The organism is Acinetobacter sp. ANC_7504 (genome assembly GCF_056779995.1).
Genome location: NZ_JBWYIZ010000001.1, coordinates 1 through 115,343, shown reverse-complemented (window position 1 = coordinate 115,343; position 115,343 = coordinate 1). Strand labels below are relative to the sequence as shown.

The 115,343-nt window shown below is 37.3% G+C and carries 102 protein-coding genes, 7 tRNA genes and 4 pseudogenes (1 of these 113 running past the window's edge); 50 read left to right on the top strand and 63 right to left on the bottom strand.

The annotated features are described in order from the left end of the window. The 6 genes from argG to AC1M9F_RS00540 all read left to right on the top strand — a co-directional run. Nucleotides 1–16, top strand: the final stretch of a protein-coding gene (gene argG / locus AC1M9F_RS00565) for an argininosuccinate synthase (RefSeq protein ID WP_481596779.1). Its footprint begins 1,325 nt before the window's first position; only the last 16 of its 1,341 coding nucleotides appear in the window; the start codon falls outside the window, past its left edge; it ends in the stop codon at nucleotides 14–16. Nucleotides 17–242: 226 nt separating this feature from the next. Next, nucleotides 243–1,277: a dihydroorotase gene (gene pyrC, locus AC1M9F_RS00560; RefSeq protein WP_035266516.1), complete on the top strand. Its 1,035-nt coding sequence runs from the start codon at nucleotides 243–245 to the stop codon at nucleotides 1,275–1,277. Further along, nucleotides 1,262–1,918, top strand: coding sequence for a ribonuclease T (rnt, locus tag AC1M9F_RS00555; protein ID WP_035266446.1), 657 nt, complete (start codon nucleotides 1,262–1,264; stop codon nucleotides 1,916–1,918). The genes pyrC and rnt overlap by 16 nt, the downstream gene beginning before the upstream one ends. Nucleotides 1,919–2,133: 215 nt before the next feature. Then, nucleotides 2,134–4,641, top strand: a complete 2,508-nt coding sequence (locus AC1M9F_RS00550) for a TonB-dependent receptor plug domain-containing protein (RefSeq protein WP_481596778.1) — start codon at nucleotides 2,134–2,136, stop codon at nucleotides 4,639–4,641. A gap of 152 nt (nucleotides 4,642–4,793) precedes the next feature. Then, nucleotides 4,794–5,726: a hypothetical protein gene (locus AC1M9F_RS00545; RefSeq protein ID WP_481596777.1), complete on the top strand. Its 933-nt coding sequence runs from the start codon at nucleotides 4,794–4,796 to the stop codon at nucleotides 5,724–5,726. Between the two features lie 42 nt (nucleotides 5,727–5,768). After that, nucleotides 5,769–5,918, top strand: a complete 150-nt coding sequence (locus AC1M9F_RS00540; protein ID WP_171076764.1) for a hypothetical protein — start codon at nucleotides 5,769–5,771, stop codon at nucleotides 5,916–5,918. Nucleotides 5,919–6,001: 83 nt separating this feature from the next. Here AC1M9F_RS00540 and serC read toward each other — a convergent pair whose 3' ends face one another. The 6 genes from serC to AC1M9F_RS00510 form a co-directional block, all read right to left on the bottom strand. Beyond that, nucleotides 6,002–7,084 (bottom strand): 3-phosphoserine/phosphohydroxythreonine transaminase, encoded by a 1,083-nt coding sequence (serC, locus tag AC1M9F_RS00535; RefSeq protein ID WP_035266433.1) that lies wholly within the window; start codon nucleotides 7,082–7,084, stop codon nucleotides 6,002–6,004. Nucleotides 7,085–7,717: 633 nt separating this feature from the next. Beyond that, nucleotides 7,718–10,693 carry a DNA gyrase subunit A gene (gyrA, locus tag AC1M9F_RS00530; RefSeq protein WP_092765977.1) on the bottom strand — a complete coding sequence of 992 codons (2,976 nt, stop codon included), beginning with the start codon at nucleotides 10,691–10,693 and terminating at the stop codon, nucleotides 7,718–7,720. 306 nt (nucleotides 10,694–10,999) lie between these two features. Then, complete coding sequence (locus AC1M9F_RS00525; protein ID WP_481591283.1) at nucleotides 11,000–11,608, bottom strand: hypothetical protein; 609 nt, start codon at nucleotides 11,606–11,608, stop codon at nucleotides 11,000–11,002. Between the two features lie 232 nt (nucleotides 11,609–11,840). Then, entirely contained in the window at nucleotides 11,841–12,773 is a 933-nt protein-coding gene (locus AC1M9F_RS00520) for an FAD-binding protein (RefSeq protein ID WP_092765976.1), read from the bottom strand. Between the two features lie 18 nt (nucleotides 12,774–12,791). Then, nucleotides 12,792–13,544, bottom strand: a complete 753-nt coding sequence (locus AC1M9F_RS00515; RefSeq protein ID WP_035266425.1) for an electron transfer flavoprotein subunit beta/FixA family protein — start codon at nucleotides 13,542–13,544, stop codon at nucleotides 12,792–12,794. 452 nt (nucleotides 13,545–13,996) lie between these two features. Further along, nucleotides 13,997–14,605: a LysE family translocator gene (locus AC1M9F_RS00510; protein ID WP_481596776.1), complete on the bottom strand. Its 609-nt coding sequence runs from the start codon at nucleotides 14,603–14,605 to the stop codon at nucleotides 13,997–13,999. Between the two features lie 112 nt (nucleotides 14,606–14,717). Here AC1M9F_RS00510 and AC1M9F_RS00505 point away from each other — a divergent pair, with 112 nt between their 5' ends. Continuing rightward, nucleotides 14,718–15,212 (top strand): Lrp/AsnC family transcriptional regulator, encoded by a 495-nt coding sequence (locus AC1M9F_RS00505; protein WP_092765973.1) that lies wholly within the window; start codon nucleotides 14,718–14,720, stop codon nucleotides 15,210–15,212. Between the two features lie 86 nt (nucleotides 15,213–15,298). Here the strand turns inward: AC1M9F_RS00505 and mtlD are convergent, their stop codons facing one another. Together mtlD and AC1M9F_RS00495 are read right to left on the bottom strand one after the other, a co-directional pair. Next, the gene (mtlD, locus tag AC1M9F_RS00500) at nucleotides 15,299–17,446 is read right to left on the bottom strand and encodes a bifunctional mannitol-1-phosphate dehydrogenase/phosphatase (protein WP_481596775.1); all 2,148 of its coding nucleotides are present in this window, start codon (nucleotides 17,444–17,446) and stop codon (nucleotides 15,299–15,301) included. A 209-nt stretch (nucleotides 17,447–17,655) separates the two neighbouring features. Beyond that, the gene (locus tag AC1M9F_RS00495) at nucleotides 17,656–18,030 is read right to left on the bottom strand and encodes a hypothetical protein (RefSeq protein WP_481596774.1); all 375 of its coding nucleotides are present in this window, start codon (nucleotides 18,028–18,030) and stop codon (nucleotides 17,656–17,658) included. Between the two features lie 336 nt (nucleotides 18,031–18,366). Between AC1M9F_RS00495 and AC1M9F_RS00490 the strand changes: the two genes are divergently transcribed. Then, nucleotides 18,367–20,037 (top strand): amidase, encoded by a 1,671-nt coding sequence (locus AC1M9F_RS00490; RefSeq protein WP_481596773.1) that lies wholly within the window; start codon nucleotides 18,367–18,369, stop codon nucleotides 20,035–20,037. A 60-nt stretch (nucleotides 20,038–20,097) separates the two neighbouring features. Here the strand turns inward: AC1M9F_RS00490 and AC1M9F_RS00485 are convergent, their stop codons facing one another. The 5 genes from AC1M9F_RS00485 to AC1M9F_RS00465 form a co-directional block, all read right to left on the bottom strand. After that, a complete protein-coding gene (locus AC1M9F_RS00485) occupies nucleotides 20,098–21,015 on the bottom strand; it encodes a tyrosine recombinase XerC (RefSeq protein ID WP_481596772.1) in 918 nt (305 codons plus the stop codon). A 112-nt stretch (nucleotides 21,016–21,127) separates the two neighbouring features. Continuing rightward, nucleotides 21,128–21,970 carry a diaminopimelate epimerase gene (gene dapF / locus AC1M9F_RS00480; protein ID WP_481591279.1) on the bottom strand — a complete coding sequence of 281 codons (843 nt, stop codon included), beginning with the start codon at nucleotides 21,968–21,970 and terminating at the stop codon, nucleotides 21,128–21,130. Between the two features lie 11 nt (nucleotides 21,971–21,981). Then, nucleotides 21,982–23,226, bottom strand: coding sequence for a diaminopimelate decarboxylase (lysA, locus tag AC1M9F_RS00475; RefSeq protein WP_481596771.1), 1,245 nt, complete (start codon nucleotides 23,224–23,226; stop codon nucleotides 21,982–21,984). Between the two features lie 47 nt (nucleotides 23,227–23,273). Further along, nucleotides 23,274–23,468 (bottom strand): LPS translocon maturation chaperone LptM, encoded by a 195-nt coding sequence (gene lptM / locus AC1M9F_RS00470; RefSeq protein ID WP_035267033.1) that lies wholly within the window; start codon nucleotides 23,466–23,468, stop codon nucleotides 23,274–23,276. Between the two features lie 139 nt (nucleotides 23,469–23,607). Then, on the bottom strand, nucleotides 23,608–25,005 hold the full coding sequence (locus tag AC1M9F_RS00465; protein WP_481596770.1) for an amino acid permease: 1,398 nt from the start codon (nucleotides 25,003–25,005) through the stop codon (nucleotides 23,608–23,610). A 322-nt stretch (nucleotides 25,006–25,327) separates the two neighbouring features. Between AC1M9F_RS00465 and AC1M9F_RS00460 the strand changes: the two genes are divergently transcribed. Then, nucleotides 25,328–26,686, top strand: coding sequence for an alanine/glycine:cation symporter family protein (locus tag AC1M9F_RS00460; protein ID WP_481591277.1), 1,359 nt, complete (start codon nucleotides 25,328–25,330; stop codon nucleotides 26,684–26,686). A 58-nt stretch (nucleotides 26,687–26,744) separates the two neighbouring features. Here AC1M9F_RS00460 and AC1M9F_RS00455 read toward each other — a convergent pair whose 3' ends face one another. Continuing rightward, the gene (locus tag AC1M9F_RS00455) at nucleotides 26,745–27,143 is read right to left on the bottom strand and encodes a hypothetical protein (protein ID WP_481596769.1); all 399 of its coding nucleotides are present in this window, start codon (nucleotides 27,141–27,143) and stop codon (nucleotides 26,745–26,747) included. A 187-nt stretch (nucleotides 27,144–27,330) separates the two neighbouring features. On the opposite strand from AC1M9F_RS00455, the gene radA reads away from it, so the two are divergent. Together radA and AC1M9F_RS00445 are read left to right on the top strand one after the other, a co-directional pair. After that, on the top strand, nucleotides 27,331–28,719 hold the full coding sequence (gene radA, locus AC1M9F_RS00450; RefSeq protein WP_035267023.1) for a DNA repair protein RadA: 1,389 nt from the start codon (nucleotides 27,331–27,333) through the stop codon (nucleotides 28,717–28,719). 131 nt (nucleotides 28,720–28,850) lie between these two features. Beyond that, the gene (locus AC1M9F_RS00445) at nucleotides 28,851–29,855 is read left to right on the top strand and encodes a Tim44 domain-containing protein (protein WP_481596768.1); all 1,005 of its coding nucleotides are present in this window, start codon (nucleotides 28,851–28,853) and stop codon (nucleotides 29,853–29,855) included. Nucleotides 29,856–30,090: 235 nt separating this feature from the next. Here AC1M9F_RS00445 and AC1M9F_RS00440 read toward each other — a convergent pair whose 3' ends face one another. Beyond that, nucleotides 30,091–31,278 (bottom strand): trypsin-like peptidase domain-containing protein, encoded by a 1,188-nt coding sequence (locus tag AC1M9F_RS00440; RefSeq protein ID WP_180028696.1) that lies wholly within the window; start codon nucleotides 31,276–31,278, stop codon nucleotides 30,091–30,093. Nucleotides 31,279–31,448: 170 nt separating this feature from the next. On the opposite strand from AC1M9F_RS00440, the gene AC1M9F_RS00435 reads away from it, so the two are divergent. The 7 genes from AC1M9F_RS00435 (at nucleotide 31,449) to AC1M9F_RS00405 (ending at nucleotide 34,294) form a co-directional block, all read left to right on the top strand. Beyond that, nucleotides 31,449–32,207 (top strand): Nif3-like dinuclear metal center hexameric protein, encoded by a 759-nt coding sequence (locus AC1M9F_RS00435; RefSeq protein WP_481596767.1) that lies wholly within the window; start codon nucleotides 31,449–31,451, stop codon nucleotides 32,205–32,207. Nucleotides 32,208–32,368: 161 nt separating this feature from the next. Continuing rightward, nucleotides 32,369–32,995: a superoxide dismutase gene (locus AC1M9F_RS00430; protein ID WP_092765960.1), complete on the top strand. Its 627-nt coding sequence runs from the start codon at nucleotides 32,369–32,371 to the stop codon at nucleotides 32,993–32,995. Between the two features lie 153 nt (nucleotides 32,996–33,148). Beyond that, nucleotides 33,149–33,224: transfer RNA gene (locus tag AC1M9F_RS00425), tRNA-Asn, on the top strand. A gap of 6 nt (nucleotides 33,225–33,230) precedes the next feature. Beyond that, nucleotides 33,231–33,306: transfer RNA gene (locus tag AC1M9F_RS00420), tRNA-Asn, on the top strand. A gap of 96 nt (nucleotides 33,307–33,402) precedes the next feature. Then, nucleotides 33,403–33,705 (top strand): hypothetical protein, encoded by a 303-nt coding sequence (locus AC1M9F_RS00415; RefSeq protein WP_481596766.1) that lies wholly within the window; start codon nucleotides 33,403–33,405, stop codon nucleotides 33,703–33,705. Between the two features lie 106 nt (nucleotides 33,706–33,811). After that, nucleotides 33,812–33,887: transfer RNA gene (locus tag AC1M9F_RS00410), tRNA-Asn, on the top strand. Nucleotides 33,888–33,952: 65 nt separating this feature from the next. Beyond that, nucleotides 33,953–34,294: a DUF2726 domain-containing protein gene (locus AC1M9F_RS00405; protein WP_481596765.1), complete on the top strand. Its 342-nt coding sequence runs from the start codon at nucleotides 33,953–33,955 to the stop codon at nucleotides 34,292–34,294. A gap of 502 nt (nucleotides 34,295–34,796) precedes the next feature. Here AC1M9F_RS00405 and AC1M9F_RS00400 read toward each other — a convergent pair. From AC1M9F_RS00400 to AC1M9F_RS00335, 14 genes are all read right to left on the bottom strand, one after another. Continuing rightward, nucleotides 34,797–35,330, bottom strand: coding sequence for an NAD(P)H-dependent oxidoreductase (locus AC1M9F_RS00400; RefSeq protein WP_481596764.1), 534 nt, complete (start codon nucleotides 35,328–35,330; stop codon nucleotides 34,797–34,799). A gap of 20 nt (nucleotides 35,331–35,350) precedes the next feature. Next, nucleotides 35,351–35,944 carry a LysE family translocator gene (locus tag AC1M9F_RS00395; protein ID WP_481596763.1) on the bottom strand — a complete coding sequence of 198 codons (594 nt, stop codon included), beginning with the start codon at nucleotides 35,942–35,944 and terminating at the stop codon, nucleotides 35,351–35,353. A 12-nt stretch (nucleotides 35,945–35,956) separates the two neighbouring features. Continuing rightward, entirely contained in the window at nucleotides 35,957–36,514 is a 558-nt protein-coding gene (locus AC1M9F_RS00390) for a nitroreductase family protein (RefSeq protein WP_481596762.1), read from the bottom strand. Continuing rightward, on the bottom strand, nucleotides 36,511–36,756 hold the full coding sequence (locus tag AC1M9F_RS00385) for a 2Fe-2S iron-sulfur cluster-binding protein (protein WP_481596761.1): 246 nt from the start codon (nucleotides 36,754–36,756) through the stop codon (nucleotides 36,511–36,513). The genes AC1M9F_RS00390 and AC1M9F_RS00385 overlap by 4 nt, the downstream gene beginning before the upstream one ends. Nucleotides 36,757–36,766: 10 nt before the next feature. After that, nucleotides 36,767–37,516: an ABC transporter ATP-binding protein gene (locus AC1M9F_RS00380; RefSeq protein WP_481596760.1), complete on the bottom strand. Its 750-nt coding sequence runs from the start codon at nucleotides 37,514–37,516 to the stop codon at nucleotides 36,767–36,769. Between the two features lie 7 nt (nucleotides 37,517–37,523). Next, on the bottom strand, nucleotides 37,524–38,438 hold the full coding sequence (locus AC1M9F_RS00375; RefSeq protein ID WP_481596759.1) for an ABC transporter ATP-binding protein: 915 nt from the start codon (nucleotides 38,436–38,438) through the stop codon (nucleotides 37,524–37,526). Next, nucleotides 38,422–39,225: an ABC transporter permease gene (locus AC1M9F_RS00370; RefSeq protein WP_481596758.1), complete on the bottom strand. Its 804-nt coding sequence runs from the start codon at nucleotides 39,223–39,225 to the stop codon at nucleotides 38,422–38,424. Before AC1M9F_RS00370 ends, AC1M9F_RS00375 begins: the two co-directional genes overlap by 17 nt. Next, a complete protein-coding gene (locus AC1M9F_RS00365) occupies nucleotides 39,222–40,235 on the bottom strand; it encodes an ABC transporter permease (RefSeq protein WP_481596757.1) in 1,014 nt (337 codons plus the stop codon). Before AC1M9F_RS00365 ends, AC1M9F_RS00370 begins: the two co-directional genes overlap by 4 nt. Beyond that, on the bottom strand, nucleotides 40,228–41,850 hold the full coding sequence (locus tag AC1M9F_RS00360; protein WP_481596756.1) for an ABC transporter substrate-binding protein: 1,623 nt from the start codon (nucleotides 41,848–41,850) through the stop codon (nucleotides 40,228–40,230). Before AC1M9F_RS00360 ends, AC1M9F_RS00365 begins: the two co-directional genes overlap by 8 nt. A gap of 19 nt (nucleotides 41,851–41,869) precedes the next feature. Beyond that, complete coding sequence (locus AC1M9F_RS00355; protein ID WP_481596755.1) at nucleotides 41,870–42,652, bottom strand: 2OG-Fe(II)-dependent halogenase WelO5 family protein; 783 nt, start codon at nucleotides 42,650–42,652, stop codon at nucleotides 41,870–41,872. Continuing rightward, nucleotides 42,636–43,883, bottom strand: coding sequence for an MFS transporter (locus AC1M9F_RS00350; RefSeq protein WP_481596754.1), 1,248 nt, complete (start codon nucleotides 43,881–43,883; stop codon nucleotides 42,636–42,638). Before AC1M9F_RS00350 ends, AC1M9F_RS00355 begins: the two co-directional genes overlap by 17 nt. Further along, nucleotides 43,884–45,122 (bottom strand): ATP-grasp domain-containing protein, encoded by a 1,239-nt coding sequence (locus AC1M9F_RS00345; RefSeq protein ID WP_481596753.1) that lies wholly within the window; start codon nucleotides 45,120–45,122, stop codon nucleotides 43,884–43,886. A gap of 25 nt (nucleotides 45,123–45,147) precedes the next feature. Beyond that, on the bottom strand, nucleotides 45,148–45,915 hold the full coding sequence (locus AC1M9F_RS00340; RefSeq protein ID WP_481596752.1) for an iron-containing redox enzyme family protein: 768 nt from the start codon (nucleotides 45,913–45,915) through the stop codon (nucleotides 45,148–45,150). A 100-nt stretch (nucleotides 45,916–46,015) separates the two neighbouring features. Next, nucleotides 46,016–46,435, bottom strand: a complete 420-nt coding sequence (locus AC1M9F_RS00335) for a DUF2000 domain-containing protein (protein WP_481596751.1) — start codon at nucleotides 46,433–46,435, stop codon at nucleotides 46,016–46,018. A 241-nt stretch (nucleotides 46,436–46,676) separates the two neighbouring features. Here AC1M9F_RS00335 and AC1M9F_RS00330 point away from each other — a divergent pair. From AC1M9F_RS00330 to AC1M9F_RS00310, 5 genes and pseudogenes are all read left to right on the top strand, one after another. Further along, nucleotides 46,677–47,845: pseudogene (locus tag AC1M9F_RS00330) on the top strand (IS3 family transposase). A gap of 223 nt (nucleotides 47,846–48,068) precedes the next feature. Beyond that, nucleotides 48,069–49,006 (top strand): annotated as a pseudogene (locus AC1M9F_RS00325) (IS5 family transposase). Nucleotides 49,007–49,207: 201 nt separating this feature from the next. Further along, nucleotides 49,208–50,034, top strand: a pseudogene (locus tag AC1M9F_RS00320) (IS5 family transposase). Nucleotides 50,035–50,213: 179 nt separating this feature from the next. After that, nucleotides 50,214–50,321: pseudogene (locus tag AC1M9F_RS00315) on the top strand (ATP-binding protein); the annotation flags it as partial. 664 nt (nucleotides 50,322–50,985) lie between these two features. Next, nucleotides 50,986–51,219 (top strand): helix-turn-helix domain-containing protein, encoded by a 234-nt coding sequence (locus AC1M9F_RS00310; RefSeq protein ID WP_481596750.1) that lies wholly within the window; start codon nucleotides 50,986–50,988, stop codon nucleotides 51,217–51,219. Between the two features lie 399 nt (nucleotides 51,220–51,618). Here AC1M9F_RS00310 and AC1M9F_RS00305 read toward each other — a convergent pair whose 3' ends face one another. The 5 genes from AC1M9F_RS00305 to AC1M9F_RS00285 form a co-directional block, all read right to left on the bottom strand. Continuing rightward, nucleotides 51,619–51,849 (bottom strand): hypothetical protein, encoded by a 231-nt coding sequence (locus tag AC1M9F_RS00305; RefSeq protein WP_051586562.1) that lies wholly within the window; start codon nucleotides 51,847–51,849, stop codon nucleotides 51,619–51,621. 112 nt (nucleotides 51,850–51,961) lie between these two features. Beyond that, nucleotides 51,962–53,005, bottom strand: a complete 1,044-nt coding sequence (locus AC1M9F_RS00300; RefSeq protein WP_481596749.1) for an alpha/beta hydrolase family protein — start codon at nucleotides 53,003–53,005, stop codon at nucleotides 51,962–51,964. Beyond that, a complete protein-coding gene (locus AC1M9F_RS00295) occupies nucleotides 53,006–53,164 on the bottom strand; it encodes a hypothetical protein (protein WP_481596748.1) in 159 nt (52 codons plus the stop codon). It abuts the gene before it with no gap. A 129-nt stretch (nucleotides 53,165–53,293) separates the two neighbouring features. Then, a complete protein-coding gene (ubiA, locus tag AC1M9F_RS00290) occupies nucleotides 53,294–54,172 on the bottom strand; it encodes a 4-hydroxybenzoate octaprenyltransferase (protein WP_481596747.1) in 879 nt (292 codons plus the stop codon). A 10-nt stretch (nucleotides 54,173–54,182) separates the two neighbouring features. Further along, the gene (locus AC1M9F_RS00285) at nucleotides 54,183–54,674 is read right to left on the bottom strand and encodes a chorismate--pyruvate lyase family protein (RefSeq protein WP_481596746.1); all 492 of its coding nucleotides are present in this window, start codon (nucleotides 54,672–54,674) and stop codon (nucleotides 54,183–54,185) included. 160 nt (nucleotides 54,675–54,834) lie between these two features. Between AC1M9F_RS00285 and AC1M9F_RS00280 the strand changes: the two genes are divergently transcribed. After that, the gene (locus tag AC1M9F_RS00280) at nucleotides 54,835–55,749 is read left to right on the top strand and encodes a polysaccharide deacetylase family protein (RefSeq protein ID WP_481596745.1); all 915 of its coding nucleotides are present in this window, start codon (nucleotides 54,835–54,837) and stop codon (nucleotides 55,747–55,749) included. A gap of 29 nt (nucleotides 55,750–55,778) precedes the next feature. On the opposite strand, the gene AC1M9F_RS00275 is transcribed toward AC1M9F_RS00280, so the two are convergent. Together AC1M9F_RS00275 and glnA are read right to left on the bottom strand one after the other, a co-directional pair. Beyond that, nucleotides 55,779–56,057, bottom strand: coding sequence for a hypothetical protein (locus AC1M9F_RS00275; RefSeq protein WP_481596744.1), 279 nt, complete (start codon nucleotides 56,055–56,057; stop codon nucleotides 55,779–55,781). 96 nt (nucleotides 56,058–56,153) lie between these two features. Then, a complete protein-coding gene (glnA, locus tag AC1M9F_RS00270; protein ID WP_171076768.1) occupies nucleotides 56,154–57,569 on the bottom strand; it encodes a type I glutamate--ammonia ligase in 1,416 nt (471 codons plus the stop codon). Between the two features lie 952 nt (nucleotides 57,570–58,521). Between glnA and AC1M9F_RS00265 the strand changes: the two genes are divergently transcribed. From AC1M9F_RS00265 to AC1M9F_RS00240, 6 genes are all read left to right on the top strand, one after another. Further along, the gene (locus tag AC1M9F_RS00265) at nucleotides 58,522–59,106 is read left to right on the top strand and encodes an anthranilate synthase component II (protein WP_092765952.1); all 585 of its coding nucleotides are present in this window, start codon (nucleotides 58,522–58,524) and stop codon (nucleotides 59,104–59,106) included. Between the two features lie 9 nt (nucleotides 59,107–59,115). Then, nucleotides 59,116–60,162 carry an anthranilate phosphoribosyltransferase gene (gene trpD / locus AC1M9F_RS00260; protein WP_035266991.1) on the top strand — a complete coding sequence of 349 codons (1,047 nt, stop codon included), beginning with the start codon at nucleotides 59,116–59,118 and terminating at the stop codon, nucleotides 60,160–60,162. An 18-nt stretch (nucleotides 60,163–60,180) separates the two neighbouring features. Then, nucleotides 60,181–60,987, top strand: a complete 807-nt coding sequence (gene trpC, locus AC1M9F_RS00255) for an indole-3-glycerol phosphate synthase TrpC (protein ID WP_481586573.1) — start codon at nucleotides 60,181–60,183, stop codon at nucleotides 60,985–60,987. A gap of 284 nt (nucleotides 60,988–61,271) precedes the next feature. After that, nucleotides 61,272–61,955 (top strand): Smr/MutS family protein, encoded by a 684-nt coding sequence (locus AC1M9F_RS00250; RefSeq protein ID WP_481596743.1) that lies wholly within the window; start codon nucleotides 61,272–61,274, stop codon nucleotides 61,953–61,955. Between the two features lie 94 nt (nucleotides 61,956–62,049). Continuing rightward, nucleotides 62,050–62,598, top strand: coding sequence for a GTP cyclohydrolase I FolE (gene folE, locus AC1M9F_RS00245; protein ID WP_171076769.1), 549 nt, complete (start codon nucleotides 62,050–62,052; stop codon nucleotides 62,596–62,598). Nucleotides 62,599–62,670: 72 nt separating this feature from the next. Then, the gene (locus AC1M9F_RS00240) at nucleotides 62,671–63,030 is read left to right on the top strand and encodes a cupin domain-containing protein (RefSeq protein WP_481596742.1); all 360 of its coding nucleotides are present in this window, start codon (nucleotides 62,671–62,673) and stop codon (nucleotides 63,028–63,030) included. Between the two features lie 45 nt (nucleotides 63,031–63,075). Here the strand turns inward: AC1M9F_RS00240 and AC1M9F_RS00235 are convergent, their stop codons facing one another. The 4 genes from AC1M9F_RS00235 to hemE form a co-directional block, all read right to left on the bottom strand. Then, entirely contained in the window at nucleotides 63,076–64,953 is a 1,878-nt protein-coding gene (locus AC1M9F_RS00235) for an Lnb N-terminal periplasmic domain-containing protein (RefSeq protein ID WP_481596741.1), read from the bottom strand. A 59-nt stretch (nucleotides 64,954–65,012) separates the two neighbouring features. Beyond that, nucleotides 65,013–65,483, bottom strand: a complete 471-nt coding sequence (locus tag AC1M9F_RS00230; RefSeq protein ID WP_035266978.1) for a DUF3015 family protein — start codon at nucleotides 65,481–65,483, stop codon at nucleotides 65,013–65,015. A gap of 150 nt (nucleotides 65,484–65,633) precedes the next feature. Further along, entirely contained in the window at nucleotides 65,634–66,434 is an 801-nt protein-coding gene (locus AC1M9F_RS00225) for a DUF817 family protein (RefSeq protein ID WP_481596740.1), read from the bottom strand. A gap of 17 nt (nucleotides 66,435–66,451) precedes the next feature. Then, nucleotides 66,452–67,525, bottom strand: coding sequence for a uroporphyrinogen decarboxylase (hemE, locus tag AC1M9F_RS00220; protein WP_481593182.1), 1,074 nt, complete (start codon nucleotides 67,523–67,525; stop codon nucleotides 66,452–66,454). Nucleotides 67,526–67,730: 205 nt separating this feature from the next. On the opposite strand from hemE, the gene AC1M9F_RS00215 reads away from it, so the two are divergent. Next, nucleotides 67,731–68,960: a L,D-transpeptidase family protein gene (locus tag AC1M9F_RS00215; protein ID WP_481596739.1), complete on the top strand. Its 1,230-nt coding sequence runs from the start codon at nucleotides 67,731–67,733 to the stop codon at nucleotides 68,958–68,960. Nucleotides 68,961–69,108: 148 nt separating this feature from the next. After that, on the top strand, nucleotides 69,109–69,807 hold the full coding sequence (locus AC1M9F_RS00210) for a pirin family protein (RefSeq protein ID WP_481596738.1): 699 nt from the start codon (nucleotides 69,109–69,111) through the stop codon (nucleotides 69,805–69,807). A 141-nt stretch (nucleotides 69,808–69,948) separates the two neighbouring features. Here AC1M9F_RS00210 and AC1M9F_RS00205 read toward each other — a convergent pair. Continuing rightward, nucleotides 69,949–70,038 (bottom strand) — tRNA-Ser (locus AC1M9F_RS00205). Between the two features lie 90 nt (nucleotides 70,039–70,128). Next, nucleotides 70,129–70,623, bottom strand: a complete 495-nt coding sequence (gene greB / locus AC1M9F_RS00200) for a transcription elongation factor GreB (RefSeq protein ID WP_092765943.1) — start codon at nucleotides 70,621–70,623, stop codon at nucleotides 70,129–70,131. A 366-nt stretch (nucleotides 70,624–70,989) separates the two neighbouring features. Here greB and AC1M9F_RS00195 point away from each other — a divergent pair, with 366 nt between their 5' ends. Next, the gene (locus AC1M9F_RS00195; protein ID WP_035266964.1) at nucleotides 70,990–72,105 is read left to right on the top strand and encodes a transglycosylase SLT domain-containing protein; all 1,116 of its coding nucleotides are present in this window, start codon (nucleotides 70,990–70,992) and stop codon (nucleotides 72,103–72,105) included. Nucleotides 72,106–72,153: 48 nt separating this feature from the next. Here the strand turns inward: AC1M9F_RS00195 and AC1M9F_RS00190 are convergent, their stop codons facing one another. Continuing rightward, the gene (locus AC1M9F_RS00190; RefSeq protein ID WP_092765941.1) at nucleotides 72,154–72,537 is read right to left on the bottom strand and encodes an SCP2 sterol-binding domain-containing protein; all 384 of its coding nucleotides are present in this window, start codon (nucleotides 72,535–72,537) and stop codon (nucleotides 72,154–72,156) included. 339 nt (nucleotides 72,538–72,876) lie between these two features. Further along, on the bottom strand, nucleotides 72,877–73,800 hold the full coding sequence (gene ttcA, locus AC1M9F_RS00185) for a tRNA 2-thiocytidine(32) synthetase TtcA (RefSeq protein WP_035266955.1): 924 nt from the start codon (nucleotides 73,798–73,800) through the stop codon (nucleotides 72,877–72,879). 514 nt (nucleotides 73,801–74,314) lie between these two features. Between ttcA and AC1M9F_RS00180 the strand changes: the two genes are divergently transcribed. Further along, on the top strand, nucleotides 74,315–75,172 hold the full coding sequence (locus AC1M9F_RS00180) for a lytic transglycosylase domain-containing protein (protein ID WP_481595671.1): 858 nt from the start codon (nucleotides 74,315–74,317) through the stop codon (nucleotides 75,170–75,172). 124 nt (nucleotides 75,173–75,296) lie between these two features. Further along, nucleotides 75,297–76,202, top strand: coding sequence for a protease HtpX (gene htpX / locus AC1M9F_RS00175; protein ID WP_035266954.1), 906 nt, complete (start codon nucleotides 75,297–75,299; stop codon nucleotides 76,200–76,202). A 60-nt stretch (nucleotides 76,203–76,262) separates the two neighbouring features. Here the strand turns inward: htpX and AC1M9F_RS00170 are convergent, their stop codons facing one another. The 3 genes from AC1M9F_RS00170 to AC1M9F_RS00160 form a co-directional block, all read right to left on the bottom strand. After that, entirely contained in the window at nucleotides 76,263–76,838 is a 576-nt protein-coding gene (locus tag AC1M9F_RS00170) for a DUF4112 domain-containing protein (protein ID WP_035266953.1), read from the bottom strand. A 40-nt stretch (nucleotides 76,839–76,878) separates the two neighbouring features. Continuing rightward, on the bottom strand, nucleotides 76,879–78,216 hold the full coding sequence (gene mgtE, locus AC1M9F_RS00165) for a magnesium transporter (RefSeq protein ID WP_481597112.1): 1,338 nt from the start codon (nucleotides 78,214–78,216) through the stop codon (nucleotides 76,879–76,881). 158 nt (nucleotides 78,217–78,374) lie between these two features. Next, complete coding sequence (locus AC1M9F_RS00160; protein WP_481596737.1) at nucleotides 78,375–81,482, bottom strand: multidrug efflux RND transporter permease subunit; 3,108 nt, start codon at nucleotides 81,480–81,482, stop codon at nucleotides 78,375–78,377. A gap of 328 nt (nucleotides 81,483–81,810) precedes the next feature. Here AC1M9F_RS00160 and AC1M9F_RS00155 point away from each other — a divergent pair, with 328 nt between their 5' ends. Next, nucleotides 81,811–83,040, top strand: coding sequence for a hypothetical protein (locus AC1M9F_RS00155; RefSeq protein ID WP_481596736.1), 1,230 nt, complete (start codon nucleotides 81,811–81,813; stop codon nucleotides 83,038–83,040). Between the two features lie 35 nt (nucleotides 83,041–83,075). Here AC1M9F_RS00155 and AC1M9F_RS00150 read toward each other — a convergent pair whose 3' ends face one another. The 5 genes from AC1M9F_RS00150 to AC1M9F_RS00130 all read right to left on the bottom strand — a co-directional run bounded on the left by AC1M9F_RS00150 (nucleotide 83,076) and on the right by AC1M9F_RS00130 (nucleotide 88,255). Continuing rightward, a complete protein-coding gene (locus AC1M9F_RS00150; protein WP_481596735.1) occupies nucleotides 83,076–84,245 on the bottom strand; it encodes a LuxR C-terminal-related transcriptional regulator in 1,170 nt (389 codons plus the stop codon). Between the two features lie 149 nt (nucleotides 84,246–84,394). Further along, nucleotides 84,395–86,029 (bottom strand): chaperonin GroEL, encoded by a 1,635-nt coding sequence (gene groL, locus AC1M9F_RS00145; protein ID WP_035266940.1) that lies wholly within the window; start codon nucleotides 86,027–86,029, stop codon nucleotides 84,395–84,397. A 69-nt stretch (nucleotides 86,030–86,098) separates the two neighbouring features. Then, a complete protein-coding gene (locus AC1M9F_RS00140) occupies nucleotides 86,099–86,389 on the bottom strand; it encodes a co-chaperone GroES (RefSeq protein ID WP_004810787.1) in 291 nt (96 codons plus the stop codon). A gap of 169 nt (nucleotides 86,390–86,558) precedes the next feature. Beyond that, nucleotides 86,559–87,335, bottom strand: a complete 777-nt coding sequence (locus tag AC1M9F_RS00135; protein ID WP_481589683.1) for a metallophosphoesterase family protein — start codon at nucleotides 87,333–87,335, stop codon at nucleotides 86,559–86,561. Beyond that, the gene (locus AC1M9F_RS00130; RefSeq protein ID WP_481589682.1) at nucleotides 87,332–88,255 is read right to left on the bottom strand and encodes a diacylglycerol/lipid kinase family protein; all 924 of its coding nucleotides are present in this window, start codon (nucleotides 88,253–88,255) and stop codon (nucleotides 87,332–87,334) included. The genes AC1M9F_RS00135 and AC1M9F_RS00130 overlap by 4 nt, the downstream gene beginning before the upstream one ends. Before the next feature lie 406 nt (nucleotides 88,256–88,661). Between AC1M9F_RS00130 and AC1M9F_RS00125 the strand changes: the two genes are divergently transcribed. Together AC1M9F_RS00125 and AC1M9F_RS00120 are read left to right on the top strand one after the other, a co-directional pair. Then, the gene (locus tag AC1M9F_RS00125; protein ID WP_481588545.1) at nucleotides 88,662–90,491 is read left to right on the top strand and encodes a phosphoenolpyruvate carboxykinase (GTP); all 1,830 of its coding nucleotides are present in this window, start codon (nucleotides 88,662–88,664) and stop codon (nucleotides 90,489–90,491) included. Between the two features lie 143 nt (nucleotides 90,492–90,634). Beyond that, complete coding sequence (locus AC1M9F_RS00120; RefSeq protein WP_481596734.1) at nucleotides 90,635–91,066, top strand: hypothetical protein; 432 nt, start codon at nucleotides 90,635–90,637, stop codon at nucleotides 91,064–91,066. 11 nt (nucleotides 91,067–91,077) lie between these two features. On the opposite strand, the gene AC1M9F_RS00115 is transcribed toward AC1M9F_RS00120, so the two are convergent. Next, a complete protein-coding gene (locus AC1M9F_RS00115) occupies nucleotides 91,078–91,758 on the bottom strand; it encodes a class I SAM-dependent methyltransferase (protein ID WP_481596733.1) in 681 nt (226 codons plus the stop codon). Between the two features lie 176 nt (nucleotides 91,759–91,934). Continuing rightward, nucleotides 91,935–92,783, bottom strand: coding sequence for a bifunctional methylenetetrahydrofolate dehydrogenase/methenyltetrahydrofolate cyclohydrolase FolD (folD, locus tag AC1M9F_RS00110; protein ID WP_481596732.1), 849 nt, complete (start codon nucleotides 92,781–92,783; stop codon nucleotides 91,935–91,937). A gap of 153 nt (nucleotides 92,784–92,936) precedes the next feature. On the opposite strand from folD, the gene AC1M9F_RS00105 reads away from it, so the two are divergent. From AC1M9F_RS00105 to AC1M9F_RS00095, 3 genes are all read left to right on the top strand, one after another. Then, nucleotides 92,937–93,010: transfer RNA gene (locus AC1M9F_RS00105), tRNA-Cys, on the top strand. A 9-nt stretch (nucleotides 93,011–93,019) separates the two neighbouring features. After that, nucleotides 93,020–93,105, top strand: a tRNA-Leu gene (locus AC1M9F_RS00100). A 119-nt stretch (nucleotides 93,106–93,224) separates the two neighbouring features. Continuing rightward, entirely contained in the window at nucleotides 93,225–93,956 is a 732-nt protein-coding gene (locus AC1M9F_RS00095) for a hypothetical protein (RefSeq protein ID WP_180028125.1), read from the top strand. A gap of 8 nt (nucleotides 93,957–93,964) precedes the next feature. On the opposite strand, the gene AC1M9F_RS00090 is transcribed toward AC1M9F_RS00095, so the two are convergent. After that, nucleotides 93,965–95,728, bottom strand: coding sequence for an alkaline phosphatase D family protein (locus AC1M9F_RS00090; protein ID WP_481596731.1), 1,764 nt, complete (start codon nucleotides 95,726–95,728; stop codon nucleotides 93,965–93,967). A gap of 217 nt (nucleotides 95,729–95,945) precedes the next feature. Between AC1M9F_RS00090 and AC1M9F_RS00085 the strand changes: the two genes are divergently transcribed. Beyond that, nucleotides 95,946–96,031, top strand: a tRNA-Leu gene (locus AC1M9F_RS00085). A 108-nt stretch (nucleotides 96,032–96,139) separates the two neighbouring features. On the opposite strand, the gene AC1M9F_RS00080 is transcribed toward AC1M9F_RS00085, so the two are convergent. From AC1M9F_RS00080 to rlmE, 4 genes are all read right to left on the bottom strand, one after another. After that, nucleotides 96,140–96,451 carry a DUF5713 family protein gene (locus AC1M9F_RS00080; protein WP_035266912.1) on the bottom strand — a complete coding sequence of 104 codons (312 nt, stop codon included), beginning with the start codon at nucleotides 96,449–96,451 and terminating at the stop codon, nucleotides 96,140–96,142. Between the two features lie 162 nt (nucleotides 96,452–96,613). Beyond that, on the bottom strand, nucleotides 96,614–97,468 hold the full coding sequence (gene folP, locus AC1M9F_RS00075) for a dihydropteroate synthase (RefSeq protein WP_481586561.1): 855 nt from the start codon (nucleotides 97,466–97,468) through the stop codon (nucleotides 96,614–96,616). Nucleotides 97,469–97,571: 103 nt separating this feature from the next. Then, nucleotides 97,572–99,461: an ATP-dependent zinc metalloprotease FtsH gene (ftsH, locus tag AC1M9F_RS00070; protein ID WP_035266907.1), complete on the bottom strand. Its 1,890-nt coding sequence runs from the start codon at nucleotides 99,459–99,461 to the stop codon at nucleotides 97,572–97,574. Between the two features lie 137 nt (nucleotides 99,462–99,598). Then, a complete protein-coding gene (rlmE, locus tag AC1M9F_RS00065; protein WP_035266905.1) occupies nucleotides 99,599–100,249 on the bottom strand; it encodes a 23S rRNA (uridine(2552)-2'-O)-methyltransferase RlmE in 651 nt (216 codons plus the stop codon). Nucleotides 100,250–100,445: 196 nt separating this feature from the next. Between rlmE and yhbY the strand changes: the two genes are divergently transcribed. From yhbY to greA, 5 genes are all read left to right on the top strand, one after another. Next, nucleotides 100,446–100,769 carry a ribosome assembly RNA-binding protein YhbY gene (gene yhbY, locus AC1M9F_RS00060; protein WP_035266903.1) on the top strand — a complete coding sequence of 108 codons (324 nt, stop codon included), beginning with the start codon at nucleotides 100,446–100,448 and terminating at the stop codon, nucleotides 100,767–100,769. Between the two features lie 15 nt (nucleotides 100,770–100,784). Next, nucleotides 100,785–101,321 carry a DOMON-like domain-containing protein gene (locus AC1M9F_RS00055; protein ID WP_180028122.1) on the top strand — a complete coding sequence of 179 codons (537 nt, stop codon included), beginning with the start codon at nucleotides 100,785–100,787 and terminating at the stop codon, nucleotides 101,319–101,321. A gap of 806 nt (nucleotides 101,322–102,127) precedes the next feature. Next, nucleotides 102,128–103,270: a glutamine-hydrolyzing carbamoyl-phosphate synthase small subunit gene (gene carA / locus AC1M9F_RS00050; RefSeq protein ID WP_035266900.1), complete on the top strand. Its 1,143-nt coding sequence runs from the start codon at nucleotides 102,128–102,130 to the stop codon at nucleotides 103,268–103,270. A gap of 14 nt (nucleotides 103,271–103,284) precedes the next feature. Beyond that, nucleotides 103,285–106,518 carry a carbamoyl-phosphate synthase large subunit gene (gene carB / locus AC1M9F_RS00045; RefSeq protein WP_092765926.1) on the top strand — a complete coding sequence of 1,078 codons (3,234 nt, stop codon included), beginning with the start codon at nucleotides 103,285–103,287 and terminating at the stop codon, nucleotides 106,516–106,518. Nucleotides 106,519–106,613: 95 nt separating this feature from the next. Then, nucleotides 106,614–107,090 (top strand): transcription elongation factor GreA, encoded by a 477-nt coding sequence (gene greA / locus AC1M9F_RS00040; protein WP_035266896.1) that lies wholly within the window; start codon nucleotides 106,614–106,616, stop codon nucleotides 107,088–107,090. 49 nt (nucleotides 107,091–107,139) lie between these two features. On the opposite strand, the gene AC1M9F_RS00035 is transcribed toward greA, so the two are convergent. Then, nucleotides 107,140–107,757 (bottom strand): FMN-binding negative transcriptional regulator, encoded by a 618-nt coding sequence (locus AC1M9F_RS00035; protein ID WP_481596730.1) that lies wholly within the window; start codon nucleotides 107,755–107,757, stop codon nucleotides 107,140–107,142. 104 nt (nucleotides 107,758–107,861) lie between these two features. On the opposite strand from AC1M9F_RS00035, the gene AC1M9F_RS00030 reads away from it, so the two are divergent. After that, nucleotides 107,862–108,479 (top strand): CatB-related O-acetyltransferase, encoded by a 618-nt coding sequence (locus tag AC1M9F_RS00030; protein WP_481596729.1) that lies wholly within the window; start codon nucleotides 107,862–107,864, stop codon nucleotides 108,477–108,479. Here the strand turns inward: AC1M9F_RS00030 and AC1M9F_RS00025 are convergent. Beyond that, complete coding sequence (locus AC1M9F_RS00025; protein ID WP_481596728.1) at nucleotides 108,462–109,868, bottom strand: KAP family P-loop NTPase fold protein; 1,407 nt, start codon at nucleotides 109,866–109,868, stop codon at nucleotides 108,462–108,464. The two genes, AC1M9F_RS00030 and AC1M9F_RS00025, sit on opposite strands and share 18 nt — an antisense overlap. Before the next feature lie 411 nt (nucleotides 109,869–110,279). Here AC1M9F_RS00025 and AC1M9F_RS00020 point away from each other — a divergent pair, with 411 nt between their 5' ends. Continuing rightward, nucleotides 110,280–110,720, top strand: a complete 441-nt coding sequence (locus AC1M9F_RS00020) for a universal stress protein (protein ID WP_481596727.1) — start codon at nucleotides 110,280–110,282, stop codon at nucleotides 110,718–110,720. A 32-nt stretch (nucleotides 110,721–110,752) separates the two neighbouring features. Here AC1M9F_RS00020 and AC1M9F_RS00015 read toward each other — a convergent pair whose 3' ends face one another. Continuing rightward, a complete protein-coding gene (locus AC1M9F_RS00015) occupies nucleotides 110,753–111,076 on the bottom strand; it encodes an MGMT family protein (protein ID WP_481596726.1) in 324 nt (107 codons plus the stop codon). Nucleotides 111,077–111,181: 105 nt separating this feature from the next. Between AC1M9F_RS00015 and AC1M9F_RS00010 the strand changes: the two genes are divergently transcribed. Beyond that, on the top strand, nucleotides 111,182–112,144 hold the full coding sequence (locus AC1M9F_RS00010) for an alpha/beta fold hydrolase (RefSeq protein WP_481596725.1): 963 nt from the start codon (nucleotides 111,182–111,184) through the stop codon (nucleotides 112,142–112,144). Between the two features lie 92 nt (nucleotides 112,145–112,236). Here AC1M9F_RS00010 and AC1M9F_RS00005 read toward each other — a convergent pair. After that, nucleotides 112,237–115,343, bottom strand: a 3,107-nt coding sequence (locus tag AC1M9F_RS00005) for a BapA/Bap/LapF family large adhesin (protein WP_481596724.1), incomplete at its 5' end; no start/stop codon positions are given.

The window sequence follows — 115,343 nt, the reverse complement described above, 5'->3', positions numbered from 1 at the left end:
TAAAGACAAAAACTAAGATTTAGTTTAGTCCCAAAAAACCGCGCTTTGAGCGCGGTTTTTTATTTGGACGTGAAAATCTATTATTGTTCCCTAGATGGATAATGACTCATTCATCTAACGTATGCTTCATTTTTATATTAATCAGCACAAATAGATGTAAAACCCCTTTTATCGGCTTTTGTCGTTATCAATTTCAAGCAATATCGATTATCATCTATGTTATTTTTTCAGTAAGACTTGCCTTGAATACGATCACTTTAATCCAGCCAGATGATTGGCACGCTCATTTAAGAGATGGTTTAGCACTTCAACGTACTGTTCCTGATTTGGCGAAGCAATTTCATCGCGCAATCTGTATGCCGAATACAGTTCCACCTGTAAAAACTGTGGAAGAAGCACATGCTTATCGTGAAAGAATCATGGCGCATGTTCCTGAAAATGTAAAATTCGATCCTCGTATGGTGCTCTACTTTACGGATCATACTTCTCCTGAAGAAGTACAAAAAATTAAAAACTCTCCATATGTAAATGCAATTAAGCTTTACCCTGCTGGAGCAACCACAAATTCTGATAATGGCGTTAGTGATATACGTAAAGTGTATAGCGTCATTGAACAACTTGAAGAACATCAGGTTCCTCTCTTACTCCACGGCGAAGTAACACATCATCATGTTGATATTTTCGATCGTGAAAAACGTTTCTTAGATGAAGTTTTAGCACCGCTGCTTAAACAATTTCCAAAATTGAAATTAGTTTTAGAACATATCACCACAAGCGAAGCTGCACATTTTGTACTTGAGCAAGATCGCAACGTGGCAGCGACGATTACACCACAACATTTGTTATTCAATCGCAATGACATGTTGGTTGGTGGTGTTAAACCGCATTTCTATTGTTTGCCAATTTTAAAACGCCAGACACATCAGCAAACTTTGTTAGAAGTCGCAACAAGTGGCAACCCTAAATTTTTCTTAGGTACTGACAGCGCTCCGCATTCTAAAAATGCGAAAGAAAATGCATGTGGCTGCGCTGGGTGTTATAGCGCTCCAACTGCAATTGAATTGTATGCTCAAGCATTCGATCAAGTCGGTAAAATTGAACGTCTTGAAGGTTTCGCTTCATTCTTTGGTGCGGATTTCTATGGTTTACCTCGTAATACTGAAACCATTACATTGATCAAAGAAGATCAAGTGATTCCTGAAAGCCTTGAATATTTAGATGGCGAACAGATCATTCCTCTTTATGCAGGTAAAACAATTCAATGGAGAAAAGTGTGACCACTGAAACATTACCTGTCATCGGTCAACGCTTCCGCGGGTTCCTACCCGTGGTTGTTGACGTGGAAACAGCTGGTTTTAATGCAGATACTGATGCATTGCTCGAAATAGCATGTATTCCAATCATTTACGACGAGTCTGGAAAGTTTGTACCTGGTCAAGCGCATCATGCACACATCAATCCATTTGAAGGTGCAAATTTAGATCGTCGCTCACTCGACTTCATTGGCATTGATCCTTTTAATCCAATGCGTGTAGCGATGGCAGAAGATGAAAAGTCTGCACTGAAACGTATGTTTAAAGCAATTAATGAGGTACGCAAACAACAACAATGCACACATGCTGTGCTAGTTGGACACAATGCTCATTTTGATCTTGGTTTTTTAAAAGCGGCAATTGCACGTACTGGAACTAAGAATCAAAATCCATTTCATAGTTTCTCGGTTTTTGATACGGTGACTTTGAGTGCTGTGATGTTCGGACAAACTGTTTTGGCTAAATCATGTATTCAAGCTGGCATCGAGTTTGATGGTAAAGAAGCCCACTCTGCTTTGTATGACACACAGAAAACAGCTGAATTATTCTGCTATATTTTAAATAAATTAGCGCCCCATTTACTTGAAACACTCGTTTCAGAGTAAAAATCTTTAAATACCCCAATATTTTAGAAATCTTGATCATCCTGTGGATTGATCTTAATTGAAAAGTATTGGGGCTTTTTGTTCCAATTTTCAACTATCGCTTTTTTATATTATGTTAATCGGAATATAGTATTGATAATTATTCTCATTAATATTGTGAAATAAGTATTATTAAATGATAATCGCTATCGTTTTTATTCTCTCAATGTTAAATCATGTCATTTGTACGATCAAAATTAAATTTAGCCATTCTTACGATTCTATCAACTACAGTTTGTGCAAATGACACAGAAATAAATTCAACAGCTAATGATGATTCAATCAAACTCAATACAATTGTAACGAATGCAACTGAGCAACAAGAAGTTGGAAAAACCCTTTATACGAAGGATGACATAGACAAGACACCCAATAGTTCTAAGAACATTACTGATTTTTTAAAAGTAAATCCTAATGTGCAATTTGGTAATAATTTTAAAAGTGGCTTACAACAAGGTGAACTTAGCCCAGCCGAAATTAGCATCAATGGCGGTTTACCCTATGAAAATAAATTTCTAATAAATGGGATGAGCATCAACAATAATATTAACCCTGTTGGTGCAACAACATCGAACTCAAATAATGAACTACTCGGCTCTAGTCAAGCTGTTGCAGTCAATGCAGACCTGATTTGTAATATTAAACTGCTTGATAGCAATGTGAGCGCTGAATATGGTGAATTTACTGGCGGTGTAGTGAGTGCAGAAACCTGCGCACCAAAAACTGAGGTAGGCAAAATTCACGGTAATATTATCTATGATTATACATCTGATTCTTGGTCTAAAATCAACTTTCCTGATCCAGAAAGCCAACAGGAATTTGAAACCTCCAACAGTGAAAAAAATCAACCTTTCTTTACTAAACAAGGAGTCAGTGCAACACTGTATGGTAATCTCACAGACCAATTAGGTTTCAATGCTTTTGGCTCTTTTCGACATTCCTTAATTCCATTAAAAACGAATTTTATTGAGCCAGCAGAATTAGACCAAACACGTGCTGCGAGCAATTATGGTGTCGAACTCTTCTATACACCTTCAGATAAAACCTCATTAAAAATAGGAACTCAGCTATTTGAAAATAAAGGTGAGTACTTCAATGCTACATTTTTAAACTCAGAAAACACGCAAATATCTGATAGTCAAAGTATTTATATCAATTTAAAAAATAAATTAAATGCTGTTCGGTTAGAACAACAACTTAATTATCAAACACAAAAAAACTCGCGAAAGGCAGAGCAGGATGCGTATGTGTGGGATCGATCTTCAACAAAGAATTGGAATCCTAATTTAAGTACGCAATCTTATGGAAACTATGGTTCATTATCACAAGAAGAAAAAAAACTCGAATACTCAATCAAAGCCCTATTTGAACCAATAAACTTTGCGAACTCATCACACCAATTCAAAATGGGTGCAGGTTATGGTCATTATGAAGCGTATTGGGAAAGACCTGAAGTTTCTAATAATTATTACACAACTACTATCGCTTCCAAAAATATTGAAAACTTAAACTGTTACGCTTCTGATGGTCATCGTTATGATGCTTGTGACGAAGGCAATTCAATTGACGGGCAATATTTAACGCAACGATTTAAATATGATGCAGGACAAATCAATGTACGCCAAGATCGTTGGCATGCATATCTCGAAGATTCAATTTATGTTAATCCATTTATTCAATCTAGTTTAGGCTTACGAGCTGATTATGATTCAATGACTCAAAATACAAATATTGCACCTCGTAGTTCATTTGTTTTGAAGCCATTTGGCAATGATCAATTATTTATCACGGCTGGTTGGAATCGCTATTATGGTTTAAACGCATTCGCCAACGAATTACAAGATCAGCGAGGTCGATTACAGACAAAATTTAAGAGAAATAGTCTTTCTGAAGGTTGGGAACTCGACCCGACGTTTATGCCATCCTTCAAATCAAGGTCAGAGCTGGATACGCCGTTTTCAGATGAATCTGTATTTGCTTTTAACACCAATATTTGGAACATCAATACTGGTTTAAAATATGTTCAGCGAGAGAACAAAGACCAATTACGCCAGCAGCAAGGTAATAAGTCTTATAACAACTCAGGAAAATCTGAAGCTGAAATATTAACTTTCTCTTTAAAAAATATTAAACCACTTGTATTTAAAAATTCTGTGCATTATTTAAGCCTAAATGCCGATATGACAGATACAAATCGTAATTTTGATAGCTATGAAAGCAACTACTACACAGGTACATCACAAATTTATTATGATGGCAAACTGATTAATGCTGAAAATAAACCCACTGATAATTTCAATACACCATGGACAGTTAGACTAGATTGGAATATTGGTTTTAATAGTATTCCTTTAAATATTAATCATTATCTTAGCTATCGTGCAGGGACACCAGGTATGAAAAAAACCCTGAGTACCAGTAAAACTGAATTTGTCTATGAACTCGATGGTATGAAATATGACACTTACACTGCATATAAAACGAAAAATGCTTTGAATTGGGATATGCGTACTACCTACACAATACCGAGTTCAAAGAATACGCAAACTATTTTTGGTTTAACCATTAATAATGTACTTAACCGTAAAAATGAGTATTTTTCTTCCAATATATCCTCAGTGACACCAACACCAAGTCCTGAAATCGGTCGTCAATTCATTGCAGATGTTACATTTAAGTTCTAACTCATGATTCCCATAGAGCACTTAGGTGCTCTTTTTCATTTATGCCACGTTAAACTTTTGGATTGCATAAAGAAAAAACAATTCAAGACTTGAAAAATATCAATTATCCTCGATATTACATAAAGTAATTCACTCAATCTTAGAATGAGCATATGAACAATCAAAACAAACCTGAAATTATTACGATAGAAGATCAAAGCTTTGGTAGCCATGTAGAACATTGGGCGCTGTTAACTGATGATCCGACTGTTCAGGTTCCAAAGTGGTTGAGTGAAGCACTAAATGCACCTGTCATGCCGATGGGGATTTGTGCTGAAGAACAAGATATGGATCCGAATGTTTGGCTAATTCAAGGACCTAAACAACAACCTATCCAATTGGTTCAAGTTATTGCTGTAGAAGACAATAAACCTAAAGCAGTCAAAACAGCCTTCCCTACTTTTGATAGTCCTTATACGTTGAACGCGACGATTGAACGCATCATTACATGTAAGTCCAACACGCAAGCAGTGTTACAATTAAAAGTTAGTGATAATAGTGTGGTTTATGCTTTTGATAGCTTATACAGTGTTAACCAAATTCAATACCAAAAAAATCAATCTTATAAAGTCCAATTAAATGCGTGGGCTTATGAGCTAGAAAAAGTTGCTGATCAAGAACAAATTGTTGTGGATGATCCAGCTTCAATTAAACACCATCGTGCTTTAAATGAAATTTTGAGTGAACACAATGGTGTAGCGCCAGATAATTTACAGCAGCTGATCGATGCTTGGGAACCTAAATCAGATGCCGATAAAGAACCTGTAACGGTCGATTTTTCGAAAATGGTGGCTTACTTGTACGGTGAAACCATGGGTCAGGAAGATGAGGCCTGGTTCCAAGGAAAAGTGGTTGGCAAGACCCAAATGCAGTTCAACGATCAATTTTATCAACTTTATGATGTAACACTTATTTTGGAAGATAACCAACCTGCTACACTTATTCGTATCGCGACTAAGGATGAGAATTATAAAAATTTCGAAATTGGTCAATATATTCGTGGAAATATATGGATTCAGGCGAATATTTATGCTAAAAATAAATAAAATAAATAGGATTTAACTATAAAGTAATATTTAGGCTCCTAGATGAAAATTATACCGGAACAATCAACAGGCTTAATGGAACAAGCACGCCCTCGTATTCGTGTAGACAAGGGTGCTTACTGTTTCTTTTTCTTAGGTGTTTTCCTCGCTGCTTTTATTTTCCACTTTACCAATCTTATTCCAGCATTTTAATAAAGTAGCATTGATTACTTTCATCTGCGTTTTAGTGCATAAAAAAAGCCTGTCATATGACAGGCTTTTTTTACAGACTGATTTTAAGCGTTACGCTTCGCAAAATCATCCATAAATTTCACAAGAGCTTGTACACCCTCAAGTGGCACTGCATTGTAAATACTCGCACGCATACCACCTACTGAACGATGTCCTGCAAGATTTAATAAATTATTTTCCTCTGCTTCTTTCAGGAATTGCTTTTCAAGTTCAGGCTTCGCCAATGTGAATGGTACATTCATAATTGAACGATATTCTTTCGCAATTGGATTTGCATAGAAGTCACTTGAATCAATATAACCATACAACAATTCAGCTTTTTGCTGGTTCACTTGATGAATTGCCTCTACACCACCCTGTTCAAGCAACCATTCAAATACTAAGCCTGATAAATACCAAGCATAAGTAGACGGTGTATTCACCATAGAATCATTCTTCGCTTGCGCTGAATACTTCAAAATGCTCGGAATTTCTTCTTTTGCTTGGTCTAATAAATCATCACGAATGATTACCAAAGTTAAACCAGCAGGACCGATATTTTTTTGCGCACCCGCGTAAATAAGACCGAATTTTGAAACATCAATTGGTGCCGACAAAATACTAGAAGATAAATCTGCAACCAGTGGTTTATCCGTAGTTGGGATATTTTTAAATTGAATACCACCAATCGTTTCGTTATCGGCATAATGAACATAGGCAGCATCAGCAGATAAATTCCATGTACTTTCATCAGAAATTGCAAGATTACCATCTGCATCTTTAATACCAGCTTCGATCACGTTAATTTCGCCATAACGTTTTGCTTCTTTTAAAGCTTTTTCAGACCAAATGCCAGTATGGATATAATCTGCTTTGTTATTTTTCCCTAATAGATTCAATGGAATCGCAGAGAATTGTAGAGAAGCACCACCCTGTAAGAAAAGCACTTTGTAGTTCTCAGGAATATTCATCAACTTGCGTAAGTCTGCTTCTGCTTTTTCAGCAACAGCGACGTAGTCTGCACTACGATGACTCATTTCCATGATTGATAGGCCCTTACCCTGCCAATCAAGCATCTCAGCTTGAGCTTTTTCTAATACAGCAGTAGGTAATGCAGCAGGACCAGCACAGAAGTTGTACGCGCGCATGATTTTTCCTTTCAGAGTGAAACACAATAAAATGATGGCATTTAACCACAGATAACCATAGCTTGCAGTATATTCAACTTAAATAATTTCAATCTTGTTTTCACACTAAAGCTATTTTTTCAATAAGCTCTACATTTATCAGAGATTTATGTTTACTATATTTTGAGAGACACCGTAGTTAGTAAGTTTAAATCGCTCACTACAACAGCTCTCAATCTGACAAAATTTATTATGACTATTTCGTTGTATTGTCTTTCATTTCAAGCGAACAATTAAAACATCTCACCATACCATTCATAGCTGACTCTTTTAAAATGACTGTGTAATAAAAATCCATCTTTTATATCTTGATCTAAAATTTCAACAACCATTTCATTATTTTTATCTCGAACTGCATCATAAAGCGCATCAGTATTTACAGCTGAATGTTTTGTTTATGAACAATATTCCTCAGATTCCCCTCTCTCCTTCATTCAGCTGAAATGAAAGGGTTCACTACATGCTGTTATAAACAGTGCTATTACAATCAGCAAGCTATAATTAAATTTGAGTTTCATTTTTAATTAAAATTCTTTTTTAGACTATTGTTAATTAAAAAAGGACGCTTCAGCGTCCTTTTTTAATTCCTACAAATTATTCATCTGTAGATTTTTCATCGCTATCAGTCGTATCAATTTCTTGAGTATCTACTGATTCATTAGATTCAATTGAAGCCTCTTCACCTTCAACTGATTCTATAAAATCATCTTCCTCAACAGCTTCAATCGCTTCAACACCAACCAATGTCTCGTTTTCACCTAAGCGGATTAAACGTACACCTTGTGCATTACGACCCGTCTGAGCAATTTCAGATGCACGAGTACGTACTAGCGTACCACCATCAGAAATCAGCATGACTTCTTTACTGACATCGATCGCTACGGCACCAACCAGCTCACCATTACGATCAGATGTCTTGATCGCAATGACGCCTTTACCACCACGTTTCTTGGTCGGGAAGTCATCCACTGGCGTACGCTTACCGTAACCATTAGCTGAAGCACATAGCACTTCACCTGTTGCCGGGACAACAACTAATGAAACAATACGGCTTAAGAAATTAGAATCCGTATCTTCATCTTCTGAATCTACATCATTGTCTTCAATTTCTTCCGCTTGAGCCAATCCAATGGTGACACGCATACCACGTACACCTTTCGCAGAACGACCCATTGCACGTACATCAGTTTCTGCAAATCGAATCGCTTTACCTTCATTCGAGAACAACATAATTTGTTGTTCACCGTCAGTAATCGCAACACCAATTAAACGGTCATCTCCAGCTAACTCGATTGCACGTAAACCATTTGAACGTACATTAGAGAACTGCTCAAGTTCAACTCGCTTGATCGTACCGTATTCAGTTGCCATAAAGACATAGAAGTTTTTACGTAAGTTTTCTGCAAGCTCAGCAAATTCAACTACTACTTCATCATCAAGATCTGTAGTTGATAATTCAACTCCTAACTCTTTCAGATGTGTACGCAATTCGTCCGATAGATCGTCACCATCTGCTAGATCAGCAAATGATTTTTCTAATGCATCATAGTGTGCAGCAATGATTTCGTTTTGCTGTAATTGAGCTTGATGAGATTTAACAAACTGACGGAAATCGGCTAGACGTTCTTTAAATTTCTTCGGTGCATCAATCACTGGCAGAATAGCAGTAATTGTCTCATTTTCATCTAATGGCAATAAGTTCACCATAGGGCGACCTTTTGCACCACGAGAAGCTTGAGGCACTTCAAAAACTTTTAAGCGATAGACTTTGCCGACATTGGTAAAGCATAAAACTGTTGCATGGTTAGATGTCACAATCAAATGTTGAATGTAATCATCTTCTTTCATAGACGTTGCTGATTTACCACGCCCACCACGACGTTGCGCAGCATAATCAGAAAGTGGCTGTGTTTTCGCATAGCCTGATTGAGAAACGGTTAAAACAACTTGTTCTTCTGGAATTAAATCCTCACGAGAGAAATCTACACGAGATTCTACAATCGCAGTACGACGCTCATCACCGTATTGCTGAAGAATAAGTGCAAGTTCTTCACGAATCACATTCATCAACAATTCAAAATCATTAAGAATTGCTGTCAACTCTGCAATTTGTGCCAAAATTTCAGAATATTCTGCATGCAGCTTATCTTGTTCTAAACCAGTTAAACGATGCAAACGTAATTCTAAAATTGCACCCACTTGAGTTGGTGAGAGACGATAAATATTGCCAGATAATCCAAACGGTTTATTAGGATCTTCGCCTTCAATTTCATCTGGGCGAACAGAAACTGAACCTGCTTTTTCTAATAAAGCAACTACACCACCTGCAGACCATTCTCCTGCTTGCAAACGTTCACGTGCTTCTTGCGGATTCGCAGAGGTTTTAATGGTTTCGATGATGGCATCAATATTTGCTAAAGCAACCGTTAAACCTTCCAAGATATGACCACGTTCACGCGCTTTACGTAATTCGAACATCGTACGACGTGTTACAACCTCTTGACGATGGCGAATGAAAGCAGCAATGATGTCTTTTAAATTCATCAGCTTTGGCTGGCCATTATCCAAGCAAACCATATTAATACTGAATGAATTTTGAAGCTGAGTATTTTGGAATAAATTATTAACAATTACTTCAGCGTTTTCGCCACGCTTTAAGTCAATTGCAATACGCATCCCTTCTTTATCAGATTCGTCGCGTAACTCTGAAATACCTTCGAGCTTCTTCTCTTTCACAAGTTCAGCAATACGTTCAATCGTTTTTGCTTTGTTCACTTGATATGGAATTTCAGTGAATACAATCGTCGTACGACCTGTTTTTTGGTCTTCTTCTAAATGATACTTACCACGAATAAATAAACGACCTTTACCAGTACGGTAAGCATCAACAATACCCGATTTACCGTAAATGATACCGCCTGTAGGAAAGTCTGGACCCGAAATATGTTCCATCAATCCTTCAATACTGATATTCGGATTATTGGCATAGGCTAAGCACGCATTGACCACTTCAGTCATATTATGCGGCGCCATATTGGTTGCCATACCTACAGCAATACCCGTGACACCATTAATGAGTAAATTTGGCACACGAGTTGGCATAACTTGTGGGATACGCTCTGAACCGTCGTAGTTATCTTCCCACTCTACTGTATCTTTTTCTAAATCAGCTAACAGTTCATGTGTTAATTTACGCATACGCACTTCGGTATAACGCATCGCTGCTGCACTGTCACCATCAACAGAGCCGAAGTTACCCTGACCATCAACCAACTGATAACGTAAACTGAAATCTTGTGCCATACGAACGATTGTTTCGTATACAGCAGAGTCACCATGAGGGTGGTATTTACCGATTACATCACCAACGACACGCGCTGATTTTTTGTAAGCTTTGTTATAATCATTTCCAAGCTCATGCATCGCATAAAGAACACGGCGATGGACTGGCTTTAAACCATCTCTAACGTCTGGTAGTGCACGAGAGACAATGACACTCATAGCATAGTCGAGATATGAGCTCTTCAGTTCATCCTCAATGGCAATCGGTCGAATTTCCGATACGCTCATGCATACTCCTTATTACAAACAGCTTGAAGAAACTGCTCGATTTATATAATCAATCTTGCAAAAAATTAGCCCAAAATCTATGGAGCTAAATTCTAAAACTCAGCCGAAAATTATAGCACAAATCCGTATTTTTGTCCCTAAATTTTATGGATGATCTGTTTAATTTTATTCATAAAAATGACTAAATTTTCAACACAAAATTCTTAAACATTATTTCTCTAAAGTGAATGATTAAAATCACTTTTTTTGCTACTTATACGCAAAAAAAGATCCTCGTAAGGATCTTTATAAATACATGAATATTATTCAATGACGAAGTTCAAGCTTGTCCGTTTTCATTAAACTAAAAGAAATCGCAAATAAGCTTAAAATCAACGGAAACTCATACAGCTCTTCAAGTAAGCTTTCATTACTATTTTCTGTGAGCAGGAGCATCCCTATAAAGCGATGATGCTCAATCGCATCAGAAACAACGAGCCCAGTTACAGCCAAAACCAAGGCCCAAACTGGGATAATAGCAGTCTTAAACTTGTTCACAATCTCTGTGCGTAATTTTTGGTTCAATAGCGGAAAAACCACAGACCCAATCAATACAATTGAGATACCTCGAAAATAGATTTTTGGGACATCAGGGAAATAATCTCGCCCCCAACTGGTACTACGACCAAACAATAAAACCCACCAGCAAACAGCCCAAAGCCAAAACTCTTTCTTACCTTCTCTAAGCTGCAAAGGCTTTATGTAAAAATAGCTAATAACTGCAAAGGACAACAATAAAAGAGCCTGTAAATTTTCAATCAGACGCACGTCTTCCATACCAAACACATTGAAATGGACTTGATTAAATAATGGAAAAATTAAACATGAGACCGCGATTAGAACAAGCGGTAATGTTATTCGGGTGTCGACCAGCAAAACACAGACTCCCTCATCAATACATTGAAAGTATGAATGAGCTTAAAAAATGATGGCGAATCATATCACAATTACAAAAAACATATAAAACGGTAAATTCTGATCCCTTGATGAGAATAATCTATAATTTTGTTTTATGAGATTTTTTTGATAATCAAATATAAAAATGCCCTGACCAAGTAAAATGAAATGAAACATTACTCGATCAGAGCATTCGTACAGCAATGCTGAATTAGATTTTAGAAACTAATTCTGGAACCACTGTATTTAAGTCACCTACTAACCAGTAGTCAGCTACTGCATTAATTGGAGCTTCTTCATCTTTGTTGATCGCAACGATCACCTTAGAATCTTTCATACCTGCCAAGTGCTGAATCGCACCAGAGATACCTACAGCAATATAAAGGTCTGGCGCAACGATTTTACCCGTTTGACCAACTTGCATATCGTTTGGAACGAAACCAGCATCTACTGCTGCACGAGATGCACCTTGAGCTGCACCAAGCTTATCAGCTAATGGATCAAGTACTTTATGGTAGTTCTCACCAGAACCTACACCACGTCCACCAGATACAACAATGCGAGCTGCTGTTAATTCTGGACGTTCTGATTTTACGATTTCTTCAGATACGAACTTAGAAATACCCGCATCACCAGTAGAAGTTGCAGCTTCAACCGCAGCAGATCCACCTTCAGCAGCAACTGCATCAAACGCTGTACCACGAACTGTACCAACAACAACTGATTCACCAGACTCTACAGTTGCAATCGCGTTACCAGCATAGATTGGACGCTTGAAAGTTTTAGGACCATCAACTGCAATAATGTCAGTAATCATACTTACATCAAGAAGTGCTGCAGCACGTGGAAGTACGTTTTTGCCCGTCGTTGTAGACGCCGCAAGAATGTGTGAATAACCTGTACCAATTGAAGCAACAAGCTTCGCTACATTTTCAGCCAATTGGTTTGCATATGCAGCATCGTCAGCTAAAAGAACTTTGCTTACACCAGCAACTTTAGCAGCTTCATCAGCAACTGCTTGAGCGCCTGAACCAGCAACTAATACAGTGATATCACCACCGATTTTTTGAGCCGCAGCTACAACGTTTAAAGTTGCACCGTTAAGTGCTTTGTTGTCGTGCTCAGCGATTACTAAAATACTCATGATTTTTATCCTTCTGTATTAGATCACTTTCGCTTCATTTTTTAGTTTTTCAACAAGCTCATCAACTGACTTCACTTGAACACCAGCTTTACGTTCAGCAGGCGCTTCAACTTTAACAGTCTTAAGCTTAGTTGCAGGATTAACACCAAAATCTGCAGGAGATTTAGTATCAAGCGGTTTCTTACGTGCTTTCATGATGTTTGGTAGAGCAGCATAACGTGGCTCATTCAAACGTAAGTCAGTCGTAATGATCGCTGGAAGTGCTAGTTCAACAGTTTGTAAACCACCGTCGATTTCACGAGTCACTTGTACTTTATCGCCTTCAACTTTAACTTCTGAAGCAAATGTACCTTGACCAGCACCAAGTAATGCACCAAGCATCTGACCAACTTGGTTAGAGTCGTCATCAATTGCTTGTTTACCAAGAAGGATAAGTTGTGGCTGTTCAGCGTCTACAACGCCTTTAAGAATCTTCGCAACTTCTAAAGCACCAAGTTGGCTGTCATCAGCTTCAACTAGGATACCGCGGTCTGCACCAAGCGCCATTGCAGAACGGATTTGTTCTTGCGCTTCTTTAGGACCAATAGAAACAACAACGATTTCTGAAACAGTTCCTTTTTCTTTTAAGCGAACCGCTTCTTCCACTGCGATTTCACAGAATGGGTTAATTGACATTTTAACGTTAGTAAGGTCAACCCCACTATTGTCCGGCTTTACGCGAACTTTAACGTTGGCATCAACCACACGTTTTACAGCAACAAGAGCCTTCATGTAATCCTCGGCTGTTTTAACAGAAGTAAATATTCAGAAAAGTTATAATAACTCTTCATTTAAAATTTTTAGGTGTCCTATCTTGCAATGTGTTTGGCATTTCGGTCAAGTCACAATTCACAAAACTGCTGTAAAAAAGCGTAATTTTCGTTGAACGGAGCGTTCACAAAATTATTTTGTTAATAAATTTGTCAGCTTTTCAATATTTTTTGTAAAAAATTAAACTTTGATTTTTAATATTTTTTTAATTTATTAACTACATCAGTTGAATTGATGCAGTAGACTCTTATTTTACGTTGAAATGCGTTGGCGTGAGTCACCAAATTTGAGGTAAAAAATGTCATAACAGACAGCAAAAATTACAATAACAGCTATTCTTTTTGAGTATAATTTAACCAAAATTAATTCTATTTGAATAGAAAGCGCAGACATTGGTTTGCGCTTTTTTAATCTTAATTCACAATGAGCCATGTTGCTGCCAATGAAAGCATCACTCCCGAACCACCATCAATCCATTTTTGACGTTTTTCATTTATCCCTGTTTTCTGTGTCAAAAATGCAAATACAAAACTCAATGATGAATAAATAATTAAGCATAATCCAATGAAGATTAGGGATAAGACAATCCCCTGTCCCATAATCGAAGAGGTATGCTGGTTAATAAATTGAGGCAAAATCGCAAAATAAATGAGCATACCTTTAGGATTAAGTAAGGATGTTATAAAACCGCGTCTAATCGGACTATTGACCTGACTTTGTTTAATTTCAATATTTTTGTGATTAAGCGCAGATCGAATCAAATTAAAAGCCAAATAAAGCAAATAACAGATTCCTAACCATTTGATCGTTTCAAAAATAATAGGGAAAGAAATAATGATAGCCGCAATACCCACAACGACAAAAAAAGAATGGACGAAATAACCCAAACACACCCCTAAAGTCGCCATAACGCCTGCTTTCGCATTTTTATCCATTACCTGTGACAGAATAAATAACATATCCGGACCAGGCGTAAAAATAAGAGGGATAACTGTCAAAGCAAATAACCAATAGGTAGACATTTTCTTTCTTCCATCATTAATGAAAATGAAAAAAAAGTATCTTCGAATTTACATAAAATAGGATTTCAAATATTCTATTTATTCTTTAATTTTTAGAATTTAATTCTAACATATGAAAATAATATCTAAATCAATTTCAGTTAAATTAGATCGTATCGATAAAAGTATCATTCATGAACTTCAAACCAACGGTCGAATTCAAAATAATGATTTAGCCAAAGAGATTGGCTTATCACCATCCTCTTGTTTAAGACGCGTAAAAATTCTCGAAGATGCTGGAGTCATCCAGCAATACACAACCATTGTGGATCCTCAAAAAATCGGATTACAACTTATTCTATTTTCGCGTATTTGGTTGGTGGGACAAGACGCTGAAACCATCGATACTTTTATTGAAGCGATGAAAGAACTCCCTCAAGTCATGGAATGCTATATTATTTTGGGCGAATGTGATGCGATGTTAAAAGTTGTCGTACCTGATTTGGAGAACTATCGTAAATTTCAGTCAGAACACTTAACCAAAAAAAATGGGATTACCAGTGTGAAAACGGATTTACCCAGTCAAATCATTAAACAAAGCTATCAACTGCCCCTGCAATCAATTTAATACCATTAAGCAATCGATCCGACTGACTTTTCAGATCGGACCGATTATCCATTTTGATCAAGTTAAAAAGTTAAATGTTCAATGCTTTAAGTTTTTTCAACCTCGATTTTTTCATTCAAAATTTTTTCTAAAAGTACATGCTGATCCACTGATTCACTTAATTTAGGATCACAAATTTTGAGTCTTCGTTTCAGCTCTTCCTGCAAATACAATTGATCCTCAAGCTCCAATTCAGTTTGACTAAGTTGCTGCGCAAAATACCGAATCACACCTTCAAGTCGTTGATTTTGCTTCAATATAACGTATGCATAACCCAATACAAGCCCTTTGAAAATTTCCTGATAAGGCTTACCACGTTGAAAATTGTATGCCAATGAAGATAGTACCCGCTCACCAAAACCTAACTTACGATATGGGTCTCGCGCCACTCGATCACATGGGTCTTTATAAGCCGTCTCACAAGAGTCGATAAAACTCTTTGCCAATAGTTCTAAATTTTCTTTTCGATGTGGTAGTAGATCCTTTAATCCAACTTTAACCTCATGGAGTACTGCCAACATAAATTTAGAAATTTGCTCATCAGACAGTGCAATCCCGATCGTTTCATATTGTCGAAAACTTGCAGCCCATGCTGTCATTGCATGTACACCATTCCACATGCGATTTTTGATTAACTGTATCTCTTCAATCTCTTCAACCAGAATCATTTGGCGCATTTTTGCCAATAAAGGACTATTATTTTCCACATAAAGTGGCATATCTGTTTCGGCATGAAATAAGATTAATTCTAGATTCTGTAGAATATGCGCCGATTTGAATTTTTCGTATAGATCGTCAATATACTGAGTAGCCAATTGTTCTTGTTCAGCATTTAAACGCGTCCCTTCATCCACATCCGTCACGTCTAAATCATGCTCATCCTGCACATGTCTAAAAATGTTGTATTTGATTTTTAACTGTCTAAATAATTTTTGATCTGTAATTTTCGCTACCATTCGATTGACTACTGTATCGCAAAAATAGTGCTGCGACATGATGATATTGACCGTCTTCGCATCCGTAATTTCATGCAAAGCACTACAAATCTGTTGTTCAATTAATGATTTTGCGCCTACTTTGTTCAAAACAATTAAAACTGTTAGAGGATTCAACTGTTCTTCAAAATGGATATAACGTGCATACAACCCTTGAGCAATGGTTTTAGCCTCTTGCTCGATTGCCTTTTCAGGTAAACACAGTGCAATTAAACTTGATTCAATATACATGTGCTGCATCATTTCAATATTTGATGCATCTATGACAGTTATATTGTCTATTCGCTCGTCATGAGAGTGTTGCCCATAACGGATACTGTAACCACCAAATGTATTTACACTATTTCTATAGAGCGAATTCCGCGTTGAAGCATAGATTTGTTTTGGTCGAGTATATCCATCCCAATGAGACAATACTTGGGCAATATAGCCACCACCTATTGCCCCAAAACCATGTATCCCCACGACATGCTGATTTAAAGTCTGAGGAAAAGAGTCAAACAGAGCAGGCATTTTTAATTTTGGTGTAAATTGATTCAAATCTTCCAGAAAATCATGCATGCTTTCGTAAAAGAAATTCGCTTTTTCGAGCATGGTTGAATTAGGTTCTTTGATATCTTGAAGTAATACCGTTAATCCACCCGCTTCAAACGCCGACATCACTCCATTTTCTGAGTCTTCAAACATTAAACATAAAGTTGGATCAATGTTCAGTTGCTCAGCAGCTTTTAAGAAAATTTCTGGGTGTGGTTTTCCATTAGCAACCTCATCGCCGCATACGATAATGTCGAAAAACTTATATACATTGGCATTGATTAAATACTCTTCAGCTATTTCACGTCGACTCGAAGTTGCTACTGCCATTTTCAGATTGGACTTTCTTAAACGTTCAAGAACTTGCATGAGTCCAAATTTAATCGGCACTCCGTATTTTCTTACATGCTCAAGTTCTAGCTGATCTGCTCGCTTTCTAATTTCCGCATACGGTACTTCTTGACCATATTGCTGATTTGCCAGTTTTTCGGCACTACGAGCACTTAAACCCAAACAAGATAATAAATAGGCGTCTGTAAATTCGACACCAATGAGTTCTAATGATGCTTGCTTCAACGTTTGAAAACGAAGTCGCTCCGTATCAAACATTGTGCCATCCATATCAAAAATGGCGGCATGGATATTATTTTCATGAAATTTAATCATTTACCCCTCTCCAAAAAATTCAAAATTACTAGACAAGTGTAAAGAATTTGACTGAATCGAATGAGCAGAATAAATATATGAAACAAAATTGAACGTTATTTAATCAATAATTTTATCTTTATGTATTGAGTTGTTGGTAACGGGTAAATTTAATTTTCTATAAAGTAACAGAGCTAAAATTATTAGCCCTGTTTTTTAAATGATTTTTTTCAAACTTGATTGAGCGCCGCCAAGTAATCACGATGGACGTGACTCAATTCAATAATAGGATATTGTTCTAGTTCAAAAGTTTTCCAAACTTCAATAAAGTCTTCTTTCAAATCAACTCCTTGATCTGCAATAGGTCTTTCTTGCCATTGCTGATCAGAAATCCACAAATAAGTCTTAGATGCTATTGGATCAATCGCTTGGATTTTTCCTTCAGTATTAATACCCTGCACATAGGCATTGTTAGGTAGAGCGGCCTCAATCATCGGTAAATTGATTTCCACAAAATGTTTCACCTGACGTAAACCATAACCTGCAAAAATGTCTTTTTGTGCTGAAGAGAGTTGCTGATACTTTTGATCAATATTGTCAATCATGGCTTGACCTAATCATTCCTGCAAAATATTTTTTAATTTGTATACAACTTAAATCCATCTATTAAAGTTATACCTTAAAAATCGTATTAAAAAAAATCAATTCGAAAAATTTAAGCTCAAGTTTAAGGGAAAATTATTTTTAAACGCGCAGCTTTCAAAAGCTCAATCCCAACAATACATTATTTTTCAAATAATTTTATTCGCATTAAATTAACGCATTTTATTTATATCAATGGTTATTAGCTATTTTCTGGAGCATAAAACTGTAAATTTCATTCATTTTTAGAGTGGCACATTCATTGCTTAACCAGTTTGAACTTAATCTGGGGAATGCACATGATCACATTTAAAAAAACTTTGCTTGTTGTCACGATAGCAACTTTCTTAACAGCCTGTGGTGACAATGAAAGTAGCACAAATAATTCTAACACGCCGCCTCCTGTCCCGTTTAATCCTGTAGAAGCAACCATTAGTGATTTGCATAACTCGATTTTAAGCAAAGGTTCATCTTGTGTTGATGTTGTGCAAGGATATTTAAATCGTATATCAGCTTACGATCGACAAGGTCCAGAGCTCAATAGCATTATTTCTTTAAACCCAAATGCACTTAAAGAAGCAGAAGTGCTCGACCAACAATTTGCAAAAAATTCGAAACTTTCAGGACCTCTTCACTGTGTCACTGTACTCGCTAAAGACAATATTGATGCTGTAGATATGGCGAACACAGCAGGTTCTGTAGCATTAAAAGATAATTTTCCACATGATGATGCCTATATCATAAAAAATATCAAAGAAAATGGCGGAATCATTTTAGGAAAAGCCAATCTTGATGAGTTCGCTTTCGGCTTTGGTGGAAAATCAACTCTAGGTGATCAAACTAAAAATGTGTATGACTTAAGTAAAGGCCCAGGTGGTTCATCATCAGGAACTGGCGCTGCCATATCTGCAAGTTTTGCAATGGTGGGAATAGGAACTGATACGGGAGGGTCAATTCGTGTGCCTTCATCAGTACAGGGTCTTGTCGGTTTACGACCATCTTTACGTCTTTTGAGCCAAGATGGAATTATTCCACTGGCACCAACTCAAGATACTGCTGGACCAATGTGTAGACAAGCTATTGACTGTGCAAAATTAATGGATGCAATGATCGGATTTGATAGCTCATTAAGTTCAAATCAACGTAGTGAATTTGCACGTACTTCTCCTCTTCTAAAATCAGAGTCTGCTTACCGCGAATTGATTAATCAACCGAATAGCTACGTTCCTCATGACACTGTAAGTCTTGTAGGAAAGCGTATTGGTATAGTACAAGCACTTTACCCTTCCGAAGGTTCAACCACTCAACAGAAAGAAGACTACAATCTCGTTAAAGAAGCAATGGATAACGCAATTACTAAACTTGAAGAGGCAGGAGCGACTGTAGAAATAGTTACAATAAGCGATCTAAATACAATTTTGACACGTTATTCGAGTCTTTCAAGTGCTGAATTTAAAATATCACTTACAGAATATCTAAAGACCACAAGAAGTATTTACCAATCGTATGAAGATTTACTCGCTAGTGAACTAATGATCCGTAACTTCAGCGGCTATAATTCTGATCCAACAAGTGCATCATATATTGAGAATTATGAGCGCAACACCACTGAAAGAAGTCCTTTCGTGCGCTTACGCATGAATAGCGCTTTAAATAATGTTGAACTAGATGGTACTCGTAAAGGCTTACAATACGACGCTTTAGCCTACCCTTCTATTACTGGGTTTGCTGGCAATTTAGGAAGTAGCCCGACCACAGGTACAAATAATCGCCTAAGTCCGTTTAGTGGTTTTCCTGCATTATCTATGCCTGCTAAATCAGTGAACTCAAGTCGCAGTAGTTATCCTATGAATGTTAACATCGAGTTTATTGCTCGTGAATTTGATGAGCCGACTTTATTTGAAATCGCAGTCGCATTCCAAAAAGTGAATCCCGCACGTATGATACCTATACACACACCAGCACTTTAAACAGATAACTTTATCATTCAGTACAGTATTAAGTATATTCAATATACTTAATACTGAGGATTAAGATTTTTGGGCTCTAGGATGAGCTTTATCATAGACTTGAGTCAAACGATCAAAATCTAACTGAGTATAAATTTGTGTCGTAGATAGATTACTATGACCTAGCATTTCTTGAACTGCTCGTAAATCACCACTGTTTGAAAGCAGATGACTAGCAAAACAGTGTCGCAATAAGTGAGGATGTAAATCAACATTTACGCCCGCTCTCTGTGCTTGCAATTTGACTCGATTTTCAATCTGTCGATTCGTCAATCGATCCCCTTTTTTAGTAATAAAAACTGGGGAATCTAACTCAATTTCCCCACACCAGATACGATGGACTTTAAGCCATTCGATTAAACTCGTTTTCGCTTTCAAACCAAAAGGAACAACCCGAGTTTTATTTCCCTTACCCGTAATTCGAAGTAATTGTCGTGTAAAATCGATATCTCGAATATTCAATCCTTGTACTTCAGCTAATCGTAAACCACTTGAATAAAGCAACTCCAAAATAGCTTTATCTCTTAACCACAAGAGATGATCTTGAGAGGATTCAGGTGCCGGTTGATCCAAGATTTGCTGAATCGTTTCGACATCAACCATACCCGGCAAAGGCCTTGGCTGTCTTTTTAACTTAAAATCATGAATGGGATTATTCGATAGATATTTCCCTTCCACAGCCCATTTCATGAATTGACGAATGGCTGTTAAATGACGTTGTAAACTTGCACTGTTGAGTTGATGTTGTTCAACCTTATAAGCCATATATTCTCGTAAATCAGATGCTTCAACTTGATTTAATTCAATTTTCTTTTCATAACAAAAGTCAATAAAACCAGACACATCACGGAAATACGCCTCAAGCGTATGCTCAGATTGATTTTGAATCTTTCTCTCTTTCAACCACATTGACAGCAATTGCATTGCGCCATATTGCATTTGGTTTTCTCTCTATTGAATCGATGTCTAATCATCAATACTCGTGGGCATTCCAACAAATCATAAAGTAAAAAGCCCTGAATTTCAGGGCTTTTTAGTTAGGAAATAAGTTTTATTGAAAATAACGTAGATCCAAACGACCTTCATAAACCGTTGCAGTTGGACCAGTCATCCAAACCACATCTCCCTCTTTCCATTCAATCAGCAATTTACCGCCGGCAAGTTCGATTTCCACATTGCTAGACAATAAACCACGGCGCATACCTGAGACAGCAGCAGCACATGCACCTGTACCACAAGCCAATGTTTCTCCCACACCACGTTCAAAAACTCGTAATCGAGCATATTTTTCATCAACGATCTGCATAAATCCAGCATTTACACGCTCAGGAAAACGTTCGTGAGATTCCACTTGAGGGCCTATTTTAGCAACATCAGCAGTTAACACATCTGGAACAATGGTCACTGCATGCGGATTTCCCATATTGACAACATCGATGCTGATCGTCTCATTATCCGCTAAAGCTAAATCATATAAAGCAGCAGGCGCTTCTGCTAGAAATGGGATTTGGTTCGGTAAGAACTTCGGATACCCCATGTTCACACGCACCCATCCATTCGCACCCAACTCAGGCTCGACGATCCCCGCCTTTGTTTGCACTTTGAATTTAGTTTTATTGGTTAAATGACGATCATGAACAAATTTGGCAAAACAACGAACCCCATTGCCACATTGCTCAACTTCAGAACCATCCGCATTAAAAATGCGATATTTGAAATCAACGTTCGGATGGTCTGGTGTTTCAACAATTAATAACTGATCAAAACCGATGCCAAAATTACGGTCAGCCAACCGGCGAATCATGACAGGATCTAGATAAGCACGTTGGCTGATTAAATCAACCACCATGAAGTCATTACCTAGACCATGCATTTTAGTAAATTCTAGCAACATCTATTGTCTCCTTAAGGCAATAAGGACTCACGTTCCCACAGAGACTCAATCGTTTCACGTTGACGAATTAAGTGTGCTTGATCACCGTCAACCATCACCTCTGCTGCACGACCTCGGCTGTTGTAATTTGAACTCATCACAAAACCATAAGCACCTGCACCCAAAACAGCTAAATGATCGTTCGCTTGAATCGCAAGTTCACGCTCTTTACCGAGGAAGTCACCTGTTTCACAGATCGCACCAACCACATCCCAAACTTTTTTCTCAGTTTTCGAATTTTGATTAACCTCTTGGATATCCATCCAAGCTTCGTACAAAGAAGGACGAATCAAGTCATTCATTGCTGCATCAACAATTGCAAAATTGCGATGATTGGTTGGTTTTAAAAGATCAACTTTCGTCACCAATACGCCAGCATTCGCCGAAATACTACGCCCTGGCTCCATATACACTTTAAGACCAAGTTTTTCTAATGCAGGACGTAAAGCATTTGCATATTCTTCAACTGTCGGTGGAACTTCATCTTTATAAGTCACACCAAGACCACCACCAATATCAATATGTTTGAGGTTGATCCCTAATTTTTTCAATGCTTCAATCATGTTCATGACACGATCAAGTGCATCAACAAAAGGTTGAGTTTCAGTCAATTGTGAACCAATATGACAATCAATTCCTACGATATCTAAGTGACTTAAACTTGCTGCATACTGATAAGTTTCATATACCGAATCAGAAGGAATACCAAATTTATTTTCTTTAAGACCAGTCGAGATATATGGATGTGTTTTGGCATCAACATCTGGATTTACCCGAAGTGAAATTGGAGCTTTCACATTAAGTTCTGCTGCAACTTTTTGAATACGGTCAAGCTCTGCATATGATTCCACATTAAAACAAGCAATACCCACTTCTAATGCTTGACGAATGTCAGCTTCAGACTTGCCCAAACCAGAGAAGACTATTTTAGAAGCGTCACCACCTGCGCGTAAAACACGTGCTAATTCACCACCAGTCACGATATCAAACCCACAACCAAGTTTCGCCAACACATTTAGAACAGCGATATTTGAGTTTGACTTCACTGCAAAACAAATTTGGTGATCGATAAAATTAAAAGCATGATCCATATCCAAATAATGTTTTTCAAAAGTTGCTTTTGAATAAACATAAAGTGGTGTACCAAATTGCTGAGCAAGTTGATCCAATGAACATTGTTCTGCGTGCAAAACCCCTTGAATGCGAGGGAAACTCATGGATGTATCCTTTCTAAATTGCGCTGGAGAAAAAAAATAAATGAATATTAATCTTGAGTAGGTACAGCATCTGCTTTAGGTTCAGCTTGATCCTGACTTGGGCGATCACTGTTTTTATAAATTAAATATTGTGCTCGCTTGTCATAGTTTGGATCACTGGGTAGTTGTAATGCACCAGTCTGACCACATCCAGCCAAAATTGAAACAACGGCTGCACTGATAACTCCGATCAAAATACGCATACCTACACCTATCAGTAAAATTTATAGAAGTATACCTTGATCATCTAATTCACCAAAGTATTTAACGCAACAGAAATAAAAAAACGCCAGTTTTTACTGACGTTTCTTTTGACTTAAATTGCAAATCATTTATAAGTTTTTATTTGTTCTTATAAAAACCAAAATAACCAATGATCAGAATAACAAACCAAATCGGGCTCACCATCAATGCACGGCGAGTATCATCTTCTAAAGCCAATACTCCAATCATACCAATAAAGAATATAGCAACAATCGCACATGTCACCAATCCACCTGGTAGTTTAAATTTCGATTTGGCATGAAGTTCTGGGCGTGTTTTGTAATAGACCACATAACTCCAAATGATCATCAACCATACACAAATAAATAAAATGGTGGAAAGTGTTGTCGCTAAAGTAAATGCTTCCACCGTATTCGGTACGAAGTATTGCAGTGCTGCCCCTAGTAACAAACATACTGCTGAGAAATACAAGGCATTCGCTGGCACAGCTCGCTTATTCAGTCTTCCAAACGCTTCAGGTGCTTGAGTTTCGCGCGATAAGCCAAATAGCATGCGGCTGGTTGAGAATACGCCACTATTCATCGATGACATCACTGAAGACAATACAACCAAATTCATAATAATAGCAGCGGCTGCAATACCTGCTTGACTAAACAAGTTTACAAATGGGGAAATATTCGGATCAATCGTATTCCATGGTGTAACCGACATCACCACCAGCAACGATAAAACATAGAAAATAATGATTCGAATAGGAATCGAATTGACAGCTTTCGGCAAATTCGTTTCAGGATCTTTAGTTTCAGCTGCGGTTGTACCCACCAGTTCTACACCCACAAAAGCAAAAATTGCGATTTGGAAGCCTGCCAAGAAACCGATTGCACCTGTTGGGAAGATCCCGCCGTGTGACCAAATATTACTGAATGCTGCGATTTCACCTGATGTAGAAGTGAAACCTGTAAATATCATCCAAAAGCCAACGCCAATTAAAACCACAATTGCGATAATCTTGATTAAAGCAAACCAGAATTCTAATTCACCAAACAGTTTCACCGTAACAAGATTCAATCCCATGATAAATACGATTGCAGCGATGCTAATCATTACCCCTTCTTCAGGGCTAAAAGGCATCCCATTATTGAAGAACTGAAGGTAATAAATGATCGCCGATAAATCTGCAATACCAATGGTGATCCAACACAGCCAGTAGGTCCAGCCCACAAAGTAACCTGCCCATGGTCCAATTAAATCCGTGGCGAAATCAATAAAAGACTTATATTGCAAATTTGAAAGCAACAATTCGCCTAGTGCTCGCATCACTAAAAAAACCATGAAACCGATGATCATGTAAATTACAAGAATTGAAGGACCAGCTAGGCTAATTGTTTTCCCAGAGCCCATGAACAAACCTGTTCCAATTGCGCCTCCAATTGCAATTAACTGCAAATGTCGATTGGATAGACTTCGTTGTAATTCACCATTTTGCTGAGGCGAATTTATATTTTGATCTGACATTTTCAAATTCACCAAATATATTAATCGGCACAACTTAACTGAAAAAAATCAGATTTCAAAAAGAAAATTAGCACGATCAATATTTTCTAATTAGTTTAAAGTATTAATTCATTTTTCTTATATATCGCCAAAATGATCATTTATTCATCATATTTATTTATCTTATTTTGAGTAAAATATTGAAAAACTTGTTGTTATATGTAAAAAATATAAGTGCAAAAAATAATCAAAAGGAATGATGTGTTTGATCGCACAAAAGTATGGCATATCCCTTGCTTGATCATGCATGTAAAAAACAATCAGGAAAATAAGAAGGTAATTTATGCAAGAAATACAATCAATCATGGAAACACTCAGCGGCTTAGTCTGGGGACCTTATATGCTGGTGCTGATTGTTGGGACAGGTGTTTTCTTAACATTCCGTCTACTTTTTTGGCAATTCAGGATGCTTCCATTAGCATTCAAACAAGTGTTTGGGAAACACCCCGATAAAAAAGACTCGGGAGATATCTCACAGTTTGCCTCACTCATGACTGCACTTTCAGCCACGATTGGTACAGGTAACATCGCAGGGGTAGCGACAGCTTGTGTGCTGGGTGGTCCAGGTGCTGTATTCTGGATGTGGATGACTGCTTTTTTCGGTATGGCAACCAAATACGGTGAAGGTGTTTTGGCGGTCAAATACCGTATAAAAAATGAAAAAGGAGAAATGTCTGGTGGTCCAATGTACTACATTGAACGAGGACTTGGCGCGAAATGGAAGTGGCTCGCAGTCCTCTTCGCATTATTTGGTACATTAGCATCCTTTGGTATTGGTAGCTCAGTTCAATCAAACACAGTGGCACTAGCAGTAGAAAATAGTTTGGGTATAAGCACGCTCACCACTGCCATCATTATTACAATTTTCTCTGCATTGGTGATTTTAGGCGGTATTAAGTCTATTTCCAAAGCATCCTCAGTTATTGTTCCAGTCATGGCTCTAGGCTATGTCATTGGCGGGCTAATTATTATTTTCAATAACCTTGAATTAGTTGTTCCTGCTTTAAAAATGATCTTTACCTATGCATTCACAGGTGAAGCAGCAGCAGGTGGAGCCATCGGTGCAGCGATTCGTTACGGTGTTGCCCGTGGTGTATTTTCAAACGAAGCTGGTATGGGCTCTGCTCCAATTGCAGCGGCAGCAGCTAAAACTGATCACCCTGCCCGTCAAGGCCTAGTTTCAATGACAGGTACATTCATTGATACGATTATTGTGTGCTCAATTACGGGTATTGTTCTTGTTATGGGTTTCATCATGGCAGGACAAACATTTGGTGATCAAACTGGGGCTGTTTTGACCATTAGTGTTTTTGACAAATTACTACCAGGGTTTGGGGGCTGGGTTGTTACGTTCGGAATCATCTTTTTTGCTTATTCAACTATTTTAGGTTGGAGTTATTACGGTGAAAAATGTTGCACCTATTTACTGGGTGAAAAGTCAGTATTTATCTATCGTCTCATTTATATTGCTTCGGTATTTGTAGGCTGTGTCGTCACACTTGATTTAGTTTGGCTTTTCGCAGACACCTTCAATGGGTTAATGGCAGCACCAAACTTAATTGCCTTATTATTACTTTCTGGAGTCATTGCAAAAGAATCTAAAGACTTTATTGAACGTCGAAAATCTGGTGAGCTTTATTAAACAAATTAATAGAATTAAACCAATAAAAAAGCCTCATTGATGAGGCTTTTTTATCTTTTCACGAAAATTTCTGCTCATTCAAATTTTGTTTTTCCTCTTGATCCTTTGCAATTTCTTCCGCAACCTCTAAGCTCAATACAAAAAATAGAACATGTTCAATTTTCATATTGCCTTGTTCATCTTCAAGATAATTTTTAACCAGCTGATACTGCTTATTTTGCTCATCAAAAGGAATATCTAGATATAGGTCACCCAGATAGCTATCAATTTCATCCTCACCTGACAAACCTAGACATGGCTCAAATTCAATTTCATGTTGTTCAAGCCATGTAATCACAAGATCTCGAATATTTTCTTCCTCATTCTGATCATCCGTGTAATTCTCAAAATGAATAAACAGCACATCACGCTGTATTTCACGTGCGATGGCATCAATATGTTGGGCGTACAAGCGCATATCAAATAACTCAGTCGATTCTTGATATGAGTATAAATTAATTCATGATCGCTTTAATTCAATATCTCGTTAAAGCACACGTCATGACTTGTCTTATTGTTTTTAAATTTGATCAATATTTTTTTGTTTTCGCGATCTTTACTCAGTATGCTCAGCATATAGAAAATCACAAAACCTATATCAAGTTATGGCTAAAGCAAAAAGTGTATATCGCTGTGAACAATGTGGCGCAGATCATCCTAAATGGGCAGGTCAATGCTCAGAATGCGGAGAATGGAACAGTTTAGTTGAAGTCACCATTGCCCCAGCGATTACGCATCGCGCAAATCCAAAAATTGCAGGCGGTTATGCTGGTCAAGCAGCATCAATCACTACATTGAATCAAGTTTCAGTTTCTCACGAAACACGTTTAGCAACAGGGATTGGAGAATTTGATCGCGTTTTAGGCGGAGGGCTTGTTACTGGTTCAGTTGTACTGATCGGTGGTGACCCTGGTATTGGTAAATCAACAATTCTTTTGCAGACGGCAACCCATATGGCTGCCGCGAAAAGTTCCGCCCTATATGTCACTGGTGAGGAATCTTTATCTCAAGTTGCATTACGTGCCAATCGTTTGGATCTTCCAACTGATCAATTAAAAGTGATGGCTGAGACGTGCGTAGAGCGTATTTGCGAAGTATTAGCGCATGAACGACCTGCTGTCGCGATCTTAGACTCGATTCAAACTTTATACACTGAAACTTTACAGTCTGCGCCAGGCGGCGTTTCTCAAATTCGAGAATCTGCAGCCCTTCTGACACGTTTTGCGAAGAACAGCGGAACAGCTTTATTTATTGTGGGTCATGTGACCAAAGAAGGTGCTTTAGCTGGCCCTCGTGTTTTAGAACACATGGTCGATTGCGTACTTTATTTTGAAGGTCAATCTGATTCACGTTATCGAATGATTCGAGCTGTTAAAAATCGTTTTGGTGCAGTCAATGAACTCGGTGTTTTTGGGATGACTGATAAAGGGCTTAGAGAGGTTGCCAATCCCTCAGCCATCTTTCTTAGCCGATATGATGAAGCGATTCCTGGTTCTATCGTCATGATTAGTCGAGAAGGCACACGTCCACTCTTAGTTGAAGTGCAAGCCCTAGTAGATGACGCGCATGGTCAACCTCGCCGTGTTGCATTGGGTCTTGAGCAAAACCGTTTGAATATGCTACTCGCCGTCATGCACCGTCATGGTGGTGTTCAAACTTCTGGTCAAGACGTATATGTGAATGTTGTTGGTGGCTTAAAAATTACTGAAACGGGTTCAGATCTCGCCGTCTTATTGGCCTGTGCTTCAAGTTTGAGAGCAAAAGCACTCCCTCAGCAATTGGCTGTATTTGGCGAAGTGGGATTATCGGGAGAGATTCGTCCCGTACCTAACGGGCAGGAACGGTTGAAGGAAGCAATTAAGCACGGGTTTAAATATATTATAGTCCCTAGAGCGAATGCACCACAAAAGGATATTCCTGGTGTTCGCATTATCGCCGTTGCCCGTCTACATGAAGCTTTAACTGAAGCGATGAGCTTAGCGGATGAACATTAATTCAGCTGATCAATTTATTTAACTATACACTGTGTATGAATACTGAAAAAAATTGAGGTTTAAGTTGAAATTTAAGCCAAAAGACTGCATAAATACAGTGTGAAATTAACTTTTTAAAATAGGAATTTTAGATGGAAGTTCGACAGCGTAGTTTAGTTGCGGGTATTTTAATGGCGACACTCATGGTAGCGCCTTTTGCAGAAGCAAAACGTGCTGGTGGTGGTAAAAGCCATGGTATGAGCCGTTCTGCTGCTCCAACCCAATCATATCAGCAACCACGTCAAGCTACTCCTGCCCAACAACCTGCTGCTCCAGCGACTGCGCCTCAAAAGTCTGGTCCTGGTGTGGGTGGTATGGTCGCTGCTGGTGTTGCTGGTGCTGCAATTGGTGCAGTCGCAGCAAATGCTTTAGCAGATGATGATACTGTTCCAGCAAGTCAAGCAGAAGTTGCTGCACAACCTGAGGAAGATGGTGGTATCCCAAGTTGGGTATGGTTGTTGATTATTGCTGCTGCTGCGTTCTTCATCTTCCGTAAATTCGGAGCAAAAAAAAAATTAGCGGCTAACAACCCTTATGCACCAAACAGTTCAGGTCCACAATCTGCACCGTTTGGTCAAACTGCTGCACCTCGCCCTTCAGTGTCTAATGACAATACCAATATTTTTGGTCAATCTGTGGGCGGTGGCACAGCTGCATCTCAAGCGCCATTTGGTCAAGCACCACAAGCTCCTTTTGGTGCAGCAACAATGTCTAGTGGAAGTCAGCTACCTGACGGAACTGAACCAGCTGCTTTCTTACGCATTGCACGCCAACGCTTCAACCATATTCAATCAATGAATACGGCAAGTAATATTGCTGAGATTCAACGTTATTTGACGCCTGATCTTTATCAATCGATGTATAACGATATTATGGGTAACCAAGATCAAGACGTAGCTGAGTTTTCAAATCTGAATGCTATGGTTGTTGATTCTGCGACTGAAAATGGTCAATACGTTGTCAGCGTTCGTTTCACGGGTACGGTAAGTGAAGACTTAAATAGCCTTCCACAACCGTTTGCTGAAGTTTGGCATTTCGTTAAACCAGCAGGTTCTAGTCAAGATTGGTTGGTTGCGGGTATTCAACAGGAAAGCTAATTTTATTCTCAAAAAAAGCCAGTGAACCACTGGCTTTTTTTGTTTCGTACACTGTTTAATCATTGTTGAGTGAATTCAATTTTGCATGTGTTAAAACTCTATCTCACCGTCACTTAGGAATGCATGACCGTATTTAATTATTAAATAGCAGATTTATTCAGATTCATTCAAAGGTATGAAACAATATAGAATCTAAGAATTATAAAAAAGCCCCATATTACTGGGGCTTGTTAATTTAACGACGAGGTAATGGAATATACTGGCTATTACGATCGCTGGTTTCAGCTGGTCGTTCACCAATAACCACTTCAGTATTGATGCTCTTACCTTCACGTAAAATCTCAATTTTTGCAGAGGTATTCGGTGATTGCATTGCAACATAATTAATCAATTGTGATGGATTGTTGATCTCCTGATCATTTACTTTCATGATCCGATCACCGACTTTAATCTTAGCTTTATCTGCAGGACCAGACTCATAGACGCTGCTCACAATTACACCCTTCTCACGAGGTTGTAATACATCGGGTTGCGTCGGATTCGCCAAACCAATACCTAGCCACCCTCGAATTACTCTGCCTTCTTTTAATATTGAATTCAGAACTTGCTGGCAGACTTTAGCAGGAATAGCAAAACCAATTCCTAAAGAACCACCCGATTGCGAGAAAATTGCAGTATTAATCCCAATCAAATTACCTGCAACATCAATGAGTGCTCCCCCAGAATTACCTGGATTAATAGCAGCATCGGTTTGAATAAAATCTTCATAGAAATTTATACCCAATCCCGAACGTTCTGTCGCAGATATGATCCCTTGCGTAACTGTTTGTCCCACGCCAAATGGATTACCAATTGCGAGTACAACATCTCCAACTTCATTTCCACTCAGTTTGAAAGGAAGCACTGGCAGTTTGTCCATTTCGATTTTAATGACTGCTAAATCCGTATCAGGATCTGTTCCAATTACTTTGGCTTCTGCTCGACGACCATCATACAAAGCCACAACAATCTGGTCAGCCTGTGCAATCACATGATTATTAGTCAGAATATAACCATCAGGTCGAACAATCACCCCCGAACCCAAACTATTTTCATTTGGTTCTTGTCCAAAACGTTCAGGTAATTGACCACCAAAAAATTCTCTAAAAACAGGATCATTTAAAATCGGATGATCCACTTTTTTTACAGTTTGTGTTGTAAAAATATTAACGACTGCAGGTGCTGCAACCTTTACCGCAGCATTGTATGACACTACTCCCCCAGAACGTGTCGTATCCACCAAAGGTTCTACTTTTTCAGCTGGCATTTTATATCCATCAGCTGCTATTTGAGGCTTTGGTTGATTTAGTTTTTGCCATGTGACAAAACTAATAATGACAATAATGAGTAACACCCATGGTAACCATGTAAAGGACCGGCGCACTTTAATATCCTCTGAGAATTTTAATTTATTGATGACAAAAGTATTTTATGACTGCATATTGTAATCAAAAAAAATTTATATACCTAAAATTGTGAAAATAGTTTTGTTCGGCTTTAGTTAAGATTAAAAATATGCTTTGATCTTTATATTTTCACAGACTTAAGAACATTATGGCAAAGCTAAACGACATTATCCAATGGTGTGATCAGACCCTAAAGGCCAATGAATTTAAAGATTACGCTCCCAATGGTCTGCAAATCGAAGGTAAAACAGAAGTAAAGCGAATTGTTTGTGCTGTATCGGCTTCTCAATCAGCCATTGATGCTGCAATCGAGCTGCAAGCTGATGTTTTATTGGTTCACCATGGCTATTTTTGGAAAGGTGAGCCATCTCCGATTACAGGAATGCGTGGCAAGCGAATTAAATCACTCATTCAACATGATATTTCACTATTAGCTTATCATTTACCTCTAGATAGCCACCCAACCTTGGGAAATAATGCTGCGATAGTAGATTTACTTCATCTTGATCAAATTGAAGCACTTGATCCGAGTGAACGTCATCCCATTGGAAATATCGGCTATTTAAAAAATGCAATGACACCAGATGAGTTCAAAGCTTTTGTGTCACAACAACTTAATTATGATGCGATACATTTGATGGCTGATAAACCAAGTATTCAAAAAGTTGGATTTTGTACTGGCGGTGCTCAAGACTTTATCACTAAAGCTGCCGAACAAAATTGCGATGCTTATATTTCAGGTGAAGTTAGTGAGCGTACCTTTTATCAAGCTTTAGAATTAGATGTGCATTATTACGCATGTGGACATCATGCGACTGAACGTTATGGTGTTCAACGACTAGGTCAAGCAATTTGTGAACAATTTGGTCTTGAATATCATTACGTTGAACTCAATAATCCTATTTAAATTGATTTAACCACGCGTTTTAAATTGGAGTGAGCTTATACGTATTAATTCACGCTTTATTCTGTATTCTTATTTATAAGTAATGCGCAAAATATGGTGAGAATCTATTACAATAAGTGCACTTCGATGTAAAACCCAGCACAATGCAAGGAACTTAAAACATGACAACGATTACTTTACCAGCTCTTCCGTACGGTTACGAAGATCTTGCTCCACACATCAGCAAAGAAACTTTAGAATACCACCACGACAAACACCACAATACTTATGTTGTTAATTTAAACAACCTAATTGCAGGTACTGATCTTGAAGGTAAAACGCTTGAAGAAATCATCAAAGCTTCTGCTGGTGATGCTTCTAAAGCGGGTATCTTCAACAACGCAGCACAAGTTTGGAACCACACATTCTACTGGAACTGTATGGCTAAAAACGGTGGTGGTAAAGCGACGGGTGCTTTAGCTGCTAAAATTGACGAAGCTTTCGGTTCTTACGAAAAATTTGCTGAAGAATTTGCTGCTGCTGCTACAACTCAATTCGGTTCAGGTTGGGCTTGGTTAGTTGCTGATGAAGTAAATGGTAAACTTTCTATCATGAAAACTTCAAATGCTGATACTCCACTTGCTCACGGTAAAGTTGCTGTATTAACGATCGATGTTTGGGAACACGCTTACTACATCGACTTCCGTAACGCTCGTCCTAAGTATATTTCTACTTTCTTAGAAAGCTTAGTGAACTGGGATTACGCTAACGCGAAATATGCTGGTCAAGAAGCTGGCGTTGAAAAATAAGATTTAACCGTCTTATTTTGTTTAAAAAACCATCCTTTTAGGATGGTTTTTTTATTATTTACATCAATTTGAGTATTAATAAATCAAACTATTCATTTCTTTACAATAATTGGTTGACGACTAGTAATTTCAGCCCTAAAATGCGCATCAGATTCTCCAATAGCTCAGTCGGTAGAGCGACGGACTGTTAATCCGCAGGTCCCTGGTTCGAGCCCAGGTTGGAGAGCCAATCTAATCTCCCATAGCTCAGTCGGTAGAGCGACGGACTGTTAATCCGCAGGTCCCTGGTTCGAGCCCAGGTGGGAGAGCCAAGATTCTAAAAACCCAAGCATAATGACTTGGGTTTTTTTATGCCTAAATTTTTGATTTGCTATAGAATTATTCTAATTTTATAAAAAAGTCTAAAAATGAATACACCTTGGCTTAAATCACTGATTTTCTGGTCTCTACTTGTTGGCAGTCTCATCTTTATATTTCAATGCACTCAGAAATCTGAACATAATAAAGTAGCCCCTGCACTTATGTATGAACGTTTGTATCACTGCACTTCAGAACTATCCCCTGAACACGCACTCTTGATCAAAAAAATTCAAAACGAGGCACATGTGGAATCATCACAACAAACCATGATGGAACTTATGAGTTTATGTCGTAAAGCGAATCCACTGAAAAGCAAAGCAGAGTATGTCCATTTATTAAAAAAGCTATAGATCGTTTCACTTAGATTAAATTTAAATCAGTTGATTCATATTTCTAATATTTTTCAATGTTAAGGCTTGACCTCTCTTCATTTGACTCATAGAATGCGTACCAGATTCTCCAATAGCTCAGTCGGTAGAGCGACGGACTGTTAATCCGCAGGTCCCTGGTTCGAGCCCAGGTTGGAGAGCCAAGATTCTAAAAACCCACTCAATCGAGTGGGTTTTTTCTTATATGTGCTTTTATTTACGAATTCCTGTGTTTCAATCCAGTCAAATTACTTTCTTTATTATTGGTGTTATTGCAACCCTTGCCCTGCTCACCATTATCTTTCAACAATTATTTAAAAAGCCAAAACGCTTTTACCCCAAACGCATTATTACCGCATTTGAAAGTAAAATGTTTTTTAGATTAAAAGAGAGTTTTCCGCAATACCATGTGCTTGCTCAAGTCGCTTTTAGCGCTTTAATCACAAACCCCAGTCTAAAGATTCGAGCTAAATTTAATCGAAAAGTGACTAATTTTGTCTTACTGGATGATCAGCTTAAAGTTGTCGCCATTATCGAGCTCGATGATCTCACCCTTTTCCTAATGAGATAAAGTTATCAAATAGTTTATTTATATTTTTTCATTGACATTGTACATTTTTTGATCCTTAATTATTTGACAATCGTCATGGATGCATCATCCTATGAAAGTTAGATATCTTAAGGATTATGAACACTCTAAAACATTAGATTCAGATAACTATGACTGGCTAAAACAAGAAGAAAAGAAACTTAATAAACTTACATTACGTATTCTTATCCAACTGGACACCCAGTGGCGCATTGTACTGGACACCGATTCTTCTTTTACTTAGACAATCCAATACGGAATAACAAACTCTTTCATCGCATTAGTAATCATACCATCATATGGTGACCTTCTTCAAACCCATTGCCGATCAGAAGTGCACTCTGATTGTTGACTCATGCACTGTGATCGGTATGAGGAACTGCTGATTAAGCATTATAATGCTAAAGGACATCAGACAAAATTCCATTAAATTTAAACAGTATAAGTAATTAATAATTAAACTCTATCATAGATATGATGATAGTCAGAGTTTTTGAATAAAATTTATATATTCAATAGCACTACTTTCTAACTGAGTAAAATTAATTTCATCCTCAACATCATAAAATGAAAAATAAGAACAATAGAGAGCTTTAACATATAGTGTAGTTAATTTAAAAGGTAAGAGTACATTTTCTAAACTAGCCGAGTACTTACCTTTCTCTGTGAAGTCTACTTCTTTACTTCCTGTTGATACAGCAAAACCAACTTTCTTATTAGCAAGCATATTACCTAATGATCCATATGCCCAACCATAAGTAAAAATATCATCAAACCATTTCTTCAGTAATGGAGGACAGTTAAACCAATAAATTGGAAATTGAAAAATTATAGTGTCGTATTTTTCTAGCATAGTTTGTTCATATTTTACATCAAACTCTCTATTTGAATATCTACGATAAAGCTCATGTACAACTATTTCATCTGGATACTTATTTAATTCTTCAACCCATCTCTTATTAACTTTAGAAGTTTCAATGTTAGGATGAGCAACAATAACGAGAGTTTTATTTTTCATAAATATATACCAAAATTAAATCAAAAAAATTCAAAAATTATTGAAATAGCAGAAATTATTAACATACCACCCATTAATATATTAAAATACTTCATACGATCACCTTTATTTAAAATTAAGGCAAATCTATCTCCACAAACTCCCCAAAAAAACAAGCAAGCATAGCATGTTATAAAATATATAATAATAAAGGTAACTAAACTATTATATCCATTTAAAGAGGAAAACATTGTAGTCCCCGATATACAAGCTAACCAAGCTTTGGGATTTAACCATTGAAGCAAGAAACCATCTCTAAAACCTGGTACAAAAAATTTCTCATTATCATCTATAGAAACTTTAGAGTCCGAAAACATAATTTTATAACCAATATACGAAACGAACAATGCACCTAAAATAGCTAAGATTTTCAACAAAAATGGGTATGTAACAAAAACACTATTAAGACCAAAACCAATAAAAATTAGAAGTAAGACAAAGCCAATCGTGGCTCCTGATATATATGATATTGTCTTTTTAAGACCATAATTAATACTAGTAGATAATATTACTGTATTAACGGGGCCTGGTGTAATAGACATCGCAAATGAAAAAAGAAACATGGACATAAACATAATTAATCACACTTAAACAATTGAAAAAAAATCTTTTTGATCAACTATAGTCTTTCTAGGCGTTCTATTTAATTTAGACCCCAAACTTATAAATCCTACTATTGAATCATGTTGATTAAGATTTAAAAACTCTCTTAAATCATTATTAACACACCATTTTCCAGTTCTCCAGTAACAAGCATAACCTAACAACTCAGTAGTAATTATTATTTGCTGAATTACTCCTCCAATCGTTACATATTGCTCTGTAATCGGTACTGCATGATTATTATCAACTTTCAATACACAAATTAAATATGCTGGAGAATTATAAAATTTACTATTAAATTTTTTTAAATCCGATTCAAATTGTAAGTTATCACTATGAAACTCTTTTTTGGGCGAAATTAATTGTCCTAATTCATCTCTTTTTTTTCCAGAAAAATAATAAAAATGCCAATTCCTTAAGTTTTTATGAACAGGTGCTGTCAATGCACATTTGAACACATTTTGCAAAATATCATTTGGAATTTCATTCTCTAGAATTGGTTCTGACTTCCTCATCATAATTTTACTAACAAAATCATTCATAATATAATCTCAACTATAGAATCACTAATTTGATGTGTAACGCAGGCTCTCGCTAGTAAAAAATTTCCATTAGCATGATCAATTATTCTTATTAGACATGAACCACATAATCCTCTACGACATGAATTCTTTATTTTATAACCATTAGACTCCAAATTAATTAAAATTGACTTTTCTGGATTAATATTAATTTTACTAATAGATTTATTAAAAACCACATCTAAAATTATATTTTTTGACATATAAACCTCTTTATGAAATTTTTATAAAGTTATAATTATCTACCATTAGCTTAGTTAAATCCTTTACAGGATTATGAAATATATCATGCATTTTTCCATGTTCTATAATACTACCTGTATCAACAACATATATGTAATCGGATAAATGCCTTACCACATGAAGGTCATGTGAAATAAAAATCATAGTAATTTTCTGACTTTTATTTAGTTCTAGTAAAAGATTTATTATTTGTGACTGTACAGAAATATCTAAAGCTGAAAGAGGTTCATCTAAAATAAGAATTTTTGGATTAGGAATTAGTGCTCGTGCAATATTGATGCGTTGCAATTGTCCTCCACTTAATTGGCTGGGGAACATATCTAAAACAATATCATTAAGTCCTACTAACGAAAGCATACTAGTACATTTTTCTCTACATTGATCATCTTTTAAATTTAAGAGATTTTTACAAGGTACTTTCAAACTTTCAAAAATTGTTCTTTGTGGATTTAAAGAACTATACGGATCTTGAAAAACAATTTGTAGATAGCTATAAAAATTTTTATTTGATATTTCAGCAATATTCAAATAATCATTTTTATAATTTAACTCAATTAATCCAAATTTAAAATTTTCTATTTTTGACAAGATTTTTGCAATAGTACTTTTTCCACCACCAGATTTCCCAATAATAGATGTTATAGTACCTTCTTTAATATCCAAATTAATATTATTTAGTATATAATTATTTATATTTTTAACTCTCAGTATTTCTTTCATATTAACCTCAAAAATGACATCTATAGGTAGAATGTTTTAATTCAGGCACTTTCGTATTACATTTTTCTTCAACTAATAAACATCTGTTTGAAAATCGACAGCCCATCACATACTCATTTGCCGCTAAAATTCTACCTTTAATAGTTCTAAGATTTTCCTTGTATTTAATATTTTCACTCGGAATAAGAGAAATTAACTCTCTTGTGTATGGATGTTTTGCATGATCTAATATTTTTTGTGTTTCTATTTTTTCAACTACCTGACTGGAATACATAACAATTGTTTTATCAGCGTATTTTTTTATAATTCTTAAATCATGAGAAATTAATATTAACCCCATTTTTCTTTTCTTAACTATTGCTTTTAAAAGATTTAGTATCTGTTCTTGTACTAAAGGGTCTAAAGCTGTAGTGGGTTCATCTGCTATTAATAGACTAGGTTCTCGCGCTAACATTAAAGCAATTAATATTCGTTGAGCCATACCGCCTGAAAGTTGATGTGGATAGAGTTGTAAACATCTTTCAGCATCTTTAATTCCCATCTCATTCAACAATTTAATTGATTTATACTTGATGTTTTCACTGTTATTATTCAATAACATAGCATTCTTTAATTGACTTTTCACATTAGCTGAAGGGTCAAGTGCAGTATGAGGGTTCTGAAATATCATCGCTATATGTTTTCCTCGCAGCAATTTTATTTCATCATAGCTATAACTTTTATCTTCATAATTATATGATCTAAAACTGGTTACCAAGTTTTTACTATTTAAGGCAAGCAGTGTTTTAGCTAGTAAGCTTTTACCACTTCCTGATTCACCTATAATTCCAATAATCTCTCCATGATTTACTTCTAAATCAATGTTATCTAATAAAATTATGTCTTCAGTTTTTACTTTAAGTTCTTCAATTTTTAATAGCATTTTTTTCTCTTTTATTAATTGTAAGATTTTCACCTATATAGTTTAAAAACAACACTACCAACATTAAACATAGACCAGGCAAAATAATGAGATATGGATTAGTACTAAAATAATTACGTGATTCTGCTAACATAGCACCCCATTCGGGCAACGGAGCTGGTATTCCTAATCCTAAAAAACCCAAAGCAGATATCTCTAATATGACTTCACTAAAAGACAATATAGATTGTTGCATTAATAAGTTTTTAGAATTTGGTAATATTTCATTTTTTAAAATTTGTATTTTACTACTGCCAGTAACCTTAGCAATTGTTATATAAAGTTCAGTATTAATACGACTTGTAATAGAATGAGAAAATCTAATAAATCTAGGTATTAATACAATGACTAGTGCTATAAAGAGCTCAAACACACCATTACCAAATATTGCTACTATTACGATTGCAAGTAAAATACCTGGTACTGACATTAGAATATCGGAAAAATGCATAATAAAAGACTCTATTGTGCCTTTCCTTATCGCAGCATAACAACCTAAAAAAAAACCGAGAATAGATGATGTAAATACAATAATAAGAGCTAAACCTATTGTATTTATTCCTCCCAAAATTAATCTATCTAAATATGATCTACCTATATAATCAGTACCAAAAATATAAGAAAAACCATTAGTCAAGCCAGGTTGCAGAAGAACTTTATCTATATTTTGGGTATAGGGATCTAGAAAAAAGCAATAAATTCCTAACAAAACAAAAGGAAAAATAAAAACATGCTTTTTATTTATCATACTTTCACCCTTTGTTTTGGATCAATTATTTTTACTAGTATTTCAAGTATAAGATTCACAATTAAAATAAATACCCCAATGAAGAGTACTACTATTTGAATAACTGGATAATCTCTACTTAAAACGCTTGTTACAAGAAATCTACCAATTCCTGGCCAAGAAAATATTGTTTCAGTAAGAATAGCACCAGCAACAGTTACATTTATTAAATATAAGCTTGAGATCGTTAAAACTGGTACTAGTATATTCCTCAAAACATGCTTAAAAAAAATACTATATTCACTCATTCCTAAACTTTTTGCAGTTAATATATAATCTTTTCTCAACACTTCCAAAATACTAACTTTAGTTATCTTGGCTATAGAAACAATAGGCACAATTGACATTGTTATAATTGGTAAAACCATATGATTTAGGCAGCTAAAAAAGGCAGTAAAGCCATAATTTTTATAATTATCACCTGTTAAACTATCGATTAAATAGAATCCAGTATATGGTGTTAAATCAAAATCATACCCGACTCTACCAGAAACTGGAAATAAGTTAAATTTCAATGAAAAAATATTAATTAACAACAATCCAAGCCAAAATATTGGAATACAGTAAACAACCAACATGCTACTTGATAATATTTTTTCTTTTTTGGTATTAAAATTATAAGCCAGATAAATACCTAGCATCCCTCCTATAAAAAAAGAGCAAATAAAAACAATTAAGCCCAACTCAAAACTAGCTTTCCATCTGGGTAATAATTCAAGAATTATTGATTTACCACTAACAATTGAATGACCAAAGTTTCCTGTAAAAATATTGATAGTATATATCTTAAATTGCTCATACAATGGATAATTTAGCCCCAAACTCTCCATCATTACTCTATATTGTGCTGGATCATTTCCTCTATCACCTAGCATTAATAAAACTGGATCACCTGGTGCCAACCTTATCAGAAAGAATGAAATTAAGAATATAAAAAAAATGGATATAAAAAAATTTATAGATCTATTCATTATTTCCACCTTTAAATGTTAAATATTGAAAATAATCTAAATCAAAAGGATTGTTGACATATCCGCTGAGTCTATTATTTGAAATTCTATAAATATCGGCATGCGCAAGTGGTACAATTGGTTCATCATTAGCTAATATAGTTAAAGCTTCTTCATATAATTTTTTACGAATATTCTGATTATTTGTTAGTTTAGCATTTGTAATAATTTCATTAAATTCTTTATTACAATATCTAGCATTATTTGAGCCCTTATCAACAGACTCACAACTTAATAATGGAAATAAAAAGTTATCTGGATCACCATTATCACTATTCCATCCCAACTGTACTAATTGATGCTCTCCATTTTTAACTTTCTGTAAATATGTTCCCCATTCATACGATTTAATTTTTACACGAATATTAGCTTTAGCTAAGTCTGATTGCATTAATTGCCCCATTTTCTTTCCATCAGGATTATATGGACGAGAAACTGGCAAAGTCCATAATTCAAGATCGATACCATTTGGGTAGCCAGCTTCGTTTAATAATTTTTTTGATTCTTCTATATTATAATTATATTTTTTCACACTATCATTGTATCCTAAAACATTTTTAGGATATGGATTTATTGCTATAGTTGCTTTATTATTGTACACAATATCTATATAACTTTTTTTATTTAATGCATAAGCAATTGCTTGACGAACCTTTAAATTATCTAATGGTTTCTTTTCCGTATTTAAAGCAAGATATCCAACATTAATTCCTTCATTTTTAATAACTTTAAATTCTTTGTTTTTAGTTATCTCATCTATATCATGTGGATTTGGCGAAACAATAATATCACACTCACCCTTTTTTAATTTTTCCATACGTACACCAATATCTGGTGTAATAGAAATAATTAAATTTTCAATTAGTGGCTTATCCCTCCAATATTTATTATTAGCCTTATATTTTATTACACTATCAGGAACATAACTAATAAAATAGTATGGCCCAGTTCCTAATGGAATATTATCAATATCTTCCCTTCTATTTTCCTTAATTAAATAATCAGCATATTCCTTTGAAAGAATTGACATAAATGGCAAAGCCATATTCTTGATAAAAATATAATCTGGTTTTTTCAGTTTTATTCTTAAATTTAAATCATCAATTTTATCGACGCTTTCAATATTTTCACTAAATCCCATTCCCTGAAAATATTGATAATTTATTCCATTAACCTTATGGTATGGATTATTTACATCTAACTGTCGTTCAATTGAAAATATTACATCATCCGCATTTAAAATTCTTTTGGGTTTGAAAAAATTAGTCTCTTGAAAACTAATATTATTTTTTAACTTAAAAACGTATTCTGTTCCATCTTTACTTACTTGCCAACTTTCAGCTAATGACGGCACGATTTCCATCGTGCCAGGTTTAAAATCAACTAGCCTATCGTAAATAGTCGTAGCAGTAGCTGTTCTAGCTGTACCAGATAGAGTTTTCTGAGGGTTTAAAAGCTCTGGTGAACCCTCAGAACAATATATTAAAGTATTTTTATTTTCTTTTTTGGGTGGTGCACAACCTATCAAACTAATTGATACAGTGACGACACCACAAATTATCATTTTTTTTTTCAATTCTTATACTCCATTTTCATCAAGACCAGAAACCTAAACTTTCATCTTCACGCAATCCAAAAAAGGAGGTTTGTGAAATGCGATAACCATTAGGATTACCTAAGACTTCATGAAAATTTTGTGTATTAAAGATAATAAGATCACCTACCTCTGGCACTATTCGTAAACAATCATTCACATCATCGAGCACTTCATAAGGAAAATAGTATTCATTCGGCACTTTCATCTTTTCATTTTCGGGCGTATGAATAGTGTCATAGACTACTAACTCGCCTTTGTTACTTACGGTGTAGTAAATATTCCAAGTTAGTTGTCTTAAAATTTTTTTTACATCCCATTCCGTTGCTATGTGAGAAGGCGCATGATCAATATGCAATTTTCCATGTCCTTTAAAACTTCGGAATGCTCCTGCAAAATATTCTCCATAGCCATCTTCTTTAAAAACTTCAGCTTTTCTACCACTTTTATCATTAAATAACTTGAGCACCTCATTTACAGGATTTATGTTTAAATCTTTGTATATATTATCAATTTGCTCTAATGCTTTTTCTCTTTGTTCAAAATAGTATTTTTTTTCTTTGGTTACACATTGATTGTGGCACACTCCTATATGATTAACAGGAATGTCATTTAAATGTGAATAATTAGAAAAATTAGATTGAATTAATCGTTCTGCCACTTGGTCACATATGTCTTTCGGAATGAAATTTTTAACAATAATTCCAGGGATTTTAAAATCAAGTAAAAGATTAAAGTTTTCTTCACTCATTTCATAGAATTCATTTTTAATCCAGTTTTTCATTTGGAACTCCTAATTCTTTAACGATAAATATATTTTTCTGGCATAATAAAAAAATTATTACCATGTATATAATATTTGATATTAATATTAATTTTAAAAATTGATTACTTATTAAATCCAATAAAAACCCTAACAACATGCTCATTAAACCAGCACCAAAACAACCAATTGAAAACGATATGCCATATATCAAACTAAGCTTACCCTTGGGTGAATATTTAACAGTGCCTATATATCCATACATCCATAGAATCTCAAAAATAAACACCATGATCATAAATAAAATTAATGCTTGGAATTTATCACTTACTGCCAAAGAAAATATATAAGTTATTACTGTTAGCAATGAAAGAGTAACTACAATTAGTTTAGAGAAACCATTATATAAATCTATTTTATTTGAAACATACGTAAATACTACTGAACCAGAGATAATAGCTATACCTGCAACAACATATGACATTGAACTTTCATTCGCTGAAATATGATATTTTTGTAATGGATATATTGTTTGTAAAACTGAATATGTACCTTGAAAAAAAATTGCAGTAATTGGAAAAAGTAATGCATATAACCTAAGAATTCCATTAGTTTTCAAAATCACAAAATAATCTTTTATTCCAAATAAAATATTATTATTGTCACTGCTTTGAATTTTAGGAAAATCTTTTAAAGTTCGAGACAAGCTAATTAAATAAATTGAAACAATATAAGTTATTAAATTAATTACAATAATTCCTTTTAGATTTAGCTTACCAATAAATAATATTGCAAATATTGCAGCCACACTAATACCTATGTGGTAGCTACTCTGCAATATACTTGAATAAAACTGTTGATTTTTATTATCAAATACATATCGGCATGCAACAGTTCTATTCACTCGAACAATTTGATCAAACATTCCCCTAATAAATAAAATAGCAATTACCCAATAAATACTCTTATCAACCAAGAGGATCAGTAATCCTGTAATAATCAATGCACATATTTCGGATAACCTCCATTTTAGTAAAGGACTTTTCCCAAATTCCCAATTATTCCTTATAAAGACTATTAATAATGCTGGTATCCATTGGAGACTAACCAATATTCCCGTCAATAAAGCTGATTTAGTAGTTTCATAAAAATAAAAAGTTAACGATATTTGTAATAGTATCGACCCTAATGATGATATGAAGGTCGAACTAGATAATAAAAAAAGATTTTTCAGAGAAATATCCATAGGCATTTACTCTACCAATGAATTTTCACGAATATAATTAATACACGTAAGTGCATTAAACTTTGCAGCTTCTCGGTTTTCTCCCTGAGCCATTACCTGAACAATCCAGCTAAAATTAGATTTTAGATCCTCAACTTTCTCATTTTCCTGATAATGAAACCAAACATTCGTTATATCTTTCATTTTCTGAAGAATTTCTATATTTGGTAATTTTTTAATTATTCCTTCTTTATTTGGAACAAAGCACTGCCAACTTGCCCCCATTTTCTTATTTGAATATAAGTTTTCATCAAATTTTAAATTTCCTAAACTACATTCTATACAATCACCTACGATAGAACGACCTGTAGCAAGATCCATCATAATAGAATGTCCACTTCCTCCTACTCTTGTATTAACTTCAACAAGTCTTGCTTCCTCATCATTTACAATTAACTCTATATGACTTGATCCATAATCGTAGTCTATGCAGTTTAGTATTTTTTTTGCTTTTTCTTTTGCTAGACTTGCAATTCGGTCATCTAAAGTAAATGATGAGCCAATTTCAACACAATCATGAATTATATCTCTATCAGCAACTCCAATAATTGCATGCTGACCTTTAGCAAACGTTAATGTCTCTACACTTACAAGCTGGCCTTCTAAATAATCTTCAATCACAAGTTCGTCAGAAATACCATCCTGATTACTTTTAATATATTTCTTCTTATAGTTTAGAAGATCATTATCATTCCTACATACACTTGCTCCAATACTTGAATGTCCATGTAATGGTTTGATAAAAAAAGGATATTTTAGATTATTCTTTTCAATCTCATCATCGATAAAATTGATATCTTTGATAGTTACAGAACTTACCTCTTCAACTTTATCTTCAGCTAAAATTTTACGTATTAAGCTTTTATTCTGAGCTATTTCAATTGCTTGAGAGTTACTATGTTTCACATTCATTTCTTTTGCTAATTTTGCAGTAACTAGTGTTCTGATTTCTGCAAATGTCAAAATAGCATCTACTTTTTCAAATTTTTTTAGTACGCTTGTAAGCTCTTTCAAATCATTTGAATTATTAACATTAATTATTTCACTGGCCTGATCAATTTTAGAGAGAGATGAAGCAGGAAACCAACTCAAAAAGCGTTCATAACTATCAGTAATTAGTACCGAGTGATATCCTTTTTCCTTGCAATATGTTAATGCATCTAAACCCGTGAAATTCGTTTCAATAAAAACTACTACTTTTTTCATTATTTCCTGCTCTCTTTAATTCATTTTATTTTGTAGAGATATTTAAATTTTCAGCAATGTAGTTCCAAAACTTTCGCCAAAAATTAAGACCGTCCTCAAAAGAAATCATAAATTCTCTTTTTGATTCATCTGATTGGCAAAATCTTAAAAAATTAGCTACTGAATGACGGATGTGTTCTGTCTCATCTGCTCTATGAATTTCAAAGAAAGGTGTATCACTCAATAAAGCAATACAGTTATCATCAAAACATAGCCCTTTAAATAATGTTTCAATATTTTCTTCTGCAATAATTTCAAAACTTAATAAAAGACCAACTATTCCATACTGACTGTTAGTATTAAGTAAAGTATTTTTTAAACCTTCTAAAACTTTTTTAATATTTACTATTTCATAATCTTTTTTATAACTTAAATTTACTTTTTCAATTGCATCTAAAAAAAGCTTAGAATGAATATACTGCTTATCCTGCCCACCTAACTCATCATAAGCAATTTGAATTAAATGATGCTGTCTTTCAGGGTCATCTGTTAAAACAACAGCTAATGATAAAAAAGTAGGAACAAAAGTTGTAAACTCATACCAAGCAGTTGCCACTTTATTTGCTTTAGCAATGTCTACTGTTTGAAGAGCTGAATGAATATTCTTAAAAACCTCATACTTTTCAGCTTCACTAGAAAATTTTGTAGTCCATTCAACGACTTCAGGATGTCCATGATAATAAGTATCTTCTGGTATCAGATATCTTAAATCTGCTTTTTCTTGGCTTGAGTTACTATAAATGGTATGATCCATGATCATCTCCTAATTGCATAAGACAGGGGTTGATTTAACAATTTCTTTGAGATTGTTAAGAGAAGGGGGTTAAATGTGCTAGATTTAACCCCCTTTTTTATTATTTAAATAAACTTAAATTACCCGTTAGTTTATTTATGGCTTTTTTCTCACCGCATAATAAAATTCCTTGATATTCCAGATCTTGATTTGAAATTTTCTCTAATTTCTCAGCATATTCCTCATAAGAACGCGTGACACGTGTCAAATTCAAAACATTAACTTCAAATATCTGATTTTTATATTCTTTAGCATTTTCTCTAATGTTCTTTAACTTATCTTTATCTGCACTTAAGATAGGTAAACCAATAATCGTTATACCTTCATGCATTTCTTGATCTTTATTTATTAAGTTTCGTCCAACGATCTCTGGGTATTTCTTACCAAGGCTCATGCCTAGTATTGCCGCAGTATTTGTAATTACTCCTGTTGGTAATTCTTCATCAACAATAATTACGGCTTTAAAGTTATCAATATTCATTTTTTAATTAGTTTAAATTAAAGTATTCTTTATTTTTAATACATAATGAAATTGTTGTCTATATTTTTTTACTAAATGATTTAACTTGCCTAGTAATAATTTGTTTTTTATAAAAATATTATTTTTGGTAATGTTTCAAATTGTATTCTCGCTTAAGTTTTCAAGAAAATGATCTTAGCCAAAATAATGGACACATGATCCCTCTAAAGCTAACGTAAAGTTAACTTTGGATATACAAAAAATGGCAAAATGCTTTAGCACTGAATTTAAACAACAAGAGATAGCTTATGCACTGGCAAACTTACACAAAGCATTAGTCCCATAGCTAGAGAGTTAGGTGTAGGCTAATCAACGCTTGATAAATGGGTGCGTGAAACGAATTTGGGAGGAACGAGTAAACGACAAATTACGCCAGAACAACAACGTATTATTGAACTTGAGAGGAAAATAGACAACTCAAGACAAGGAAGTCAATGACATTCTAAAAAAGGCGCATGTGTACTTTCTGACAGCCGAACAAGCCAAGAGAAATACACGTTAATACGGGACTTAAGTTTGAAAGGCACACGTATTATTGTTGCTTGTAAAAGTCTTGATGTAAGTAGTACATCTGGTTATCACGCTTGGCGTGAACGGCAAATAAAGACCACTCAGCAGAAGTATCATGATCTCAAAACGATGTATTGGCAACATCATGCTCGTTTGGGTGCACCGTCATTTGTTTATGACATGCATGATCTGGGCTATAGTATGAGTGAACGTACGGTAGGAAGAATGCTCAAGCATCTTGGGTTACGCAGTAAAATTTGTCGTAAATATAAACGTACGGCAGATTCGAATCATCGTTTGCCTACAGCTCCCAATCTGTTGGATCGCCAATTTACAGTTACAAAGCCGAATCGGATATGGACGACAGTCATTACATACATTCGAACTAAAGAAGGTGGTTGTATTTATGCGTGATGTTGGATCTATTTAGCCGTCGTATTCTAGGTTTGGAAACCAGCTATCGCATAGACCGTCAATTGGTGTGTGATGCATTTAATTATGCAATGGTACGCCAGGGTTATCCAAAAAGTGTGCGGTGCATTCGGATGAAGGCAGTCAGTACTGTAGTCGTGATTTTAGAGCGATACTATTAACAAATAGATGTTTTCAAAACATGTCTCGCAGGGGGAACTGTTGGGACAATGCAGTCACTGAAAGCTTCTTTCACACGGTAAAAGTACATATTATTCATGACAGCAACTTTGCTACACAGCAAGAAGCTAATTCGGCACTGTTCGAGTATATTGAGATTTATTACAATCGAGTAAGAAGGCATTTACCAATGGTTGGTTAAGTCCAGAAGCTTTTGAGCAGAAATATTTTAGAGCTTTAGAGGGATCGACTGTCCGCTACTCTGTCTAGGTTCAAACATCGTGCAACTGAAATACTATTATTACTTCCATAAAATCTCATATAAAGACTGAATATCATTTCAAAAACTTATTCATTTTTTGACAAAATTTAACTGTAATTCTGTTCAAAATTCACACATATTCAAACTATATTAAGAATATGCTCAATAATCTAAACAGGCTTTTTTGCAGAAAGCTATTCTTAAGGACTTCTTCAGCCATATAATTTTCAAATGAAGAAGCCTACACACAAAATCTACCGCACAACCAATTGGCCCGCATATAACCGAGCACTCATTAATCGTGGAAATATTGCCATTTGGTTTGATCCTACTACGCAATGGTATGCTCTATCAAAACGCAAACAAGGATGAAATCAAACCTACTCCGACGCAGCCATCCAATGCTGCTTAATGATTAAATCCTTATTTCGTCTGTCTTTACGTATGGTCACTGGCTTTGTACAAAGTCTGATTAAACTTTGCGGATTAAATTGGACAGCGCCAGATTACAGTACGCTTTGTAGAAGACAAAAGTATATTGATATTGCAATCAGCTACCAAAAAACTAGCTATGGGCTGCATCTACTCATGGACTCTACAGGCTTGAAGTTTCTAGGTGAGGATGAATGGAAACGCAAGAAACATGGACCTGAATATCGTCGCCAATGACGTAAGCTACATATTGGTATAGATGCTGAAACTCTTAAAATACGTGCTATTCAGCTCACAACCAATAATATCAGTGATTCACAGGTACTAGGTGATTTACTTGATCTTGATCAGATTCCACAAGATGAGCAGATTGACTCTGTTTATACCGATGGAGCTTATGACACCAAGCAATGCCGTCAGGCTATTGCAGATCGGCAAGCGCAGCGGTGATTCCACCTAGAAAAAATGCGAAACCATGGAAAGATACAAAGAGCAGCTCGCTAGAGCGAAATGAATTACTTCGAACAGTTAAACGTTTAGGTAGGACACTATGGAAAAAATGGTCAGGCTATCATCGCCGAAGTTTGGTTGAGACTAAAATACACTGCATCAAATTATTAGGACATAAACTCAGTGCAAGGAGCTTTGATAGCCAAGTCAATGAGGTTCATGCACGAGTAGCAGTCCTCAACAGATTTACGGAATTAGGTCGACCACTTACCCAAGTTAAGCCTTAAATTTGGCTCAATTAGGGGCGCTTTGCCTTTCAAATCTTTGTGCAACAAAGCCTGACATAACTGAATTATTTGAAGAGTTTGAAACAGCATCTCGATTAGGGAATATATCAATACTCAAGAAAAAATTATTAGATTTCTTTCATAAATCAAAAAACGATCTACCCCTTGCTGATTATTTGTACCGAATAATTTTAAATATTCATGCATAATTTGCGCATGAAATACATCGACTCAAAGAAGCTTTCTGAAACTCAGTTTAAGCGATATACAGGCATCTCATGGTCAACCTTTGATTTAATGGCTGAACAGCTAAAAATGCTTGTACCTGCTAAAGATAGACCATCTAAGTTAAATGTAGAAGATCAAATCCTTCTGTGCTTAAGTTATTGGCGTGAATATCGAACATTGTTTCATGTCGCAACGAGTTATGGTGTGTCAGAGCCTACTACTTCAAGAATCGTCCGCCACGTAGAGGATTGCCTGATCAAGTCCAATCTATTTAATTTACCCAAGAGCTTGCCTGAAGGCGAAGGTATCGACTGGAATGTGGTGATCGTAGATGCCACAGAAATTCCAATACAAAGACCTAAAACACAGAAGAAAAGCTATAGTGGCAAGAAGAAGGCACATACTTTTAAAGTTCAGGCCATTATCCATTATAGAACACAGCAAGTTCTAAGTTTATGCACGAGTCGTGGTGCAGTACATGATTTTGAGCTTTTCAAACGCAACTTGAATCAGATTCCTAAAGGTGCTTTATTCTTGCTGATAAAGGTTATCAAGGGATTTATACGGTGTATCCAAATAGTCTATTGCCATTAAAAGCAAAAAAGCGCTGTAAACTAGATCCTGAGCTAAAAGTTTACAATCAAGAAATCTATAAAAGAAGAATTGGGATTGAGCATGTATTTGGGACTTTGAAGACCTTCAAAATCCTTGCTGAGCGATATCGCAACCGTGGCAAAAGATTGGGATTAAGATTCAATTTAATCGCAGGGGTTTATAATTTAGAACTGAGTAAAAAATAATTTATGAAAGAACTCTATTATCTTGTCAATTATTAATCCTCGATGATTTTGGGTTATCTAAAGTCAGAGTAAGCTGGATGGCTCATTTTATTAATATCATTGATAAACACACCGATCATGGTTCATTACTGATGACAAGCCAATATGAAATAAAAACATGATTAAACCATTTTGAGGATCAAACGATTGGTGAAGCACTTTTAGATCGTATTGTTCATCGAGCACACATTTTTAATTTAGAGGGTGAATCTATGCGTAAGAAGCGAGGAAAATTGATAGCAGAATAACGACTCTACCGTCCAAGTAAGGTGCCACTTTGGTTTTGGTCAGCCTCAATCAAAGTGTCCAACTAACGCGCGAATGGGTGTCCAAGTAACGGTTCATTTTGCACATTTGTCCTAATAATATTTAAAACACAAATTTGAGATTCTAAATAAGTCAGTTTTTGCTGACTTTTCTTTTTAAACTTAAGGATAGTGTCTTTTAAGATAGGATACTCTTTCATATATTTATCAGAAAAAAATTAATTTCTAGACGGATTTTTCAATATTTAAATTCACTTCAGCAAATTCACTTTTCAAATTATCCTTAAAATCGATTGTAATATCTTGTTTTTAACAAAAAAATATTTAGCGATGAAACCGAGTAATTTGAAGTATATCTGTAATTATGATGAGTACGTTTAAGAATCATTAAATCACAATTTACTAGCTCCCTTATAATACGATATGTACGTTGATAACTATTATTCGACAAAATTCTGGGTTTTCTTTTTTAAAACCATTAAAAATCTATTTAAACTCACTGTCTCTAAAGTTTTGATTCGACAGATATTCAATCAAATGATAACTAAATTTATGATTTAATGACATAAAATAAAACACCCAATGTACAACAATAAAAATTATCCTATTTTGGGATATTTATGAAAATAGTACAACATTTTGAACCATGAGCTCAATACATGATCCTAGGTATAGGAAAGTTGTTAACAAATTGATAAGACTACGTGAGTCGAAAAAAATGACTCAGGTACAGTTAGCTTCGTCTTTAAAAAAACCTCAATCATATGTGGCTAAAGTTGAGAATTTTGAAAGAAGATTAGATTACATCGAACTTTATGATTGGTTGAATGCCATTGACAGCAACTTCATCAATTGCTTGTCAGAATACCTTTCTGAATAATCTTAATTTAATTAAATTCTTGCATAGTCTGTTTAGTGAATTGAAGAAGTCTAATCGTTTTAAATTGTATTAGCCCCCACAAAAATGGACAGTTAACTCGTTAATTTAGACTGGACGGCCACCACTCTCTAGACAAATTTCATCAATTCTTGGACTACCACCAATCCTCTAAATTGAACTTAAAGCAATATTTCAATTTTGTATTAAAAAAAATAGTAGTTTCAATCTCTGTTATTATTTGACAACCATTTTATCAATTAGGAAAACAAGTCATCTTGGTAAGGAACAAGAAGATGCTGAACGCGATCAAATGTTTTATGAAGCAGGATATCGAGTATTTAGCTATAACGATATCCCAAGTGTTCAAAGTCTCAAAAAAGACATTCTTGCTAAAAATAATTAGTTTAAAGGCTCTGCTACAGACGAAGCATTCTGCTCAAGTTGCTCTTGTTTTTCTCTAGCTTCAATTCGCGCGGCTTGTTCTGCACGTAACCGATCGTACTCTGCCTTGTTCTTTGCATCACTCTTTACTGCAAAAAAAGCAATCGCAATGATAAGCAATGGGATAAGGGGGCCAAGACTTGCCAATAAAATAAATTTAGTGGTGAATTTCTTTTTTGATGAAGTCATCAACAAAACCTGTGTTATTGAGTCCGAGGCAATATAACAGAATAAGGTCATAGAAAAAACTTTAGCTTTAAGTGTCAACTAAGATGCAACACCCTAGCTGACCTAGTCACGTTTAACGCACCGGTAAATACGATTTAATAAAATCAACAACCTCATCATTTTTCTCAACAATCGCTTGTGTATGCGATGCTCCTGCCACAATATCTAATACAATTGGAGGTTGAGTCCCCAATCCATTTAACTGATTTACTAATTGTTGTGTTACTTGATATGGGGCAGCGGTGTCATTTTCACCTTGAACCACATAAACCGGTTTCATGAGTTTTTGAGTTCCAGGCTGATTATTACTTAAAAAACTACTCACCACTGGATCATTTTCAAAGCCAACCTTTAACCCAGGATAGTCCATTACTTTTTGTGTTGAATTTGATTCCAAATAAGTCTTAATATCTGTTCTAAACTCATCAATTAATGGCATCAAGCATAGGCCATTTTCACCAGTCGACCCCTCAGCTTTCTCTGCCACAGCTTGAGAACTAGATTGGAATATCGTTGCTAATGAAAATCTAGGTTCATATGCTTTAATCCCTACGCCTGTATAAGCAGCATAAGCTAATAGCTCTGAATAAATAGCGATTGCCAAATCTCTATTTTGACTTTCTATCGCTGAAATGGCATTTGGTGCGACTTGGGTAATAATGTAACCCAAACTGGATGCTGGAGCAGTCGCTACAGCCCCTTTGTAATACGGATCATTATTGGCATATTGTGCAATTCCTAACGATGCATGACCACCTTGGGATTGGCCGACAGACATCCAAGATTTATTTAATCGTGATGGATATGCTTGGTGAACTGACTTTATTGCATGAATCGCAGATTGTGCAGCACTAGATAGATGAAGATAAGGATGAATCCCTTTAATCCCCAAACCTTCATAATCAGGGGCTACAATAACATAACCTTCTTTAAGAAGGCTGTTCGCTAAAATTTCAAAATTCGAATTAAGTACATTATTGCTTGGTGCACATTCGTCTCCAACACCAGTTGTTCCATGTACCCATACCACCACTGGCCATCCTGCTTCTGGCTGAGCAGTCTTAGGAAACATGACCATTGCTGTAGCCTTAGTTTTCTGACCCAGAACATTCGGCATTTAATAAGTCATAATTTGGATTTTGGAAGCTTGCTCTAAACTATCTTTTTGATAAGCTTTCTCAGCAACAAACGCTTTTTCTTGAAAAATATTTTTATCATCATCACTATTACAAGCCGTTAAGAGTAATGCTGCCGTACAGCACATTGCGATAACCATTTTTTAATCACATACTTCAATAATTCTTTCCCTTCATTATTATCACTCTCCATGAGTACTTTTAATTAAACATAAAAAAAAGCATCCGACTAGGATGCTTAATTAGTTTATTTTTATTTAATGTTAAGATTAAATTAATGCAATAAAAATCCCCATAAAGATCATCACCCCCACCCATCGGTTATGTCTAAATGCCCAGAAGCACCATTGCGGATCTTTATCACGTGTTTTAGTCCATTGATAGATGAAATCACCTACCACGAGCACTAATGCGATTAATCCAAATGGTACAAGTATCTGTTCAAGCCATAGTGCAGCACCAATTAAAATGACACTCATCGCCTGCAATAAACTGATAATTTTAATATCATTTTTTCCAAACAAAATGGCCGTCGACTTAACCCCAATCTTTAAATCATATTCGCGATCCGTAATTGCATATTGAGTATCATAAGCTACAGTCCAAGCCAAATTACCGAAATAAAGTAGCCAACACGTCCAATCCAAAGGCTTACCCATTGCCGTAAATGACATCGGTATACCCCATGAGAATGCCATCCCCAGTACCACTTGAGGTAAATGCGTATAGCGCTTCATAAATGGATAGATGAAAGCAAGTACCAGCCCAATTAAGGCACAATAAAAAGTTTCAATAGGCAGGAAGAACAATGTACAAGCACTTGCAGCAACCAGTGCGATAAACACCCAAACTGCTTCTTTTGCCGAAATCACACCTGTGGCTAATGGACGATTTTTGGTTCTTTCTACGTGTGCATCCACTTTACGATCAGCAAAATCATTAATGGCACATCCCGCTGCACGCATAAATATAGTGCCACATACGATGGCAAGCAGTGTCACTACATCAGGTATTCCACCAGCTGCAATCCACAGCGCCCATAAGGTGGGCCACAGGACTAACTCAGTACCAATTGGCTTATCGAAACGACATAAATAGTAATAAGCGCTTAAACGCTCGCGCCAGGTGATTGCTTGTGCGGTTGCCATAAAGTCTAGCTCAATGAGTTTTTATAAAACGTTCAAATGCTGGTAAAAATGTTTCTTGGACAATAAATTTACAGCCATGCCAAGTATAACAGCTCTGTCTGGTCCATCCATCCTCAAGTAAGATCACGCGACGTTGGCATTGCGGTTCTGTGCGTTGGAACAGGAATCGACCTATAGGCTGATTTCCAATATGTTGAAAAAGACGTGCTTTTTTTTGAAGGCTGGTAATTGGAAAAATAGATTTCGCTTTTACCCAAGGTTCGCAATCAGAACCAAATAAATGAGTCTCTCTAACCCATGAAGTATGCTGATGTGATACACCCATCCAGCTAGCATCATTAAAGTTTAAACGTTGAAATCGTTCTTGGATTCGTTGAACTTTGAATGTTCCATCAGCTAAATCTGTCAGTTGTTGGGTAAGTGAGCCTGAGGCGTACAACCATTTTTTTAACTCAGGACACATTAATTTTTCCTGATGATTAAATTGACGGCTTTCAAGCATATTTCAGACTACCATTATTTTATACTCTCAAGTGTACCCAAGCTTTAGAACTAATGCACCAAACCTATGGTTTAGTTTAAGGCATCACACTCAAACATTTCATACTGCACCGCCCCAAAAAAATGCTATAAACATTCATTCGTAAACAACTTCATTAAACATGCTTAAATTTAGCTTGTACTTATTTATATCACTGTTATTTCTTTCCCAAGCTCATGCTCGTCAATTAGCACTGAGTTTTGATGATGGATTAAATCCAACTATCGATCCTACTGCTCCACACATTAATCAACAAATACTAGCGCATTTAAAATCCAAAAATATTCAATCGATCATTTTCCCAAGTTACATCAAAATCGGTGACAATGCGGGTAAAGACTTAATACGTCAATGGGATAAACACGGACATATTGTCGGCAATCACAGTTCTTTTCATGAAAATTTAAATAAACCTGAAATTTTGGCGAAAGACTACATCAAAAGCATTAGAATTAATGAATTAGTTTTTCGTGATTTAAAAAACTTTAGGAGAATCTTTAAGTACCCTTATCTCAAAGAAGGCAATAATATTGCGAAAAGAGATCAAGTCCAACACTGGTTAAAGCAAAATCACTACCAACATGGTGGTGTTAGTATTGATGCAAGTGACTGGTTTTATAATCAAAAATATCTAGCGTATCTAAAAGCAGGTAAAACGTCACACATTAAAAGATTGAAGCAGGCTTATATTGATCATCTTCTTGATCGAGCAGAATATTATGATTCACTCGCATTACAAACTCTTCAACACTCTCCTCAGCATGTATTGTTACTCCACACGAATGCGATTAATGGACAGTTTCTAGGCGAGATCGTTTTAGCCTTAGAAAGCAAAGGGTGGACAATAATCAATGCAGCAGATGCTTATGCTGATTCGCTATATCAGAATTTCAGCCCTAATATCCCCGCTGGGGAGAGTATTATATGGTCTATCGCCAAAAGCCAAAATATTGAAAGTTTAAGATATCCTGCTGAGGATGCACCTTATGAGCGTGAAAACTTACTCAAATATGACTTGGATGATCACAAGGAATAAATCTTACTTTTAGGCGCAGCTACACACATTCAAGCATTGTCAGATTTTGCAATCACTTCAAATTTGCCTTGTGGCGTTTTTACTAAAATAAAACCTTCGGCACTGATATAAAATTCATGTGGATAATCAAATTGTAAAGCCAAATCAGGATTTCTTAGTTCAAGAAATTGTGCCTGTTTATAGCCTTCCATGGTTCTGCCAACTTCCAAATAGGTCACTTCAGAAAAATTGAGCTTAAATCCTTTTTCGTGGTCACTTGGATCATTCCAAGGAAAAAATCCCGTGTGCTTTTTACGTGGCTTTGCCATGAAATATTTCTCATATTTGACTACATTTATTTTAACTCAAAACACAAAAAAACCCGCGCATTGCGCGGGTTTTTTACAGCGAAATTCGTGAACGAATTACAGGCTGTAGTACATATCAAATTCAACTGGGTGAGTTGTCGTATTAAGACGACGAACTTCTTCAGTTTTAAGCTCAATGTAAGCATCAAGCATTTCTTTAGTGAATACGCCACCTTTAAGAAGGTAATCGTGATCCGCTTGAAGAGCTTCTAAAGCCATATCCAAGCTGTGTGCAACTGTAGGAATTTTTGCTTCTTCTTCAGGAGGTAGATCATACAAATTCTTGTCTGAAGCTTCACCTGGATGAATCTTGTTTTGAATACCGTCGATACCCGCCATTAACAATGCAGCAAAACCTAAGTACGGGTTCATCATTGGATCTGGGAAACGTGCTTCAATACGTTTACCTTTCGGGCTAGAAACGTATGGAATACGGATAGAAGCTGAACGGTTACGCGCTGAGTAAGCAAGCATAATTGGCGCTTCATAATGTGGCACTAAACGCTTATACGAGTTTGTAGAAGGGTTAGTAATCGCATTTAATGAGCGTGCGTGCTTGATGATACCGCCAATGAAATACAATGCCATTTCTGAAAGGCCTGCATATTCATCACCAGCAAACAAGTTCTTGCCGTCTTTAGAAATTGACATATGAACGTGCATACCAGAACCGTTATCACCAACCATTGGTTTAGGCATAAACGTTGCAGTTTTAGCATATTGATGAGCAACGTTCCAAACAGCATATTTAAACTGTTGTACTTCGTCAGCTTTACGAACCATTGTGTTGAAGCTCACACCAATTTCTAATTGGCAAGATGCAACTTCGTGGTGATGTACTTCTACACGACCTGGCCCCATGATGTCTTCAATTTTCGCACACATTTCTGCACGCATATCGTGGTGAGAATCAACTGGAGGCACTGGGAAGTAACCACCTTTAACGCGTGGACGGTGACCTGAGTTACCTGATTCGTAAGAATTACCTGTAGACCAAGCAGCTTCTTCAGCGATTAATGTATGGCGAGCACCAGACATATCGATGTCCCATTTAACTTCGTCAAATACGAAGAATTCTGGTTCTGGACCAAAGAAAGCAGTATCACCAATACCAGTAGATTTTAAATATTCTTCTGCACGGCGAGCAATTGAACGTGGGTCACGGTCATAACCTTGACCAGTAGATGGCTCAATAACATCACAAGTCACCACTACAGTTGGCTCTGCAAAAAACGGGTCGATAAAACCTGTTTCAGCATCTGGACGTAAGATCATGTCAGACGCTTCAATACCTTTCCAACCAGCAATTGAAGAACCGTCGAACATTTTACCATCTTCAAAAGTATCTTCATCGATAGTATCTGCTGGGTAAGTAACATGTTGTTCTTTACCCTTAGTGTCCGTAAAACGGAAGTCTACCCATTTTGCGCCACTTTCTTGGATGAGTTGTAGGACCTTGTTCGCCATGCTCATTTTGCTCCGATGATTTTTTGTTGCACATTTAGTGCGTGTTAGTAGTTGGTAGTTTTAAAGCAATTACCGTACCAACTTTTAAAAGCAAAGCTAAAATCTTGAAATCCTTATCAGATTAACAGCTTTATTCACTTTGCTTTGCGACTATTATACTGTGCTTAAAACTAAATGCACCATATTCAGGCACAGTTCATCGCAATAAAAAATATTTATTTACAACCTGTATCAAAATGGTGCACCTCAGAGCATGATCGTTTAATTATTAAACTTAAAGTCAAGTTTATTCAGGGATTTAATTACTTAATTTACCAAACGATATATTTTATAAATTTTTATAAATTAGAAAAATGAATCAAATTTTCAGGCACATGCGTTTAATACCTTGTTTTATATATCAATAAATAAAAATATTTAATATTTAATTTTTACTTGAAAGACTAAAATTACAACTCAATCATGACTTTATTAATACACATCGAGCCATGATGAATCTAAATTTTGTGCATCATATTAGTTCATTAAAATTAAATATCTTCGCTAAATGATGTAAAAGTGAACGACCGCGAGACTAAATCTTATAAATTATAAATTTACTGAGTGCATTTTGTTTGTTTGTTTTTAAAACAAATCTTACTCATCAAACAGAATGATTAAAAAAACTTATGAATAACACGTATGAGCTTTTAGATTCAGATCAATATTTCATTTATTAGCGCTCTTCGCCTAGAACCATTCATTCACACATTAATTTGATTTAAGTGATCAATATTGCTGATGTTTTGAACCCCAAAATTTAACCTGCGCTGATAAAAGAATCTGCTATGATAACTGCCACTTAATCGCTTTGAGTTACTAGACAAGGATGCAGTCAACACCCTGTGATGTATCTTATTAATGTGAATAACAAAGCTAAATTAAGTTAAATTATAAATTTCAAGAGGTTAAGCTTAAAATGCTTCTGATGATCGACAACTATGACTCTTTTACCTACAACATCGTCCAATATTTTGGCGAGTTAAATCAGGAAGTAAAAGTGGTCCGTAATGATGCCGTGACTTTGGAGGATATTGAGCGATGGCAACCAAAATATCTCGTCATTGGACCTGGTCCCTGCTCTCCCTCTGAGGCAGGTATTTCAATCCCAGCGATTCAACACTTTTCAGGCAAGATTCCACTGCTTGGGGTGTGCTTAGGTCACCAAAGTATCGGGCAAGCATTTGGTGGAGATATTGTTCGTGCAAAAAAAGTCATGCACGGGCGTTTATCTGACATGTACCACTCTGATCAAGGGATCTTTAGCAATCTACCCTCTCCATTCTCAGCGACTCGCTATCATTCTTTAGTCATTGATCAAGCGACTTTACCTGAATGTTTAGAGGTGACGTGTTGGACTAATGAAGAAGATGGTTCTATGGAGGAAATTATGGGTGTGAAACATAAAACCCTTCCCGTTGAAGGTGTTCAGTTCCATCCAGAATCGATACTCAGCCAACATGGCCACAAAATTTTCCAAAACTTCTTAGAAATTTATGCGTAAGAGCAAGACATGAATATTCAACAAGCATTAAACAACATTACGAAAAATATTGAATTAACACAGCCTCAAATGGAAGCTGTTATGCGCACCATTATGGATGGTGAAGCGACTGATGCACAAATCGGTGCATTGATGATGGGTTTGCGTTTAAAAGGCGAAAGTATTGACGAAATTACTGCTGCTGCACGTGTGATGCGTGAATATGCGATCAAGATTGATGTCAGTGATCTTCCATACTTAGTCGATATCGTTGGCACGGGTGGTGATGGACAAAACCTGTTTAATGTATCAACTGCATCAAGTTTTGTGATTGCAGCTGCAGGTGCAACGATTGCCAAACACGGTGGCCGAGGTGTGTCATCAAAATCAGGCTCGTCAGATCTATTAGAACAAGCTGGTATTAATCTCGACCTAAATATGGCACAGACTGAACGCTGTATCCGCGATTTGGGTGTGGGTTTTCTCTTTGCTCCAAACCATCATAAAGCAATGAAGTATGCAGCAGGTCCTCGTAAAGAATTGGGCTTCAGAAGCATTTTCAACTTACTTGGCCCGCTTACGAATCCGGCTGGTGTAAAGCGCTTTGTAATTGGCGTGTTCTCAACAGAATTATGTCGACCTATTGCTGAAGTTCTTAAGCAACTTGGTGCTGAGCACGTCATGGTTGTTCACTCTAAAGATGGACTAGATGAAATCAGTCTTGCTTCATCCACCTATGTCGCTGAGTTAAAAAATGGTGAAATTACTGAGTGGGAAATCCTCCCTGAGGATGTAGAGATTGAATCTCAAACATTGACGCATTTATCTGTTGATAGCTCTGCTGAAAGTTTGGCACTGATCAAAGATGCACTAGGTAAGAAAAAATCACCGAAAGGTGAAAAAGCGGCCAGTATGATTGCATTGAATGCTGGTGCTGGTATTTATGTCTCAGGTTTAACTTCGAGTTATAAACAAGGTGTGGCATTAGCACATGACATCATTTATGGTGGTCAGGCACTTGAAAAGATGGATGTGCTTTCTGAATTCACAAAAACAATAAAACATTATGAAGCTTAATTAAGTCAGGACATTCTTATGTTAGATATCGCGAATACTATTCTTGGCAAAATTGTTGACCGTAAACAAGAAGAGTTTGCTGCACGATTAAAACAACGTAGTTATAAGGACGTCGAAGAACTCGCTCAAGCCGCTAGCCCTGTTCGCGGTTTTGCTCAAGCACTACAACACAAACGTCCTGCTGTCATTGCTGAAATCAAAAAAGCATCTCCTTCTAAAGGCATTATTCGAGAAAACTTCAATCCTGCTGAAATAGCTGAACAGTATCAATCAGCGGGTGCAGCTTGTTTATCAGTACTTACAGATATTGATTTCTTCCAAGGTGCCGATGAGAACATTCATATTGCTCGCTCTCACTGTGATTTGCCTGCACTAAGAAAAGATTTCTTAATCGATCCTTATGGTGTGATTGAAGCTCGTGCATTGCATGCAGACTGTATCCTTCTCATTGTTGCATGTCTTTCAGATCAACAACTTGAGGAAATGTCGAAAACTGCATTTGAACATCATTTAGATGTACTGGTTGAAGTGCATGATGAATATGAACTAGAACGTGCTCTCAAATTATCAGATCGTTGTTTATTAGGCGTTAATAATCGTAATTTAAAAACTTTCGATGTTGATTTGAACACATCAATTCGTCTAAAAAAACAACTTGCACCATCTCGTTTATTAGTGACGGAAAGCGGCATTGCAACCTCAGCGGATGTCACCATGATGCAAGAAAATGACATTCACACTTTCCTTGTGGGTGAAAGTTTTATGAAACAGCCTCGTCCTGATCATGCCTTTACCGCATTGTTTGGCGAACCTCAGAATATTTGACTCTAATATTCTGCGGTAAATTGTTCGACTAAAAATAATTCAATCTCATAAGAATGGATTTCCGAATCCATTCTTGCCTCCATTAATGCCAACAACAATAGCTAGAACAAATTCAAAATAAATTAGATTAATAATCAATCTCTTTTTTTTGCTTTATCCCTTAAGTTATCTCCAATTTATCCAACACCTTAAAATCAACTTAAATACTTCTCACTACAAAGTTGAGGGATTTTCGGATTATAATCACATTCATTCATCTTCCACTTTAAAGTCACAAGCACGTTATGAGTAAACATGATTCTTCTTTATCAAAAGATCAATTTAATTTACTGAAACAGTTTAAGAAACAAATCAGTAATCCTGCTCCTCGTGTTGAAGCTCCTAAACCTATTGAAAAGACGGTTGAACAAGAGCATGAGGAAGATTTAGAACTCTTTCGTCAGCAAATGCAAGGTGTTCAAAAAATTGATCATGGCAATATTGCAAAAATTGAGAAACCAGCCAAAAAGAAATTGGATGCTCAAACCTTAGCAAAACGTGCTGCTGCTGAAGGTCCAATGCATACTGATGAAACTGTGATGTCTGATACTCAAGCCATGCTCAATCCAGTTGGCAGTCAGGCTAGTCTCAGTTATCGAATTGCGACCTTACAACATAAAGTATTTGAAGATCTGAAAGCTGGAAATTTACGTTGGTTTGAAGCAGTTGATTTGCATGGCTGTACCGTAGAAGAAGCACGTTCAGCTGTATTGCAAATTATTCAGATGGCGAAAGAGCAAAATCAAAACGTCATTAAAATTGTTCATGGTAAAGGCCCTGAAGCTGTTTTAAAAACCTATGTTAATAGTTGGCTCAGACAACATCGTGATGTTTTGGCTTTTGTCAGTGCGCCTGAAAAACAAGGTGGCACTGGCGCGGTCTTAGTTCTGCTTAAACGTGCAGAAAAGAATCCAAAATTTACTCAATAATCGGAATTTTTTCTGAATATACGGCATTGTAATCGTTTTCTGATACAATGCCGTCCTTGTTCAACATCTGTGTAAGTGAACACGTCTTATGTCTATGCAGCAATCCTACGCCAACATTTTAACTGCCGTTGGCGAAGATCTTACTCGTCCTGGTCTTAAAGATACACCAATGCGTGCTGCTAAAGCTTTTTCGTATTTGACGTCAGGTTATAGCCAAACGCTTGAAGAAGTGACCAACAATGCGGTCTTCCCTTCAGACAACCGTGAAATGGTTTTGGTCAAGAACATCGAATTCTATTCGCTTTGTGAACATCATTTACTGCCGTTCTATGGACGTGTGCATATTGCCTACTTACCAGAAGGTCAAGTTTTAGGTTTATCTAAATTTGCACGTATTACTGAAATGTTTGCCCGTCGTCTACAGATTCAAGAAAATCTAACTCAACAGATTGCTGAAGCTGTGGCTCAAGTGACTGGTGCTAGAGGCGTAGCTGTTGTCATTGATTCAGCACATATGTGTATGATGATGCGTGGTGTAGGCAAACAAGAGTCAACTACTCGTACAGTATCATTTGTTGGGGACTTTAAAACTAACAAAGATGAACGTCGCGAGTTTCTGAGCGCTGTTCCAGAAAGTTATTAATTCATAAAACCTCAACCCTGTTGAGGTTTTTTTTAGACCGTATTCCAAGGCTCAATTTCTTAAGGTGAATATATGACATCTCTTCATGTTGCAGGTCAAGGTCAACAACACGCAGAAAAATCAGTCGACTTCCCGCGTCCTGATCGTCTCGTCCAAGGCAATCCCGAACGTCACACCTACAGTCTTTATGAACACGAGCATATGGAATGTGGGATTTGGGAATGTGAAGTTGGTGCTTGGAATATTCAATTTGCCGACAATAAACAAGAATTCTTTCAAATTATAGAAGGAAAAGTTCGCATCCACATTCAAAGTAAAAATCACTTTATCGAAGTTTCTGCAGGTCAAGGAGGTGTAATACCACCAGGATTCATTGGAACATTTGAAGTCGTTGAGAAAGTGAAAAAGTACTATGTGAATGTAATCGTTTAAAAACAAGCTTCTCCTTTCAACACAGTACTTCCTAGTACTGTGTATTTACCAATAGCGTGTAAATCCTAAACTAGTTTGATGCCAATCATGCTGTTCTTGTAATTGATAATTCCAGTGAATAGAGATAGCACTTTGCGAGTTAAGTGCATACTGAACTGAGGATCGTAGTCCGAGCTGCCAAGCCTGCTGATCTTCCCAAAAAGGGATTTCAATTTGCACTAAGCTATTCACTCGATCTGACCATAAGTTTTGACAATCTACAGTTGGCCCTAGCCCCAATCTCCAGCCCTTTTCTAAAGTTTTTCCAGCTTGAATATGATTCTGCATCTGCGCATAACACAGGTGTTCACGATCTGCATCTGCCCAACTATATCCAAACTGTGTTGATAGATTCAAAACACCATGTTGCTCGCTATCACTGAAATTTCCAGAATCATCAATTGAGAGTTGTTTCCAACCGAATCCAAATCCCCAACTCAACGGCGTCTTAAAAGGCGTAATTGGATTATAAGAATTCACTTCTAAAAGATCCAAATCAGCCAACTTGAGTTGATCATTCCGAAACTCAAGACTCCCCTCAAGAAATTTCAACTGCGTTCCAAGTCGGTATCCCCCCTGAAGATCAGATAAATCGTGATAGGCTTGTCGATGGTTGATCTGCACAAACGTATCGTCTTGCACTCGTCCAAATTCAATCGATGTTTTTCGAGCATGATGCCCATCCACAGGGTCAATTCGTGGTCTTGCCACTTCAGTACGTTGTTTTTCAACAGGGAGTTGGCTTCTTAAACTCAAAATTTGTCGTATTTTAGGTTGCGCAATACTCGCTTCGATTTTTTGAGAAATGAGCTGTAGATACAAATGATCATATGCCATCTCAAGAATACGCGCCTGATCCTTGGCCGTAAATTGAGCTAAAAATTCACGCATTTGTGCTGGTTGCACCAGCGTTAATTGATGTGCCGAATGTGCTAAGTCATTACCATGTTGTTTTGCTTGATGAAGTAACTGCGTTTCAAGTGCTGGGCGATAAACAGTATCTTTAATGAGGCCTTGCTGCTGCACCGCTTTGATGGTTTCGACTGGAATTGCAATATGACTAAACTGTGCTTGTAGATTGGCATCGGGTTTTACCAAATCAATGAGTCCCAATAAGCGGTAGGCACAATTATCACTTATAAAATAATAGGGAAATTGGACATGCTTTAACTCCCAGATATGTTGTACTAAACGTGTGGTTTCTTCTGGGTTTAATGCTAATTCGTATTCCCACAAATCACGGCTTTCGAAATCACCATACTCTTTTACTTTTCGATAGTAGGGCATTAACGAATATTCACCTGGATATTGACCCGTTAAGCCTTTCCAAGCAAAAGAAAAACTATCACTATTTTCGACCGTCGCAGCGTAGTTGACTGCATAAGAAATAAGATTAAGCTCTTTTTGATCTTTAGGATCAAGACGTAACAAGGTATGACCAAACATCGAACTTGGATTTCCCATGAAATCTGTCGCATAAATCAATGTTGCTTGATACGGTTTAATCTGTCCAATCCATTCCTCTAGAGCAGGACAATCTGCTTTAGGAAGCTCCTCTTGTTTTATTTTCAGTTGTTCTATTAACCATGCAGAGCGAGCTGGGAAACGACATATAATGGATTGATCTTGTCCTCGATCTATAAATAATTCACGAATATTTGCATTCAGCTCATCTTCTAAATTATCTGCACCATTTGCACTAAAAAAAAATCCTGAATAGCTGACTTCACTCTTCGCTTGATGTGCATACATTAATCTTTGCCAAGTTTTATTTTTATCAAGCTGATGGTGTTGTGCTTGTGCAATATATTGTTCAACTGGAGAAGTATATGCATGTGTCAGAAAGCTACTGACAATCAAGGCAGAAAAAAAAGCAAATTTCATAAAATGAACTTAATAATGATGAAACAAAAAAACCCTGCCATAAGACAGGGTTTTCGCAATTAAACGTAAGCTTTTAAAACTTCGTCTTGAGACATAACAGTTTGAAGAGATGCAAGGACTTGGAATGCATCTTGATTGTCCGCTGAATAAATTTCAGAGAAATTTTCTTTTGATACTGCAAAGAAACGTGCTTTATCTTCAGATTTAATATTCAGAAGCTCTGCAAGGACGTTAAGACTTTCCCCCTCACCTACCGCCATATCACGTGCAAGAGCTTCGGCATTTTCATTTGTAAATGTTACTGCTTGTGCTGTTACTGTACCTGTACCACTACAGCCTAATGTCCCGAAAGTAATACCGAATAATTGGTTAGCAAATAAACCGTTGGTCGTACCTGCTAAGATTTTTGCAACTTTACCAGACTGACCTGCCCAAACTTGTGAACCGATACCACAACCCACATCACGGTCAGCAAATGCAGCTGTTGATCCTACTGCCAATACCGCAGCTAAAGCTAATTTTTTATACATAACATCACTCCAAACTTGATGTGCTCAAGTGTTCTTTATTGTTCCAATTTTGTTCTTTTACGAACTTCTTTAACATAGCGATATCAAGCCAAGAACGCAAAACAAATCTTACCAATGCCATCAAGTATCGAGTTTTTTTGATGAATTAACTTATTCGCCCTTCAATCGCCACAAACCCTGTGAATTCCGTTCACCTAGGATTTTTAAAACCAATACTAAACTCAGCATTAATAGGAGATACCAAGAACCAAGTTTCCCCCATCCCACCATATGCCACTGTTCCACTTGCGTTGGATACAACCAAATTTGATAAAAAGTACTGATATTTTCAGCAATCCAAATAATAAATGCCAGCAACAAAAGTACAGGAAGCATTGGCAAGGTCATCTCATGATATTTAAGCTTGAACGTTATTTTAGTTTTCCAAAATATCAACACGCTCCATGCAAACAGTAAATATCGTATATCTGGGATAAAGAACTTAGTCATAAAGTTTAAATAGGACAAGATCGCTAAACTCAGCATATTAAAAAAACTAGGTAAGTTCTCAATTTCTACACGATAGAGCCTGAGTGAACGAGCAAAAAAACTGCCCACGGCAGAATACATAAATCCCGCAAAAAGTGGCACGGTCATAATCTTAAATACCGCAGGTTGCGGATATTGCCATGATGCAATCTGTGGATGTGTCAGGAAAATCTCCATGACCATGGCCACCATATGAAAAATTGCAATAACTTTGGCTTCAGCCCAAGACTCTAACTTTAAAAGCAGTAAACAGACCTGAATAACCACTGCATAAATCAAGAGGTAGTCGTATCGGTACAATCCATAATATTCTTGATACCCTATCGAAGCCGTCAAAGCAAAGGCTAGCAGTAATAAAATACCAAATAAGGCAGCGGATGCTGCCTTATTATGAAACTCAAATAATGATTTTAAAAAGCTCACACATTCATCCTAAATGTTTAGCCTAAATATTTTGCGCTGTACTCATGTACCGTATCAATGAAAACTTTAGGATTCGCAGGATCTACCCATTGGGTGATACCGTGTCCAAGGTTTGCAACATAACCCGTTTTTTCACCAGCAGCATATGCATCATCGAGCATTAATTTTACTGACTTTTCGATACTCGCAGGAGAGCCATATAATGTTGCAGGGTCTAAATTACCTTGTAGTGCAGCGCGACCAGCAACAGTTTGACGTGCAACATTTAAAGGGGTTGTCCAATCTAGTCCAAACGCATCTGCGCCAGTTGCGATCATAGGTTCTAACCATTGACCACCACCTTTGGTAAATAAAATTACTGGTACTTTGCGGCCTTCATTTTCACGATTTAAACCCTTCACGATTTTGTGCATATAATTGAGGGAAAATTCTTGATATTCTCGATGTGCAAGTGCACCACCCCAACTGTCAAAAATTTGAATCGCCTGCGCACCTGCCTCAATCTGTGCGTTCAAATAATCTATGACTGAATAAGCCAAATGATCTAACAAGGCATGTAAAACTTCAGGTTGTGCATACATCATTTGCTTGGTGTAACGGAAATCTTTACTAGACCCACCCTCGATCATATACGTCGCGAGTGTCCATGGACTCCCAGAAAACCCGATTAGCGGTACCTGGCCACCTAATGCTGATCGGATTGTCGACACTGCATTCATGACATAGTCTAAGTCCGATTTAGCATCAATTTTTGGTAATTGGGCTACATCCTGCTCAGTACGGACTGTTTTCTTAAATTTTGGTCCTTCCCCTGCTTCAAAATATAGTCCTAAGCCCAAAGCATCAGGAACAGTCAAAATATCTGAAAATAGAATGGCTGCATCTAAGTCATAGCGACGAAGCGGCTGTAAAGTCACTTCACAAGCAAAGTCATTATTTTTGCACAAAGAAAGAAAATCACCCGCAGTTGCGCGTGTCGCACGATATTCAGGTAAATATCGACCAGCCTGACGCATCATCCAAACTGGCGTGCAGTCCACAGGTTCACGTAATAAGGCACGCAGAAAACGATCATTTTTTAAGGTCGTCATTTACTTTCTCGATGCAAAATTGAAATTCCATTCATCATACCAAAAAGCTGCACTTTAAAGTATTTAGTTAGAATGAAAATAAAGATTGAGACTATCGGAATTTATTTGATTTAAACAAAACAAATACTGCATATCCGTGTTTTTTCTGCAATACTTTATCCGTGTTTTTATAAATCAATATGAATAATTCTTAAGGTTGAATTACATGTTCGTTCGCTCAATTCTTGCTTTGAGTTTAAGTTGTATTATGTCTGGAACTGCATTGGCTGCTTCTGGTACTGCTGAACAACCGCTTTCTCCAATTACAAAAACGAGTTTAGATACTATTCAAGATCCAATTGATCCTCTCGCGGTAGAATCTAGCTCTGAAGCCCAAATTAGCCAGCAAGAGCAAAATGATCTAAATCAAGCTGCAGATACGCTTCAAAACCTAGAAAGAACTGAGGATAGCACTGCGGACATTGGCAGTGCACCTGCATCTTCAGCAGTGACAAATCCAGCTTCATCTACATCAGCACCTGCTACAGCAAATTCATGGACGCTAGACAGTCTGAATAATGCTGAATGGTATGAAAATATTGGCAAAGGTCAATTCCCTGTATATGCCCGTGCACATGTAATGTTAAATAATTCACATGCTTCACCAGGTGCTATTGACGGTACAAGTGGAAAAAATACACTTAAAGCAATTGCTTCATTCCAGCAAATGAATGGTTTAAAGGCTACAGGTGTTTTGACGAAAGAAACTTGGGATGCTCTAGTTGCACGCCAAGCTGGTAAACCTGCTTATGTTGAATATACGATTACCGAAGCAGACCTAAAAGGTCCTTATGCAGCCTCAATTCCTCATGACTATGCTTTACAAGCGAAAATGAAAGGTCTTTATTACACTCGTGTAAGTGAAATGCTGGCTGAAAAATTCCATATGGATGAAGAGTTTCTCAAGAAACTAAATCTTAAAGCGACATTTAAGAAAGCGGGTGAAAAGCTTATTGTGACCAACATTCGCAATGAACTTCCAGAAAATATTCATTTAATCGTGGCACATAAAGGCGCTAAACAACTTTATTTGTTTAACCAACAAAACCAAATGGTTGGCTCATTCCCAGCAACCATCGGTAGTGCTGACACTCCTTCGCCGACTGGAACATACAAAATTACTGGTGTAGCGAAAAACCCTTGGTATAGCTATTCACCAAGTAACTTTGTACAAGGTAAAAATTTGAAGCCACTTTCATTACCACCTGGTCCTAATGGTCCTGTAGGTAATATCTGGATCGGTTTAAGCAAAAAATCGTTCGGTATTCACGGTACACCTAATCCATCAAGCATTTCAAAGACAGCTTCACACGGTTGTATCCGCTTAACCAACTGGGATGCGAATGATCTGGGTAACAAAGTTCGTTCTGGCGTTACAGTAAAATTCTTAGAATAATCTAATTTTAAAAAGCCTGCTTCAAGCAGGCTTTTTTATCCTTTTTATGTTTCAAAATTAGAACGATACGTTGTCCTAACCTACTATCTTATTCATTTTAAACTATTAAAATAACATCATCTTTAAGAATAATGAAAGGAGCATCATCATGAATGCTTATTTACATCGCAGTGAATCACGTGGTCATGTAAAAATGGGTTGGTTAGAATCCAAACACAGCTTCTCATTTGGGAGCTGGTATGACCCTAACCACATGGGCATCAGTGCTCTCCGTGTCATTAATGATGACCTCATAGCTGGTCATCAAGGCTTCGGTACACATCCACACGACAATATGGAAATTCTCACCTGTGTATTGCAGGGAGCGATTACACATAAAGATAGTATGGGTAACCACGGTGATATCAAAGCTGGTGAATGGCAACTGATGAGTGCAGGTACAGGCATTCAACACAGTGAAATAAACCAAGGTGATGAAACAGTTCATTTACTGCAAATCTGGATTATTCCAAATCAGCGCGATGCAGAGCCGAATTACCAACAAATTCAACTCGATCCTGCTGAACAACCGAACAAATGGCATCTGATTTGTGGACCGACAGAACAAGCACCCATGCATATTCGCCAAAATGCGGAGGTTAAAACAGCTGTTTTGGAGAAAGGTCATTCACTTGAAGTTGTTGCAACACAACATGTCAGCTATCTACATGTGATTAGTGGTTCAATTCAAGTCGCTGAACACATTGTGAATGCTGGAGATGCTATTGCATTTATTGATCCAGCGCAGATTAAAGCATCGGAAGATGCTCGTGTGATTTGGTTCGATCTTCCAGAAAAAGTGGCTTAAACGCTGTAGAAAAACCACCTTAGGGTGGTTTTTTTATAATATGCTCAAAAAATTAAATAAAACAGTAAATATCTGTCTTAGTATCGCACCAACATGAAGAAAATAAAAAAGCCACTAATAATTAGTGGCTTTTTAAAAATTTGGCGGAAGCGGTGAGATTCGAACTCACGGAGGACTCACACCCTCGTCGGTTTTCAAGACCGGTGCATTAAACCGCTCTGCCACGCTTCCAATGGCGGCTATCATATAAATATTTTTTAAAATTGGCAAACACTTTTCTAAGAAATTTTGCTCGCCTGCCTATTTTTAAATCAAAAAGCACTATTTTGCTGAATTTTCGAGCTTTTCATAGCGAATTGAATTAATAAACCATGTTTTTTTCCCCAAGGGGGTATGTACTTCAAATTCATCATCTACTTGCTTACCTAACATTGCACGTGCCATAGGTGAATCTATTGAAATATGTTGAGGATGATGATCATAAATTTCATCTACACCGACAATCCGAATCGTCTTTAATTGTCCTTCCTCGTTCTCGATGTCTACCCAAGCGCCAAAATATACTTTGCCCTCTTGTTCAGGAGAAAAATCGATAATTCGCAACTCTTCAAGTCGTTTACCGAGGTAACGAACACGACGGTCTATTTTTCGTAAAATTTGTTTATTGTATTGATAATCTGCGTTTTCAGAACGATCACCTAAACTGGCAGCCCAATTCACTTTTTTGGTGATTTCAGGTCGTTCCTCATGCCATAAGTATTGTAGTTCTGCGACCAATTTGTCATGCCCACTTCGGGTAATTAAATTCGATTTCATAGGCGATAAAATGAGTATTTTGCTTACGTTATAGCGACACATTGCAACATTTTATACCGCATTTCTACATGGAAAAATTTTATAAAGTTTTTTCTTTTTATTTATCAATATCTTAAAACCATGTTTTTTATTTTTTTTTGTACAAAATTTGACATGAGTAAAATTGACCATTAATATGCGCCCATGTTTTATCTTGATTACTTTTTGTACGAAGATCTTTTCTTCAATATTTTATCCACCCACACATGTCATTTTGAATGACGTTCATGACGCCCACCCTAATTGAATTTATCAACTTTAAATAAAAGTTTAAGGCGGTACTGCTTTTGCTTTTTTTGGGCATAAATTACTTGTAGCGGAGACAACATGCGCAGTAGTTCAAACACTGGATCGAGGCTTTGCCTTAATTCACTAACTTCTTCTCTCTCGTTTAAAGCGATGGTCCTCGCTACAGCATTTATCCCATTTCATGCATTAAATGCAACAAAGACCGACAACCAATACAACTCCATTGTAAATTCGAACAAGCTTACAGTGGTGGCCGTGTCAAATCCCACCGTGGTTTTTAAAGACGGTAACTTCAAACATGGCTTTGGCTATGACTTGGTGAGCAGTTACGCTCAAAACTTAAATGTAAAACTCGATTTTAAAACGGTTCAAAGTAATGAAGCCGCTTTGAAAATGGTACAGCAAGGTAAAGCTCATTTCGCGGTGACCACAGCATCGATCATGACCATTGAGCAAAAGAATCTTTCAGGTTTTTCCGCATCATGTGGTGACCTTGAAAGCTTACGCAAAAATGGGCTTAATCCAGAAATCAATTGGGTTTTTAAAAATGCTGCTGATCCTTTAACAGATACTGCCAGCGGTTTTGTTTGTCAAAGCAAGCAAAATGGTGCTATCCGTCAAATGGCATCTTTCTACAACCGCAACGTGGTTAAACAAGATGATTGGGATACTATTCAGCGCAATCTGAAAACACGTATGCCAATTTATAAAGCTAGCTTTAAAAAGTCAGCCCAAACATACGACTTAGATTGGCACTTCCTCGCTGCGATAGGCTATCAAGAGTCGTTCTTAAAACCGAATTCTGTGTCTCCTACAGGTGTGCGTGGCATCATGATGCTCACCAACAACACAGCAAAAGCAATGGGTGTGTCGAATCGTGTTGATCCTGCTCAAAGTATTGCAGGTGGTGCGAAGTATTTTGATCTGATGATGTCGAAATATGATTATATTCCTAAACATGATCGTTATTGGTATGCCCTCGTGGCTTACAATATGGGGCCAGGTGCCACAGATGCGATTATGAAGCGCCTAAAAGCCCAAGGAAAAAATCCGAATGATTGGATACAGGTATATGATTTTCTTTACCGTAATCAATCGCACAATACGCGTTATAAGCAAGCGATCCAATACGTCACTCGTATTCGTGCTTATTTAGAACATATTAAAACGACACCAAGTTTGGTGAGTATTTAACAAAAAAAAAGCTTACCTAAAGGTAAGCTTTTTTTTGTTTAAAAAGTCTTAAGTAGTTTGCTCTAAAACTTTTTTGAACAAATCTTTTTGTTCTTGGCTTGGCTTCGCTGTTTGTAAAGCCATCAATTGAGACATATCGCCTTGAACTTTGATTTTACCAGTCATAAATGCTTGCATAGCAGCAGCCATGTCAAACTCTAAGAATACTTTGCGTAAAGTATCCGCATCTAAGTTTAAAGTTGTTTTAGCATTCGCAGAAGCGCCTTTTTGGATCTTACCGCTATCAAGCGCTAATTCAGTCGTTCCTTCGCTACCTGTTACTACAAGATTCAATGCTAGATTTGCTAATGATGGTGGTAAGTTCAAATCACCAGCTTCAGCTGTAAGTTTCTCAACGTTTGCAAACCAATCATCAGTTAAAAATGCAGGCATGTTCTTTCCTCGATGTATTTATTCAATTTATTGCGTTACCTATCCAAGATAACAACATGTAGAAGCTTTACGCTTGAGAGAGTTATAGCATGATATTTTCCAAATGCGATACGTTTTTTTGTACTCTGCGTTCGATTTTTTTTGTAAATAAAACTAATCGCCTAAATATCATCAAATCTTTATTTTTTCACAAGTTTGTCAATGATTTTTTGTATCGGTACTACGACCTAAAGTGACAAAAAACATCATTTTGTAAATCGACTCAACACCTTCATTAAAATGTAAAAATCTAAGAAATAAAAAAAGCACTTCGAAAAGTGCTTTTTTTATTAAGACGAATTACTCAGCAGCAAAACCGAGATTGACCATGCTAATACGCTTATTTGGTGTGTCCCCTTCGGCTGTTGAACAAGTTACATCAAAATCAACTTCACGTTGTCCATCTAAGGCTTCAAAATCGAAAAGATCTCGGTCAGCCAATTGCGATGGCGAGACATTCTGTAACGCGCCAAAAATGCTGTGTAAACGTTTTGGATGAGCTTTATCCCATTCACGCAACATATCATTGATGATTGCGCGCTGTAAGTTTTCCTGCGAACCACACAAGTTACATGGAATAATTGGGAATTTGCGCATTTCAGCGTATTTGATGATGTCTTTCTCTTCAACATACGCCAAAGGACGAATCAAAATATTCTTTTTATCCGATGAAAGTAGTTTTGGTGGCATCGCCTTTAAACTACCGCCATGGAATAGGTTCAAGAAGAACGTTGCCATAATATCATCACGATGATGACCTAAAGCAACTTTGGTCGCGCCAATTTCTTGAGCAAAACCATATAAAGAACCACGGCGCAAGCGTGAGCACACTGCACAATAGGTTTTACCTTCAGGTGTAAGCTTTTTGGTAATGCTATATGTATCTTTTTCTAAGATGTAGTACGGAATGTTATTTTCTTCTAAATAACGGGGTAATACATCCTCAGGGAACCCTGGTTGTTTCTGATCAAGATTCACAGCCACAACATCAAAATTGATTGGTGCTATGCGTTTAAACTGCAGGAGAATGTCCAGCATGGTATAGCTATCTTTACCACCTGAAATACATACCATGACCTTATCGCCATCCTCAATCATTTTGTAGTCACGGATTGCATGACCTACTTGACGACGAAGTTTTTTTAATAAACGATAATATGCAGAACTTGTAGGTGGCTCTGGCTTAAAATTAAATCCTTGGTTGGATTCAACTGGCGAGTACATAGACGACATTAACCATAAAAAAAATACTGCGCAATTTTAGCCGATTCATTGCTTAATCGCATCTAAAGAATCTGTTTTTTACATCTAATTTTTATTTTTTCATAACACTGTCTTATTCACACATCTAAAATGGACGCTTGGGTTCATTTTTTAGTCGAATTGCTTATCTTTTGGACTTTTCCACAGTTTTCCACAAAACCTGTGGATAAAATTGTGGACTTTTTAGGGGTTGACAAAGTTTTGGCAAGATAAGATGGTGCTTTCCCTTAGATTGATCATTTTTTAACCACTATTCTATATCCTTAAAATTCAATAACTTATATGTGTCAAGCAGTTGTTTATAAATAAAAATAAATAATTTTTTTGGATATTAAGCCAACAATTAAGACTTGATTTTTTTACAACGAATTGTTAAAAAACATTACATAGTCGAGAGACATCTCCATTGCAGAAAATCACCCACATATCATTTAGGGACAAAAATAGTGTTCGAATGATGAAAACTACAAATAAAATAAAAGTCATAGCGTTATTTGGGTGTGTGAATTTTCTAATATTCTCGCCACAGGCTTCTGCAGGTCAAACAATCTATCAGCTGAAAGATTCAAACGGCACTACCGTACTGACCAACCGCAAAAACAAATACAACCATCTTAAAGTTGAAAAGAAAACCTACTATCCAGATAGCAATATTCATAGTTACAGCAATTGGGGAAGCAACGAAGCATCTGTTCTCCCAAGCCATAGTAAAAATCGAAATGCCTTTGATGGCTATATTCGCCAAGCAGCTCAACGACACGGCATTTCTGAAGGACTCATTAAAGCGGTGATGCACACAGAGTCTGGTTTTAATATACATGCACGCTCCCCTGTTGGTGCTCAGGGTCTTATGCAATTGATGCCTGCGACTGCACAACGATTTAATGTCAATAATGCATATGATCCTGAACAAAATATTTTCGCTGGTGCAAAATATTTGGCTTGGCTATTGAAACGCTTTAATGGCAATACGCAATTGGCATTAGCGGGTTATAATGCTGGCGAAGGAAATGTTGCTAAATATGGTGGAATTCCGCCCTTTCGTGAAACTCAAGACTATGTCAGACGTGTACTCAGTCGTTACAATAATTTATACGCCAATGGTGTAGGCTCAAATCCAACCAATAGTTATGCAGCTTCAGCATCCTCTAAGTTAAGTTCACCGAGCTATAACAATCAGAATTTATCAGCTCAAGTGACTGCACCATCTAAACCAAAGTCACCTCCTCGCCAAATTATTGTGGCCGCTGATGGCAGTTTTACTGACGCACCAGCTGGTTCATATTCTACAAATAATGCCACAGCATCAGCGAAGATCTATATTTCGAATTAATCTCAATTTTTTTCGTTATATTTTTTATTTTTTTCTTGAAATTTTCCCTATTCGAAAGCATATTTGACGTAGGTTTTTTAATTCAAAAAGCTTATTAAATTTTATTTATAAGAGGATTTTCTCGATGATGCGGATTGGTTTGTTTTTGCTGACCAACCTCGCGGTACTGGTGGTAGCTGGCATAATCTTGTCACTCTTCGGTGTCGGTAGTTACCATGGCGCGGGTGGCTTGAATCTTGGCAATTTACTTGTGATCTGTTTTGTCTTTGGTATGGTGGGTTCTTTAATCTCCCTATTCATGTCAAAGTGGATTGCAAAGAAAACCACAGGTACAGAGTTAATTGATCCCAATGCTCCACGCAACCAAGCGGAAGCATGGTTACTCAATGAAGTGGCACAACTTTCTCAACGTGCTGGTATTAAAATGCCAGAAGTTGGTATTTTCCCATCTTATCAATCAAATGCTTTCGCAACTGGTTGGAACAAAAACGATGCTTTAGTCGCTGTTTCAACAGGCTTATTGGAACGCATGAATAAAGATGAATTACGTGCAGTGTTGGCGCATGAAATTGGTCACGTTGCTAATGGTGACATGGTCACCCTTGCTTTAGTCCAAGGTGTAGTCAACGCGTTTGTGATGTTCTTCGCGCGTATCGTCGGCGACTTTGTAGATCGCAACGTATTTGGTCGTGAAGAAGGTGAAGCACCGGGCTGGAGCTATTTCCTCATTACAATCGTGTTAGATATCGTATTCGGTATTCTTGCTTCGGCAATTGTCATGTGGTTCTCTCGCTATCGTGAATATCGTGCTGATGAGGCTGGCGCGCGTTTAGCGGGTAAACAAGCGATGATCAGTGCATTACTTCGCTTACAAGCAGAAACTGAAATGCCAGATCAAATGCCTAAAGAAATGAAAGCTTTCTCAATTTCATCAGGTCGTGAAGAAGGATTCAGCCTTGCTGCACTATTCCAAACACACCCAACAATTGAGCAACGTGTAGCAGCATTACAACAACTTGATTGTCCTTAATCTGCTTCTAAAAAAAGCCTCCATAGGGAGGCTTTTTTAATGGACTCAATTTATAAGACTTTAAATAGATTGAAACCATTGCCATAAGAACGTGACGCCAAACCATAAGGCAACACCAAAAATAATTAAAAACAGAAGACCCAGTAAATCAGGAATATGAATCCAAATCCATGCCACGACAGGATTTCGCCAGAAGGCAGAGTTCTGCTGTTTACGCTCTAAGTTTTCATGTAAAAATGGGTGTACCACATGATGGTCAGAATGAATCTGATATTCTTCACGGATATGATCATGAACCACATCTAAAGCCTTGCGACTCGGTCGAATAAACACATCAAAGAGTGTACCTGCAACAGGGATTAAACCTACTACACCATCCATCACAGCAAGTTTAAGCACGCCATTCAATTTAGATTGGGGCACACCGATTTTTCGAGCTTGTAATACTGCATAACACGTAAGTACAAATCCAGCTACGTCACCCGCCACAGGAATCGTACTCAATGCTGCATCAGCCCCTACCCCTTGTTTAGTGAATGGAATTCTTACGACGGAATCCATCATGTTTGCGAACTTGGCAAGATCGCGTTCCATTTTGATGACTTCAGCTTGGGTTAATTTATTTTTATTTGTCATTTAAGCAACATCCTGCAAAGATTCTCCATCAGTCATAGCCTTAGAATAAGAGTTGTGAAGCAATAAATAAATAGACCAATACACCAGTTGCATCACATATTGAAGTGACCAAGGGTGCAGATGCGCTTGCGGGATCGAGTCCTAGTTTATTGAGTACAAATGGTAAACTCATCCCGATCAGACAGCCCATCATGACAATACCCATCATACTGATCGCAAGCACTAAAGCGACCATCATATCTCCACGGATATAGCCAAGAATTGAAACAGCTGCAGCCATCGTTGCACCCAGACATAGAGCAACCATCGCTTCACGGCCAAGCAACACAAACCAATCCTTGGCTTTCACATCTCCAGTTGCGATTGCTCGAACCATTAAAGTTGCAGATTGGGAGCCTGCGTTACCTCCACTCCCAACCAATAAAGGTAAAAAGAAAACCAAAACAATATGCGCAGCAATGATGTCTTCATAATGGGCGATCCCAATACTCGAAAGTAGGCTGCCAAAGACCAGAAACACTAGCCAAAAAACACGTTGTCTAAATAACAATAATATTGGTGCTGAACGAATACTGATATTTTCTTTAAGCTCTACCGCCCCACTTTTCAAAAAGTCTTCGGTAAATTCTTCTTGGAATACATCCATAGCATCATCATAAGTGACAATACCGAGTAGATGATCATCATGATCTAAAATGGGTAAGGCGATAAAATCATAGTGGCTTAATTTTTTTGCCACTGATTCCTGATCTTCATCCACCCGTCCGTAAATGACCTCAGTGGTCATGACTTCTTGTACCGTTTTATCCAAAGGTGCTTGCACAATTTCTCGAAGAGAAATTACACCCTCAAGTTTCTTAAGTTGATTGGTAATATAGATCAGATATAAGGTTTCAGTATCTTTGGCGGAGTGGCGCAAAATATCTAAAGCTTGTTGCATTGAGATGTCTGATGGCAAAGTGACATAATCAGATGTCATGATCGCACCAGCTGTTTCCTCAGCATACAGTGCCAAAGCTTGAACTTGCTGCTTTGTTTCTCGATCTAAATTCGCAAAAATAAATGTTTTTATTTGATCCGGTAAAGCTTTGTACAAATCAGTTCGAGCGTCTGAATGCATTGAACCAATTAACTGGACTGTACTTTTGCCGTCCATTTTTTTAACCAACTGTACTTGATGATTGAGTGGCAAAAACTCAAATACATATGCTGCGTTTTCTAAATGGTGGATAAGTTGTATTTGTTGAACAATTTCTAATTGCTGTAAAAACAAAGCCAAATCTGCAGGATTAATCGTATCCGCAATATGATCAATCTGAGCGACATCAGAATTGATCAATGCTTGTTGTAATGCTTCAATTTTATGATCTTGTTTAATTTGATCCATAATCGCTTCATTTATTATCGTTTAGAATTACGCAAGGCATGCTAACACTAATTGAAAATGTTAGTGCGTATTGATCTTGTCAAAAACTGATATTTAAAAATGGATTAAATCAACCGCAGTACCATACTCTTTATACTGCGGATACCACATTAAGTTTCAGATGCTGATTTTGATTTATATTTGAAAATATTCCGAACGATAACAAACATAAAGGGAATAAAGGCTAGAACTAAAATTGTGCCGAAAATTACCCCACCAAGGACACTGACACCAATTTCTTGACGACTGGCAGCACCTGCACCTGATGCAAATACCAAAGGTATAACTCCTGCACCAAAAGCAATTGAAGTCATTAAAATTGGACGTAAGCGTAAACTTGCACCTTGTAAAGCAGCAGCAATCGCATTAGCTCCACGCTCCTGAGCCATTGCCGCAAATTCAACAATTAAGATGGCATTTTTACATGACAACCCAATCGTCGTAAGTAACGCAATTTGGAAGTAAATATCATTTGGAAATCCGACCAACCAACTAAAAATAATATTACCGCCAATACCCAATGGAATAGCAGCAATCACAACAGAAGGTATCGACCAACTTTCATATAAGGCAGCCAAACATAGAAAGATAAAGCCAACAGAGATGAGATAAAGCCAAATGGCTTGTGTACTCGATTGTTGCTCTTGAAACGATAATCCACTCCATGCTAGCCCAACCCCATCTAATTGATCAACCATAGACTTGATATCACGCATTGCAGCACCACTGCTCACATTTTTTGTAGTGTCTGCTTCCATTTGTAGCGCGGAATAACCTTGGAAACGAGTCACCACATCAGGGCCTCCATCCCAATCCACAGTGGCAAAATTACCAAATGAAATCATTTGATTTTGATTGTTTCGTACAGACCATAAATTGAGATCTTCAGGCTTTGAACGATACTCGGCATCACCCTGCATCATGACGCGTTTAATACGTCCGCGATCAATAAAGTCGTTCACATAGGAACCACCCCAAGCTGCAGCCAAAGTGCTGTTAATCGCAGATTGTGAAAGACCATTCGCCATCACTAACTTTTGATTGATATTCACCTTCAATTTGGCTTTATCTGGATTAGAGCGTTTGCCCAAATTTTCAAAAGTCGTGAAGTTGATTGCCTGTCGTTCTAGCTCTTGAAATTGATCTTCTAAATACTGTCGTCCTTGTCCATTTAAATCTTGCAGCCAAAACTCGATGCCGTTGGTATCGCCAAGACCACTTACAGAACCTGGCAAACTCACCATAATCCGAGCGCGACTGTCTTTTCTAAAGAACTCCATCGCTCGTTCACGAATGGCTTGTGCAGAGTTTGCCTCGCCCGGGCGATCATCCCAATGATTTAATGCTACAAATCCTGTTCCTAAATTTTGACCCGTTCCTGAAAAATTTCGTCCATAACGAATTTGAACCAACCTAACATTCTGTTTTTCTTGTTCAAGAAAATATTCTCGAATACTTTCACCAACAAGCTGACTTTCTGTCATAGGTGCCCCTTCAGGTAAACTGAATTGGACACTGATAAAACCTTGATCTTCACTTGGAATAAAGCTGGTTGGAAGCGACTTATAAAACAAAGCAAAAATCACAATTAACCCAGCAAAACTGGTTAAAACGATCCATTTTAATGACAGACTTTTTTCAACCCATTTTAGATAATGCAATCGTAATGATTCCATTTTTGCGTTAAACCATTTCGCCCATTTTGCTTCTTTTTGTTTGGGTTTAAGAATAATCGCACACAATGCAGGTGTGAGAATTAACGCGACCAACAATGACAGCGACATGGCTGCGATCAAGGTAATTGAAAACTGACGGTATATAACCCCTGTCGATCCTGTAAAAAAAGCCATCGGAATAAATACTGCAGTTAGCACCACTGTAATTCCAATTAAAGCCCCCGTCATCTCTTGCATAGATAAGATAGACGCTTGCTTTGCAGATAGCCCCTTTTCATGCATCAAACGTTCGACATTTTCGACCACCACAATTGCATCATCTACAAGTAATCCAATCGCAAGAACTAATGCAAAAAGTGTCAACGTATTGATGGTCATTCCGAGTGCAAATAAGACGGCGAAAGTGCCCAAAATAACAATTGGAACCGTGACCGTTGGAATAAGTGTTGCGCGCCAGCTTTGTAAAAAGATAAACATGACTAACACGACCAAGATAATGGCTTCAACTAAGGTCTTTACAACTTCTTTAATGGACTCTTGAACAAACGGCGTGTTATCTCGTGGGTAGACAATTTGATAGCCTTCAGGAAGTTTTTTCTTAATGTCCTCAAGTACTTCTTTAATTTTAGCTGAGGTTGCAAGAGCATTTGCACCAGATGACATTGAAACAGCCAAGCCTGCTGAAGGTGATCCATTAATGGTATTAAAAGCTTGATAATTTTCAGCACCTAACTCAACGCGTGCTACATCTTTTAAATAAATAAAACTTCCATCAGGAGTCGCTTTGACAATGATATTTTTAAATTCATCGACTGTTCTTAGTCGTGATCCAGCGGTAACTTTTGCATTAAGATACTGGTCTGCTACTGTCGGTAAATCTCCGATTCCACCTGCAGCAACTTGTGTATTTTGTGCTTCAATTGCGGCACGAATATCACTAGGCATCAACTGATATTGTTTCAATAAGTTCGGATCTAGCCAAATACGCATGGCATATTGAGAACCAAAGACATCAACCTCACCTACACCTTCTACACGCGCAATTTCTGGTTCAATGTGATCAGCCAAATAATCTGACAACGCAATATTATTACTTTGGTTCGTAGTGTCATATAACCCCACCACCATAAAGGTGTCACCTAAGGATTTATAGACATTGACCCCTTGACGCTGCACGTCTTCAGGCAAACGATTGATCACCCCATTAATGCTATTTTGAACTTGGACTTGTGCTGTGTCTGGATCAGTTCCGTTTTCAAAACTTAAACTAATTCGACTATTCCCAGATGCATTACTGGTAGAGCTAAAATAAAGTAAGTTATCAATTCCTTTAATTTGTTGTTCTATGACCTGTGTGACACTTTCCTCAACTGTTTCGGCATCAGCTCCTGTGTAAGTTGCTGATACAGTAATTCTTGGCGGAGCAATATCAGGATAGCGTTCTACCGGTAAGCTCATCACCGCAAATATACCAATTGCCATGATAATAATCGCAAGTACGCCAGCAAAAATAGGTCGTTCAATAAAGAACTTAGATAACATAGTCGTTAAGCCGTCAAAAGAATTCTAGAAAGTGTTTTCATTAAAATATATAAAAATTTAATTGATATTCAGTGACTATGAATAAAAAAACAAGAACTAATAACAGAAACGATCAACATTGATTGAATTAAGAAGAGAATATGAAGCCCTCACCTATGAACCGCTTATCTGATCCTTCAAAAAAAATATGCGCAATTTCTCAAAAGTAAAAAACTTCTAAAATTACGCAGCATTAATGCCATCACCCCCTCCCAATTTGAGGATAGTCATATTCAATTTGTTAAAACTATATTCAAGGTACAAAAATACGAATGATTTGGGGGAAATGATGAAAAAAGCTCTTCTAACACTGGCGCTCAGTACCTGTTTAGCAGCTTGTGGTGGTTCGGATAAATCCGCAAAAAATGATGATCAGATTAAAATAGGAATACTGACTGACAGCCCAGTAGCAGGTGCGACGTATATCGTGAATGGCAATAATGACAATGCGAAGAAAACCAATGCAAATGGGGAATTTGAATATCAAGATGGAGATGTCATTACATTTAAAATTGGTGATATCGAAATTGGTACTGTACAAGGCTTAGCTCGTGTGACACCAAATGAACTCGTGGATGAAGATTTAAATGCAGATGAACGTAACAAGAGAATTATCAATCTACTGATTTTTTTACAATCACTGGATATCGATGAGGATAAAGAAACCATACAAATCCCTGATGATGTTTCAACTCTCTCGCCTTCAGCGATTGATTTCAGCGATACGACGAGTGATTTTAGAGAGCGACTTCAAGCTCAAATTATCAATATTCCTGAAATTGCCTCCAATACAGTAGTCAGTGAAGAGCAAGCTAAAGAACATTTTAGCAGCTCACTGCTCAAAGACATTCAAGGCGTATGGTATGCAAAAAACAATGAGTCTGAAATTGTGTTATTTATTGGAGAGAATGGCGAATATATGCTTGGTGAACCAATCCCAAGTGAGCCCAATAGTTCTTCAAATGGCATGGAATACGCCAAAATAAATCTAGATGCTTTGAGTGGTAGCTTTTATACTTCTTCCATAAATAGTACTACGCCTGTGATTGATACCAATGAAGATTGGGGACTTCTCGATGATGGGGAATCACGTTCATTAAGGCTATCTTTTAATGGTTCTAAACTCAAAATTTTTGATGATGATAATCTTGATGAAAGTGCAGAATTTACGCGAGTTCCTCGAAATAATAGTGGAATTGTAGGCGCATGGCAGTCCTCAAGTGGTAAACAAATTTTCGTATTTAATTCTAATAACACTTTCATTATGGTAGATGCTATTGGCGATGATCAACCAGATCCATATGATGGACCTTGTGGTGGCCCTGGTATTGAGTATGGTCGTTATCAATTACGCGACAACAAGCTCTTTGTTACCACGCCCCTCAGCATTGATACAAATGGTTGTGCTGGATTATCCGATACAGACGCGCATTTAGGCTTACCATTACAAATTTCTACTCAAAGTTTAAGCTTTACCGTAGCAGATGAAGGCACATTTACACTGACCAGAATGAATTAATTTTATCCCCCTTCAACATCTTCGTTAAAGGGGGATTATTCAATATGCTGAAAAGCATCAATAAATTCGATCAAAATCCGCATCATTTCAGCTTGTGAGGAGCATCCTAACTTCTGATAAATCGTTTTCAGATATGTCCGCAGTGAACTCAGCGTAATCCCACATTTCAAAGCAATATTTTCAAGATGCTGATCGTCCATAAAATGCTGACAAATTTCAATTTCTCGAGCTGTCAGTTGGAATGTTGATTTCAGTAATATTTTAGACAAGCGTTTTCGATCCTGCATTTTTGATAAGAATAATGCAACTTGATTATTGTCTAAGATCATTGAATCTGACAGCACCTTAAGTGGTGAGACTGTGATGAAGTAAGCTGATTGATGTCGATCGCTATATAACTGCATTGCACCCCCAACTTCTTCTTGATCATGCCTCTCTAATGAATAACGCTCATTCTTTTTGAATGTGCTCTGCACCAATTTTTTTAATTGAGTATTATAAGGCTCGATTATTTTTAATCTGTTATGCAAATCTATTTCAATCATACTCGTATCATTCAAACAATCCTTCGCATACTGATTCACAAATCTAACTTCTAAATCAGATTGAACAATGAGTACACCCACATTCAACTTATCTAAAATTTCGGTGTAATTACTTCTATCATGTTGAAGAAACTTAATTTGTCGATGAATTTGAATCGCTCTTCTAAAGTGTTTTGCGAGTCTTTCTAAACTTTGTAATTCAGCAGTATCATAAGCAGCTTCATCTGATGGTCGATGTACCGCAAGCACGCCCCATTTATATTTTCCATACTCTAACAATACCCCACTGAGATAACAGATGTTTGAAGGAACTAAACAATATTCATAAAAGTTCTTCAAATCCTCATTATCTGTTTCAGCATATGATCGACAATCAATTTGATAGGCATGCTCTAATCCATAGGTATTCATTAACTCACCATGAATACGCATGTCTACGACATCTAAGTTATACGTTTGATAATTTTGAATTCCATCAATCGGGATATTAATGGTGTAAATAAAATTTTGTTCGGGCCGAAGCTGATCCAAGTAAGTAAAGATCGCCGTTGAACTCTGTGTAAATTCCACGACCTGTTTTAAAACATTTTCCCAGTGATGTGGCTTTAAGGCAGCCTCATAAATTTCTTCTATGATTTGATTTTCTTGAACAGTTAACATCATCACCCCCAATCATGGTGTTAATGTTCCTTTAGATTAGCGCTCTACGAGGCTTTTATTCAATATTTACAATAGTATTCAAATATTTATCAGACAGATGACAAAAAAATCCCCGCTTAAAGCGGGGATTTTTTAGGCTGTGGGATGAATTACATCATACCGCCCATACCACCCATACCGCCCATGTCAGGCATAGCTGGTTTATCTTCTGGGATCTCTGTAATCATGCACTCAGTTGTTAACATTAAGCCCGCAACAGACGCAGCATGCTCAAGTGCAGAACGAGTAACTTTCGCTGGATCAAGGATACCCATCTCTAGCATATCGCCGTATTCACCAGTCGCAGCGTTATAACCGAAGTTGCCTTCGCCATTTTTAACTGCATTAATCACTACAGATGGTTCGTCACCTGCGTTAGATACGATTTGACGAAGTGGCGCTTCAATCGCACGACGAAGGATGTTGATACCTACGTTTTGATCATCGTTAATACCCGTTACACCGTCAAGTGCTTTAGCTGCACGTACTAATGCAACACCACCACCCGCAACAACACCTTCTTCAACAGCAGCACGAGTTGCATGAAGAGCATCGTCTACACGATCTTTCTTCTCTTTCATTTCAACTTCAGTTGCAGCACCGATTTTAATCACTGCTACACCGCCTGCTAATTTAGCAACACGCTCTTGAAGTTTTTCTTTGTCGTATTCTGAAGTTGATTCTTCGATTTGCGCACGAATTTGTTGAACACGCTCAGCAATTTGATTCGCATCGCCTGCACCATCAACAATCACTGTGTTTTCTTTAGATACAGTTACTTTGTGTGCAGTACCTAAATGTTCAAGTGTTGTTTGATCTAACTGCATACCGATTTCTTCAGAAATCACAGTACCACCAGTTAAGATCGCGATATCTTGAAGCATTGCTTTACGACGATCACCGAAGCCTGGTGCTTTAACAGCACATACTTTGATGATGCCACGCATGTTGTTTACAACAAGCGTTGCGAGTGCTTCACCTTCAACATCTTCAGCGATGATAAGAAGTGGTTTACCTGTTTTCGCAACGGCCTCGAGAACAGTAATCAACTCACGGATGTTGCTTACTTTCTTATCAACAAGAAGGATAAATGGGTTTTCCAATTCAGCAGTCAATGTATCTTGTTTGTTTGCGAAGTATGGAGAAATATAACCACGGTCAAACTGCATACCCTCTACAACATCTAGAGAATCTTCAAAGCCTGAACCTTCTTCAACAGTGATTACACCTTCTTTACCCACTTTTTCCATCGCTTGAGCGATCAGTGAACCAACAGTCGTATCAGAGTTCGCAGAAATCGAACCAACTTGTTCAATCGCTTTCGAATCAGATGCTGGTTTAGCTGTTGCTTTAATATCTGCAACAACAGCTTTAACTGCAATATCAATACCGCGTTTCAAATCCATTGGGTTCATACCCGCAGTTACTGACTTGATCCCTTCGTTCAAAATTGCTTGAGCTAAAACGGTTGCCGTTGTAGTACCGTCACCTGCGATGTCATTTGTTTTAGAAGAAACTTCACGAACAAGTTGAGCACCCATGTTTTCAAACTTGTCTTTTAATGTGATTTCTTTCGCTACAGAAACACCATCTTTAGTGATGTGTGGCGCACCGAATGAACGATCGATAACTACGTTACGGCCTTTAGGACCAAGTGTAACTTTAACCGCATCTGCAAGGATATTCACACCTGCGATCATTTTTGTGCGAGCTGAATCACCAAACTTAACGTCTTTAGCTGACATATTTGACTCCGAATATTATTAAAATTACTAAATCTGATTGATTAAATGAGTAGTATTAAAAAGAATCAATTAGCCTTCTAAAACAGCTAAAATATCTGACTCTTTCATGATTAATAGTTCTTCGCCATCTACTTTCACAGTTGTTCCTGCATAAGTACCAAACAATACCTTGTCACCTACTTTTACATCTAAAGCGCGAACGCCATTGTCAGTGATCTGACCATTACCAACTGCAATAATTTCACCTTGAGCAGGTTTTTCTGCAGCAGAACCTGGCAATAAAATGCCGCCAGCTGTTTTTGTTTCTTCTTCAACACGACGAATTACTACACGGTCATGTAATGGACGAATGTTGCTCATAAAAATACTCCATCAGACTAAGTCTTTTGATTAATAGTCGTGATCTTAATTTCCTTAGATCACCACCAAAATTATTTGATGTCACTTTTGTGGGGATGGAAAAAATTGCTTCAAGGGGAAAATGAAAAAAAATTTAATTTTTTGTATTTTTTTTAGGCATTTCGATAATTTAGCCTTCATTCCGATTTGCAACTAAATAAAATTTCTTAAATCTCGAATCAAAGCGATATTCACGCACCTTCAGTTTTTCATCAATTAGATTAAAACTATTAGAAAAGTCATGATGTAAACGATGTGACGTAGCGGTACCTGCATGAATATCCAATATTGGATGTTGAGCATTAAGTTGGAAAATCTTATTCAGATCATAAACAGCAGATACATGTAAATGACCATGTAGAATTGCATTCAACCCTGAGCTTGCCCATGTCTTTAGGGCTTTTTCAGTATTTTTAGGACGATCTTTAGACATATTTATACCGTGATCACCACTATAGAAAGGTTGATGCGTAAGCAGAATTTTTAATTTATCTTGAGGAGCCAATTTCATTTTTTGATCAATTTCCTGAATTTGAAACTCAGTAATACGACCTTTGGTATGGTACTTAGGGTGAATTGTATTGATTCCTATAATATAAAAATGCTCAGTTTCTAAGGTCTGTTCCATTTCACCAAAAAACAACTTATACCGATGAAACGGACTTAAAAATCTGCGCCATAAATGAAACAAAGGAATATCGTGATTACCCGGAATCACAATATAAGGAACATTAAGTTCTTCTAGAAATTTTTTGCAGTGATAAAACTGTGAAAATCTTGCCCTTTGAGTGAGATCACCACTGACCACAACAGCTTCGATCAAATGTTCTGCAACAAAGTGAGTAATTGCATCTAAGCAATCTTGTTGCTCAGTCCCAAAATGCAAATCAGACAAATGTAAAATCATTGTGGCACCATTAAGGTCAGTGCATTTCTTTCAACATGAATATCTAATGGTGAATCCAGTTGAATAATTTCTCCATCGATTGCTACAGTCATCTTTTTTTGATGAGAACGTATGCGCACATGATCCGCACTAAAACTATATACGTCTGCTGCCTGATCTAATTTTCCACGAACGAGTTGGATGAGTGTTTTAAAAATACTCAGCTTATCCGTGCGAGCAAGTACAACTCCCGCAACCCGACCCTCTTCTGCCGTTTTAGCGATATTGAGGTTCATTTCTTTTAATTGAAGTTGGTTATTACCTAAAAATAATAAAGGGGTTTTAACTGCATAATTTACACCATCCACCTCAATTTCTAACTTTAATTCTTTACGATCACGAATCAACACGTCTAAGCCAGAAGTATAGGCATGTAATGGTAGACGCCCTAGTTTTTGGTTATATAACTCTCTTTTTTTAATAAACAATGGATAAAGACCCAAACTCGCATTATTTAGATAAATGGCATCATTAATTTTTGCCACATGTACCGCTTTAGGCTTACCTTCAACCACCAGTTTTGCAGCTTCGAGAATATCTAAAGGAATATTCAAAACCCGTGCAACATAATTGAACGTCCCTAAAGGTAAAATTGCCAAAGGGATGGTTTGATGTAATAAATAATTAGCCACAGAATTTAACGTTCCATCCCCGCCAGCAACCACAATCACCCCCTGATTATCATGATTTAAATGTCGAAGATGAACTTTTTCGATGAGTGCTTGAACACTCATTTCTGAAGCAATATCAAAAACTTGTATTTCAAAACCTAGATCTGTCCAATAATGCATAAGTTGTTCATAAATTTGATCATTATTGGTGGCATGAAATCCAGATTTTTCATTAAAAATCATAGACAAAGGCTTTAGCATTGAATTCATTTTATGAGTTTAAAAATTGAATTACTTTAAAATTTCGTCTATTTACTACTCAATTAAAAGCCAATTTATGTAATTTTTAAATGATGTTCATTTGATTTTTCGATGATGAGAATTGATCTCATATTTTAATTAAGTTTTTATTTTAAATGAATATTTTAACTATAAATACCAAACATAAAATTTAAAAATGAAAAAGAAATTACTCATTTTTTAAAAAAATATCAAATAATTACATAAACTTAACACCAAACAAGTCTTAAGCACTATTTAAGCCTTTGGTCTTATTTTTTTTAAGAAAATATGCTTTAATACAGCCACTTTTTTTCATACTGAATCTAGAGTCTGCAAACCAGCATCTAGATATTATTTGTACACCACATTGTACACTTTTGATATAGGCCTCACCATGACCCAAGTGAACGCACCAGAATTCGTTCGTCACCCTAAGCTTATTGCTTGGGTGGAAGAGATTGCTAAACTAACAAAACCAGCAAAAATTGAATGGTGTGACGGTAGCGCAGAAGAATATCAACGTTATATCGACTTGATGATCGCTAACGGCACAATGCAAGCGCTTAACCAAGAAAAGCACCCTGGTTCATATCTTGCAAACTCTGATCCTTCTGACGTTGCTCGTGTTGAAGACCGTACTTTTATCTGCTCTGAAAACAAAGAAGATGCTGGCGCAACTAACAACTGGGAAGCTCCAGCGGTTATGCGTGAAAAATTAAACGGTTTATTTGACGGTTCTATGAAAGGTCGTACTTTGTACGTTGTACCTTTCTCTATGGGACCTTTAGGTTCTCATATTGCTCACATTGGTATCGAACTTACTGACTCTCCTTATGTTGCAGTCAGCATGTCTAAAATGGCTCGCATGGGTAAAGCTGTTTATGACGTTCTAGGCACTGATGGCGAATTTGTTCCATGTGTACACACTGTAGGTGCACCATTGGAAGAAGGTCAAAAAGACGTTGCTTGGCCTTGCAACAAAGAAAAATACATCGTTCATTATCCAGAAACTCGTGAAATTTGGTCATTTGGTTCTGGTTATGGTGGTAACGCATTGCTTGGTAAAAAATGCTTAGCATTACGTATCGCATCATTCATGGGTCGTCAACAAGGCTGGTTAGCTGAACACATGCTCATCCTTGGTGTGACAAATCCACAAGGTGAAAAACATTACATCGCAGCTGCATTCCCATCTGCTTGTGGTAAAACAAACTTTGCAATGTTAATTCCACCAGCAGGTTATGAAGGTTGGAAGATTGAAACTGTAGGTGACGATATTGCTTGGATCAAACCAGGTGAAGATGGTCGCTTATATGCAATCAATCCTGAAGCAGGTTTCTTCGGTGTAGCTCCTGGTACAAATACGAAGACTAACCCGAACTGTATGGCTACGCTTCATAAAGACGTGATCTATACAAACGTTGCCGTGACTGACAACGGTGAAGTATGGTGGGAAGGTCTTTCTAAAGAAGCACCTGCCAACCTAACGAACTGGAAAGGTCAACCACATACTGGTGAAGAAAAAGCAGCTCATCCAAATGCGCGTTTCACAGTTTCAGCTGGTCAATGCCCTTCTATTGATGCTGACTGGGAAAATCCAGCAGGTGTTCCAATCTCTGCGTTCATCTTTGGTGGTCGCCGTGCAGACACAGTGCCTCTAATTTCAGAAGCATTTGACTGGGTTGACGGTGTTTATAAAGCTGCAACAATGGGTTCTGAAACAACTGCTGCTGCTGTTGGTCAACAAGGTATTGTTCGTCGCGATCCATTTGCGATGCTTCCATTTGCTGGCTACAACATGGCTGACTACTTCACACATTGGTTAGAAATGGGTGAGAAAGTTGGCGAGAAAGCTGCAGCTGCTGGTAACAAGCTTCCTGGTATTTACAACGTGAACTGGTTCCGTCGTGATGCTGAAGGCAACTTTGTATGGCCTGGTTTCGGTCAAAACATGCGTGTTCTTGAGTGGATTATCGATCGCTGTGAAGGTCGTGCTGACGCTGTTGAAACTCCAATTGGTCGTGTTCCAACTTACGAACAGTTGAACTGGACTGGTTCAGACTTTACGAAAGAGCAATTTGACCTTGTGACTTCTCAAGACAAAGAGCAATGGATCAAAGAACTTGAAAGCCATACTGAATTATTTAACAAACTTGGTGATCGTTTACCAGAAGCGTTGAAAAAACGTCAAGCTGAGCTTTTAGAAGCGGTTAAATCTGCTTAAGCATGATGAGAAAAAAGGTCACTTCGGTGACCTTTTTTTTACTTCAAACAAACTGAATAAAGTGTATTTAGTAACGTTTATTAGTACCAATAAGTTGTCACACTTATGGCATACTGATTTAAACAGCTTATTAGGATCAGATAATGAAAAAAATAGAAATGATTGGCTCTTGTTTAATCACCCTTATGCTTACAGCCTGTCAATCTGTTCCGCGACAGCACAATGGAGCTACAGGATATCAAATTGAAAATCAATCAGAGAATTCTGCCACTATTTCGTATACCCTCTCTGCACGCGCCAACCAAAATATTGATGAATACAAATTACAACGTACTTGCCAACAAGTTCTAGGGCACACTCAACAATATAAAACCACCATTTTGAGTGTAAATGAAATTGCTAATCCCAATTATAAAACTCAAGAAACTCAACAGGTTCAAATTGGTCAATCACGAACATCATTCGGACTCTCAAACACTCAAAGCCTATACAGCAATGAAGACTACAATACACGTCTTTCTTTAGAAACTAAGCCTAGCCTCTTACAAGTCGTTCGCTTTAACTGCACACTCTAAACTTAGGACACTCAATGTACTTCATTGAGTGTCTTATAAAAACTGACATTTCTAAATTCAGGTGATTCATCCAAGTCTGGCCATGTCGTTGCACTGCGTTCATCAAGCTTTTCATACTTCGGATGACTAAAGTTTTTTACACGACTATCCGCCACCCACACCTCAGGTGCAAATTTTAAAAACTCATCTAAGAAGAAACGATTGCACTGGTCATACAACACATCAGCCGCCAACAAGATATCAACCTGCTCAGCTTTATATAAGTCATCCAAATATTCAAGCTCAACATCATTCAATTCAGCATTGGCACGACACGCATCCAAACTAACTTGGTCGATATCACAGCAAATGACACGCTTTGCCCCTGCCATTTTTGCTGCAATCGCGACTACGCCTGAACCTGCGCCAAAGTCTAAAACCACTTTGTCTTTCACATGATGCGGTTCAGCCAATAACCATTGTGCCATTGCTAAACCTGATGCCCAACAGAAAATCCAATATGGCGTATCATTCCAAATACGACGAATAACTTCATCATCTAGCTTATCGATTGGAAAAACGGGTGGAATGAGCCAAAGTGAAATTGGTGTATCAGGCAGTTGCTGTGCATGAAGTTCACAATGTGGAATCACATCATGTAAGGCTTTGAGTAAATGTTCAGGCGCTTTAGGAAATAGGAAAGTACAGCTCATTGGATTTTATTTTTAAACATGCAAAATTAGAGTTTCAAATACGAAACCTAAATTAATAAAGAGAGTTCCCTCTCCTTTTTTTAAAGGAGAGGGTTAGTGAGAGGATTTATCTAACTCAATACCCTCACCCCGACCCTCTCCCTGAGCCGTATACGGCGCAAGAGAGGGAGATACTATTAACCTAAAGCTTTTTCAGCTGCTTCAACTGTTTGACGAATCAACGTTGTGATTGTCATTGGACCTACACCACCCGGTACTGGTGTGTAAGCTGAAGCAATGTCTTCAATACCAACAAGTTGAATATCGCCCACACCACCGCCATCACGTGGATGGAAACCAGCATCAACAACTACTGCACCAGGTTTAATCCAATCTTTTTGAATCAATTCAGCTTTACCGACTGCACCCACAATGATATCCGCTTGCTTCACAAAGCTAGCAAGGTTTTGTGTTCGAGAGTGACAAATCGTTACAGTAGCATTGGCCTCGAGAAGCATAGCTGCCATTGGTTTACCCAAAATTGCAGAACGACCTACAACAACCGCATGCTTACCTGCGATTTCGATGTTGTTTTCTTTCAGAATCATCATAATACCTGCAGGTGTCGCAGAACCGTAAGCCGCTTCACCCATTGCCATACGACCATAACCAAGGCAAGTAACACCATCCACATCTTTTTCAAGTGAGATCGCATCAAAACACGCTCGCTCATTAATTTGCGCAGGTACTGGATGTTGTAAAAGAATACCGTGAACATCAGGATTTGCATTGAGTTTTTCAATTTCAGCAAGCAATTGTTCTGTCGTCGTTTCTTTTGGTAGTTCAACTTTAAGTGAATCCATACCAACACGGCGGCATGCATTACCCTTCATACGCACATAAGTTGCAGATGCACCATCGTCACCTACTAAAATCGTCGCAAGAATTGGAGTACGTCCTGATTTTGCTTTTAACGCTTCTACGCGAGTTAACAAATCAGCCTCAATTTGTTTTGCCAATGCACGACCATCTAAAACTAATGCCACGGCACATCTCCCAAGTGTTGATATGAATCAATTTCGCACATTCTACATGAATATTTTAAATAATTTCCGTTATATGCTGTTTTTCTGCACATACGAATAAAAGCACTATTGTTTTTTTTTCAGAGCTTGTTAATATACGCATCAACAAGACATGGCGGGGTGGCAGAGTGGTCATGCAGCGGACTGCAACTCCGTGTACGCCGGTTCGATTCCGACCTCCGCCTCCATCTTGTTAAGCCCGAGTGGTGAAATCGGTAGACACAGGGGATTTAAAATCCCCCGCCCACAAAGCGTGCCAGTTCGAGTCTGGCCTCGGGCACCATTCTTCTAATAGAGAATAATGGTGTAAATAAAAAACCCAGCGTAAGCTGGTTTTTTTATGTCTGCATTTTCTTTAAACTCATCTGCTATAATCACTCATCTTCAGAATTTCATATTCAAATGAATCAAAATCAGCAAGTTGCTCAATATCTTCAAGAACTAAAACAACAATATCCTCAAGCGTTTAAAAAAAACTTCTTGCTCTATAGTCAGTTAAAGACCAAAGGGATTCTAGATGAGCGTAAAGAACTGATCCCGCTTGCACTTGCATTAATGATTTTCCTCCCTTGCTCATATTTGTTAACCCTTTTGCTTAAACAACACATTGTTTTTTTAGAAGGCTTTCAATCTGGCGGGAGTGCTGTGTTGTGTATCATGTTATTTTTTATGCTGATTACGCCAATCATCCTCAAACAGATCAAGCATAGTAGCATCTCAACTTACCAGCAACTTAAAAATACCCCATTCAAACTGACCATCCTCATTCTTTTACAAAGTTTAAATATCGCTTTTATGGAAAGTTGGTTCTTACAGGGAATTTTGTTTTATTTCGCTATGAATTTTGGTTTCGTTAAATTTTATAAAGAGAATTTATTCCGAGAAAATACTTCTAAAGAAAACTATTACTACATTCAAGAAATTCGTAGAGTGGCTTTCTGGAGTTATAAACAAAATTTTAAGCTTTACTTAAAACTAATCTTTTCATCCAAAAACTCAAAGCAGCATCAATTATTGATTGAACAAAAACAAAAAAATGCGCAACTTTATGTTCATTTGATGAACTATGAAAACAAATTGTGTATGCGCTACAAGCATACCGATATAGAAAAATATATCGATAGCATCATGTAGCGCTACGATCAACTTGCTTGCTGCATTACTTTAATTATATTCAAATTGGTATCATACGTTGTTGAGTGCAATCTGAGTTGATCAACTTGATACTTCTGTGAATGAATATCTGTTAAAAACAACCAATCTGCACTCAATTGCGTAGAATCAAAGCTCAATTTTAAATAGCCTCGTTGATTCAAATTACAAAAGCTTAATTCATCAATCAATTGGATAAACACTTGTTCAAATTGTTGCATTAAGTTCTCAGGTAAATTGAGATATTTCTCCATACCTGGTGAAGAAACTGAACTTGTTGCTAATTCAATCCCCACCTTCTCACCATTTTGTTGATGTAATGCAGACTCCCACGCATTATGGGTATCTCCAGCCAACACAACAACTTTCTTCTGATACTGCTCATACAAAGCATAAACACGCTCACGCTCAGCATAATAACCATCCCAAGCGTCTAAATTATAAGGAATCACGGTTAGGATTCTTAATAATTCAGCGTCAGTTAAGCTCGGGTCACTATTTTTATAACGCAATTTAATCGCGACCAACTCCATCAGACGTTTTTGAGCTTCTATTAAAAAGTTGTCATCTACCATTCCACTTTTGGCAACATTTAATATTTGCAATACTTCAGCAGGTACCAACATTTTCGCCATCAATACTTGCTGACCCAATACATTCCATATTGCACGAGAACTCTGAAGACTATTCGCCAACCAATTTAACTGATCTATCCCTATTAGCTGTCGCTGCTCATTCAATAATGCCGCTCTAAATTGCTCAACATTTAGATTTTCACCATCCATAAATGAAGCAAAAGCCAGTTGCTCATCTCGTGCCAACATACGTGTATCTAGCATATTAAGTTGAACTAAATCACCAAAATTAAACTGACGATAAATATGAAGAATATCGTTATTGCTTTTTTCGCGGATTGGCATCCACTCAAAATAAGCGGTTAGGGCTGCTGTTCTTCGTGCTACGAAATCTCCCTCTAAATCAGGTTGATGATTCTGCGCACCAGCTCTCCATGCATCATTTGTCAGCTCATGATCATCCCAAATCAGAATAAATGGATGACGTTGATGAACCGCTTGTAAATCAGGATCTGTTCGATATTTTGCATAACGTTTTCGATAATCTTCTAGATGGTAAATCTCGTTTTGATTATCCACATCGAGTGTTCTACCAAGCTTTTCGGCTTGTTCAGCTGCATACCCATCTTTGCCATATTCGTAAATATAGTCACCCAGATGCAGCACAGCATCCACGTCCTGCTTCGCAATTTCACGGTACACATAAAAATAACCAGCAGGATAATTTGAGCATGAGCATACCGCAAAGTTAACCGCATTGGACTTGGTTGCTAAGGTCTTCGTACGACCAATTGGAGAATGTATCTGCCCATATTTAAATCGGTAATAATAACGAGTATCGGCACTCAAATTAAGTACATCGACTTTCAAGCAAAAGTCTTTAGCAGCAGAAGTCTTGATTTTCCCCATCTGAACAATATTTGAAAAATTCTCATCAAGTGCAATTTCCCAATCTAATTCATATGTTGCCGCCACATCTGTAGGTGTTATTCGCGACCAAAGAATTATTCGATCCTGTAATGGATCTCCACTCGCCACTCCATGCAAAAAATCAACTTTATGCTCATTGCTGGTTTGACCATCGCCATTACATGCTGTAATCAGAACAGGCAGTGAAATCGCACCTAATCCAGCCAATGAATTTTTAATTAATGCGCGTCTTGAGATTTTATTTTTCATTTTATTTACGAATTGGCGAGTTATTTTAACTTCGAACTTAAACCGTATTTATGAAGCTAAAATTGCAATCAGATGACAATTTAATGTACAAATATCATAAACCATCGCCCCAAAATTTATATTTTTTAATCTAATAAATGCAAGTTGATTGAAAAGAAAGCAAATAATACGATTTTCTCTTGCCAAGCTTAAAAGTGTCCTCTATTATTGCGCACATGCCCGAGTGGTGAAATCGGTAGACACAGGGGATTTAAAATCCCCCGCCCTCAAAGCGTGCCAGTTCGAGTCTGGCCTCGGGCACCATTCTTCTGATAGAGAATAATGGTGTAAATAAAGAACCCAGCGTAAGCTGGTTTTTTTATGCCTAGCGTTTAGCCACAACAATAACAACACAAAAAAATAGAGAGCGATTTACCACTCTCTATTTGAAACAAGTTCTTCCATTTCGATATCTAAGAATCCCTCTTCCTGAACGACCATCATCATTGCCTCAGCAATATAGTCTGCTGCTGCATCATCAAGAGAAGAATCAAGATCTTCGAACTGAGGTTTCATCTCATTAATTTCCGCCACAATATCATTGGCGATTTGATAAATCTCAGCATCGGAATTCACCTTAGATACCTTCTTTGAGAATTTTTCAATGAGTTGCTGAATTTCAGCCACGAGAATATCAGGATAATATTCATCGTCGAACATCGGGAGAAGTACATCATTCAACATATTAAAGCTCAAGTAATAGCATTAACAAAAACCGAGCTTATATAACACAAGCTAGACATTAAACCAACAATAAAAACGAGGAGTAAATCTCACTTTTAATCAAAGTATAACTAAGCTAATATTTTCATTGATGATTTTAACCGTCTTAAATCTGCCTTTAATTTAACTAACACTATTCATTGCTGCCCAAATTTGAATAGCTTGCACCATTTCTTTTACATCATGTGCTCTGACCATACATGCTCCTTGCTGTATGCTTAACAGATGCCCCGTCACCGAACCCACTGCACGTTCATGGGCAGGTACACCACCTAAAGCTTCACCAATAAATCGCTTACGAGATAATGCAGAAAGCATTGGATAGCCCAACTCATTTAATTTATACAACTCTTTTAATAATTTCAGGTTTTGATGTGCATTTTTTGCAAATCCGAAACCCGGATCAATCATGATATTTTCAGGTTTAATTCCTGCATTTAATGCTGCATCTAATCGAGTTTGCAATTCTGAAATCACATCTAAAGTAATATCATCATATTGATCCAACTGGTTCATTGTGGTTGGCTCACCACGCATATGCATGATAATGACTGGAATATCTAATTCCGCAGCTGTTTCTAAAGCATGTGGCTTTGTTAATGCTCTGACATCATTCCAAATATGCGCTCCAGCTTTAACCGCCTTTTTAATCACTTCTGGTTGAGAAGTGTCGATTGAGATCACTACATTCAATTTTGACAACGCTTCAACGACCGGAACTACACGATCTACTTCATCTTGAACATCAACAGCAGATGCGCCAGGACGAGTTGACTCACCACCTACATCAATAACACTCGCCCCTTCAGCAATCATTTGCTTTGCTCTCTCTAGTGCCGCCTCTACACTATTGTGTTTACCACCATCACTAAACGAATCTGGCGTTACATTTAACACACCCATTACATGAGGCTTTGACAAATCAAGTTCCAATGCACCACATTTAAGAATCTGATTAGGTAAAGAGATAAGTTGCATATTGATGTTCCTAGAAAATCTATTCACATGATATCAAGTAAAATTTAAACATGAGGGATAATTTCAACACAAAAAAAAGAGCCTCATAAGAGGCTCCTTCATTTTAGCTTGCTGGTAAAGGTGGAGGCGTTGAAGGACCATCTGTAGGGGTTACATCTACAATTGGATTCTCAGCCACATATACCTTAGGTGGTTGAGGTTCACGACCTTCCATAATGTCACGGATTTGATCACGATCAATCGTTTCCCACTCAAGCAAAGCTTTTACCATCGCATGGGCAATATCTTTATTATTTTCTAAGATATCACGTGCAACTTTGTACTGCTCATCTAGGATACGGCGAATTTCACGATCAACTTCAAGTTGAGTCGTTTCAGAAATAGTACGACCACCTAGACTACCCATAAATGACTGTTGAGCATCTTCTTCATAAACCATGACACCCATCTTGTCAGACATACCGTACTTAGTCACCATTGCACGCGCCATTTTTGTTGCACGTTCAAAGTCATTAGAAGCCCCAGTCGACATCTGATTAATGAAAATTTCTTCTGCAATACGACCACCAAACAGAATAGAAAGCTCATTCAACATTTTGTCTTTGTAATGACTGGTTTGATCAAACTCTGGAAGCTGCCAAGTTACACCTAATGCCCAACCACGTGGCATGATCGTGACTTTATGTACTGGGTCTGTGCCTGGAAGCATTTCAGCTACAATCGCATGACCTGCTTCATGATAAGCCGTTGCGCGACGCTCTTCTTCACGAAGAACCATTGATTTACGCTCTGGCCCCATATAAAGCTTATCTTTTGCATCTTCAAAGTCATGCATATCGACCGTATTTTTATTACGACGTGCAGCAAATAACGCAGCTTCATTGACTAAGTTTGCCAATTGCGCACCAGAGAACCCTGGAGTACCACGTGCCAATACTTTGACATCCACACCAGTCACTGAAGGTAATTTTTTCAAATGCACATTCAGGATTTGCTCACGACCTTTAATATCTGGAAGTCCAACCATCACTTGACGGTCGAAACGTCCCGGACGAAGCAAAGCTTTATCTAGAACGTCAGCACGGTTAGTCGCAGCAATAACGATGATACCTTCATTACCTTCGAAACCATCCATTTCTACCAACATCTGGTTCAAGGTTTGTTCACGCTCATCATGACCACCGCCAGTACCTGAACCACGATGACGACCCACCGCATCAATTTCATCAATGAAAATGATACACGGCGCATGGCGTTTCGCTTGCTCAAACATATCACGTACACGTGATGCACCAACACCAACGAACATTTCTACGAAATCTGAACCTGAGATACTAAAGAATGGAACCTTAGCCTCTCCAGCAATCGCTTTCGCAAGTAAAGTTTTACCTGTACCCGGTGGACCTACCATCAGGACACCGCGAGGAATGCTCGCACCAAGACGCTTAAACTTTGTTGGATCTTTCAAGAAATCAACAATTTCAACGACTTCTTGTTTCGCTTCGTCACAACCCGCAACATCTGTGAAAGTGACTTTGATTTGGTCTTCTGAAAGCATTTTTGCTTTTGACTTACCAAAACTCATCGGGCCGTTTTTACCACCAGCACCGCCACCCATGTTGCGCATAAAGAACATGAATAACAAAATGATTAAAAGTACTGGAAAGCTTGCGATCAAAAGCTGCATCAATAAACCTTGACGTTGCGGAGCAGTGCCCTCAACAACGACATTATTTTTGATGAGATTCGGCATTAACTCAGGATCTTGAACCGCAGGACGAATACTCTCAAATGGAGAACCATTTACTTTTTCGCCACTAATTCGTTCACCGTCAATGGTAACTTGTTTAATTTGACCAGCATTAACCGCTGCAACAAATTCTGAATAGTTCAATGCAGCAGGCTTATCACGGTCACTAATGTTGCTGAAAATTAATATCAGCACACCAAGTATAACAAGCCATAAAACGGCATTCTTAAAGAGATCGCTCAAAGCTTTATTCCCATATCAATCTAATTTGATCATGCCCAAAATTGGGTGACCTTTAACAAAAAGCGAGTAAATCAATTTCGCAATAAAATATTCAAAAGGTACAAAATGCACATTTTTTAGCGACTTGGCAAGTCACTTTATTGCGATTTCTTTTTACGGCCCTGTCCAATTAAAAAAACTTCCTTCGAACGAGCACGCGAAGCAGCAGGCTTTGCAGTTTTTAATACTTCAAAACTGTCTACAACTTCCTTACGGAATTCGTCAAAACCAGTTCCTTGGAAAACTTTGACAACAAACTGTCCTTTCGGACCTAAAACTTTATTGGCAAAGTCTAATGCAAGTTCACACAAATAAATTTGTCGAGGTTGATCAACGGCCTTATTACCTGATGTATTGGGGGCCATATCTGAAATTACAACGTCTACAGTTCGTCCATTTAAAATATTTAACAATTTTTCGAAAACTTCCTCTTCTCGAAAGTCTCCTTGCAGGAACGTCACATCTGGAAGTGCATCCATTTCCAAAATATCTGATGCAATCACTAAACCTTTATCACCCACTAATTTTCCGGCGATTTGGGACCAACTACCAGGTGCAGCACCAAGGTCCACGACAGTCATACCAGGTTTAATGATTTTGTATTTCTCTTGGATTTCAAGCAATTTATATGCAGCACGCGCACGATAACCTTCCTTTTGTGCTTTTTTCACAAACGGGTCATCTAAATGCTCTCTCATCCACGCACGACTACTTTTGGATAACTTCTGATTGGTAATGCGTGTTGCCATAACTCTTTAAATACACGTAATCTTCTAACTTTTTATTGTACGTGAATTTTATCCCCCTTGCAGTATTCATCTGTATCTAATTCAAGATTATCGTTTATGTTTTTTTGATTTAAGTTGATCGATTATTTCTGAGAAACATAAGCGTTTGATCTCTTGATTTGCTATACTAAGTCGTTTTTAAAATTAGGTTATCTTTATGGCGGCTTTATCAATTCAGGAACGCAAACGTTTGCGTCAAATCGGACATGCACTTAACCCAGTGGTAATGTTAGGTGGTCAAGGTTTAACTGAAAATGTCATTGAAGAAACTCAACGTGCTTTAAATGATCATGAGTTAATTAAAGTAAAAATTGGCGGTGAAGATCGTGATGCTCGTGCAGCAGTCATTACTGAAATCGCCGAAGTCACTGGTGCAGAGGTTGTTCAAACCATTGGAAAGATTGCACTTTTATATAAGAAAGCGGCAAAACAAAATCCTAAACTTTCGAATCTTGTTCGCCACGCACATCTTTCTAATTAATTTGAGTTGCATTGAATGGCAAGTTACGAACTAAATTCTTTTGACCGTTACTTTGATATCTCCTTGGTTGGTGCAATTGAACAAGCGAGTCCATACACACTAAATGTGGGCTATTGGTTACGTGACCCAAATCAATACTTAGTTTATCCGGAAATTGTAGCTGGTCATCCACGACGAGATTTTCTTTGGGAAGAAACCTGCTTTGAAATTTTCATTGGGGTGAAAGATCAGGACTTTTATCGTGAAGTCAATCTCTCCCCTTCTCAAGCTTGGCAAGCGTATCAATTTGAAGAGTATCGTTACCCTGAAGATATGCCACCTCAAGCAGCTTATGACATAGAACTGAATTCACTCAAAAAGACGCACTATGGTTTAAATGTGAGCCTTGATCTAACGGAGTTTATGTTAAAACATAAATTGAAATGGCAGGATATTTTTATTGGCTTATCCGCTGTATTAAACACATCGCAAGCTAAACATTATTATGCGATGCAGCATAGTAGTCCTGAGGCTGACTTCCATAACAAGCGCGATTGGTTGCATCAGTTTTAAAAAAAAATAGTGAGATTTAATCTCACTATTTTTTTACCCCAATATTTCAGTTCTATAGTTGTAGACTCTTCCCACCTCTTTTAGAGTTAAGTTTTATACAGCTGATCTCAACGTGTTATATCTAGTTATATTTGTAATTCCTGTTATTCATTTCTAATTTCAAAATTGTCCTTAATCACTTGAACAGCCAAATCTGCTCTTAAATATTTTTTCACAAACACCGAAGTAGCGTCAAATCTCTTTAAATTCGATCTCGGTTTAATTTTTAAAACCCAGCATGCTAACTACCAATTTCATCTTTAAATAATTGAACCTACGCTTTTAACAAGCAATTCAATATTTACCTCTATTTTCCATATTTAATCAGTCCTTTCTAAAATACTTGTAAATTGACCTAATTAGTACTTTTTTCGGACTTTTAGGAAGCATTTGGAGCAACTTCAACATTTGTTCTATTTAACAAATCAGCTTTTCAGAAGCTTTGTTATTCTGTTTCAGAAACTTAGCTTATTAATTGTAAGTCTACATAAATTTTGATAAATCGTGATAAAACTTAACTTTTGAATTATTAAACAATTCTTACATTCTTAGACTTTTGTCCAAAGTTTAAAAAGCAGACTTTTAAACAAATTACAAGGTATATATCTGACGAATTCAGGTTTATTTACGTGGACTTTATCAAGGTGTTTGCGTATAATGCCGTGTTAAGTTCAAGCGAGCAGATGTAAGGAGGGTGGGTTTTAAAGTAGCCTTCCTTTTTTTTCGTCTACTCGCTTTTTTACAGCCTAAATTTCAGGAGCTTTGGTTTGAGCACCCCAGCAATTTTAGCCCTTGCCGATGGTACGATCTTTAAAGGAACGTCAATCGGTGCATCGGGTAGTACGACTGGTGAAGTCGTTTTCAACACTGCCATGACTGGCTATCAAGAAATTTTGACTGACCCAAGTTATGCACAACAGCTTGTTACGCTTACCTATCCACACATTGGTAACACAGGTTGTAATGATGAAGACGCTGAGTCAGGTCGAATTCATAAAGTATGGGCAAACGGATTGATCATTCGTGACCTACCTTTATTGCACAGCAACTTCCGATCTACGCAATCTTTAGGCGAATACTTAAAATCTCACAATGTTGTCGCTATCGCTGACATTGATACACGTAAACTGACACGTATTTTACGTGCTAAAGGTGCACAAAACGGTTGTATCTTAGCTGGTGAAAATATTACAGAAGAAGAAGCTTTAGAAAAAGCTCGTGCATTCGGCGGTCTGAATGGTTTAGACCTTGCGAAAGAATGCTGTGATCCAAACGGTTTCGAATGGACTGAAGGTTCTTGGAAATTAGGTCAAGGTTTCTCCCAACCAGAAGCAAAATTTCATGTTGTCGCATATGATTACGGTGTCAAAACCAACATCTTACGTATGCTCGCAGACCGCGGTTGTAAATTAACTGTTGTACCTGCACAAACTCCTGCTGAAAAAGTTCTTGCTCTAAATCCAGATGGCGTATTCTTATCGAATGGTCCTGGCGATCCTGCAGCATGTGACTATGCAATTGAAGCTGTAAAAACAATTGTTGAAGATGCTCGTAACGTACCTGTATTTGGTATTTGCTTGGGTCACCAAATTCTTGCTCTCGCTTCTGGCGCTAAAACGGTGAAAATGCCTCATGGTCACCATGGTGCGAACCATCCTGTACAAAACATCGAAGATGGTACAGTGATGATTACTTCTCAAAACCATGGCTTCGCAGTGGATGCAGAAACATTACCTGCAAACCTTAAAGCGACGCACAAATCATTGTTCGATCAAACTCTTCAAGGGATTCATCGTACAGATAAGCCTGCGTTTAGTTTCCAAGGTCACCCAGAAGCAAGCCCAGGTCCACATGACTGCGCACCATTGTTCGATCATTTCATCGAACTTATTGAAGCATCTAAGAAGTAATTGAGGAGCAAATAATGCCAAAGCGTACGGATATTAAAAGCATCTTAATTATTGGTGCTGGTCCAATTGTTATCGGTCAGGCGTGTGAGTTTGACTACTCAGGTGCACAAGCATGTAAAGCATTACGTGAAGAAGGTTACCGTGTAATTCTGGTAAACTCTAACCCTGCAACGATCATGACTGACCCTGCAATGGCAGATGCAACGTATATCGAGCCAATCACTTGGCAAACTGTTGCAGCGATCATTGAGAAAGAACGCCCAGACGCAGTTCTTCCAACAATGGGTGGTCAGACTGCATTGAACTGTGCCCTTGCCCTTGATGAGCATGGCATTTTAGAAAAATTCAATGTTGAATTGATTGGTGCAACGAAAGAAGCGATCGAAAAAGCGGAAGACCGTAAACTTTTCGACCAAGCAATGCGTAAAATTGGTCTTGAATGTCCAAAAGCAGCAATCGCTGAATCAATGGAAGAAGCTTTAGAAATTCAAGCACGTTTCGGCTTCCCAGTGATTATCCGTCCATCATTCACCATGGGTGGTTCAGGCGGTGGTATCGCATACAACAAAGAAGAATTCCTTGAAATCTGTGAACGCGGTTTCGATCTTTCTCCAACCAAACAATTATTGATCGATGAATCTTTAATTGGTTGGAAAGAATATGAGATGGAAGTTGTTCGTGACAAAAACGACAACTGTATCATCGTCTGTTCGATTGAAAACTTTGACCCAATGGGCGTACACACAGGTGACTCAATCACTGTTGCACCTGCACAAACATTAACAGATAAAGAATATCAATTAATGCGCAATGCATCTTTAGCAGTGTTGCGTGAGATTGGTGTAGAAACAGGTGGTTCTAACGTACAGTTTGGTATTTGTCCAAATACTGGTCGTATGGTTGTGATCGAGATGAACCCACGTGTATCTCGTTCTTCTGCATTGGCTTCAAAAGCAACTGGTTTCCCTATTGCGAAAATCGCTGCGAAATTAGCGGTTGGTTATACCCTTGATGAGCTTAAAAACGACATCACTGGCGGTACAACTCCAGCATCTTTCGAACCTGCGATTGACTACGTTGTAACTAAAGTTCCACGTTTCAACTTTGAGAAATTCCCACAAGCTGACGCAACTTTAACCACACAGATGAAATCTGTTGGTGAAGTGATGGCGATTGGTCGTAACTTCCAAGAGTCTATGAACAAAGCACTTCGTGGTCTTGAAGTGGGTGCAACTGGCTTTGATGAAAAAATCGAAGTGGGTGCTGAAGGCGCGCGTGAGAAAATCTTACAAGAACTTCGTGTTCCGGGTCCTGAGCGTATTTGGTACGTGGCTGACGCATTCCGTCACGGCTTTACATTAGAAGATGTATTCCAAGCGACTAAGATCGACAAATGGTTCTTGATCCAAATCGAAGACATCATCAAAACAGAAAACCAAATCAAAACTTTAGGTTTTGGCGATCTAAATGCGGACAACATCCGTTCATTTAAACGTAAAGGTTTATCTGACCTTCGCATTGCGAACTTGATGGGCATTTCACAAAAACAATTCCGTAAACACCGTTGGAACTTGGGCGTAACTCCAGTTTACAAACGTGTAGATACATGTGCTGCTGAGTTTGAATCAGACACAGCATATATGTATTCAACTTACGATGAAGAGTGTGAATCTAACCCATCTAACAAAGACAAGATCATGGTGATCGGTGGTGGTCCTAACCGTATTGGTCAAGGTATCGAATTCGATTACTGCTGTGTACACGCGGCGCTTGCAATGCGTGAAGACGGTTATGAAACTATCATGGTGAACTGTAACCCTGAAACAGTTTCAACTGACTATGACACTTCAGATCGTTTATACTTTGAACCAATTACGCTTGAAGATGTGTTAGAAATCGTACGTATTGAGAAGCCAAAAGGCATCATCGTACAGTACGGTGGTCAAACACCACTTAAATTGGCTCGTGCTTTAGAAGAAGCTGGTGCGCCAATTATCGGTACATCTCCTGATGCGATTGACCGTGCAGAAGACCGTGAACGTTTCCAACAAATGATTCAACGTCTGCAACTTCGTCAACCAAACAACAGCATTGTAAAATCTGCTGAAGAAGGTATGGCTGAAGCAGCGAAAGTTGGCTATCCACTTGTAGTACGTCCATCATATGTACTTGGTGGTCGTGCGATGGAAATCGTATACAACGATGAAGAGTTACGTCGCTATTTACGTGATGCTGTTCAAGCTTCTAACGATGCCCCTGTTCTTCTTGACCGCTTCCTAGACGACGCGATCGAAGTTGACGTAGACTGCGTATCTGACGGTAAAGACGTGGTGATCGGCGGTATCATGCAGCACATCGAACAAGCAGGTATCCACTCAGGTGACTCTGCATGTTCGATCCCTCCTTACTCTCTTTCTAAAGAGATTCAGGACGAAATGCGCCGTCAAACGATCGCGATGGCGAAAGAGCTTGGTGTTGTTGGTTTAATGAACGTACAGTTTGCTGTTAAAGGCGAAGACGTTTACATCTTAGAAGTGAACCCACGTGCATCACGTACAGTTCCGTTTGTATCTAAGTGTATCGGTGAGTCTTTAGCGAAAGTCGCTGCACGTTGTATGGCGGGTCAATCTTTAGAATCTCAAGGATTCACTACAGAGATTATCCCTGAGCACTTCTCTGTTAAAGAAGCAGTGTTCCCATTCAACAAGTTTCCTGGTGTTGATCCAATCCTTGGGCCTGAGATGAAATCTACAGGTGAAGTAATGGGTGTTGGTAAAACATTTGGTGAAGCGTTCTATAAAGCTGTATTAGGTGCAAATGAGCGTTTACCAGGTCTTCCAACGGAAGGTGAAGTTAAACATGCGTTCATCTCTGTACGTGATTCTGATAAACCACGTGCAGCTGGTATTGCAAAACAACTTGCTGACTTTGGCTTCAAAATACTTGCTACTGGTGGCACATACGATGTCATCAAAGCGGCTGGTATTGAATGTGAACGTGTAAATAAAGTGACTGAAGGTCGTCCAAATATTGTGGACCGCTTGAAAAATGGCGAAATACACCTCATTATCAATACAACAGAAGGTAAACAAGCTCAGCAGGATTCGTTCTCAATCCGCCGTTCTGCACTTCAAGGTAAGGTCTATCATACGACTACCCTTAATGGTGCAGATGCAGTTTGCCAAGCTTTAGCAATCAAATTGCCAATGGATGTATATCGTTTGCAAGACTTACAAACAGTAGGTTAATACACTACCAAGAAGTCCCGTCACCTCTTGGTGGCGGGCTTTTTTTCATTTATAGACTTAGTATTTTTTCATACTTACTTTTTTGAGGGACAACTATGCAACGTTATCCTATGACACCTCAAGGCAAAGAAGCGCTTGAGAAAGAATTACACCAACTTAAAACTGTAGATCGTCCTCGTATTACAGCAGCGATTGCTGAAGCGCGTGAACACGGAGATCTTAAAGAAAACGCGGAATACCACGCTGCACGTGAGCAACAAGGTTTCTGTGAAGGCCGTATCCAAGATATCGAAGGAAAATTGGGTGCTGCACAAGTGATTGACGTTAAAGAACTTGAGCAAAATGGACGCGTTGTTTTTGGCGTGACTGTCACAATTGAAAATTTGGATACTGAAGAACGTAAAACGTATCAAATTGTTGGTGACGACGAAGCAGATTTTAAAATTAACAAAATATCTGTGAATTCCCCTATCGCGCGTGGTCTTTTGGGTAAAAATGAAGGCGATGAAGTTAAAATTACGACACCTCAAGGTGAAGTTGAATACGAAATTGTGAGCGTAGAATATCTTTAATTCTTGATATTTTAGGCTATAAACCCCTCTGATGAGGGGTTTTTTATTTTCATTTTAATTGATTCATTGTTTTTGCTAGATGCACTTTTCCAGCTTCATGAAGCTTCGTAATAACATTACGAAAATCTTTTTCCTCTCTATTTTGACTTAGTTTTGATTTAGCAATGATTCTTTCAATTTTAATTTCAAATACAACAAAATGGTTGAGCATTTCCATCAAGAAATCTTTTGGTGCATCTGCCATTTTCCAAGCATTTTTACCATTCGTGATACGTTCATGTTGTTGGGTGAGTTGACCTAATACTGCAAGTTTAGTTTTCTGATCATGATAAAACTGAATTTCACCATTAATGTGTACGACTTGATAATTCCAAGTAGGTACTTTTTTGTGATCTTCAAATTTTGAAGGATAATAATTCGGTGAAATATAAGCATCCTCTGCTTTAAAGATGCATAGTATTTGATTATTCAAAATCGAATGATTGAATAGTGTATTCTGCAATGAAACATGTCCTCTCAATGTTTGTTCATCTACTAATATGAGCGGGATATGTTCAGCAATTAACCCTGTTTGAGTCTGTGCGACCAAAGATGCAAGAGGATACTCCTTTATTATTCTATATATTTCTTCAGGTCTATCTTCTCTAAATTCTGTTTCAACAAACATAGCTTTTCCATTCTTCTAATGCTCAATGAATATAAAAGTTTTTATTCAGGATGTAAGTTTTAATTGGTATATAATGCCCTGAAATATTCTCCTTTTATTTCACCATGTCTGAAAAGCTGATCAACTCCCCTGTCAATCACTGGTGCGAATTCGAATTTATCTCTAAAACAGTCAAAAATCCGAATATTCATATTAAAGGCAATTACAGTTATTACTCAGCCTATTGGGATCAAGGTTTTGAGCGTTGTGTAGTGCGTTATCTACATGACAAACCTTCGACACCAGAAAAACCCATCGATCAGCTTTATATTGGCAATTTTGTCTGTTTTGGCGCTGAGTGTGTCATCATGATGGGTGGAAATCAGTTACACCGTACCGACTGGATTTCAGCATTTCCTTTTGATACGCGTAGTTTTGTGCCTGCTGGCGATACTGTCATTGGTGATGGTTGTTGGATTGGTAGTCGTGCCATGATTATGCAAGGGGTAAAACTTGGTGAAGGTGCAGTCGTTGCTACAGGTGCAGTCGTGACCAAAGATGTACCGCCTTATGCTGTCGTCGGTGGTGTACCTGCTAAAATTATTAAATACCGTTTCCCTGAACAAGATATTAAAAAATTGCTTTCTCTTAAGCTATATGACTTAGATGAAAAGCAGTTTTTAAAAATGCGTGAACAGTTGCAGACCGATGATATTGAAAAATTATCAATATTTTTCAAATAGTCCTGTTTTTATATATTGCATCCAAATCGAATTAAAATCCTTAATATCTTTTAATTTACTAATACAATAAGGGCTCAAGAACCTTTGAAGAGTTTGATTTTTATGATCCTTTTGCCCTACAGTCTTAAATCTTTCTTCTATATCTAAAAGTGTTTCATACAAATTGCAAATAATAATGTCATCGATATTTTTTTCGTTCAATAATTGCTGTCGGATAAAATAAGATTTTGTCGTATATCCATTTTCATCGCCGTTTAAATAGTTGAATAAATAATCAATTATCTTATGCAAATAATTAGCTGAAATATTAAAATTTTCATCAAAGATGAAAGCAATTAAAATTAGATTAAGCTTGAAATCATTTGTTCTCAAGAGTGCATATTGATTAATTTTTTTCACCAACTCTCTAGAATTGTATTCTTTGCTAGATTGCAAACTTAAAATCCAAAAAAACAATTCATTTTTAGTATCTACAGATGTTAATTCGCCGATACGATATAACTGCTGTGCTATTACCTCTTCATACAACTGCGTCTTTCCTAAGTTAGGAAATTCAACAGTAAAATCAATAAACTTTGTTAAATATTCTTCACCAAGACTTTCATCATAACCATAGTTATGACAAACCACTTTTGAAAATTGGGTTTTATCCATTACCAAAACAAAAACAATTTTTGGAATGTCAAAAAAATGTTTAATCCTTTCAATTAAACGAATAGCAAAATCAGGTCGGCAACGATCTAGCTCATCAATAATAAATACCAATGGCTTTTCTAATTTTGCAGCAAGTTCAGCGAGCTCTTGCTTAAAATCTTGAATGGTTTGCTTTTCGATATGATGATTTTCAATCTTCTTCTCAATGTGCTCTTTAACTTTATTGGCTATTTCTTCACTTGCTGTGTCATATACATCTTTGCCCTCTTTATAGACCTCTTGTAAAGCTTCACCTGCACCGCCTAGTCCTACCAAATGCAAACCTGCTTTTGCAGCAATTAATGGCATGACAGCCGCCAAAGAAATTAATACCGAAGCAGTCTTAGAGTTAAAATCTTTAATATCAGCATCATCGATCTCATTTGCATCGTTCAAAGCATGGCTAATCTCTGCTGCAATCGTCAAAAATGGATCATCTAAATAATCATTGGCAAAAGCATCTAAATAAACAACTTGGTGACTTTGATCTTCTAAATGCTTTTTCCAATGCCTTACAAACCAGGTCTTACCTTCACCCCAACGAGCATCTAAAGCTAGAACAGCACCACAATTTAAGCGATCTACATAACGTTCTAATTGCTCACCTAGACGACGACGATCCCATAAATCGCCTTCCCAAGCGATTTCAATATTCTCAAAATCATCATGAATGATATTTACTGGATAATCTTTCATTGTTGTTAAAATTCAGTTGCTTATTTTCCAAATATCTTATCATTATCACTCTTAAAGACATAAAAAAACCACTCAAACGGAGTGGGTTTTCAAAATATAGTCGCTAAAGTAAGGCTTATACTTTTTAATTCTAATTATAGACTCCATACTTTATAAAGATATCTGACGCATCCTTAATTACATCTCTACCCATCACAATATTTTCAAATTGATCTTTTTATGATTCAGTTAATCAAATTTCATTCTTCATAGTTCGTTACCATCTTATATCTCTAAAATTTTAAGATAATAAATCAAAAACAATAACTTAATATAAAAAACCATAGCTTTACACTTGGTTTTATTTTGAACAATTTAGGTCTATGATGAACTTATACACTTTTAAATAGAACGGTTAAAAAGGAGAACAACATGAGTTATCAAAATATCCTTGTTCCAGTGGATGGTTCAGAAGTAGCACTCAACGTCGTTCAGCATGCTGTTGAATTGGCTAAAGCATTTAATAGCAAAATTACCGTTGTTCAAGTGATGACACTCGATCCCTATATCGCAGCCGAATATCTCTCAGATGGGCAGTCAAATCTTTTAATTGAACGAGCACGAAAATTTATTGAAGATAACCTAGCTCAAGCTAAAGCAAAGTTTAATGAATATGGAATAGATGTAGAGACTAAAATACTCGAAGGAGAAAGTATTCACCGCACAATAATGAAAGCGATTGATAATCTTAATATTGATCTTATTGTTATCAGCTCGCACGGTCGCACAGGATTCAAGAAATTAATTATGGGCAGTGTCGCACAAAGCCTCATCACCGAAGTCAATGTACCTGTTTTTGTCGTAAAGCAATAATAACGGATAGCTCCGTATACCGTCATACGGAGCTACTCGAACCATCCAAAAATCTTGAAATCTATTTTGCCATTGTTAAACACAACTCCCTCTTCAAGTAATCTAGCTTGCTGGCAATTAAAACCTTGATCATCCAAACGCTGATGACTAATTTTACCTTGCGCATTAATGACACGATGCCAAGGCAAGTCGCTACTCACATCTAATTGATTCAAAACACGACCAACCAACCGGGCATGTTTAGGCAGTCCTGACATCGCAGCAATTTGGCCATAACTGGCTACTTTCCCATAAGGAATTTGTGATACTGTGGCCAAGATCAACTGTGCCATTTCCGCTGATACTGATCGATTCATCAATAATTGACCTATAGTTTATCGGATGATTGATTTGAGCAAATGCATTTCATAACAGACTCACTTAATCTAAATTTGCACAATAACAATACACAGAGAAATACAATGAAAAGGATATTTTCACACTTACTTGCTGCTTCAATTGCAGTCGGTACAATCTCTATTACATCGACAACTCAAGCTGCGCCAAGCAGTATAAATATACAAAATATTTTACAACAAGAACGTGCTTGGGCTGGACTGAATACCAAGCGCATTAAAGTCTCCGACATCGATTGGGCTTACAGTGAAGGTGGAACCAAAGGCAAACCAGTACTTATGCTTGTGCATGGTCTTGCAGGCAGTCGGGATAATTGGAACCGAGTCGCTCGCTATCTGACACCACATTATCACATCATTATCCCTGATTTACCTGGACAAGGTGATAGTAAAGTAGCTGCAGATTTTGATTATTCAATTCCAAATCTAACCGAAAAATTACGTCGCTTTGCGGAAGCCATTCATGTTGATCAAAATCTAAATGTTGCCGGTCACTCCATGGGCGGTGCTGTAGCATTACTTTATGCAGCTCAGTATCCAATCGATACTAAATCATTACTACTCATTAACAGTGCAGGTGTATTTAAATCAGCCAATACGCCTTACTTAAAAGACCCAAATTTACTCAAAAATTTTATCGTTTCTAAACCTGGAGATTTTGATCGGTTATTTAAAATTGCTACGCAGCAACCTCCATTTATACCGAACGAACTGAAAGTCGAACAAGAAAAGCTCATGATATCCAATGTTACGAATAACACGAAACTCGTCGAGCAACTTATTCTCATGTCCAAATCATTTACACCTGAAACATTTGCGCTAGCGGCTCGTTCAATCGATCAACCATCACTCATCATATGGGGAGATCGTGATCAAATTATTAATGTAGAAGCTGCAGCTGAACTGAAAGGATTACTGAAAAATGCTCAAGAGCCTATCATCTTAAAAGGTGTAGGTCATACACCAATATTGGAACAAGAACAAATCCTCGTACAACATTATTTAAATTTTCTTAATCTACTCAAATAAGTTATAGACAATGAATGGGACATTTTAAATGTCCCATTTTTTTCAAGAATAAAAAAAGAGGAACCGAAGTTCCTCTTTTTCACATTAGTCTATTAGAACAACAAGTGGTTTTTGTTCAACAAGTCTTGAAGTGAAACATCAGTATTGTTGAAAGTAATGAGGTCAACCTTGTTATAAGTTGTACCTGCACCATCACGATCAATACTTAACTTCGTATTGTTTCCATCTTTCTCGACAAAGATGAATTTATCAATGTTTTGAGCAGTTGCACTATCAGATAACAACTCAGAAACATCAATCTTCACATTGCTGCCTAATTGGAAGTCATTGATTGTGTCAACACCGTTACCACCGTTATGGCTGTTGTCATTTAACACATTAAAGATCAACTTATCCAAACCTTTAGCAGAAACTGTTTCATTCAAGTAAGTAGAATTAAACTTACCTGCTGTTTCATTCGCCAATGCATCAGCATCATTCGCATTTGCTTCTGGTGTGAATTTGCTCCAAGCCAATGGTGAACCTGATTTAGAATCAATTTGAAGTACTAATTGAGCTGTATCAGACTTACCAGTTACAGGATCAGTAATCGTGTATTTAAAGACATCCGTTTTACCAATCGCGTTTAGGTTTGCATTTGGCTTATAAGCGTATGTACCGTTTGCATCGATAGTTAATGTACCAAACTCGCCTTTAATTGTTGTTGCACCATTAATCGCAACACCATTTACAGCTTTCACAACAGCACCGGCAACTACAAGATCTTTACCATGTACAGCATCAAGATCAGTAATCACATTACCTTTCGCTTCAGTGATTGACTTCACAACAGGCGTTGTACTTGTATCAGTTTCTTTAATTACTAAATTAGTCTGTACATAACCTGGTAAAGAAGCAAGGTTACCATTACTCATTTCAATACGATATTTACCTGCAGGTAAATCATCTAAATTGATATGAGCAACCTCTCCAAATAAGCCAATGAAATCAAACAATCCTGCAGATTTATTATCGGCAATTGGTACCCACTTACCAGAACTATTTTGCTGGTAAAGAACAATTGATACTGAGTCTAATAATGTTCCCCATGATGCCGATTTTACTTGAAGCTGCACATCTGCAGTTTTGTTTGCACCAATTGTAAACTCTGTAGCACCACTCGTTTTACCAAGCGTAATTCCGAGGAAACCAATCAACCAGTTATATGAAATCGCATCTTTAATGAACTTCTCTGTAACAGGATACTCGTACTCGATACCAGCTTTAGCAACATTATCAATGGCATCCAACGGAATGTTTGGAGCAGTCACTTGACGTGGTGCAGATTCACCCGCTACATCAGAAGCAGTCACAGATACATTTTGTCCATCGTTCAAACTTGGTATCAACTTAATTGAGTAGTTTCCATTGCTATCCGCAGTGGTTGTACCAATCACGTTGTTGTTTACATCTTTTACTTTAACAGTTGATAAAGCCTGTGCAGTACCTGTTACTAATGAACCATCTGCATTAAATGTTGCAGTTGGAGCATCTGGAGGAGTCACATCCAAATCGAAGCCGATGCTTGATGAAGGACCGACATTTCCAGCTTCATCAATCGCTTTAGCTTCAACGATAATTGTACCTTCTGGTAAATTATTGTTGATTGGATATGTCCAATTACCATTTTGATCAGCAGGAACAAGTGCAGAATCAATAATTCGACCTGTAGAGTCCTTAATCACTAATTCGACAGTAGTATTCGCTTCAGCTTTACCTGTTAATACTGGTTTCAAGTCACTTGGATCTGTAATTGGATTAATAATCACAGCATCAGGAGCTTGAGTATCAACTGTTAATTGCTGAGTTTCAGTTTTTTTGTTCTTAGCTAAATCAGTAGATGTTACTTCAACTGTGTAATTTCCATCCGCTAAATCTCTTGGCGGTGTAAATGTCCAATTGCCTGAGCTATCTACAGAAGCTGGTGCATCTACAACAGTATTTCCATTCTTATCTTTAATCACGACTTGAACTTTAGAATATTGTTCAGTTGAACCAGAAATTGCTGGAGTAGTATCGTTTGTAGGATATAACTCTTCAACTGACAAATCAGGTGAAAGTGTATCTACACCAAATTTTAAAGAAACTGTACGGCTAGTATTACCAGCAGCATCACGTGCAGTGGCTACAAGTGTATATATACCATCTGCTAAAGGTTCTGCTGGTTTATAACTCCAACGGCCTGCAGACAACACTGCTAAACCACTAGATACCACAGCACCGTTAGCATCTTTAATCTCTACAGCAACCTCTTTAGGATTATTTACTGTATTACCACTAATCGTACGTTGTGGATCATTAGTATAATTAATACTTGGATCAACCGCCGTTACTTGAGATGCTGTTACTACTGGTTCAGCAATAAATAATGAGCGTGCAGCGAAAGCAGAGAATGCAGCAATTTGAGGCTCAGCAGCTAATGATACTGCCTGTACAGATGCAGCTTCACTCACATCCCATGCAGCTTCTTCATCATCCCAAGGATCGATATCTAACCAAGGATCATTATCATCTTCCCACGGATCAATATCGATATCTGGTGGTGTCAAGTCGATTACAAAATCTTGTTCAGTTGGATTACCTACGTTTCCAGCTTCATCTTTAGGAGTAGCTTTAATTTTGTAGTCACCTTCTTCCAACTCAGCTTCTGGTTTATACGACCATTTACCATCTTCTCCAACTTCAACAGTGGCCTTCTCTTCGAAGCCATCTGGACCAGTGATCACGATATCCACTAGCGAACCTTTCTCACCTGTTCCTGTAATTTCAGGTTGAGGATCATTCGATTCGAAATCATCACCACCAATTGGATCAATAGTAATGTCAGAAGGAGGTGTTGTATCAACTTCTAACTGTTCTTTAGAAGTATCACCTTTGTTACCCGCCTTATCAGTCGGAGTTACTTCTATATCGTAATGACCTTCTGGTAATTCTTCAGTCGGTGTATACGTCCAGTTACCTTCAGGATCAACTTCTGCTTTACCTTCAGAGACAATTTCACCGTCTTTGTTTTTGATCACAACATCAACTATCGCTCCCGGTTCTGTTTTACCAGTAATTTCAGGAGTGGTATCGTTTGTTGGCTTAAGCTCATCGATGGTTAATTCAGGCGCTACTGTGTCAACCTCGAAGCTCTCTGGCTGAGATTCACCTGTGTTAC

Coding starts and splice junctions, on each gene's coding strand:
- rnt (WP_035266446.1), top strand. CDS start 1,262: ATGGAGAAAAGTGTGACCACTGAAACATTACCTGTCATCGGTCAACGC.
- AC1M9F_RS00550 (WP_481596778.1), top strand. CDS start 2,134: ATGTCATTTGTACGATCAAAATTAAATTTAGCCATTCTTACGATTCTA.
- AC1M9F_RS00545 (WP_481596777.1), top strand. CDS start 4,794: ATGAACAATCAAAACAAACCTGAAATTATTACGATAGAAGATCAAAGC.
- AC1M9F_RS00540 (WP_171076764.1), top strand. CDS start 5,769: ATGAAAATTATACCGGAACAATCAACAGGCTTAATGGAACAAGCACGC.
- serC (WP_035266433.1), bottom strand. CDS start 7,084: ATGCGCGCGTACAACTTCTGTGCTGGTCCTGCTGCATTACCTACTGCT.
- gyrA (WP_092765977.1), bottom strand. CDS start 10,693: ATGAGCGTATCGGAAATTCGACCGATTGCCATTGAGGATGAACTGAAG.
- AC1M9F_RS00520 (WP_092765976.1), bottom strand. CDS start 12,773: ATGAGTATTTTAGTAATCGCTGAGCACGACAACAAAGCACTTAACGGT.
- AC1M9F_RS00515 (WP_035266425.1), bottom strand. CDS start 13,544: ATGAAGGCTCTTGTTGCTGTAAAACGTGTGGTTGATGCCAACGTTAAA.
- AC1M9F_RS00510 (WP_481596776.1), bottom strand. CDS start 14,605: ATGTCTACCTATTGGTTATTTGCTTTGACAGTTATCCCTCTTATTTTT.
- AC1M9F_RS00505 (WP_092765973.1), top strand. CDS start 14,718: ATGAAAATAATATCTAAATCAATTTCAGTTAAATTAGATCGTATCGAT.
- mtlD (WP_481596775.1), bottom strand. CDS start 17,446: ATGATTAAATTTCATGAAAATAATATCCATGCCGCCATTTTTGATATG.
- AC1M9F_RS00495 (WP_481596774.1), bottom strand. CDS start 18,030: ATGATTGACAATATTGATCAAAAGTATCAGCAACTCTCTTCAGCACAA.
- AC1M9F_RS00490 (WP_481596773.1), top strand. CDS start 18,367: ATGATCACATTTAAAAAAACTTTGCTTGTTGTCACGATAGCAACTTTC.
- AC1M9F_RS00485 (WP_481596772.1), bottom strand. CDS start 21,015: ATGCAATATGGCGCAATGCAATTGCTGTCAATGTGGTTGAAAGAGAGA.
- dapF (WP_481591279.1), bottom strand. CDS start 21,970: ATGTTGCTAGAATTTACTAAAATGCATGGTCTAGGTAATGACTTCATG.
- lysA (WP_481596771.1), bottom strand. CDS start 23,226: ATGAGTTTCCCTCGCATTCAAGGGGTTTTGCACGCAGAACAATGTTCA.
- lptM (WP_035267033.1), bottom strand. CDS start 23,468: ATGCGTATTTTGATCGGAGTTATCAGTGCAGCCGTTGTTTCAATTTTG.
- AC1M9F_RS00465 (WP_481596770.1), bottom strand. CDS start 25,005: ATGTCAGATCAAAATATAAATTCGCCTCAGCAAAATGGTGAATTACAA.
- AC1M9F_RS00460 (WP_481591277.1), top strand. CDS start 25,328: ATGCAAGAAATACAATCAATCATGGAAACACTCAGCGGCTTAGTCTGG.
- AC1M9F_RS00455 (WP_481596769.1), bottom strand. CDS start 27,143: ATGCGCTTGTACGCCCAACATATTGATGCCATCGCACGTGAAATACAG.
- radA (WP_035267023.1), top strand. CDS start 27,331: ATGGCTAAAGCAAAAAGTGTATATCGCTGTGAACAATGTGGCGCAGAT.
- AC1M9F_RS00445 (WP_481596768.1), top strand. CDS start 28,851: ATGGAAGTTCGACAGCGTAGTTTAGTTGCGGGTATTTTAATGGCGACA.
- AC1M9F_RS00435 (WP_481596767.1), top strand. CDS start 31,449: ATGGCAAAGCTAAACGACATTATCCAATGGTGTGATCAGACCCTAAAG.
- AC1M9F_RS00430 (WP_092765960.1), top strand. CDS start 32,369: ATGACAACGATTACTTTACCAGCTCTTCCGTACGGTTACGAAGATCTT.
- AC1M9F_RS00415 (WP_481596766.1), top strand. CDS start 33,403: ATGAATACACCTTGGCTTAAATCACTGATTTTCTGGTCTCTACTTGTT.
- AC1M9F_RS00400 (WP_481596764.1), bottom strand. CDS start 35,330: ATGAAAAATAAAACTCTCGTTATTGTTGCTCATCCTAACATTGAAACT.
- AC1M9F_RS00395 (WP_481596763.1), bottom strand. CDS start 35,944: ATGTTTATGTCCATGTTTCTTTTTTCATTTGCGATGTCTATTACACCA.
- AC1M9F_RS00390 (WP_481596762.1), bottom strand. CDS start 36,514: ATGAATGATTTTGTTAGTAAAATTATGATGAGGAAGTCAGAACCAATT.
- AC1M9F_RS00385 (WP_481596761.1), bottom strand. CDS start 36,756: ATGTCAAAAAATATAATTTTAGATGTGGTTTTTAATAAATCTATTAGT.
- AC1M9F_RS00380 (WP_481596760.1), bottom strand. CDS start 37,516: ATGAAAGAAATACTGAGAGTTAAAAATATAAATAATTATATACTAAAT.
- AC1M9F_RS00375 (WP_481596759.1), bottom strand. CDS start 38,438: ATGCTATTAAAAATTGAAGAACTTAAAGTAAAAACTGAAGACATAATT.
- AC1M9F_RS00370 (WP_481596758.1), bottom strand. CDS start 39,225: ATGATAAATAAAAAGCATGTTTTTATTTTTCCTTTTGTTTTGTTAGGA.
- AC1M9F_RS00365 (WP_481596757.1), bottom strand. CDS start 40,235: ATGAATAGATCTATAAATTTTTTTATATCCATTTTTTTTATATTCTTA.
- AC1M9F_RS00355 (WP_481596755.1), bottom strand. CDS start 42,652: ATGAAAAACTGGATTAAAAATGAATTCTATGAAATGAGTGAAGAAAAC.
- AC1M9F_RS00350 (WP_481596754.1), bottom strand. CDS start 43,883: ATGCCTATGGATATTTCTCTGAAAAATCTTTTTTTATTATCTAGTTCG.
- AC1M9F_RS00345 (WP_481596753.1), bottom strand. CDS start 45,122: ATGAAAAAAGTAGTAGTTTTTATTGAAACGAATTTCACGGGTTTAGAT.
- AC1M9F_RS00340 (WP_481596752.1), bottom strand. CDS start 45,915: ATGGATCATACCATTTATAGTAACTCAAGCCAAGAAAAAGCAGATTTA.
- AC1M9F_RS00335 (WP_481596751.1), bottom strand. CDS start 46,435: ATGAATATTGATAACTTTAAAGCCGTAATTATTGTTGATGAAGAATTA.
- AC1M9F_RS00310 (WP_481596750.1), top strand. CDS start 50,986: ATGAGCTCAATACATGATCCTAGGTATAGGAAAGTTGTTAACAAATTG.
- AC1M9F_RS00305 (WP_051586562.1), bottom strand. CDS start 51,849: ATGACTTCATCAAAAAAGAAATTCACCACTAAATTTATTTTATTGGCA.
- AC1M9F_RS00300 (WP_481596749.1), bottom strand. CDS start 53,005: ATGCCGAATGTTCTGGGTCAGAAAACTAAGGCTACAGCAATGGTCATG.
- AC1M9F_RS00295 (WP_481596748.1), bottom strand. CDS start 53,164: ATGGTTATCGCAATGTGCTGTACGGCAGCATTACTCTTAACGGCTTGT.
- ubiA (WP_481596747.1), bottom strand. CDS start 54,172: ATGGCAACCGCACAAGCAATCACCTGGCGCGAGCGTTTAAGCGCTTAT.
- AC1M9F_RS00285 (WP_481596746.1), bottom strand. CDS start 54,674: ATGCTTGAAAGCCGTCAATTTAATCATCAGGAAAAATTAATGTGTCCT.
- AC1M9F_RS00280 (WP_481596745.1), top strand. CDS start 54,835: ATGCTTAAATTTAGCTTGTACTTATTTATATCACTGTTATTTCTTTCC.
- AC1M9F_RS00275 (WP_481596744.1), bottom strand. CDS start 56,057: ATGGCAAAGCCACGTAAAAAGCACACGGGATTTTTTCCTTGGAATGAT.
- glnA (WP_171076768.1), bottom strand. CDS start 57,569: ATGAGCATGGCGAACAAGGTCCTACAACTCATCCAAGAAAGTGGCGCA.
- AC1M9F_RS00265 (WP_092765952.1), top strand. CDS start 58,522: ATGCTTCTGATGATCGACAACTATGACTCTTTTACCTACAACATCGTC.
- trpD (WP_035266991.1), top strand. CDS start 59,116: ATGAATATTCAACAAGCATTAAACAACATTACGAAAAATATTGAATTA.
- trpC (WP_481586573.1), top strand. CDS start 60,181: ATGTTAGATATCGCGAATACTATTCTTGGCAAAATTGTTGACCGTAAA.
- AC1M9F_RS00250 (WP_481596743.1), top strand. CDS start 61,272: ATGAGTAAACATGATTCTTCTTTATCAAAAGATCAATTTAATTTACTG.
- folE (WP_171076769.1), top strand. CDS start 62,050: ATGCAGCAATCCTACGCCAACATTTTAACTGCCGTTGGCGAAGATCTT.
- AC1M9F_RS00240 (WP_481596742.1), top strand. CDS start 62,671: ATGACATCTCTTCATGTTGCAGGTCAAGGTCAACAACACGCAGAAAAA.
- AC1M9F_RS00235 (WP_481596741.1), bottom strand. CDS start 64,953: ATGAAATTTGCTTTTTTTTCTGCCTTGATTGTCAGTAGCTTTCTGACA.
- AC1M9F_RS00230 (WP_035266978.1), bottom strand. CDS start 65,483: ATGTATAAAAAATTAGCTTTAGCTGCGGTATTGGCAGTAGGATCAACA.
- hemE (WP_481593182.1), bottom strand. CDS start 67,525: ATGACGACCTTAAAAAATGATCGTTTTCTGCGTGCCTTATTACGTGAA.
- AC1M9F_RS00215 (WP_481596739.1), top strand. CDS start 67,731: ATGTTCGTTCGCTCAATTCTTGCTTTGAGTTTAAGTTGTATTATGTCT.
- AC1M9F_RS00210 (WP_481596738.1), top strand. CDS start 69,109: ATGAATGCTTATTTACATCGCAGTGAATCACGTGGTCATGTAAAAATG.
- greB (WP_092765943.1), bottom strand. CDS start 70,623: ATGAAATCGAATTTAATTACCCGAAGTGGGCATGACAAATTGGTCGCA.
- AC1M9F_RS00195 (WP_035266964.1), top strand. CDS start 70,990: ATGCGCAGTAGTTCAAACACTGGATCGAGGCTTTGCCTTAATTCACTA.
- AC1M9F_RS00190 (WP_092765941.1), bottom strand. CDS start 72,537: ATGCCTGCATTTTTAACTGATGATTGGTTTGCAAACGTTGAGAAACTT.
- ttcA (WP_035266955.1), bottom strand. CDS start 73,800: ATGTACTCGCCAGTTGAATCCAACCAAGGATTTAATTTTAAGCCAGAG.
- htpX (WP_035266954.1), top strand. CDS start 75,297: ATGATGCGGATTGGTTTGTTTTTGCTGACCAACCTCGCGGTACTGGTG.
- AC1M9F_RS00170 (WP_035266953.1), bottom strand. CDS start 76,838: ATGACAAATAAAAATAAATTAACCCAAGCTGAAGTCATCAAAATGGAA.
- AC1M9F_RS00160 (WP_481596737.1), bottom strand. CDS start 81,482: ATGTTATCTAAGTTCTTTATTGAACGACCTATTTTTGCTGGCGTACTT.
- AC1M9F_RS00155 (WP_481596736.1), top strand. CDS start 81,811: ATGAAAAAAGCTCTTCTAACACTGGCGCTCAGTACCTGTTTAGCAGCT.
- AC1M9F_RS00150 (WP_481596735.1), bottom strand. CDS start 84,245: ATGTTAACTGTTCAAGAAAATCAAATCATAGAAGAAATTTATGAGGCT.
- groL (WP_035266940.1), bottom strand. CDS start 86,029: ATGTCAGCTAAAGACGTTAAGTTTGGTGATTCAGCTCGCACAAAAATG.
- AC1M9F_RS00140 (WP_004810787.1), bottom strand. CDS start 86,389: ATGAGCAACATTCGTCCATTACATGACCGTGTAGTAATTCGTCGTGTT.
- AC1M9F_RS00135 (WP_481589683.1), bottom strand. CDS start 87,335: ATGATTTTACATTTGTCTGATTTGCATTTTGGGACTGAGCAACAAGAT.
- AC1M9F_RS00130 (WP_481589682.1), bottom strand. CDS start 88,255: ATGAATTCAATGCTAAAGCCTTTGTCTATGATTTTTAATGAAAAATCT.
- AC1M9F_RS00125 (WP_481588545.1), top strand. CDS start 88,662: ATGACCCAAGTGAACGCACCAGAATTCGTTCGTCACCCTAAGCTTATT.
- AC1M9F_RS00120 (WP_481596734.1), top strand. CDS start 90,635: ATGAAAAAAATAGAAATGATTGGCTCTTGTTTAATCACCCTTATGCTT.
- AC1M9F_RS00115 (WP_481596733.1), bottom strand. CDS start 91,758: ATGAGCTGTACTTTCCTATTTCCTAAAGCGCCTGAACATTTACTCAAA.
- AC1M9F_RS00095 (WP_180028125.1), top strand. CDS start 93,225: ATGAATCAAAATCAGCAAGTTGCTCAATATCTTCAAGAACTAAAACAA.
- AC1M9F_RS00090 (WP_481596731.1), bottom strand. CDS start 95,728: ATGAAAAATAAAATCTCAAGACGCGCATTAATTAAAAATTCATTGGCT.
- AC1M9F_RS00080 (WP_035266912.1), bottom strand. CDS start 96,451: ATGTTGAATGATGTACTTCTCCCGATGTTCGACGATGAATATTATCCT.
- folP (WP_481586561.1), bottom strand. CDS start 97,468: ATGCAACTTATCTCTTTACCTAATCAGATTCTTAAATGTGGTGCATTG.
- rlmE (WP_035266905.1), bottom strand. CDS start 100,249: ATGGCAACACGCATTACCAATCAGAAGTTATCCAAAAGTAGTCGTGCG.
- yhbY (WP_035266903.1), top strand. CDS start 100,446: ATGGCGGCTTTATCAATTCAGGAACGCAAACGTTTGCGTCAAATCGGA.
- AC1M9F_RS00055 (WP_180028122.1), top strand. CDS start 100,785: ATGGCAAGTTACGAACTAAATTCTTTTGACCGTTACTTTGATATCTCC.
- carB (WP_092765926.1), top strand. CDS start 103,285: ATGCCAAAGCGTACGGATATTAAAAGCATCTTAATTATTGGTGCTGGT.
- greA (WP_035266896.1), top strand. CDS start 106,614: ATGCAACGTTATCCTATGACACCTCAAGGCAAAGAAGCGCTTGAGAAA.
- AC1M9F_RS00035 (WP_481596730.1), bottom strand. CDS start 107,757: ATGTTTGTTGAAACAGAATTTAGAGAAGATAGACCTGAAGAAATATAT.
- AC1M9F_RS00030 (WP_481596729.1), top strand. CDS start 107,862: ATGTCTGAAAAGCTGATCAACTCCCCTGTCAATCACTGGTGCGAATTC.
- AC1M9F_RS00025 (WP_481596728.1), bottom strand. CDS start 109,868: ATGAAAGATTATCCAGTAAATATCATTCATGATGATTTTGAGAATATT.
- AC1M9F_RS00020 (WP_481596727.1), top strand. CDS start 110,280: ATGAGTTATCAAAATATCCTTGTTCCAGTGGATGGTTCAGAAGTAGCA.
- AC1M9F_RS00015 (WP_481596726.1), bottom strand. CDS start 111,076: ATGAATCGATCAGTATCAGCGGAAATGGCACAGTTGATCTTGGCCACA.
- AC1M9F_RS00010 (WP_481596725.1), top strand. CDS start 111,182: ATGAAAAGGATATTTTCACACTTACTTGCTGCTTCAATTGCAGTCGGT.